The 113,997-nt window shown below is 70.0% G+C and carries 106 protein-coding genes and 2 pseudogenes (1 of these 108 only partly in view); 59 read left to right on the top strand and 49 right to left on the bottom strand.

Going from position 1 to position 113,997, the window contains the following annotated elements; all coding sequences use genetic code 11:
* Positions 1–98, top strand: partial view of a NucA/NucB deoxyribonuclease domain-containing protein gene (locus ACZ61C_RS33450; protein WP_465311867.1) — the end only. The gene continues 1,138 nt to the left of window position 1, outside the view; 98 of the gene's 1,236 nt are visible here — the last part of the coding sequence; its start codon lies off the left edge, out of view; it ends in the stop codon at positions 96–98.
* A gap of 511 nt (positions 99–609) precedes the next feature.
* On the top strand, positions 610–831 hold the full coding sequence (locus tag ACZ61C_RS33445) for a hypothetical protein (RefSeq protein WP_465311866.1): 222 nt from the start codon (positions 610–612) through the stop codon (positions 829–831).
* Between the two features lie 321 nt (positions 832–1,152).
* Here the strand turns inward: ACZ61C_RS33445 and ACZ61C_RS33440 are convergent, their stop codons facing one another.
* From ACZ61C_RS33440 to ACZ61C_RS33430, 3 genes are all read right to left on the bottom strand, one after another.
* On the bottom strand, positions 1,153–1,995 hold the full coding sequence (locus ACZ61C_RS33440; RefSeq protein ID WP_465311865.1) for a poly(ethylene terephthalate) hydrolase family protein: 843 nt from the start codon (positions 1,993–1,995) through the stop codon (positions 1,153–1,155).
* A 12-nt stretch (positions 1,996–2,007) separates the two neighbouring features.
* Complete coding sequence (locus tag ACZ61C_RS33435) at positions 2,008–2,535, bottom strand: CHAP domain-containing protein (RefSeq protein WP_465311864.1); 528 nt, start codon at positions 2,533–2,535, stop codon at positions 2,008–2,010.
* A 141-nt stretch (positions 2,536–2,676) separates the two neighbouring features.
* Entirely contained in the window at positions 2,677–3,564 is an 888-nt protein-coding gene (locus tag ACZ61C_RS33430; protein WP_465311863.1) for an XRE family transcriptional regulator, read from the bottom strand.
* Positions 3,565–3,703: 139 nt separating this feature from the next.
* On the opposite strand from ACZ61C_RS33430, the gene ACZ61C_RS33425 reads away from it, so the two are divergent.
* Complete coding sequence (locus ACZ61C_RS33425) at positions 3,704–4,588, top strand: XRE family transcriptional regulator (protein WP_465311862.1); 885 nt, start codon at positions 3,704–3,706, stop codon at positions 4,586–4,588.
* A gap of 197 nt (positions 4,589–4,785) precedes the next feature.
* Positions 4,786–7,680, top strand: a complete 2,895-nt coding sequence (locus ACZ61C_RS33420; protein WP_465312092.1) for a trypsin-like serine protease — start codon at positions 4,786–4,788, stop codon at positions 7,678–7,680.
* 113 nt (positions 7,681–7,793) lie between these two features.
* On the opposite strand, the gene ACZ61C_RS33415 is transcribed toward ACZ61C_RS33420, so the two are convergent.
* The 4 genes from ACZ61C_RS33415 to ACZ61C_RS33400 all read right to left on the bottom strand — a co-directional run bounded on the left by ACZ61C_RS33415 (position 7,794) and on the right by ACZ61C_RS33400 (position 10,279).
* Positions 7,794–8,243 (bottom strand): hypothetical protein, encoded by a 450-nt coding sequence (locus ACZ61C_RS33415; RefSeq protein WP_465311861.1) that lies wholly within the window; start codon positions 8,241–8,243, stop codon positions 7,794–7,796.
* Between the two features lie 42 nt (positions 8,244–8,285).
* A complete protein-coding gene (locus ACZ61C_RS33410; protein ID WP_465311860.1) occupies positions 8,286–8,708 on the bottom strand; it encodes an SRPBCC family protein in 423 nt (140 codons plus the stop codon).
* 730 nt (positions 8,709–9,438) lie between these two features.
* Complete coding sequence (locus tag ACZ61C_RS33405) at positions 9,439–9,897, bottom strand: DUF4383 domain-containing protein (protein ID WP_465311859.1); 459 nt, start codon at positions 9,895–9,897, stop codon at positions 9,439–9,441.
* Positions 9,898–9,919: 22 nt separating this feature from the next.
* A complete protein-coding gene (locus ACZ61C_RS33400; RefSeq protein WP_465311858.1) occupies positions 9,920–10,279 on the bottom strand; it encodes a hypothetical protein in 360 nt (119 codons plus the stop codon).
* On the opposite strand from ACZ61C_RS33400, the gene ACZ61C_RS33395 reads away from it, so the two are divergent.
* Positions 10,278–10,898 carry an SRPBCC family protein gene (locus ACZ61C_RS33395; RefSeq protein ID WP_465311857.1) on the top strand — a complete coding sequence of 207 codons (621 nt, stop codon included), beginning with the start codon at positions 10,278–10,280 and terminating at the stop codon, positions 10,896–10,898. The genes ACZ61C_RS33400 and ACZ61C_RS33395 overlap by 2 nt on opposite strands.
* A gap of 72 nt (positions 10,899–10,970) precedes the next feature.
* Here ACZ61C_RS33395 and ACZ61C_RS33390 read toward each other — a convergent pair whose 3' ends face one another.
* The 6 genes from ACZ61C_RS33390 to ACZ61C_RS33365 form a co-directional block, all read right to left on the bottom strand.
* Positions 10,971–11,096: a hypothetical protein gene (locus ACZ61C_RS33390; protein ID WP_465311856.1), complete on the bottom strand. Its 126-nt coding sequence runs from the start codon at positions 11,094–11,096 to the stop codon at positions 10,971–10,973.
* The gene (locus tag ACZ61C_RS33385; protein WP_465311855.1) at positions 11,089–11,412 is read right to left on the bottom strand and encodes a Rossmann-fold NAD(P)-binding domain-containing protein; all 324 of its coding nucleotides are present in this window, start codon (positions 11,410–11,412) and stop codon (positions 11,089–11,091) included. The genes ACZ61C_RS33390 and ACZ61C_RS33385 overlap by 8 nt, the downstream gene beginning before the upstream one ends.
* A gap of 110 nt (positions 11,413–11,522) precedes the next feature.
* Complete coding sequence (locus ACZ61C_RS33380; RefSeq protein ID WP_465311854.1) at positions 11,523–11,747, bottom strand: DUF6480 family protein; 225 nt, start codon at positions 11,745–11,747, stop codon at positions 11,523–11,525.
* 222 nt (positions 11,748–11,969) lie between these two features.
* Positions 11,970–12,299 carry a hypothetical protein gene (locus ACZ61C_RS33375; RefSeq protein ID WP_465312104.1) on the bottom strand — a complete coding sequence of 110 codons (330 nt, stop codon included), beginning with the start codon at positions 12,297–12,299 and terminating at the stop codon, positions 11,970–11,972.
* Positions 12,300–12,352: 53 nt separating this feature from the next.
* Entirely contained in the window at positions 12,353–12,559 is a 207-nt protein-coding gene (locus ACZ61C_RS33370; protein WP_465311853.1) for a hypothetical protein, read from the bottom strand.
* A 513-nt stretch (positions 12,560–13,072) separates the two neighbouring features.
* Positions 13,073–13,894 carry an SAM-dependent methyltransferase gene (locus ACZ61C_RS33365; protein ID WP_465311852.1) on the bottom strand — a complete coding sequence of 274 codons (822 nt, stop codon included), beginning with the start codon at positions 13,892–13,894 and terminating at the stop codon, positions 13,073–13,075.
* Between the two features lie 309 nt (positions 13,895–14,203).
* Here ACZ61C_RS33365 and ACZ61C_RS33360 point away from each other — a divergent pair, with 309 nt between their 5' ends.
* The 5 genes from ACZ61C_RS33360 to ACZ61C_RS33340 all read left to right on the top strand — a co-directional run bounded on the left by ACZ61C_RS33360 (position 14,204) and on the right by ACZ61C_RS33340 (position 17,942).
* The gene (locus ACZ61C_RS33360; protein WP_465311851.1) at positions 14,204–14,446 is read left to right on the top strand and encodes a hypothetical protein; all 243 of its coding nucleotides are present in this window, start codon (positions 14,204–14,206) and stop codon (positions 14,444–14,446) included.
* Entirely contained in the window at positions 14,446–15,018 is a 573-nt protein-coding gene (locus tag ACZ61C_RS33355; protein WP_465311850.1) for an RNA polymerase sigma factor, read from the top strand. Before ACZ61C_RS33360 ends, ACZ61C_RS33355 begins: the two co-directional genes overlap by 1 nt.
* Complete coding sequence (locus ACZ61C_RS33350) at positions 15,015–17,333, top strand: PAS domain-containing protein (RefSeq protein ID WP_465311849.1); 2,319 nt, start codon at positions 15,015–15,017, stop codon at positions 17,331–17,333. The genes ACZ61C_RS33355 and ACZ61C_RS33350 overlap by 4 nt, the downstream gene beginning before the upstream one ends.
* A gap of 120 nt (positions 17,334–17,453) precedes the next feature.
* Positions 17,454–17,585 carry a hypothetical protein gene (locus ACZ61C_RS33345; protein WP_465311848.1) on the top strand — a complete coding sequence of 44 codons (132 nt, stop codon included), beginning with the start codon at positions 17,454–17,456 and terminating at the stop codon, positions 17,583–17,585.
* Positions 17,586–17,621: 36 nt separating this feature from the next.
* Entirely contained in the window at positions 17,622–17,942 is a 321-nt protein-coding gene (locus tag ACZ61C_RS33340) for a hypothetical protein (RefSeq protein WP_465311847.1), read from the top strand.
* 572 nt (positions 17,943–18,514) lie between these two features.
* Here the strand turns inward: ACZ61C_RS33340 and ACZ61C_RS33335 are convergent.
* Positions 18,515–19,018, bottom strand: a complete 504-nt coding sequence (locus ACZ61C_RS33335) for a kinase (protein ID WP_465311846.1) — start codon at positions 19,016–19,018, stop codon at positions 18,515–18,517.
* 209 nt (positions 19,019–19,227) lie between these two features.
* On the opposite strand from ACZ61C_RS33335, the gene ACZ61C_RS33330 reads away from it, so the two are divergent.
* Complete coding sequence (locus ACZ61C_RS33330) at positions 19,228–21,633, top strand: hypothetical protein (RefSeq protein ID WP_465311845.1); 2,406 nt, start codon at positions 19,228–19,230, stop codon at positions 21,631–21,633.
* Between the two features lie 1,213 nt (positions 21,634–22,846).
* Here ACZ61C_RS33330 and ACZ61C_RS33325 read toward each other — a convergent pair.
* A complete protein-coding gene (locus tag ACZ61C_RS33325; RefSeq protein ID WP_465311844.1) occupies positions 22,847–23,938 on the bottom strand; it encodes a hypothetical protein in 1,092 nt (363 codons plus the stop codon).
* 227 nt (positions 23,939–24,165) lie between these two features.
* Here ACZ61C_RS33325 and ACZ61C_RS33320 point away from each other — a divergent pair, with 227 nt between their 5' ends.
* Entirely contained in the window at positions 24,166–24,930 is a 765-nt protein-coding gene (locus tag ACZ61C_RS33320; protein WP_465311843.1) for a hypothetical protein, read from the top strand.
* Here the strand turns inward: ACZ61C_RS33320 and ACZ61C_RS33315 are convergent.
* From ACZ61C_RS33315 to ACZ61C_RS33300, 4 genes and pseudogenes are all read right to left on the bottom strand, one after another.
* The gene (locus ACZ61C_RS33315; RefSeq protein ID WP_465311842.1) at positions 24,840–26,936 is read right to left on the bottom strand and encodes a hypothetical protein; all 2,097 of its coding nucleotides are present in this window, start codon (positions 26,934–26,936) and stop codon (positions 24,840–24,842) included. The genes ACZ61C_RS33320 and ACZ61C_RS33315 overlap by 91 nt on opposite strands.
* 215 nt (positions 26,937–27,151) lie before the next feature.
* Positions 27,152–32,149, bottom strand: a complete 4,998-nt coding sequence (locus ACZ61C_RS33310; protein WP_465311841.1) for a hypothetical protein — start codon at positions 32,147–32,149, stop codon at positions 27,152–27,154.
* A 234-nt stretch (positions 32,150–32,383) separates the two neighbouring features.
* Positions 32,384–32,614, bottom strand: a pseudogene (locus ACZ61C_RS33305) (hypothetical protein); the annotation flags it as partial.
* A gap of 94 nt (positions 32,615–32,708) precedes the next feature.
* Positions 32,709–33,203, bottom strand: coding sequence for a D-sedoheptulose-7-phosphate isomerase (locus tag ACZ61C_RS33300; RefSeq protein ID WP_465311840.1), 495 nt, complete (start codon positions 33,201–33,203; stop codon positions 32,709–32,711).
* 348 nt (positions 33,204–33,551) lie between these two features.
* Here ACZ61C_RS33300 and ACZ61C_RS33295 point away from each other — a divergent pair, with 348 nt between their 5' ends.
* Positions 33,552–34,316 (top strand): hypothetical protein, encoded by a 765-nt coding sequence (locus ACZ61C_RS33295; protein WP_465311839.1) that lies wholly within the window; start codon positions 33,552–33,554, stop codon positions 34,314–34,316.
* Between the two features lie 18 nt (positions 34,317–34,334).
* Here the strand turns inward: ACZ61C_RS33295 and ACZ61C_RS33290 are convergent, their stop codons facing one another.
* Complete coding sequence (locus ACZ61C_RS33290) at positions 34,335–35,405, bottom strand: hypothetical protein (RefSeq protein WP_465311838.1); 1,071 nt, start codon at positions 35,403–35,405, stop codon at positions 34,335–34,337.
* Between the two features lie 587 nt (positions 35,406–35,992).
* On the opposite strand from ACZ61C_RS33290, the gene ACZ61C_RS33285 reads away from it, so the two are divergent.
* Entirely contained in the window at positions 35,993–36,382 is a 390-nt protein-coding gene (locus ACZ61C_RS33285) for a hypothetical protein (RefSeq protein ID WP_465311837.1), read from the top strand.
* A 121-nt stretch (positions 36,383–36,503) separates the two neighbouring features.
* Here the strand turns inward: ACZ61C_RS33285 and ACZ61C_RS33280 are convergent, their stop codons facing one another.
* Positions 36,504–37,010, bottom strand: a complete 507-nt coding sequence (locus tag ACZ61C_RS33280) for a hypothetical protein (RefSeq protein WP_465311836.1) — start codon at positions 37,008–37,010, stop codon at positions 36,504–36,506.
* A gap of 346 nt (positions 37,011–37,356) precedes the next feature.
* Positions 37,357–37,614: a hypothetical protein gene (locus ACZ61C_RS33275; RefSeq protein WP_465311835.1), complete on the bottom strand. Its 258-nt coding sequence runs from the start codon at positions 37,612–37,614 to the stop codon at positions 37,357–37,359.
* Between ACZ61C_RS33275 and ACZ61C_RS33270 the strand changes: the two genes are divergently transcribed.
* The gene (locus ACZ61C_RS33270; protein ID WP_465312103.1) at positions 37,540–37,953 is read left to right on the top strand and encodes a hypothetical protein; all 414 of its coding nucleotides are present in this window, start codon (positions 37,540–37,542) and stop codon (positions 37,951–37,953) included. The genes ACZ61C_RS33275 and ACZ61C_RS33270 overlap by 75 nt on opposite strands.
* A gap of 314 nt (positions 37,954–38,267) precedes the next feature.
* Here the strand turns inward: ACZ61C_RS33270 and ACZ61C_RS33265 are convergent, their stop codons facing one another.
* The 4 genes from ACZ61C_RS33265 to ACZ61C_RS33250 form a co-directional block, all read right to left on the bottom strand.
* The gene (locus ACZ61C_RS33265) at positions 38,268–40,886 is read right to left on the bottom strand and encodes a hypothetical protein (protein ID WP_465311834.1); all 2,619 of its coding nucleotides are present in this window, start codon (positions 40,884–40,886) and stop codon (positions 38,268–38,270) included.
* On the bottom strand, positions 40,883–42,376 hold the full coding sequence (locus ACZ61C_RS33260) for a hypothetical protein (protein WP_465311833.1): 1,494 nt from the start codon (positions 42,374–42,376) through the stop codon (positions 40,883–40,885). Before ACZ61C_RS33260 ends, ACZ61C_RS33265 begins: the two co-directional genes overlap by 4 nt.
* A gap of 197 nt (positions 42,377–42,573) precedes the next feature.
* Positions 42,574–43,593 carry a hypothetical protein gene (locus ACZ61C_RS33255; protein WP_465311832.1) on the bottom strand — a complete coding sequence of 340 codons (1,020 nt, stop codon included), beginning with the start codon at positions 43,591–43,593 and terminating at the stop codon, positions 42,574–42,576.
* A 493-nt stretch (positions 43,594–44,086) separates the two neighbouring features.
* Complete coding sequence (locus ACZ61C_RS33250) at positions 44,087–44,503, bottom strand: hypothetical protein (RefSeq protein WP_465311831.1); 417 nt, start codon at positions 44,501–44,503, stop codon at positions 44,087–44,089.
* A 60-nt stretch (positions 44,504–44,563) separates the two neighbouring features.
* On the opposite strand from ACZ61C_RS33250, the gene ACZ61C_RS33245 reads away from it, so the two are divergent.
* On the top strand, positions 44,564–45,301 hold the full coding sequence (locus ACZ61C_RS33245) for a hypothetical protein (protein ID WP_465311830.1): 738 nt from the start codon (positions 44,564–44,566) through the stop codon (positions 45,299–45,301).
* Between the two features lie 285 nt (positions 45,302–45,586).
* Here the strand turns inward: ACZ61C_RS33245 and ACZ61C_RS33240 are convergent, their stop codons facing one another.
* The 6 genes from ACZ61C_RS33240 to ACZ61C_RS33215 all read right to left on the bottom strand — a co-directional run bounded on the left by ACZ61C_RS33240 (position 45,587) and on the right by ACZ61C_RS33215 (position 56,594).
* The gene (locus tag ACZ61C_RS33240; RefSeq protein WP_465311829.1) at positions 45,587–50,737 is read right to left on the bottom strand and encodes a CHAT domain-containing protein; all 5,151 of its coding nucleotides are present in this window, start codon (positions 50,735–50,737) and stop codon (positions 45,587–45,589) included.
* Positions 50,734–51,810 (bottom strand): hypothetical protein, encoded by a 1,077-nt coding sequence (locus tag ACZ61C_RS33235; RefSeq protein ID WP_465311828.1) that lies wholly within the window; start codon positions 51,808–51,810, stop codon positions 50,734–50,736. Before ACZ61C_RS33235 ends, ACZ61C_RS33240 begins: the two co-directional genes overlap by 4 nt.
* Position 51,811: 1 nt before the next feature.
* A complete protein-coding gene (locus tag ACZ61C_RS33230) occupies positions 51,812–52,873 on the bottom strand; it encodes a trypsin-like peptidase domain-containing protein (protein WP_465311827.1) in 1,062 nt (353 codons plus the stop codon).
* 1,209 nt (positions 52,874–54,082) lie between these two features.
* Entirely contained in the window at positions 54,083–54,490 is a 408-nt protein-coding gene (locus tag ACZ61C_RS33225; RefSeq protein ID WP_465311826.1) for a hypothetical protein, read from the bottom strand.
* A gap of 581 nt (positions 54,491–55,071) precedes the next feature.
* Positions 55,072–56,229, bottom strand: a complete 1,158-nt coding sequence (locus ACZ61C_RS33220; RefSeq protein WP_465311825.1) for a tyrosine-type recombinase/integrase — start codon at positions 56,227–56,229, stop codon at positions 55,072–55,074.
* Positions 56,226–56,594, bottom strand: coding sequence for a hypothetical protein (locus tag ACZ61C_RS33215; protein WP_465311824.1), 369 nt, complete (start codon positions 56,592–56,594; stop codon positions 56,226–56,228). The genes ACZ61C_RS33220 and ACZ61C_RS33215 overlap by 4 nt, the downstream gene beginning before the upstream one ends.
* Before the next feature lie 527 nt (positions 56,595–57,121).
* Here ACZ61C_RS33215 and phoU point away from each other — a divergent pair.
* Complete coding sequence (gene phoU / locus ACZ61C_RS33210; protein ID WP_465311823.1) at positions 57,122–57,775, top strand: phosphate signaling complex protein PhoU; 654 nt, start codon at positions 57,122–57,124, stop codon at positions 57,773–57,775.
* A gap of 102 nt (positions 57,776–57,877) precedes the next feature.
* A complete protein-coding gene (locus tag ACZ61C_RS33205; protein ID WP_465311821.1) occupies positions 57,878–58,339 on the top strand; it encodes a hypothetical protein in 462 nt (153 codons plus the stop codon).
* Positions 58,340–58,390: 51 nt separating this feature from the next.
* Here the strand turns inward: ACZ61C_RS33205 and ACZ61C_RS33200 are convergent, their stop codons facing one another.
* Positions 58,391–59,536 carry a hypothetical protein gene (locus ACZ61C_RS33200; protein WP_465311820.1) on the bottom strand — a complete coding sequence of 382 codons (1,146 nt, stop codon included), beginning with the start codon at positions 59,534–59,536 and terminating at the stop codon, positions 58,391–58,393.
* Between the two features lie 409 nt (positions 59,537–59,945).
* On the bottom strand, positions 59,946–60,905 hold the full coding sequence (locus ACZ61C_RS33195) for a LysR family transcriptional regulator (RefSeq protein ID WP_465311819.1): 960 nt from the start codon (positions 60,903–60,905) through the stop codon (positions 59,946–59,948).
* Between the two features lie 138 nt (positions 60,906–61,043).
* On the opposite strand from ACZ61C_RS33195, the gene ACZ61C_RS33190 reads away from it, so the two are divergent.
* From ACZ61C_RS33190 to rox, 10 genes are all read left to right on the top strand, one after another.
* Positions 61,044–61,844, top strand: coding sequence for an alpha/beta hydrolase (locus tag ACZ61C_RS33190; protein ID WP_465311818.1), 801 nt, complete (start codon positions 61,044–61,046; stop codon positions 61,842–61,844).
* A gap of 4 nt (positions 61,845–61,848) precedes the next feature.
* Positions 61,849–62,643: an SDR family NAD(P)-dependent oxidoreductase gene (locus tag ACZ61C_RS33185; protein WP_465311817.1), complete on the top strand. Its 795-nt coding sequence runs from the start codon at positions 61,849–61,851 to the stop codon at positions 62,641–62,643.
* Positions 62,644–62,691: 48 nt separating this feature from the next.
* Positions 62,692–63,030 carry a hypothetical protein gene (locus ACZ61C_RS33180; protein ID WP_465311816.1) on the top strand — a complete coding sequence of 113 codons (339 nt, stop codon included), beginning with the start codon at positions 62,692–62,694 and terminating at the stop codon, positions 63,028–63,030.
* 195 nt (positions 63,031–63,225) lie between these two features.
* Complete coding sequence (locus tag ACZ61C_RS33175) at positions 63,226–63,594, top strand: MerR family transcriptional regulator (protein WP_465311815.1); 369 nt, start codon at positions 63,226–63,228, stop codon at positions 63,592–63,594.
* Positions 63,595–63,692: 98 nt separating this feature from the next.
* A complete protein-coding gene (locus ACZ61C_RS33170) occupies positions 63,693–64,607 on the top strand; it encodes an NADP-dependent oxidoreductase (protein ID WP_465311814.1) in 915 nt (304 codons plus the stop codon).
* 66 nt (positions 64,608–64,673) lie between these two features.
* A complete protein-coding gene (locus ACZ61C_RS33165; protein WP_465311813.1) occupies positions 64,674–65,021 on the top strand; it encodes a UBP-type zinc finger domain-containing protein in 348 nt (115 codons plus the stop codon).
* Between the two features lie 120 nt (positions 65,022–65,141).
* Positions 65,142–65,663, top strand: coding sequence for a MarR family winged helix-turn-helix transcriptional regulator (locus tag ACZ61C_RS33160; RefSeq protein WP_465311812.1), 522 nt, complete (start codon positions 65,142–65,144; stop codon positions 65,661–65,663).
* Positions 65,664–65,788: 125 nt separating this feature from the next.
* On the top strand, positions 65,789–66,592 hold the full coding sequence (locus ACZ61C_RS33155) for a hypothetical protein (RefSeq protein ID WP_465311811.1): 804 nt from the start codon (positions 65,789–65,791) through the stop codon (positions 66,590–66,592).
* The gene (gene fahA, locus ACZ61C_RS33150; RefSeq protein ID WP_465311810.1) at positions 66,589–67,755 is read left to right on the top strand and encodes a fumarylacetoacetase; all 1,167 of its coding nucleotides are present in this window, start codon (positions 66,589–66,591) and stop codon (positions 67,753–67,755) included. The genes ACZ61C_RS33155 and fahA overlap by 4 nt, the downstream gene beginning before the upstream one ends.
* Before the next feature lie 90 nt (positions 67,756–67,845).
* On the top strand, positions 67,846–69,270 hold the full coding sequence (rox, locus tag ACZ61C_RS33145; protein ID WP_465311809.1) for a rifampin monooxygenase: 1,425 nt from the start codon (positions 67,846–67,848) through the stop codon (positions 69,268–69,270).
* Positions 69,271–69,431: 161 nt separating this feature from the next.
* On the opposite strand, the gene ACZ61C_RS33140 is transcribed toward rox, so the two are convergent.
* Complete coding sequence (locus ACZ61C_RS33140) at positions 69,432–70,886, bottom strand: helix-turn-helix domain-containing protein (protein WP_465311808.1); 1,455 nt, start codon at positions 70,884–70,886, stop codon at positions 69,432–69,434.
* Between the two features lie 337 nt (positions 70,887–71,223).
* Here ACZ61C_RS33140 and ACZ61C_RS33135 point away from each other — a divergent pair, with 337 nt between their 5' ends.
* Positions 71,224–72,240 (top strand): ABC transporter substrate-binding protein, encoded by a 1,017-nt coding sequence (locus ACZ61C_RS33135; RefSeq protein WP_465311807.1) that lies wholly within the window; start codon positions 71,224–71,226, stop codon positions 72,238–72,240.
* Positions 72,241–72,613: 373 nt separating this feature from the next.
* Here ACZ61C_RS33135 and ACZ61C_RS33130 read toward each other — a convergent pair whose 3' ends face one another.
* Together ACZ61C_RS33130 and ACZ61C_RS33125 are read right to left on the bottom strand one after the other, a co-directional pair.
* Positions 72,614–73,258 (bottom strand): response regulator, encoded by a 645-nt coding sequence (locus ACZ61C_RS33130; protein ID WP_465311806.1) that lies wholly within the window; start codon positions 73,256–73,258, stop codon positions 72,614–72,616.
* 4 nt (positions 73,259–73,262) lie between these two features.
* Entirely contained in the window at positions 73,263–74,465 is a 1,203-nt protein-coding gene (locus ACZ61C_RS33125; protein ID WP_465311805.1) for a sensor histidine kinase, read from the bottom strand.
* Positions 74,466–74,882: 417 nt separating this feature from the next.
* Here ACZ61C_RS33125 and ACZ61C_RS33120 point away from each other — a divergent pair, with 417 nt between their 5' ends.
* From ACZ61C_RS33120 to surE, 3 genes are all read left to right on the top strand, one after another.
* Positions 74,883–75,344, top strand: a complete 462-nt coding sequence (locus ACZ61C_RS33120; protein ID WP_465311804.1) for a serine hydrolase — start codon at positions 74,883–74,885, stop codon at positions 75,342–75,344.
* A 29-nt stretch (positions 75,345–75,373) separates the two neighbouring features.
* A complete protein-coding gene (locus tag ACZ61C_RS33115; protein ID WP_465311803.1) occupies positions 75,374–76,285 on the top strand; it encodes a CPBP family intramembrane glutamic endopeptidase in 912 nt (303 codons plus the stop codon).
* 338 nt (positions 76,286–76,623) lie between these two features.
* Positions 76,624–77,358: a 5'/3'-nucleotidase SurE gene (gene surE, locus ACZ61C_RS33110; RefSeq protein ID WP_465311802.1), complete on the top strand. Its 735-nt coding sequence runs from the start codon at positions 76,624–76,626 to the stop codon at positions 77,356–77,358.
* Between the two features lie 13 nt (positions 77,359–77,371).
* On the opposite strand, the gene ACZ61C_RS33105 is transcribed toward surE, so the two are convergent.
* Positions 77,372–78,094 (bottom strand): TetR/AcrR family transcriptional regulator, encoded by a 723-nt coding sequence (locus tag ACZ61C_RS33105; protein ID WP_465311801.1) that lies wholly within the window; start codon positions 78,092–78,094, stop codon positions 77,372–77,374.
* Between the two features lie 24 nt (positions 78,095–78,118).
* Here ACZ61C_RS33105 and ACZ61C_RS33100 point away from each other — a divergent pair, with 24 nt between their 5' ends.
* Both ACZ61C_RS33100 and ACZ61C_RS33095 read left to right on the top strand, forming a co-directional pair.
* Positions 78,119–78,607, top strand: a complete 489-nt coding sequence (locus ACZ61C_RS33100) for an alpha/beta fold hydrolase (protein ID WP_465311800.1) — start codon at positions 78,119–78,121, stop codon at positions 78,605–78,607.
* Entirely contained in the window at positions 78,552–78,911 is a 360-nt protein-coding gene (locus tag ACZ61C_RS33095) for an alpha/beta fold hydrolase (protein ID WP_465311799.1), read from the top strand. Before ACZ61C_RS33100 ends, ACZ61C_RS33095 begins: the two co-directional genes overlap by 56 nt.
* Here ACZ61C_RS33095 and ACZ61C_RS33090 read toward each other — a convergent pair.
* The gene (locus tag ACZ61C_RS33090) at positions 78,811–81,312 is read right to left on the bottom strand and encodes an FUSC family protein (RefSeq protein ID WP_465311798.1); all 2,502 of its coding nucleotides are present in this window, start codon (positions 81,310–81,312) and stop codon (positions 78,811–78,813) included. The genes ACZ61C_RS33095 and ACZ61C_RS33090 overlap by 101 nt on opposite strands.
* Before the next feature lie 112 nt (positions 81,313–81,424).
* On the opposite strand from ACZ61C_RS33090, the gene ACZ61C_RS33085 reads away from it, so the two are divergent.
* From ACZ61C_RS33085 to ACZ61C_RS33070, 4 genes are all read left to right on the top strand, one after another.
* The gene (locus ACZ61C_RS33085) at positions 81,425–81,874 is read left to right on the top strand and encodes a MarR family winged helix-turn-helix transcriptional regulator (RefSeq protein WP_465311797.1); all 450 of its coding nucleotides are present in this window, start codon (positions 81,425–81,427) and stop codon (positions 81,872–81,874) included.
* Positions 81,875–82,004: 130 nt separating this feature from the next.
* Positions 82,005–86,012 (top strand): molybdopterin-dependent oxidoreductase, encoded by a 4,008-nt coding sequence (locus tag ACZ61C_RS33080; RefSeq protein ID WP_465311796.1) that lies wholly within the window; start codon positions 82,005–82,007, stop codon positions 86,010–86,012.
* Between the two features lie 469 nt (positions 86,013–86,481).
* The gene (locus ACZ61C_RS33075) at positions 86,482–86,793 is read left to right on the top strand and encodes a hypothetical protein (protein ID WP_465311795.1); all 312 of its coding nucleotides are present in this window, start codon (positions 86,482–86,484) and stop codon (positions 86,791–86,793) included.
* Positions 86,794–86,867: 74 nt separating this feature from the next.
* Positions 86,868–87,266 (top strand): hypothetical protein, encoded by a 399-nt coding sequence (locus ACZ61C_RS33070; RefSeq protein ID WP_465311794.1) that lies wholly within the window; start codon positions 86,868–86,870, stop codon positions 87,264–87,266.
* Positions 87,267–87,531: 265 nt separating this feature from the next.
* Here ACZ61C_RS33070 and ACZ61C_RS33065 read toward each other — a convergent pair whose 3' ends face one another.
* Positions 87,532–88,062 carry a hypothetical protein gene (locus tag ACZ61C_RS33065; protein ID WP_465311793.1) on the bottom strand — a complete coding sequence of 177 codons (531 nt, stop codon included), beginning with the start codon at positions 88,060–88,062 and terminating at the stop codon, positions 87,532–87,534.
* A gap of 2 nt (positions 88,063–88,064) precedes the next feature.
* The gene (locus ACZ61C_RS33060) at positions 88,065–88,511 is read right to left on the bottom strand and encodes a hypothetical protein (RefSeq protein WP_465311792.1); all 447 of its coding nucleotides are present in this window, start codon (positions 88,509–88,511) and stop codon (positions 88,065–88,067) included.
* A gap of 641 nt (positions 88,512–89,152) precedes the next feature.
* Between ACZ61C_RS33060 and ACZ61C_RS33055 the strand changes: the two genes are divergently transcribed.
* The 11 genes from ACZ61C_RS33055 to ACZ61C_RS33005 all read left to right on the top strand — a co-directional run bounded on the left by ACZ61C_RS33055 (position 89,153) and on the right by ACZ61C_RS33005 (position 99,068).
* Complete coding sequence (locus ACZ61C_RS33055; RefSeq protein ID WP_465311791.1) at positions 89,153–90,604, top strand: glycoside hydrolase family 76 protein; 1,452 nt, start codon at positions 89,153–89,155, stop codon at positions 90,602–90,604.
* A 178-nt stretch (positions 90,605–90,782) separates the two neighbouring features.
* A complete protein-coding gene (locus ACZ61C_RS33050) occupies positions 90,783–92,012 on the top strand; it encodes an MFS transporter (protein ID WP_465311790.1) in 1,230 nt (409 codons plus the stop codon).
* A 184-nt stretch (positions 92,013–92,196) separates the two neighbouring features.
* Positions 92,197–93,462 carry a GGDEF domain-containing protein gene (locus tag ACZ61C_RS33045; protein WP_465311789.1) on the top strand — a complete coding sequence of 422 codons (1,266 nt, stop codon included), beginning with the start codon at positions 92,197–92,199 and terminating at the stop codon, positions 93,460–93,462.
* 73 nt (positions 93,463–93,535) lie between these two features.
* The gene (locus ACZ61C_RS33040; protein ID WP_465311788.1) at positions 93,536–93,742 is read left to right on the top strand and encodes a nuclear transport factor 2 family protein; all 207 of its coding nucleotides are present in this window, start codon (positions 93,536–93,538) and stop codon (positions 93,740–93,742) included.
* A 37-nt stretch (positions 93,743–93,779) separates the two neighbouring features.
* The gene (locus tag ACZ61C_RS33035) at positions 93,780–94,199 is read left to right on the top strand and encodes a TOBE domain-containing protein (protein WP_465311787.1); all 420 of its coding nucleotides are present in this window, start codon (positions 93,780–93,782) and stop codon (positions 94,197–94,199) included.
* Positions 94,200–94,299: 100 nt separating this feature from the next.
* Positions 94,300–94,752: a LysR family transcriptional regulator gene (locus ACZ61C_RS33030; RefSeq protein ID WP_465311786.1), complete on the top strand. Its 453-nt coding sequence runs from the start codon at positions 94,300–94,302 to the stop codon at positions 94,750–94,752.
* Between the two features lie 37 nt (positions 94,753–94,789).
* Positions 94,790–95,215, top strand: a complete 426-nt coding sequence (locus ACZ61C_RS33025; protein WP_465311785.1) for an NAD(P)-dependent oxidoreductase — start codon at positions 94,790–94,792, stop codon at positions 95,213–95,215.
* Between the two features lie 116 nt (positions 95,216–95,331).
* Entirely contained in the window at positions 95,332–95,811 is a 480-nt protein-coding gene (locus tag ACZ61C_RS33020; protein ID WP_465311784.1) for a molybdopterin-binding protein, read from the top strand.
* Between the two features lie 77 nt (positions 95,812–95,888).
* Positions 95,889–96,401, top strand: a complete 513-nt coding sequence (locus ACZ61C_RS33015; RefSeq protein ID WP_465311783.1) for a winged helix-turn-helix transcriptional regulator — start codon at positions 95,889–95,891, stop codon at positions 96,399–96,401.
* 2 nt (positions 96,402–96,403) lie between these two features.
* On the top strand, positions 96,404–96,937 hold the full coding sequence (locus tag ACZ61C_RS33010) for a pyridoxamine 5'-phosphate oxidase family protein (protein ID WP_465311782.1): 534 nt from the start codon (positions 96,404–96,406) through the stop codon (positions 96,935–96,937).
* Positions 96,938–97,058: 121 nt separating this feature from the next.
* Positions 97,059–99,068: a phosphocholine-specific phospholipase C gene (locus tag ACZ61C_RS33005; RefSeq protein WP_465311781.1), complete on the top strand. Its 2,010-nt coding sequence runs from the start codon at positions 97,059–97,061 to the stop codon at positions 99,066–99,068.
* Here ACZ61C_RS33005 and ACZ61C_RS33000 read toward each other — a convergent pair.
* Complete coding sequence (locus ACZ61C_RS33000; protein WP_465311780.1) at positions 99,058–99,990, bottom strand: AraC family transcriptional regulator; 933 nt, start codon at positions 99,988–99,990, stop codon at positions 99,058–99,060. The two genes, ACZ61C_RS33005 and ACZ61C_RS33000, sit on opposite strands and share 11 nt — an antisense overlap.
* 80 nt (positions 99,991–100,070) lie before the next feature.
* Between ACZ61C_RS33000 and ACZ61C_RS32995 the strand changes: the two genes are divergently transcribed.
* Positions 100,071–100,853, top strand: a complete 783-nt coding sequence (locus ACZ61C_RS32995) for an NAD(P)H-binding protein (protein ID WP_465311779.1) — start codon at positions 100,071–100,073, stop codon at positions 100,851–100,853.
* 89 nt (positions 100,854–100,942) lie between these two features.
* Positions 100,943–102,925, top strand: a complete 1,983-nt coding sequence (locus ACZ61C_RS32990) for an APC family permease (RefSeq protein WP_465311778.1) — start codon at positions 100,943–100,945, stop codon at positions 102,923–102,925.
* Between the two features lie 9 nt (positions 102,926–102,934).
* On the opposite strand, the gene ACZ61C_RS32985 is transcribed toward ACZ61C_RS32990, so the two are convergent.
* The 4 genes from ACZ61C_RS32985 to ACZ61C_RS32970 all read right to left on the bottom strand — a co-directional run bounded on the left by ACZ61C_RS32985 (position 102,935) and on the right by ACZ61C_RS32970 (position 105,124).
* Positions 102,935–103,387, bottom strand: a complete 453-nt coding sequence (locus tag ACZ61C_RS32985) for a VOC family protein (RefSeq protein ID WP_465311777.1) — start codon at positions 103,385–103,387, stop codon at positions 102,935–102,937.
* The gene (locus ACZ61C_RS32980; RefSeq protein ID WP_465311776.1) at positions 103,384–103,878 is read right to left on the bottom strand and encodes an SRPBCC family protein; all 495 of its coding nucleotides are present in this window, start codon (positions 103,876–103,878) and stop codon (positions 103,384–103,386) included. Before ACZ61C_RS32980 ends, ACZ61C_RS32985 begins: the two co-directional genes overlap by 4 nt.
* Positions 103,875–104,195 carry an ArsR/SmtB family transcription factor gene (locus ACZ61C_RS32975; RefSeq protein WP_465311775.1) on the bottom strand — a complete coding sequence of 107 codons (321 nt, stop codon included), beginning with the start codon at positions 104,193–104,195 and terminating at the stop codon, positions 103,875–103,877. Before ACZ61C_RS32975 ends, ACZ61C_RS32980 begins: the two co-directional genes overlap by 4 nt.
* Positions 104,196–104,350: 155 nt before the next feature.
* On the bottom strand, positions 104,351–105,124 hold the full coding sequence (locus ACZ61C_RS32970) for an isocitrate lyase/PEP mutase family protein (protein WP_465311774.1): 774 nt from the start codon (positions 105,122–105,124) through the stop codon (positions 104,351–104,353).
* 111 nt (positions 105,125–105,235) lie between these two features.
* On the opposite strand from ACZ61C_RS32970, the gene ACZ61C_RS32965 reads away from it, so the two are divergent.
* The 7 genes from ACZ61C_RS32965 (at position 105,236) to ACZ61C_RS32935 (ending at position 111,633) form a co-directional block, all read left to right on the top strand.
* Positions 105,236–106,027 (top strand): FkbM family methyltransferase, encoded by a 792-nt coding sequence (locus ACZ61C_RS32965; protein WP_465312091.1) that lies wholly within the window; start codon positions 105,236–105,238, stop codon positions 106,025–106,027.
* Between the two features lie 297 nt (positions 106,028–106,324).
* Positions 106,325–106,957: a helix-turn-helix domain-containing protein gene (locus ACZ61C_RS32960; RefSeq protein ID WP_465311773.1), complete on the top strand. Its 633-nt coding sequence runs from the start codon at positions 106,325–106,327 to the stop codon at positions 106,955–106,957.
* A gap of 60 nt (positions 106,958–107,017) precedes the next feature.
* Positions 107,018–108,169, top strand: a complete 1,152-nt coding sequence (locus tag ACZ61C_RS32955) for an NAD(P)/FAD-dependent oxidoreductase (RefSeq protein WP_465311772.1) — start codon at positions 107,018–107,020, stop codon at positions 108,167–108,169.
* Positions 108,166–108,441, top strand: a complete 276-nt coding sequence (locus tag ACZ61C_RS32950; protein WP_465311771.1) for a (2Fe-2S)-binding protein — start codon at positions 108,166–108,168, stop codon at positions 108,439–108,441. Before ACZ61C_RS32955 ends, ACZ61C_RS32950 begins: the two co-directional genes overlap by 4 nt.
* The gene (locus tag ACZ61C_RS32945) at positions 108,438–109,724 is read left to right on the top strand and encodes an FAD/NAD(P)-dependent oxidoreductase (protein WP_465311770.1); all 1,287 of its coding nucleotides are present in this window, start codon (positions 108,438–108,440) and stop codon (positions 109,722–109,724) included. Before ACZ61C_RS32950 ends, ACZ61C_RS32945 begins: the two co-directional genes overlap by 4 nt.
* On the top strand, positions 109,721–110,632 hold the full coding sequence (locus ACZ61C_RS32940) for a dihydrodipicolinate synthase family protein (protein WP_465311769.1): 912 nt from the start codon (positions 109,721–109,723) through the stop codon (positions 110,630–110,632). The genes ACZ61C_RS32945 and ACZ61C_RS32940 overlap by 4 nt, the downstream gene beginning before the upstream one ends.
* Positions 110,632–111,633, top strand: a complete 1,002-nt coding sequence (locus ACZ61C_RS32935) for a proline racemase family protein (protein WP_465311768.1) — start codon at positions 110,632–110,634, stop codon at positions 111,631–111,633. The genes ACZ61C_RS32940 and ACZ61C_RS32935 overlap by 1 nt, the downstream gene beginning before the upstream one ends.
* On the opposite strand, the gene ACZ61C_RS32930 is transcribed toward ACZ61C_RS32935, so the two are convergent.
* A complete protein-coding gene (locus tag ACZ61C_RS32930; protein WP_465311767.1) occupies positions 111,630–111,980 on the bottom strand; it encodes a darcynin family protein in 351 nt (116 codons plus the stop codon). The genes ACZ61C_RS32935 and ACZ61C_RS32930 overlap by 4 nt on opposite strands.
* Positions 111,977–112,867: an SDR family oxidoreductase gene (locus ACZ61C_RS32925; protein WP_465311766.1), complete on the bottom strand. Its 891-nt coding sequence runs from the start codon at positions 112,865–112,867 to the stop codon at positions 111,977–111,979. The genes ACZ61C_RS32930 and ACZ61C_RS32925 overlap by 4 nt, the downstream gene beginning before the upstream one ends.
* Positions 112,868–113,000: 133 nt before the next feature.
* Here ACZ61C_RS32925 and ACZ61C_RS32920 point away from each other — a divergent pair, with 133 nt between their 5' ends.
* Positions 113,001–113,771 carry a methyltransferase gene (locus ACZ61C_RS32920; RefSeq protein WP_465311765.1) on the top strand — a complete coding sequence of 257 codons (771 nt, stop codon included), beginning with the start codon at positions 113,001–113,003 and terminating at the stop codon, positions 113,769–113,771.
* On the opposite strand, the pseudogene ACZ61C_RS32915 reads toward ACZ61C_RS32920, so the two are convergent.
* Positions 113,768–113,997 (bottom strand): annotated as a pseudogene (locus tag ACZ61C_RS32915) (Crp/Fnr family transcriptional regulator); the annotation flags it as partial. The gene ACZ61C_RS32920 and the pseudogene ACZ61C_RS32915 overlap by 4 nt on opposite strands.

Genomic DNA, 113,997 nt, shown 5'->3' with positions numbered 1-113,997 from the left:
CCGCTGATCATAACGTCAAGGGTGGCGGCATGATGGCCAGCTGGTATGGCCGCGAACATATGCTCGACGGCGACGAGTTCTACGTTGTCGTACGCTGACGAGACATATCGACGGAGGCGCAGGTGGCTTTGTAGACGTTGACGTCCTTGTCGCATTCGGCGCGGCCGATGGACGCGCCTATTTATCGCTGATGGACGGCGGCAACCGGCTGCTGAGCACGCTGGTGAAGGCCTCTGGTCGACCACTTTCCACAAAATGCCGAGCAACTGCGACATCCACTGCTAGAATCCCGCTGGCTGTATTTGCGGTGACGAAAGGGGATCGAGAATGGGTAGTACGCAGGGCCGACGCCGGGGCGTAGCGGGCACGGCAAGCCGATTCAGGCGAGTCAAGGCCGTTGTAGCCGTGACCGCGGCCGCAGCAACCGCCGTTCTCATTGCGGCGCCGACCGCATCAGCGACCGCGAAGTTTCCGCCTGGCCCCTGGGTGGAGGTTTACCACAGTTCCGGCACCTTGGTTGGCAGGCTTCACGGGGAAATGAACTGGTCAGCCTCCTTGAGGACGGTTACCTTCAGCCCCCAGGACTTCTACGTCAGGGCAGGTGAGTGCGTGTACGTGGTCTACGGCGGCTACCAGAACAACAATCTGGTAGCGAAGTCCCCTAAATACAAGGAATGCGGGCGCGACGGAGCATGGTCGGCCAAGTCGATCTCGACGGACACGCCGGGCGGGATCCAGACCGTGATCATTGAACTGACCGACGTGGAACATGGGAACAAGGCGTCCAACAACTGCTGGTACGGCGACCTCCAGTGCACAGTCGGGCACTAGCTAGGTTCGCAAGCATGTACAAGCGATACCTTAAGCATGTTTCATGCGAGCAGGCGGGATTGTCGAGCTGCATGTTCTCGGGCAGGTGCTGCACGACCAGAACGCGCAGGCCGTGGCCGACATGCCGATGTCGGTGGTGGCCCAGCGGTAGCGTCTACTGTGCAGGTCGATTGCAAAATTTGCTTCAAGAAGGAAAAGTGCTCTCGTCGAGGCGATCGAACCTGGCCTCGTCGCTCGTCGCGGTCGGCCGCCGCTGAGAATTTCGCGGCGTGAGGAAGGGCTCGTGGCGGCCGCGGTCGCCACGAGCCCCCCGAAGCAGCCCTACACGCTGTCGGTTCGCTGGTTGCGGGCGAAGTCCGACCACGCCGCCGTGTCCTGCTTCAGCGTCGGCGCCGATCCGAAGAAGACGCCCTTCGCCGCCTGGTCACCGGCCAGCTGGTACTGCAGCCAGGCGGTGACCGCGCCGATCAGGCGGTACCGGGTGTCGCCCTGCAGGAAGTGCGTCGCGCCGGCCAGTTGCCCGTACACCGCCGGAACCGGGGTGGTGGTGGCGAAGCGGGCCCGGACGTAGAAGGCGGGCACGACGATGTCGGCCTGGCCGGAGACGTAGAACGCAGGGCCGTGCAACGCCTTCTCCGCACCCTGCGGGCCGGGCATGATCGGGATTGTGGTCTTCACCAGCGGGTCGGCGCCGGCGGCGATCGTGCCGCCGCCCTGGGAGTGGCCCGCGGCCGCGATCGCCGTGGGGTCGATCCGGTTCTGGAAAAGGCTTCCCGGCCGGGCGTTTTCGACGATCAGGTACTTCGCGCCGTCGAGCATCTCCTTGCCGGAACCGGATTGCCCGGTGTTCGCCGCGGCGACCACGTAGCCCCAGCTCGCCAGGTGGGTGAAGAGCTCCTCGTACTGCTCGACGGTGGCTCCGGTGCCGTTACCCCAGATCAGGACGGGGTGCTTAGCGGCCCCGGTGGCGATGTCCGCCGGGTAGTACAGCGTGTGAGCGGCGTCGCCCGCGGCCTTGACGGGCTGGTGTGGCCCGGTCCGCTCGTAGTCGCGGGCGCCGATCGCAGCCGGAGCGGCCACGGCGACGGCGACCTGCGGGGCTACGGCGACGGCGGCGGCCGCCACCGCCGTCGTCAGCAGGAGCCTGCGGCTCAGTGTGCGCATCGTCGGCTCCGGTCAGGCGTAGAAGTGGATGTAGCGGAAGGAGGACGTGCTGACGTCGTGGACGAGGTAGTGGCCGTCGCCGGTCCAGTTGTAGTCCTCGACGGTGATGGTGCCGCCGTGGACGCTGTCGACGATCGCGACGTGGCCGAAGCGGCCGTTGTCGGTCTGGGCGATCGCGCCGACGGTCGGGGTATTGTCGACGCGGTAGCCGTGGTTGCGGGCGTTGTCGTCCCAGTACTTCGCGTCGCCGTAGTTGTTGGCGCTCTGGCCGTGGCGGGCGATGTTGAACGCGGCCCACGAAACGCACTCGCGGTTGTACATGTTCCAGTCGTCGACGACGGAGTCCTGCGGGATGTTGCGCCACTTCGCCGGGTAGATGTCGCCGATCGTGTCGGCCGCCGAGGAGGCGGGTGCGGTGCCGTACTGGGCGGCCATCGACGCCGGCTGGGCGACGGTCGCGGCGGTCGCGGTGGTCGTTCCGGTTACGGCGAAAGCGAAGACGGCGGCGAGGATGAGCGCGGCGCGAGGAGTTCGACGCATGAGGGAGCTCTTTCCGGTACGGGGTAATGGGATGTGCTGTGACGGTAGGTCCAAGATCAGCAGTGACCCAGACCTTTGTGAAGGACTCGTCGTAACCGGACCGGAACGCCTGGTCGGCGTGCGGTGTTCACAGAATTGTCTTCACCATTGCCAGCTGATGCCGTAGATACCGGGGCGGGTGCCGCGCAGGGCGAGGGTGGTGGTGTGCCTGGCACTGGCGAAAAGCGGGCTGCCGGGGTGCTCGGGGCCGCCGAGCCCGCGCTGCTCGAACGAGCGCACGTCGCGAGGCGCCTGCGAGCCGAAGTGCACCTGGCAGACGTACTCCGGGATGGGCCGAGTGAACCGCCGGTGGTAGTGGTCGATCGGCGCGCCCGGCGGGAAGCGGAGTTCGTATTCGACCACCGTCACTTCGCCCAGCGCGAGCGGGTGGGGCAAGCGCAGTTCGCCGGCGACCATGCCGGTGTGCCGGTCGACGCAGACCTGGCCGAGCCGGGCGAACCGGACATAGCGGAAGCAGGGGTCCTGGGCCAGGACGGAGTCGGCCTGGTAGTAAGCCATCAGGCGGTCGACGCCGTCCACGGCGGCTTCGGCGACCATCCGGACCTGCAGCGCTCGTTCGCCGCCGCGTTCGTCGAGGATCAGGTGGTCGTGGATCGACCAGAAGGACAGCTGGCCGTCCGGCGGCGGTTTCAGCTCGCCGGACATTCCGCGCAGGTCCGGCCACAGCCGGCGGCGCTCGATGCGGCAGGCGTCCTCGCCGAGCCAGCGTCCGCGGGGCGCTCTCGGGCCGAGCGCCGAGGTCAACGTGCCCGCGTCCAGGCCCAGCACGGCCTCGAGGTGGGTGACAGCCACCATCGACTTCTCGCGCTCCGGCTGCGAGCGGCCGCGCCGCCAGTAGGACAGGGCAGAGCGCGAAAGGTGCACCCCGCGAGCGGCGAGGTGGCGCTGGAGCCGACCGAGCGACAACCCGGATTCGTCGATCGCGGAGTCCAGCGTGACCGCGAACGATCCCGGAGACGGCCGAGTCACGCCACCATCATGATCACCGTGGGGCATCGGTGGAACCAACGAAAGTCCTGGCCTTCGTCGATTCATCCCGCATCATGGGATTTCTCAACCCGACGAACGTCGCTGGCTCATTATAGCGATGGGCGCGACAGTGAGCAGCATGTCGACATCGGGCGAGTCGTTTGCCACCGCGTTGGACGCGGCCATCAGCAACGCCGGGCTCACCCTGGACCGCCTGTGCGAGCACCTCGCAGCGCGCGGGGTGACGGTCTCGCGCAGTGCGTTGGCGTACTGGCGGCTGGGGCGGTCGCGGCCCCGGCGGGAAACTTCGCTGCGTGCCGTGAGCGAGCTGGAGGAGGTGCTGGAACTGACGCCGGGCACGCTGATCATGCTGCTGGCATCGGCCGACCGGCGGTGTCTGCCACGGGAGCGGCGGGCGCCGTTGCTGGAGCGGCGCCGGCTGTGGCCATCGGTCCGGCCCGTGTCTCTGGAGCTGGATGCGCCGCCGGAGAACGAGCTGCGCCTGTGGTCGGTGCACGACGAGCTGACGGTCGACGACGATCACCAGGAACGCCTCCTGCGCGTGCGGCTGGTCGCCGAGGCAGCCGTCGACGGCGTGATCAGAATGCTGGTCTACTACCAGACCGAAGACCTCGCCAGGGACACCCCTCGCGTCGTCGCGTCGCGCAGCTGCCGGCTGGGTCGCGTGCGCAGCGATGACTCCACCGGCGTGCTCGTCGGCGAGCTGGTGTTCGACCGGGTGCTGGCCGGTGGTGACGTCGTCGCCGTCGACTATGAGCTGTCCTTCGCTTCCGGCAGGCCGGTCGACGGCTACCATCGCCGGCTCACTCGGCCGACTCCGATGTACACCTGCCAGCTGCTCTTCGGGCGGAGCGCCCCCCGAAGCATGTATCGATTCCAGCAGCGGGATCTCGCCGCGCCGCGGCGGAAGGCGCAGCGGCTGTGGCCGGTGGACGGGCACTGCGCCACCATGGCCGCCCGTGATGTCCCCGTCGGCATCATCGGAGTGAACTGGAGCTGGTAGCAATTCTGTGAACACTCGATTCTGACCAGCGTTTTTCCGGATATTTAAGCGAAGTTTCCACTTCGGCCGCGTCATTCCGGGCCAGCGTTCTTACGGTTCGTGGTGCTGTATTCCTCCTCACATCCCTCGGAGCAGCACATGCGAAAACCAGCTCTGCTCGCGGTCGCCGTCCTGGCGACAGCTGTCCTCTCCCCACCATTGGCCACGGCGGCTCCACCTCCGCTGGTGCCGCTGGGCACGGCCCCGCCGTCCCGGCTGGCGCCACCGCCGACAGCTCGGCGGTCCCCGGGAACCTCACGGTCTCCGTCGCCCTCAAGCCCAGGGACGCGGTGGGCGCGGAGCGGTACGTCGCCGCGACCGCCGACCCGGGATCCCCGCTGTACCACCACTACCTGAGCGCCGCGGAGTACACCGAGCGGTTCGGGCCCACCGCCGGGGCAATCGACCAAGTGCGGAAGTATCTCACCGGCAAGGGGTTGCGGGTCGAAGACGTGACCGGCAACCGCCAGGTCGTCACGGCGTCGGGCACGCCGGCCGACGTGGAAAGTGCCTTCGCCACCTCGCTGTCGGGCTTCCGGTCGGCGACCGGTGAGCGTTTCTTCAACGCCACCAAGGGCACCGCGGTGCCGGCGGACGTCGCCTCGGTCGTCCGCGGCGTCACCGGGCTGACGAACCGGCCGGCCGCGCACCGGGCGAGCTCGCCGGCAGGACCGGCTGGCCCTGCTGGCGGGTACACCCCGGCGCAGCTGCGCACCGCCTACAGCATGAGCGGGCTGTCCGGCTCGTACGACGGCTCGGGGGAGACGGTCGGGCTGATCGAGTTCGACACCTTCAAGCAGTCGGACATCGACGCGTGGACGCAGTACTTCAAGCAGCCCGCCGTCACCCCGGAGGTGATGAAGGTCGACGGCGGCGTCCCGAACCCCGGCAGCGACCAGATGGAAGTCACCCTTGACATCCAGGCCGTGGCCGCCTCGGCCCCGAAGGCCAAGCAGGTCGTCTACTCCGCGCCCAACTCCGACCAGGCGTGGGTGCACGAGATGGCGAAGATCGCGTCGGACAACAAGATCACCATCTTATCGGGCTCCTGGCTCAACGGCGAGATCTGCGAATCCGACCCGATCGCGGCCTCGCACGACTCCTACACGCAGCTCGCCGCGCAAGGCGTCACGATGCTCTCGGCGTCCGGCGACTGGGGCGCCACCGGCTGCGGCTACCAGGGCAACAACTCCACGATCCAGGCCGACTTCCCGGCCAGCGACCCGCTGTTCACCGGCGTCGGCGGCACGCAGCTGCGCACCTCCGACAGCGCGGGCACCTGGCAGTCGGAGTCGTGCTGGAACCAGGGCAGCAGCGGCAACACCCGCTCCGGCGGTGCGTACTCCAAGATCTACCCGCGTCCCTCATGGCAGCCGGGCACCAACCAGTACCGCTCGGTGCCGGACGTCTCGCTGCTGGCCGACTACGGCGCGGGCGCGTTGTCGGTGTATATGAACGGCGGATGGCTCGACGTCGGCGGCACCAGCTTGTCCTCGCCGCTGTGGGCGGGATATGTGGCGATGCTGAACCAGAAGTCGCTCGGCGGCGGGAAATCGCGGCTGGGGCAGCTGAACCCGAGCATCTACAAGATCGCGGGCTCGGCCGATTACGCGTCGACGTTCCACGACGTCACCTCGGGCAGCAACGGCACCTACAGCGCGGGCACGGGCTACGACCTGTGTACCGGCTGGGGCTCGCCGAAGGCCGACGCGCTGGGCGCGAAGCTGCTCGGCGGCGGCGACACCCCGCCTCCGCCGGGTGACTTCAGCCTGTCGGCGTCGCCGTCCTCGGGCAGCGTGGCTGCGGGCAGCTCGGTGAGCACCACGGTCACCGCGACCGCCACGACCGCGGCCTCGCCGTCGGTCGTGGGCGGTTCGCCGACCACGACGGCCGCGCACCCGTTCATCATCTCGATGCGGCGCGAGGGCTCGGCGTTCCCGGGCCGGCAGTCCTGCACGGCCACGCTCTTCGGGCCGCACACCGTGCTGCTGGCCGCGCACTGCCTGCTGGAAAAGCCGGGCCACAAGTGGTTCGTCTACGGCGCCGACGACCTGACGCAGAACACCGGCACCACCGCCGAAATCGCGTCCCAGTGGGTGCACCCGAGCTACTCCGACTGGAGCGCCGGCGCGGACATCGCGGTCGTCACCCTCGACAAGGACATGCCGGTCCCGGCAGGCATCACCTACCCGAAGCTCAACACCGACCCCAGCCTGGAAGCGGCCGGCACGAAGGGCATCTCGATCGGCTGGGGCGAGACCGGCGCCAACACCTATAGCAACGTCCTGCGCCAGGCCGACGTCCCGGTCGCGGCGGACAGCGCGTGCAAGGGCCGGTTCACCGATCCGCACGGGCAGGAGCAGTACAAGACGCCGGCGATGCTGTGCACGGGGTACGCCGACCACCACGCGGGCGCGTGCGTCGGCGACAGCGGCGTCCCGTACCTGGTCGGCAACAGCGTCGTGGGCGTGTTCTCGTGGATGTCCACCTCGTGCGACTGGTACGCGGTCTACGCCCGGGTGTCGACCTACGCGGCCGACATCGCCCCGCACCTGCCCGGCGGTGACACCCCGCCGCCGTCCGGGGCGATCAGCCTGACCGCGTCGGGCCTGCCCTCGGGCGCGACGGCGGCGTTCAGCCCGGCCAGTGTGGACCCGGGCGGCCACTCGACGCTCACGATCTCCACGAGCGCGAGCACCCCGGCAGGTACCTACGACGTCACGATCTCCGGCACTAGCGCGAAGTCGACCCAGACGACGCACTACAGCCTGACCGTGACAGGCGGCCAGTCCGCCGACCTCAAGCTGGCCAACCCGGGCAACCAGAGCAGCCGAGTCGGGCAGGCGGTGAACCTGCCGCTGCAGGCCACCGGCGGCACCACGCCCTACAAGTGGTCCTCGACCGTGCTGGCTCCGGGGCTGAGCTTCGACCCGGTCACCGGGGTCATCTCCGGGACCCCGACCCGGGCCGACAGCCGGCAGGTCACGGTGACGGTCACCGACTCGGCCGGGAAGAAGGCCACCGCGGCGTTCTTCTGGTTCATCTTCGGCTGAGCTCTCTGAATACGGCGGTGCCACCCCCGGGGACGGGGTGGCACCGCCGACCACTTCGGCCGTGCCCGTCGAAATCCGAGGACTAGATCCACTGTGGACATCGTTTCGGCACCTCATTGGTTGCTCGTCAGCAGTTCGGGCTTGTACCTGGTCTGGCCGGCGGACGTCGACCCGCCCGCGGGTTGGCGACGCACCGAAGTCAGCGGCACGATGTCGGGATTCGTGGTCCGGGCCAACGAAATCTGGCGCAGCACGCACCTCGTCTCGTCGGTGATCACGTCCGCATCGAGCGCGGTCGACAACGCGGCCGCCGACCACGACAAAGTGCTTGAGACTCGAGTCGGGCCGCAGCCAGGAAAACAGTCGCGATCAACGATCTCGGCCGCGTTACAGCAGCGCACCGTAGGTTTGTCGGGGTGATGTCCGGGCATGCGGCCGGACATGCATCCTCGGTTGTGGCGAACGGTGGCCGCGCTCTGCGCGCGGCTGGTTCTGGCATCGGTGTGGCCCGACGGCATGGTGGGTACGGTGCTGCTCTGGTGCTTGATCACTGTGGTCGTCACCGTGATTCCGGCGCCGCGGCGGCCATGATCACGATTTCGGTTTTATCCGACTTGGTGTTCGCGGTTTTCCACTGCGGCGCGGATGCCGGTCAAGGTCTCCCGCAGCCCAGTGCGGATCTGGTCTCCTTCGGTGCGTTCGGTGTGCAGCGTGACCGTCAACCGCGACGTGCCCTCCTGGTCGCCGGCATCGACGTCGAGGCTGCCGTGGTAGTCATCGGCGCCGGGAGCGCCCCACTCGAGCGTCTTGCCGGCGGCTCGGACGCGCATCCATGCCTCCCCGTGTACGTCCTGCTCGGGTTGGTGGCCGGGATCGAGGTGCGCGGTCACCGCGACCCGGTCACCGTCCAACGGGCGTGCCTCGGTGAGCCGCGGCAAGTATTTCGGAAGGTTGCGGACATCGGCCAGATAGGCGAAGAGCCTTTCCGGTGCGACCTGGACAGCGATCGATTCGTCGTAGTCACCCATGGACGGAGGTGTGCCCGAAGCGACACCAGATACACCTGCGGCCGCGTGCTCACCCACGAGGGCTTCCCGCCGAAACGACGTTGGACGGAGAGCCGGTGATCTCGCCAACCGCGCCGGGCTCGTTCCGACATGGCTGGTGTCGGCTGGTCGTGGTAACAAATCCGGGCAGGTTGGACCACCAGCCGCCGGCGGGGGAGCTACCCGACAGTCCCGAACACCGCGCAAACGGCGGGACCATCGTCACCGTGCGGGGTCGGCTCACCCGCCCGGCGCGGCTGCTGACGGCCGAACACATTAGCCGCGGCAGCAGCTGGAAATCGCGCAAACTCGCGGAGCAGATGGTGATCGTGGAGCAGCCCAACGCCCCCACGAGCCGTACGCGGTTCACGGTCCACTCGACGCTGCCGAATTCGCCCGTCAATTGGCCCGTCTCACGCTTGGCGGCACGCACGAGCTCGTCAACGACCTGACTGCCGTCTCCCGCCTTTGCCAGCGCCGCGGTCGCGATGCCGCACCGCTCGACCCCGGCCTTGAGCCTCGATGCGGAGCCTCTACGCGCCACCCTGCACTCTCGCCCATCACGCTGTGACGATCATCGAGTTGCCGCACACCACCATCGACCCGGCCGCCGCTTGAGCACCGGTTCACCGCGGTCCGGGGTGTCCGTGCGGGCGCAGGGTTCGTCGGTCCACCGCGCCCGCACGAGATGCCGCGGCCGTGGCTGCTTGGCTCAGGCGCGCGGCGTGGTCCGGGCACGAGCGGTCGCGGTGGTGATCAGGCCGAGAGCGATCATGCCGACGCCGAGGCCGAGGTGCAGCCAGTTGTCGGCGGTGTTGACGGGGACGAAGTTGGCGTCGGATCCGTGGTCGATAAGCAGGCCGTAGAGCCAGAGCACCAGGTAGATGACGCCGCCGCCGATCAGGAAAGCGCGGGCGCCACCCGGGGTGCGGGCGAGTGCGAGACCCGCGACGCCGAAGAGCAGGTGCACGACGTTGTGCAGCACGGACACCATGAACACGCCGAGCAGCATGGCCATCGAGTCGTGTCCGGCGAAGCTGAGCTGGTCGTAGCCGGTGGTGAGACCGGGGACGAACCCGGCGACGCCGACGAGCAGGAACACCACCGCGACGATCGCGGTGACGAGCTGCGCGGGGGTGCGGGTGGCTGTGTTGGCATGGGCGCTGGTCATGGCGGTACCTTTCGGGTGGGGGTCAGCGGGTGAGAGCCGAAGCGGCGCAGAGCACGGCCCAGGTCGCGGCGAACGCCGCGGCCTTCTTGCGGGCGGAGCGGTCGGGCAGCGTGGCGCCGAAGACGAGGGCGTCCGCGGCGTCGGAGGCCACGCGGGCTGCAAGAGCCACGTGAAGCGGCCGGCCCGGCGGGGCGAACACCATCGCGAGGCCGATGGCGGCGTCACGGGCGCCGATACCGCCGACCAGTGTCCGGACCCCGGCGGACACGCCGCCGGTCGGCGTGGTCAGGCCGCAGGGCTTCGCCAAGACCTTCGGTGCGGCGATGATCGTCGCGCTGTAGACGGCGGTCGCTGCTCCGAGCACACGGGTCAATGCGGGCATGGCCACTTCCTTCGTCGTTGTCTCGTTCGAGGACCTGCGGCGTACCCGGGGAAAACGACGACAAACCGATGCGACCGCCGCTGCGATGATGACGTGGCCCACCCGGTCGGGTCGTTTACCGCTTCGACGGCGGTGGGTAGCCACCGAGAGTTCCGGTTCGAGATCCCAGGAGGTTGTGGTGGCTGCTGTTGCGCATTACGTCGAGGTCAATGCTCCCGCGCAGGCGTGTTACGACTGGTGGCGGCCGTTGACCCGGCTGCCGGAGATTTTTTCCGATGTTAAATCCGTCGAAACGCTTACGGGTGACGGCTCGCGGACTCACTGGAAGGTCGACGGGCCGGTGGGAACTACCGTGGAGTGGGAGGCCCGCATCGTCGAAGACGCCGCGCCGCACAAGATCGCCTGGACGACGGTCGACGACGCGGACCCGGACGTGAAGAACTCCGGTGTGGTCCGGTTCGACGACAAGGGTGACGGGCGGACCGGGGTGGAAATCTCGCTGGACTACCAGCCGCCGGCGGGGAAGCTGGGCGAGGCGGTCGCGTCCTTGCTGGCCGATCCGCAGAAGAAGGTCGAGCGCGCGGCGGCGGAGTTCAAGACCGTCATCGAAGCTCGCTGAGCGCCCGGCGAACGCGACGGTCGTCGTCCAGCTCGGACGGCTGTCGTCTGCTCCGGGTGGCGCCGGTCGAGGTCAGCCGCGCACGTATCGGACGTGGATGGCCGGCAGGGCGATGTCGTTGTCGGGAGCAGGACCGACGACCTGATCGACGAGCGCCGTCACCAGCTCCGGCAGCGGCCGGGTGCCCAGCTCAGCCACCAGCCGGACCGCCTCGGAGGTTTCGCGTCGACGTCGTATTCAGGAAGTTCGGAGCGAATGGCCGACGGCGAAGGTGCCGCTCCCACTTCGGCGAGACGCGGATGTCGAGCAGGTCGTGGGTGTCGACGACCTCGGCGCGGGCCGCCGCCGAGGCCAAGCGCGGCAAATTGAGGTCCCGGCATGCCGGCCATACGGTGAGAATCACCAGCGCTCCGGCGTCCTTAACCATCAGGTACGGATCGCTGATGACCTGGGCCACCCCAAGGCACGTCCGGCCGATGCTGGCAGCGTCCGGCGACGAGGTCAGCGCCGACACGCTCGTTCTCCGTGCCCTCACGGAGGAAACCGGCGCCGAGCGCCAGATTCGGCTCGCCCGAGGTGGTCTCCGCGCCATCGTGGAAGACGCCGCCGATCGGTTGCTGCCGTTCAGCCGAACAGGTCGAACGCCCGCAGGATGAAGAACGCGGCCATCCCGACGACGAGGACACCGACGATCACGAGCGCGATCACCGGGATCGTCTTCGACGGCCACGGCTGCGGGTGGGACAACCCGGACGTCTGACCGGCGTCGGGCGGGGTATCCCCCGGGCTGACCGAGCCACCCGCTTCCAGGCCCGGCACCTCCTTCGGTTCCGGTCCGGGCGCGGTCACGAGCTGATCCTGGCGTGCGACATCGGTGTCTCCTGTCGTGGTGGCGGCTCGGGCCAGTGCCCGTGCTCTCATTCGTGGGCGGGCACGAGCCGGTGCACAGTCGAGGTGACCTTGATGATCGCGTCGGTCGGCTCTTCGACGCGCGGGTCCGGGACGTCGGTGATCTCGACTTTTTCGTTGCCTTGCCAGGTGAGTGCTTTGATGTCGGCTCCTCGATGGAGTTCAGGCGACCGCGGACGCGGCGCCGGCCAGGATCTGGCCCAGGGGACTGCGGGGATCGGCCGGAGGTTCGCCGAGCAGGGTCGCGACGGCGAAACCGGCGGCCAGCCCGTCGAAGGTCCGGTGGTGGCGCAGCATCGCGTGCCGGCCGTCCCGGACCCGGATGACGCCGACCCGCGCGGTGCGGGCGAGGCGCTCCGCGGCGGCGAAGGCCCGCTCCGGGCGGGCGACACGATCCGCGGTGCCGTGCACGAACAACACCCGGCGACCGGACGCGTCGACGTTGCCGTCCTGCGGGTGGACCCACGGCGCCAGCGCGACGACGCTGCGCACGCCGTCGTCGCCCGCGCTCAGGATCGCCGCCCGGCCGCCGAGGGAATGCCCAATCAGTCCGACCGGCGTCCCGGGGGCACCTGCTCCCGGATTCGGTGCAGAGCCCAGCGGACGTCGTCGACCGGGGTGTGGGCGTTGTCCCACCCGCGTACCGAGTTCAGCAGGCGCCACACCGCGAGGCGGCCGCGCCCGGCGTGGGCGACGCGGCGGGCGATCGGGATCATGCGGACCACCGACAGCTGCGCCGGGCTCACCGGCATGGCACCACCGCGGCTGCCTCCACCGTGCAGCACGACGACCGCCGCCTCGGGAGACCGCGGAACCCGGGTGGGGATGAGGCGAGCGGTGGACAAAAGCACCTCCGAAGCCGGGTGTGATCGGCTGTGGTTGATCACCCGGTTCCCCGCGGCGTACCCCCACCCGCTTCGGACAAACGAACGCGCACCGGATCGGGGACGTGGATCAGCCGGGACCCTGCGCGACGCTGAAGAAGCCGTCGACGCCCTGCATGCCGAGCTGCTCGATACGGTCATCGGCGACTAATGGGAGCACAGCCAGCGCTCCGCGTCGCGACCGCGCTGTCGCCGCGCTTCTTCGAAGGCGTCGCCGATACCTACTTCGTCTGTGCCTCAGATTCACGGCGATCTGGCGTGCCCGGTCCGAGCCGTTCGCCATCGAGCCTGGCAGAGACAGCTACCTTGTCGCCCAAACGGACCCCATCGGCGCCTGCGCTGGCGACGGATGGAACCACGACCGGATCTGGCCAGTGAAGATCATCTCGGGAGCTGGGCAAGGCCGGCGATGACGAGGTCGTGCTCGGGCCCGGAGCGCGGAGTGGCGTCGGGGTTCCACTGATTCGCGATGGTGATACCTGGAGGAACCAGGGCGAGCCCGTCGAGCCAGCGTGACAACGTGGCACGGGTGCGGGCGACCAGCGGGCTGGCGCTGTGCTGGTAGAGGTCGATGCAGGTGCGGACCTGGTCACGGAGCTCGGGCGGGGCGGACTCGTCGGTGAGATGGGACAGGGCGAGGTAGCTGCCGGGCGGGAGGGCGTCGCGGTAGGCGGTGATGATGCCGGCGGGGTCGTCGCGGTCGGGGATGAAGTGCAGGACCGCGATCATGAGCAGCGCGATCGGCTGGTCGAAGTCGAGCAGCGCGCGGGTATCGCGGTGATCCAGGACGGCGTCCGGGTGGCGCAGGTCGGCGTCGATGACCGTGGTGGCGGGATCCTCGCGTAGAAGAAGCCGGCTCTGGGTGACGGCGACAGGGTCGTTGTCGACGTAGACGACGGTGACGTCGGGGGCGAGGTCGCGAGCGACCTGGTGGACGTTGCCGACGGTGGGAATGCCGGAGCCGATATCGATGAACTGCCGGACCCCGGCGTCGACAAGGTAGGTCACGGCACGGCGGAGGAAGGTGCGGTTGTCCACCGCCATGGTTTTCGCCGGCGGCAGGACCGTCAGGATGCGTTCGGCGAAGGACCGGTCAATGGGGGTGTTGGTCGAGCCGCCCAGGAACCAGTCGTAGGCACGGGCAACGCTGGGTTTCTCCGGATCGACGGGAAAGGTATCGGACGGGTTTTCCTCGTTCGACACATATTCTCCCCTCGTCGAGAATTCAGGCTAGCAACCGCAAGGTGCAGAAAGCATCCACCACTTGGGCAACGTGGTAGCCCGCTACGCCACAGTCACTGTGATGGCCGCCCACATAACTGATCCGGGTGACAAAGAACGGCCTGATTTCTGACCGTCCGCGACGGTCGTCACGCTTACGGGCGAGTCCGTGTTTTTTCGAGGGACACCGCGTCAAAAACTGGCTCTGTAGCCGAGTAACAGGTGTGAGCGTTGCTTTCCCCCGGGCGCGCTACTCCCGTCCCCGCAGAAACTGGAAAGGACTACCCCGAGATGTCCTCGAACTGGCCGCCTGTGCTGATGATGGCGATGACCGCCGCGCTGGCCTACCACCGCTCCCGCCCCGCCCTGCTCCGTGTCCTGCGGTGTGCCGCGGCGACGTGCCTGGCCTGGTGGTCGCTGCGCCTGTTCGCTGGCCCGGCCGCTCCGTCGGCGCCCGCGATGGTGCTGCGCTGGTGGACACCCGGTCGGGCGCTGACGGTCGTGCTGGGACCGCCGCCGGTGCAGGGCACGTAGTGACCGATTCGGCTCAACCTCCGGCCCGCAGACCGTGGACGGAGCAGGACTACCTCGAGTGCTCGACGATCGTCACCGAGAGGCGGAAGGCCTTGACCTCCTACGTCCGCCGGCTGGCCCCAGACGTGGATCACGACAACGTCGTCGGCGAAGCGCTGCTGGCGTTGTATCAGCGGTGGGACCGCATCGACGGCGACAAACTGGCCTGGCTGTACCGGGTCGCCCGCAACAAGGCGATGGACGCGACCCGGCACAAGGAGGCCGGGCACGCCGAGATCGACGAAGCGGCCGGGGTCACCGACAAGGCCGCACCGATCGGCGTGTGGACCCCGCCCCACCCGGGGGAGCGGCTGCTGTTCGTGGAGGCGATCGGCGCGCTGCCGCGCCGCTTGGGCCTGCCGCTGACGCTGCTGGAGAAAGGCTGGCGGGTCGAGGACATCGCCGAGTACATGGGCCTGCCCGCCACCACCGTCGGCATCTACCTGTCGAGGGCGAAGAACTACCTCAACCGCCTGCTCACCGCCACCGACGAGTCCAGACCAGCTCCCCGATCGGAAAGGAGGGACCGATGACTCCGTCGGCACCCATGCCCACCAGCCCCCAACCCGGACGCCGCGACGCCGACGTTCCGGTCCCGGCCACATTCCACGACCGGGCCACCGCGCTCCTCACCCGCATCAGCGCCGTCACGATCGCCGCCGACGACCGGATCAGCGACCCAGTGGCCGCCGCCGGCGTCGAGGCGGCGGTGCGGGAAGCACGGACCCCGGTACTGCCGGGGCTGGTGCTGACGGTCGACGACGCGATCGATTTCGGCCACCGCTGGTACACGGCGCTGACCAGCGACGCCTACCTGCAGATCCACCGCAGATTCGCCGAACAGCAGTTCGGCCGGTGGACCGCGGCGATGCTCGCCGCGTTCGGCGCCCCGCTCCTCGATCCGCACCGCCGACTCGGCCCGCCCGGCGAGCTGCCGGCCCCGCCGCGGATCGGCTACGAACTGGCCTACGTGCACAAGCTGCCCGCCGCCGCCTTGGGCACCTGCGTGGCACTGCTGTCGGACCTGGCCGCCGAGTACACCCCCGGCGCGACCCGCGCTGCCCGCACCGCAGTCGTCGGCGCATTCGCCAGCGGCTTCGGCGAAGGGCTGCAGGAACGCGTCCGGGACGAGCAGACCGCGCTCACTTCCGCGTTCCTGCACCTCAACCCGGCCACCGGCCGCGGCGACGCGCCGGCGGCACGGCGGTTCCGCGCCGCGGTCGCCGACACCGTCACCGCCGTGCTGGCCCTGGACGAGCACGGCGGGATCGTGGAGGCCAACGCCACCGCGCAGAACCTGCTCGGCGCCACCCTGGCCGAGCTGCGCGGCCGCACCCTGGCAGAGCTCGCGGTCTGTGCCGACGACGCCGAGCAGATCACCCGCGCCGCCGAGGCTCTGCGCGGCGCCGGGCTGCACCTGCCCGCCGCCGCACAGGCGCACGTGGAGTTCCGCATCACCAGCGACACCCACGCCGGCACCCGCTGGCTCACCGCAACCCTCGGCCGCGCCGGCGGCACCCAGCGCGGCTTTTCCGTCGTGCTGGAGGACGTCACGTTGCTGCGCGGTCTCGAGCACGGCATCGACATCGAACCCGCCACCGGCCTGCTCACCGAACAAGCATTCCGCGCCCAGACCATCCGGATCCTCGCCGAGACCCCCGAGCGGGCCGCGCTGCTGACGATCCGGCTGTCCGGCTGGGCCCACCTCGACCACGTCCTGCCCCATAACCTGCGCGCTGGGCTGCTGGGCCAGCTGCACACCCGCATCCGCGCCGCCCACGATCCTGCCCGCCACCGCCAGCTCGTCGGCCGCAGCGGCGACGAGGTCCTGGTCCTGCTCTACGACTTCACCGATTGGTCCACCGTGATCCGCCTGGTAACGCAACTATCGGACTGGCTGCGCGATCCCGTGCACCTCGATGCCCACCAGATCCGGCTGCGCCCGCGCACCGGCATCGCCCAGGCCCGCCCGGCCGACACCCTGGACGATCTGCTGCGCCGCACCCGCCGCGCGCTGCACGACACCGCCCACGCCCGCGCTCCCTGGGGCCACGCCGACCCCGTCACCCAGCCCGCCGCCGGCGACGACCAGCACCGGGTGGAACTGCTGGCCGAGCTCACCGGCGTCCTGGATGCCGGCACCCTAGGCGTGGACTACCAGCCCGTCCGGACGCCGGTGGGCTGGCTGGCCGCGGTCTGCCCCCGCCCGTACTGGCTCAGTGCCACCGGCGCGCGACGGGAGCTGGCCGACATCGCCGAGCTCGCCGAGCACACCGGCCTGCTCGCCGCCGCCCTGCCGCACGTACTCACCATCGCCGCCCGCGACACCACCACCTGGACTGCCGGTGGCCGCCCGACGCCGGCAGTCCTGCTCGGGCTTCCCGGCGCCACCGTCCACGACGACGTCCTGCTCGACACCCTCGTCACCCACGCCGCCGAGACCGGCCTGCCGGCCGGGCGGCTGCAGCTGGCCATCCCCGCCCGCGCCCTCACCGGCACCCCCGCAGTCCTGCGCCGGCTGCGCGAACTACCCACCGGGCCCGCCGGGATCCGGCTGGCGCTGACCGACGTGCTCGACGATCACGTCCCGATCCAGGCATTCACCACCGTCCCGTGGGCCTCGATCGGCCTGACCGCCGCCACCGTCACCGCACTGACCACCACCCCAGCCGGCACCACCCCCCTGGTCGCCGCGCTCACCACGATCCGCGCATTCGGCGCGCAAGCCCTCACCGACACCCCTGCCACACACCCGCCGCAGCGCGGCTTCGACCTCTACCAGGACCCCGAGACCCTCACCGCCGACGCCGTGCGCGCGCTGCTCGCCGAGCGGGGTGCGCGACCGTGACCGCCGAACGCCGCAGCGCGCGGACGTCGGGTCCCCTGGATGAGCGTCGCTCCGCCGGGCACAACATGTTGCAGGGGCTCGGAAACCGGCCGACAGTGACCGTGGTGAGAGGAAGCAATCATGACAGTCGACAACGGAGATCCCTGGTCGACAGGGCGGCGTGTGGCCGGGACCGTGCTGCGGGTGTTTGCGATCCTCGGCGGGATCGGCGTGTGCGGGTGGGTCGCGCTCTTGCTCGCCTTCGCCTCCTGAGCCTGCCGCTTCGCGGCCCGGTGGGGTGACGAGGCCGTGCGCGTAGAGCACAAAACAGTCCTGCGGCCTCCCACCAAGCTTGGCGACCGCAGCGACGAGGACCTGGCGAGGCATGCTCGGGCGGGGGACGTCGAGGCGTTCGGGGAGCTCGTGCAGCGGTACTGCGCCGCGGTGACCTACATGATCAACTCTCGCATCGTCGACCCGTTCGAGGTCGAGCGCCGGGTGATCGAAGTCTTCTGCGCGACCTGGCGCGACCTACGGCATCCGCTGTGTCCTCGCCGCGGGTTCCTCGGGGTCCTCAGCCACGCCGTCGCCCAGAGCGTGGCCGATCTCGACCCGCCCGCAGAACCGTGACGCCTGTTCTGCATCCAGGTGGAGGAAAGTTCCGACGATGACGCATTTTTGGCCGTGGACCTGGGTATGTTCTGCGCGCGGGCCCGGTCGTTACCTCCCCCCTCGATGACCGGGCCCGCCTCCATGACACGCGGCTGATCTGCTCGCCCCCGCGAATGACGAGCTGGATCACCACCAGGGACACGCGAGCTGTGATCGTCGCGCGGACGGGTCAGGAAGGCAAGATCGCCAGCCCCGCAGGGGCACCGGTCTCGGGTCAGTGAGGAGCAGAGAGCGGGTTGAACGCCGCTTGGTCGTGCTTGAGGCATAGCAGGCGTATTCGGTGCCGCCGGCCGGGAAGGCGCTCGCCGGACACCGCGGGACGTCCCACAGCCAGCAGAAGGCGCTAGCAGAGGACAATTCGCTGGACTCCCACCTCACGGTGCGCGATCGAGTTTATGACCGCCATCGTCGCGTTGGCTGATGTGACCCTGCGAAAGCAGCCACCCGATCGAGCGAGTCCCCCGTCTTCCGGATCCGCTCGGTCGTCCGGATGAGCCGCCGCGGGCACGTCACCCGCGCTGATGCCGCGGTCACACCGAGGGCGCGTCCTGTATCGGCCCGGACGCATACGCCACAATCCGGTTCACCGAGCTGTCCGCTGTTGAGGTGGCGGGGATGATCTGCTCGCCGGGCACGTCGAGTCGCCCGCTCGCCGCGTACCAGCCGTGCATGTCTTCGGGCGTGAATTCGCTGGCCTGGGGGCGAGTGCCGTGGCGGCGCACTGTTTCGGCGAAGGGCACGTCGAAGTAGAAGAAGGTGGTGCGGCCCCGGTGGTCGGCGGCCAGCTGCCGCAGCATCGGCCCGTACCGGGCTGCGGTGAGGATGCCTTCGAGGATGACGTGGTAGCCGGCGTCGAGGCTGAATCGGCAGACCGTCGCGATGAGCGCGATGTTCAGCCCGCCCGGGACGTCGTGTTCGCGCAGTACCACCCGGCGCAGGACGTCCTGCTGGACCAGCGCGACGCCGCGCCCGAGCCGGGCGCGCACGGCGGTGGCGACCGTGGTCTTGCCGGCGCCGGAAGGGCCTCGGAGCACGCCGGGTGCGGCACGAATACGGCGCGATCGGTCCGGGACATTGGGTCGCCTGATCAGCTGACAACCTGAAGTTGGCGTCAGCGGTGGGTGCGGGATGTGAGACCTTCATGCGAGGGCCTGTCGCGGCGGATGCGTCCTCACGATTGGCGGTCGTGATACGCCGCGGCGACTCGTTGTGGTTGTGTAGCCGAATGACGGACACACCGCCCATGGCGTATTCGGTGCTACAACGAGGCCTGCGGCCCTCGCGGGTTGCCATGGTGTTCGACGGCGGCGAGTTTTGGTCTTACTACGCTCGCCGCGCGCTGCATCTTGCCAACCAGGTCTGGGGCGGAGCCGGTTACGCGCTGGTCCCGCACCATAACGGTGTCGTAAATCCGACGATCTTGAAAGCCGTCAGAGCCTACGACCCCGACTTCGTGGCGGCCCTTCCCCGAAGCCTTGAGGACATCGCCTATCTCGACGGTCTTGACACCAGCTCCGCACCGAGCGGAAGCCGGCAGCTTGCTCAGCTGCTCGCCCAGACGCTCAATTCCCGGATGCTGCGGCCCGGCGACCGACAAGCCCGCGACACCGTGGCCAGCGTGTGTTCGCCCTACTTCCAGTCCACCGCAGAAACTCACTATGAGGCCATCAAGTGGTTCAGTGGACCGTCCAAAGATTTTCCTCTCGCTGCGGACGTACCGGGAGCTGAGACCGGCCATGTTCTAGCGTGTCCTCCAGACTGGGGTGGACTGGTCGGCGCCGCAGTCGCCGCGCACGCCGGAGTAGTCGAACCACCGAATCCTGCCGCTGCCGAGCCGATTCTGGACTCCACAACGATTGCTCGGCTGACGCAGTGGCTGATCGGCGGGTCGCCGACGGAGCTGCCGATGGAGCTAGTGTGGTTCCCGACGGTCGCCACCAGTATCTTTCCGCACGAAGCTCCTCTCGCGCACCGGCGGACGATGGCGGGTCTCGAACGGGTGTACTCCGGATTTCCCGCCGGCGAGCCAGGGCTGATCGTCGTCGGCGATAGTGTCGACGACTTCGCGTTGGCTCAGCTCTGGAAGCTGACCTACGGACGGGGCGTGTGGCTCCCGAGTGCGCTCGGCACCGAAAACGACAGACCTCCGTGGGGATTGAGCGTCGGCTTGGCAGAGCTGCTTGACGAGGTGTCTCACCAACTAGGGTCGATGCTCATCTCATCAGTGTCACGGACCGCCGACGACGTCCGATCGGTACACCATCGAATGGTCATGGGAGCCGACGCAGAAGACGTTGCCTCTGACGTCGAACCGCTGAGCCGCCCTCTTCCCGTGGGCGATCTGCCCTGGCGCCGTACGAGCACCTCGCACTTGGCAATCGGCGAGCAGTTCGACGATGCCTTGCCCGTTCCCATCGTGATAGGCGACAACGGGACGAGGTCCATGGTGGCTCCAACTCCACCGGCCACCCTTCTCGACCCGGCTCTCGCAGCACACGCCGATTTGACATGGCACATCGACTTCACGTGGCACCAGAGCATAAGCGTGTTAGGGCGAGATCTTCCGGGCCGCTACTTGTTCTCAGATGTCACTAGTCCGTGGCTCACGTTGGCCCGCAGCAGCCGGCAGGGCATCAGCCATCGATCCCGCCGATTTGACTTCGTTCAAGGTGGTATTCCTCGGGTCAACCGGATTCCCTGTCCGGCGTTCAAGGACTTGAGCCTCGCCGATTGGGTAGGAGCGAAGGCGACCCAGCACGGTTTCTCTTCCGTCGTCAAAGGTGCAGGCGGTCACGCTGCTCAACTCGCGCGAATGCTCGGTGGGCGTGAGGCCTTCCTTGATCTGTTCGCCGGCCCGCTCCTTTCCGCGCTGCGTGGCTTTCACGCGGAAGGTGGAAGCACACGCGAGTCATATCCCGACAGTGACGGAGTGCGCATCCAAGCCGGCGAAGGAGTGCTCAACTTCGCTGGCATCTGCGCGCGCAGCGGCGCGCTCACGACCAGAGAGGTACGCGAGAAGCTGGATCCCGCTGTGCGTGCGGGAGTGCTGATCCGAGGTCTCGTGCTGGGATGCGCGACGTGTGATGAGGTCCAATTTCAGGCAGTCGACAAGCTCCGGCAGCGGTGGGTTTGCGCACGTTGCAACGCGGTCAATGACCTGGACCACACCAGTTGGAAGTACCCAGTGGAGGAACCGACGTGGTTCTACGACCTTCATCCCATCGCGCGGCGCCTACTCAAGGAACACGGCGAAATTCCGGCGTTACTGGCTGCGCAGCTTGCCATCGTTGGCAGAGGGGAGCCGTACCGCGACCTCGTCGAGATGACGTTTGTCGAAGGCAGCAAGCCCCGCGCGGAGATCGACTTGATCGCGTATCGCGGTGACACGTTGATCGTCGCGGAGTGCAAGAGCGCGGACCACCTCGACGGCACGAAGAAGCAGATGACCGCAGAGGTCGCAAAGAAATGCCAGGCCGCGTCGATGCTCCAGGCTGACCTCTTGATCTTCGCGACTACTGCTCAGGCATGGCAAGCCGCGACTCATAGGGCGATCACCGACGCAGTACGCGAGTTCAAGTGGTCCGCGATCGGTGCCCCTGAACTGCAATTCGTCGAGAACCTCGGAAGCCGAGCTAGTGACTGTGCCTGATGCACGTGAGGCGGCTGCGACGTCAGGTAAGTCCGCGAAGGTCAGGGGAGTGCAGCGCCCTGGCGCGCAGCTGCAGGTTTTCAGCCGGTCGGCGCGGCGGGCTCCTGCTGGCCGCGATGTGCCGGACCGCGGCCCTCTTCGGTCGCGGGGAAGAACCCAGACGGATCGCCACGACGCCGACGAAAAACGCTCGACGTGGGTGATTACAGGTCGCTGCTCGAGCACCGCGCGAGCAGCTAGTGCCTGCGACCGGGCAGCCAGTCGACCCCGATCCGGATCCGTGCCCAGTCGTACTCGCGACTCGTGCGCGCCGGGCGGCATCAGCACGATGGTCGTTGATCAATCAGGGCGAACGGTGGTTCGGGTTCCTCACCGACCAGATGATCCGCCGCGGTGCTCACAAGAGCGATTAGGCACTCGAGAAAGACGTCCGGACCTGGACAGCCGACTGGAACACTCGTTGCCCGTCCATTCCTGCGGGTTGTGCCTTTTGTTGTGAGGCGGTCATGAGGTCACGAAGCGGTTCGAGGTCTGCGGCTTCGCCCGCGTCCGTCGCCAGCCCGGAGAAGTCGGCCACGTCGTCGGGACGGATCGGGCGGTCGTGGGTCAGCTCTAGCAAGGGCCGGAACATCTCGCTGATGGAGGGGGACACTCGCGGGAGCCGGGCCGCAGGGCGCCGCTGTCCACGGTGACCGTGCCCAAGACGGCGCTGGGCCCGTTGTACTGCGACCAGAAACCCCACGGACGGGGAGAGTAGGAGGCGTGCCCGATTTTGGCGAGTTCATCGATCTGGCCTCGACCGAGCACGGCTTCGACACAGCCGGCGCCTTGCGCGGCGATTGTCCTGCCGCGGGAAACCAGGGCGAGAGCAACTTCCGACCGTCGGAGAACCGTCTGCCACGTGCTGGCATCCCACTCCCGTCGCCCTGTGACGTCGGCGAGTGCCCAGTAGAGGGAATAGTACCGGACCGGCGTGGTCAGTGCCGACACGCCCGGTACCAGCGTGTCCATCATGCCCACGACCGACGAGTCGACCGAGAGCGGGTACCGCCCCGCCTTCAGGTCCAGCCCTGGCTCGCACCAAACTGGGCCAAGGACCTCGGCCGCCATCATCGGAGTCACGGCATCCGCCCGGATCGACGTTTCCTGAACATGATCCTTTCGTCGCCGTTCGACGCCGTTGTGTTTCGGTGAAAGCCTGTGGCGCGTCGCCTCAGAGGTTGTCGGTGGTCGGGGTCTTGCGGCGGGACCAGCTGCTGGGCACGGGAAGGTTGCCGTTGATGACGAGGGTGACGACGACGCTGGGGGAGTGCGGGTCGGTCATCCCGTGTTGCCTGGGGCCGAGGACGAATAGGTAGTTCTCGGGGGTGCCGATGGGCAACACCTTTCGGCTCATGTCGAGGACGGCGAGGATTGAGAGGCGGGCGCCGTCGGCGGCGGCGTACTGGGTGGGCTGGCCGATGTACTTGGTGGCGGACTGGGGGGTGACGGGCTGGTCGCGCGCGACCTTGAGTTCGGCGGTGATGCCGTCGTGTCGGGTGTCGAGGTACCCGTGTGCAAGGGCGGTGCCGCGTTCGACTCGGCCTTCGAGGGTGGGGTCGGCGAGGAGGGCGGCGTGGAGATCGTCGTGGAATTGGCGTTCTTTCACGTATTGGCCGCGGCGGTATTTCTTGTTCCAGGTCATGGCGAGCCCGGCTCGGGAGATGGCGTTGAGGAGCCGGGCGAACGGCTGGAGCTGGTTGTGCGGATAGCCGGCGGCGGCGAGGTTCTCGTAGATGCCGAGGAGGTGCTCGTCGAACACCTCGTATTGGGTGGTGGCGTCGCGGGCTGGGTCGTAGGGACGGACACGGAACTCGCGGTGTCCGGCGACGTCGAGGGGTTGGCTCTTCGGGTTGCCGTCCTCGTCGGCGCCGCGCCAAGTGAGGCTTACCAAAACTGGGGGTGCGTGCTGGGTGGTCGGGACGGCATATCGCACGTGGAGGCTGCCGGTCCCTTCGTAGGTGTCCGGGTCACTGGTGTGCTGATGGCGCTGCCAGGTGAGGGCGGGCCGCTGCAGTTCAGTCTCGTTCAGGGTGCTGACCAGCTCGGCGTCCAGCCGCTCAACCCACTCTGGCCACGGATCGGTCTGCACTTGCAGGGTCAAGGTGTGGGTGAGGGCCGGGTCGACGATGGCGGGCCCGGTGAGGAGCCGTTCGTCGATCAACACCAGGGCAACCGCGACCGTCGCGCTGTCCGGCTCAGGCTCGGCGGGTGGCGTCCACGGCCTAAAGCCGTGTTGGTGTTCGTGTGAGCGGATGAACAGCATCGGCGCCGGGAGACCGGCCGTCGCGGTGAGAACCGTGTCCAGGTCGATGGGTGCGGCCGGATCGGGATCTGCCGCGAGGGCGGCGCGGAGGGCTCGTGCGCGCGGGAGGAGCGGGTCGTCGTCTCGGTAGGTGTCCAGGTCGATGGCGGCGGCGCGGCGCGCTGCTGCGGTCCGGTGCGCTTGAGCCTGATTGAGGTCGGCTGCGGCACCACGTGCCGGACCCAGCTGTGCTCGCTGAGCTCGAGAAGAAAGCGCTGGCGCGGGTTCCGGAACTCGAGTGGCACCAGGCGACGGAGGTGACCGACCAGCCGTGGCAGCCGGATGCACGAGTTGCGCCGCAGCTCGCAGCGTTGTGGTTGGCGCTGGCACTGCAGAAGACTTACGGGCTTCGACAGCGCGACGAGGCAGAGGAGGCACTGAACGGGCTTCTTGACTGCGGCGCTGGCCTCCTTGGTCTCCCAGCGGCCGGCATCATCGACGTCGGCACGGCGCACTCTCCGGAGTCACCCTACGGATCGATGGAGTACGCCGAGGTCCTCGCCCGAACAGAGCGCCGGACCGAGGCCCTCGCGCTGCTTGAGGGCGCGCTGACTCGTATTCCCAATGAGCCGGCGCGCAGCTCACAACGTGCCCAGGTCGCACTCGCGGGCGCGGTCGAACGCCTGCAGGTGACGCTAAAGCCGGACTTGCCCGACGACGCGAACGTGCGTGAAGCGGTCGACGAGGTCGGAGCCACGATCGGCGTGTGCCTGGGTCACTCAGAGGAGGATCTTCAGTGGCTGCGACCGCTCGCGAAGGCCGCCGCGGTCCGAGCAGCGATCACCTGCACGTTGCTCGACATGCCGATCCCAGTTGAGATCACCGCCGGGCTTGCCGACATCCCGGCCGACCAAGCGGCAGCCTACTCCGCCGAGCCGACTGACCCGGCCGAACAGTTCAATACGCGCGCGCAACGGCTGCGTGACCTAGCGGCCGCCCTCCAGCTCAACTGAATCCGAGATCTCTCGTCCGGCCACGGAAGCCGGCACGCCGCCTCAAGGACGGCCTTGATCACCACGACGTAAGTGTCCGAGACGAGTGCCGGGAGCAGGTCTGCGACCGTCGACGGAAGGGCGTGGGCTCCGCCGACGGTCGTCCACGCCTTGAGCGCCGCAGCGCGCAGTCCGGGTTCGGTATCGACCAGGTAGGTGTGAAGGGTCGGCAGGATGGCCTGGAGCGCTCCGGGTTGATTCCCGTGTTGGCGGCCGACTTCGCCGAGGGTGACCAGGAGCGGGTAGACCACCTCGGTACCCAGGTCGTTGTCGCGCTCACTCGTGATGAGCGCCGTGATGGTTTCGCATACAGCCAGCGGGTCTGTCGATGATGCGGACTCCACCGCGCTCAGCAGGCGTCGTGCGGCCTGGTACAGGCTGTTTTTGCGCGCGTACGCCTCCAGCCCCGCGAGTGGGTCTGGCGCAGCGGTAGAGGTGAGAAAGCTCTTCCGCTCGGTGAGCCGGTGCCTGGTCAGCGTCACGAACGCACCGAGGGTCGCGTCCAGGCGTCCGGCGAGGGCGTCGCTATTCCTGCGGCCAATCCTCTCGATGGCTTCGGCTGCGGAGAACGTCACCTGGTGTCCCCACGCCTCATCGGTGCGGGCGAGGAGAAACGCGAACGCCGCGTCGGTGATCGCCGCGGCCTCCTCAGGGGGCGTCACCGGGTCGTGCGCGCGACGGTGGACGTATTCGGTGTCGACCATGTCCAGGGCATGTCGGACTGAGCCGACGAGGCCGTCTCGAGTCTTTTCGGCCGCGTGCCGGCCCGCTTCCTCCAGTAGCCTGGCAATCCGGGCGGGCGTGGCGATGAACATCCGGGCGATTGCTCTCTCGGCGGTCCCGACCGTTCCCGGGTCGTAGCTGTCCTCCGGTGAAACGCTGAGAGAAACGGCTAAGTTCGGCAACAGCTGGATAGCCAGCTCGAGATGGGTGCTCGCGAGGTGCTCGATGGCGCCGGCGGCGGCTCGCCGGTCGAAGTCGGAGACCGGCTGCGGCCGGTGAGCTGGATTCATGATGATGCCCGTCACCGCGGGGCGCGGCAGCATCCCGCCCAGGCGTGCGACCAGCTTTTCCGGACACACGTCTGCGAGGACCCGCAGCGGGCCAGGGTCGTTCGCCTGCACCATCGGCACCGGGCCAGAGAAATGATGGTCACCCGGTGTTTTCGAGCCCGCTATTACCACGACCGCCCAGATGACCGCATCATCGACCGCCGCCGCGTCCACCAAGTCTGGGTGGTCGGTCAGGCAGCGGCCCGCCTCGAGCGCCGGGATTGTCCGCAACGCCGCCAGCGCGGTCGCCACCAGGCGCTCCGCGAGCTCCGGTCGCCGTGACGTCAGGTGCCGCAACGGCTCCAGCAGCTCACTCAGCCTGACGCTTTCCACCGCGTCGAACAGCTCGTCGATGATGCGTTCATCGAACCGGTCCGCCGCACGACCGGCAACTGTCGTCAATCGGCGCCGCGCCGCGGCCGTCGCGTTGACGTCGACGTCAGCCGCCGGGTCTGGATCGAGGACGTCGAGATCGTCCAGGATGCCGGCGGTCGCTGGGTCCGCGGTCGCCCGCAGACTCCGTCGACGCTCCACCCGCCCCGCTCGTGCAACACCGCGAATCCGCAGCTTCTCAGCACGCTCGGCTTCCTCGGCCTGGGCCTTCTGCTGGCGAGTGAGAACCTCGGTCTCTAGGTTTGGGAGTCGCCCGGTCGGGTTTCGTGTGTCGCAGCCCACGCAGTGCTCGGAGTAGAACTCGAACGTTATGTGATCCAGCCGCATTCCGGATGCGTTCCCGATGGCGACTGGACACTCCACCCGCCGTGAGTTCAATGGCAACCCGGTCATTTCCTCTAGCATCCCGCGGCCGCCGAACTCTACGAACCGCATGTGCTGACAGTGATCCGCGGCCAGCCCCATAATTCGCGCGTTCTCGTGACCCAGCTCGGAATACCTGGCGAACTCTGCCTCGTCCAACCGTCCACTCCCGTTCGCGGGGTCACCACCGACATCACCAGTGTGCCATTGGCGCTTCGACGGAGGCAGGGAGCGCGGTTGTCGGCGGCGTGTCGGATCCTGACTCGCTGACGTGTGCGGCCGGCTTGTCGGCGGCCAGGGCAGTTGGTGGTCGTAGACGACGTGGGGCTCGGGCAGCGGGGTGTGCAGCGCTAAGTGCGGCGGAAGCACCTGGGCTATTGAAGTTCGAGTTGGCGTTGAAGCTCGACGGCGGTAGCGTCGCCGACTTCAGATAGCCGATCGACCATTTCCAGCATGCGACCTCTTTGCACGTCGCTTGTAGCATCCCTCTCGTGGATTAGCGCGAAGTTTAGCCATGTTGTCACAGTCTGCGAGTATCTCCTGATCAGTTCAACGTTGGTGCCGAGGACGTTCAAAATCAAAGACGTGCCCTCAGTTGATCTGATAAGCCCATAGGCGCCGACCGCCTTGATGGCGTGGTCGGCGACTTGGGGTCGGGCGGATAGCGCATGAGTCCAGCGGACCAAGACAAGTCCGAGTGGTTGGGTTGGCCACGGTGAATTGGGCCCCGGGATCGGCAGTAATGCGCGGTCAAGCGCGTGGACGTCATCGCTTCTGGGGCGATCGCGACGTCCGGCGGAATTGTTGTCGAGGTTCCGGTTCCCAGGCAAAAGCCGATCGAGTAGCTGCGGCCAGTATGTCCCGAATAGTAGCGAAGCTCGTTCGGCTGTCACGGCAAGTTCTGTCAATTTGTTAAGAAGGCCGGACAACTGCTCTGCGGCCGGGGCAAAGCGATCGAGGTACTCGACGAGAAGACCGTGGTCGCCGCTTATCACCAGTTCTGCAACGTGCTGGTCTATTCCGCTCCGCCACTTGTCGATCCCCGCATAGTGTCTGCGCGCGTAATGCTCAGGCCAAATCATGAGGTCATAATTTATAAGTGTCCGGAAAATATCTTTGGCTGCGACGCCATGCTGACACGGGAGGCGAGCGGCTTTTGTCAGACTTGGGAGAGTATCGGAAGCGCTATCAATCATGAGAACGTCGGCCCCTGGGGCCAGTGCGACCTTCAGCGGATCCGGCAGTCTGACCCGCTGGCGCCTGGAATCTTCCCATGGTCCCATGCCAGACTGCAGAAGCAATTCGTTAAGAGTGTTGATGGCGACGTCGTGAAGGTGTGTGCTTGCGGCATCGCCGCAGGGCGCGGTAAGTGCTGCGTCGACACCTCGGGCAAGTCGCCGCCGCACGTCGGCGAGTTCGGAGCCTGCCAGCTGCCGGATCACTGCCTCGATGCGAGGGACAAATTCTTCTGCCTCCGCAAGGAGACTTGCTGTGGAGAGGACGTGGGGCAGTGCTGTGGCCGCTGATCGGTCAGGTCCCACTGGCGACACGCTGTCTCGGTCGTCGGGCAGAGAGCCTGCGGCAGGTGCGGTTGGGTTCTCCATAACGTCTAAAAGCGTGGTGACCGCATCGGCGAGCAGATTGCCATGCTCGTTGGTCATTATGAGAGCTGCTGCGGCAGCTGCTCTGGCCTCGGTTGGTGAGTAGACTGCCCCGATCCTGTCCTCATCGAGTTGCTCGAGTTCCGAGAGTGCCTCGCGCATCTGCTCCCACACGACGTGCGCACCTTCACTGTTCTCCTCGTCGCGGATGCGAACAGCTTTAAGCGTCAGGGACGCCACGGTTAGGTTGAGAACCGCGCGCCGACCGTCCTGTCGGAGTCCGCGCTCGACGTGCTCGGGTAGTTCGACGGCTATTTCTGCAATCCTGCCGCCGTCCGTGGTTGAGACGGTGTACGAGTCGCGATCAAGCCGGCGCGCGCGACCTTCGGCAACGAGTAGTAGCTGATGATCCTCTGGCGGCGGAGCGCCAAGAAACTCCGCCAGCTCGTCGCGTGTTCGCTGCACCAGTCTGTCGCCGACCGCCCGTAGGCGCACCTGACCGGTGCCATCGCTCGTGCCGACGAGAGCGAGAACGACTCGAGGAAGGTCCCAATCGAGTCGCCGGAAGCCCCGCAACTGATAGCTGAGCACTCCTTGAGCACGGCGGGCGTTATCCAAATCCCAGACGGCTGGCTGTTCAAGGAACACATCGAGTTGGTCCGTGATCTCTTCTAGCCGTTCGACGAAGAGGGAGATCGCGATCGGGATAACACCGGGGCACGAGGTCGTGTGAAGGACCTGATCGACGACTTCGTCAAGCGGGCGTTTGCTGGCTTCGGCTACAGACCACTCGGCCAGGGCCATCAACGCCGACATGCCCGGGTGGGCGCCATTGCCGGAGCGTTGGAACCAACCCCACGTTGTGGTTGTGCCGGTGTACACCACGGGCTCTTGCCAATTTGTGCGCCTGAGCTCGAGCGTGAATGTGGAGTCGCCTCCCTCGAAGCTCTGCTCCACGGCCGTCCGCGACCGGGAAGCGGCGTCGACGACAGCTCCGATGAGGCGTAGGCCGTGTGGAGGAGACAGCTCAAGTAAGGATGAGAAAGGACCGTAGTGAGGTGCTGCGAGCCCGACGTTGTCGGTGCGCCGGAACCGCGGCGCGTGATCGCGGACGTCATCGTGGTGACGGTGAAGACTGCTCAGGGAGAAGCCTCGACGACGGCGAGATCCCTGTTCTACTGGTGTAGTGTCACCCGAGGCGAGTGTGAGGCTTTGATTAATGTAATAGCGCCCAGCGAGTAGGAGCAGCAAGTCCGGATTCGCGGCCGCGGCCGCAGCCGCTGTGTCAGGGTCTTCGACGACGCCTTGTAGCTCGTGGTTGCGTTCGGACAAGCGATCAAATACGGCCTGGCCTTCGGCGGTGATGTGCCGTCCAAGCAGTGCAAGGGCGGGAACTACGGATTCGAGTCTGTCTCCGTACAGATCTGACCCAGACCACCATGCTACTGCGCGGGCGAGCGCTTCGGCATCTTGTACATAGTTCTCTACCCGTACTCCAGACCTCGCTGCAGCGAGAAGCCACCGGTGCACGACCTCAGCTGCCATGGCGGTAACCCGTTGGGGTACTTGCTGCCCGAGCACGCTGAGAAAGTCGACGAGCGGTGCTGCCAGCAACAGATCGAGCTGCAAACGTTCGCTGCCGGGTTCCAGGGCAGATATCGTACCAAAACGGCGGAGAACGACTAGCAGCTGGAAGAGCTGCTCACCATCGTCCGCCAAGAGGGCTGACTGCAGCCTGTCGAGCAGTAGCCGAGGATTGCCCATGGCGAGAAGAGCCTCAAAAGGCAGGTCTTGCCACCGGGATCCGTTCTCAGCCGCGATCTCGTGAGAAAATTGGACGAGATCTGCCCACGTCTGCGGTGCGTTCGGCCTGTTGATCGTGTCACTGAGTTGTCGTTGCAGCATGAGACGGACAGCTCGGATCAGTCGACGAGCTTCCTCGGCCTGAGATAGCAGCTCGGCCGGATCGCCATCCAACAGTCGCATGGCGAGTGCGTAGTCGAGGAGAATGTCGTGCGCGAACCGATACCTTGTGCGATCGCGCACAAGGATTTCGTCGCTTTCGAGCCCGCGGACTGCGTCGCCGTCGAACTGCTGAAGCAACGAGCTCTTTCCAGTGCGAGCGGACTCCTCAGCGACCTCCAGGCAGGCGACGGCCCGCGCATGTGGGCTGCCGGTGCCGGGGCGACCGCCTTCCTGCCGCCGGACCACCTGCTCCCAGACGAGATCGAGGACGTCTTCTTCGCCTAGCGGTCGATCTTCGAGACGGACGCCGGAGCGGACAAGCAAATCGACGAGATATGGCCTGCGCAGCAGTCGGCCGCTGCGGTTGTTACGTGTCAGCGGAATCAGCTCGGGGAACTCACGAACGACCTCAGCAACTTCGGCCTCCTCAAGATCACCGATCTCGACCGTCACTGGGGCAGCGGGGAGCTGGCCGCGGACTGCTGCCGCGGCATCCGAGCGGGCCGTCAACACCACGGTCCACTGAGGTGCCGGACCAGGAGCAAGCGGGACGGTACGAATCACGGCTCGTAGCAGACGTCCGCCGTCGACGAGTGCGTGCTCCGCGCCGTCGATCAGCAAAATTCGAGGGCCGGTTGTGGCCGCCGCCGGCAGCACCGTCGCGAGGTCTGCGCCGAGCTCTGCCGTCAGGCCGGCCAGCGTCTCCTGGCCGCGTCCAGTGAAGTCAACTACGACAACCGTCGCCGTCTGCCCGAGGTCTTTGACGGCGTGGCGAGCCAGGACCGATTTGCCGCCACCGGCGGGGCCCTCGATCAGGACCAAGCTGTTGTCCCGGATCGCGTCCGTGACGAGCTCGAGCGCCGCTGTTCGAGGCAGTGCAAGGCGGTGGCCGATCTCCCAAGACGTGGCGTCAAGCTCAGCTGCGGTTGCTGCCAGTAGCTTGCTCCAAGCTGCTTGCTGCTTCGGCTCCACAGTCAAAGCGACGCCGCGCTGCTCCAGCGCCGACCTGAGCATGCCCGGGCTGATCAGGCCAGCTTGTGGTCCCCAAACCTGTGCCAGCTCGGCGATAGCGGCGCAGGCGTCGGCTGGCGGCTGGCCGTCGGGAAGGATGTCGGCGAGGCGGTTGGTCGCGTTAATCGTGTCGCGCCCTCCGGCGCCCACCTCGAACTGCCAGATGTGGAGCGCCTTGAGCAGGAGGAACGTCAGTGACTGGTAGTCACTGGTCAGGAGCAGTCGGCCTCTCTCTCGCTGGACTTTCACGACGGTTTGCTCGACGGCATCGCGCCGCTCGCGAACTTTCTTGTCGACAACGCCGGGCTTCAAGATGGACGTGAACGACTCGAGCGTTGCATGGCCACGCGCCAGATCGGACAGCTTGGCCAATTGGTCGATCGGACCAGAGGGATCGGTGGCAAGGCCGAGCCGTAGCCGTCCTTCAACGATCGCTTCTGGGTCTGCTTCTATGGCTTCCAGGCATTGCCTGACCGAATCGCAGAAGGCTCCGTTCGACTTTGTCGGCGACATCGCCCGCTTGACCTGGTACTCGACCCGAACTGCGCTGTGCTCGACGGAAGTCTGGAGAACGATGTCGTCGAGTAGGTTGTCAGCCTCTCGTCGCTGCAGGCCGACAGCGGCCACGGGTCGCGACAGTCCGGCTAGCGCATCGCCTCGAAGCAGGGCCACAAGCGCGACGACTGCCAGTCGGTACTCGTCGATGGTGCCGGCGCCACCTGTCGCTTCGGGTGATACGCCCGTCCGGACCTCGTCGCCCAGTGCTGGCTGAGTCTGCTTTGCCGACTTGTTCACGTTGTTGCCTATCGGACAAGGATGCCGATTCAGTACAGCGACATCACCGCTTACTGGTGAGACTGTAGATCTTCTGTGAGACTGGGGCTGTCAGGCTCAACGGCATGTCGCAACCTGAGGGCGGCACCGATTGCTGTTCAGGCAGCTCGCGGAGTGAGGACCTGATCACCGAAGGTGACTCTGGGCGTCAGTCAACCTGCAGATCCGTGGCAAATTTCAGGGTGTGGTTATAGATCAACTCGGTCTCGGACGCAGTATTATCCCACGGATCGCGGAACGCGATCTTGAAGCTGGACCGCGCGGGCTCCCGGTGCGGTCACCGAGAGCGCGGCCGCGACGTGCGCCGTCCGGACCGCCTTTTCCAGCGGGTCGCCGGTCGCGAGGCGTGCGGCGAACACCCCCGTTGAACATGTCGCCGGCACCGGTAGTGTCGACAACGTTGGTGCGGTGCGGGGGGACGTCGACGGGGGCCTCGCCCGGCCGTACGCAGCGGACGCACTCACGACTCCACCTCCGGGGTCAGCACACCCGGGTGTTCGAAGAAGACGTGCACCAGTTCTCACAGCAAGTGGTACGTGGTCACGTGGAGCTCCTTGACGACGCGTGGATCGGTCGAGCTGGCGATCAGGAGGTGGTCGAGGCCGGGTGTCCGCGCGATCGCGCCGCCGTCGCCGGTCAGCGCGACAGTGAGCATGCCGACGTCGCGGGCGGATTCGAGGGCGCGGCGGACGTTCGCGCAGTCGCCGTCGGTGGAGATGCCGAGCGCGTTGTCGGCCGGGTCGCCGATGATCCGCAGCTGGTGGGCGAAGACGTCTTCGAGGCTAGCTCGGCTGGCGACGCCGGTGACCGTCGCGACGTCGGCGGTGAGCGAGTGCGCGGGCAGCGCGCGCTTGCCGACGATCACGGGGTGGACGAACTCGACCGCCACGTGCTGGGCGTCGGTGCTGGGGCCGCCGTTGCCGAAGACGACGAGCTTGCCGCCGCGGTGGAAGCGCCGGGCCATGCCGTGGCACACCTCGCCCACCGTCGCGGCATCGTCGGCCAGGGCGAGCACCGAGGCCCTGCGGCGCTCGAAGAGGGGCGCCGACGGAGTCCGGGTGGTTCGGTGACCACGACACCGCAGCACTTCCTCGGGGCTGTTGCTCGGTGGTGGGCCCACCCTAGGCCAGAGATGCGAGTTGGATCACACAAGGGATCGGCCGTGGTCTCTGCTCTGCCGCCGGTCTGATCGGCCGCTTGGGACGTGGTGCTCGCGGTCCTCCGGCCCCTTGCTCCGCCCGGGCGAGCCGGTGTTCCGCCTCCTGGCCGTACTCGGAAAGGCTGAAACAATAATCGTCGATCAGCGGCGTGGCTCCGTGTTCCGGCTGCGATCACGTGCTGAGGTGGTCGCGGTGAGTGCCGGGTGAATGGCAGGGCTGTCGCGGGAACGCTTCTGGCGGTCGTCGGAACTGTCCTGGCCGTAGCCGGGCCGCGGGCATTGCTCGAATTGGCGCACTGGACGATTCGGCACAGTGGCGTTCTGCTGCTGGGGCTTGCCGCGGTGGTTATGCTGAGGGTCGCCGTGCCGGTCGGGAAGCGGAAGTGGCCTGCGCTGCCGGCCGGTGCCGGGCTGGCCCTGCTGTTGCTCCAACAGAACGTTGACCCCGCTCTCATCGCCGGAGGTGGCCTGGTGGTCTTGGGGGCGCTGGTCTCGGCGATGCAGTCGCGCTCCGCCTTCAGCGGCGATCTCATCGATCCGGTGCACACCTACCGGCGCGTGGGATACGGTCGAAGAATCGCGGCCAGCGCCGGGAACATACTTCCTAAACAAATACGGTTGCTGAGTGTGTTTGCGCAGACGGAACTAGATCTCAAAGACGCCGAAGCCAACTATGACACCGCTTTGCTGGAAGTGTTCGTCTCCTGCTGGTTTTCTCGTGTCAAGATCGTGCTGCCGTACAACTGGGTGGTGGTTGCAGGTCGGGTGGAAGCCACCAAGTGTGTCGGCTTTTCCGGTGAATTGAATTCGACCACCCTGTTTGCCCACCCTGAACTCCGGGAATTTTCCGAACAGCTGGACGCGCTTGTCGATCAAGTGAAGATGGCTGACGAGAGTGCTGGTGGCGAGATTGTCAGAGTGGTGATCCATGTGACCGGAGTATTCGGTCGCATCGTCCTAGACCGGTGATCCGGTTCGGCTGGCCTGTCATCCGGACTGATCCTTTTTTTCGGCTTCCGCCGATGGCTCTTCGGATTTTTCCGGGTGCTCGTAGACGAACCGTTCACGTTCTTCGGGTGAAATCTCACGGCTGGGTGCCAGGAGAAGATCGACCAGCCGCTCGTTGGACTCGTACTCGTCCTGACCGTTTTCGGGCAACGGCAACCGCATGGCCTTGAGCATGTCGAACCGGTGCAAGTCGAATGCTGTGATCAGCAATCCGCCGTAATGGGCCGCCGCCGTGGTGGCGCCACGGTAGGAAAGCCCGGCGAGGCCCGCGAACACGAGGGGGATCGTGCTCCACCAGTCGAGCCGCTGCAGCAACGCTGCACACGCCACCGTCTCGACCCCGAATACCAGGACGAACGTCGCCATTACGTCGATCGCGTTGAGCTGTTCATTGATCTGTGCGTCCAGGCGCGGTGAGAGATGGGGGTAGAGCCGGGGGTAGACCTCGACGGTCTTCAGGCCGTACCGTTCGCCGGCTGTGGTCTCGGCCCGCCGCAGGATGTTGCCCAGCCTGGTGGCCAGGATCCACTCTGCCTTGCGGGGGTAGAGCCGGCTGTCTTCCTTGGCCCGGTCCTTGATCCGGCTCGCGCGGTGCATGTCCCGAGCGTGGTCGGCCACCTGGCGGAAGTCTGCACAGGCCGGGCGTTGAGGAAAGCGGAGGTCTTTGCGGGCCTCGATCATGCGCGCCTGCCTGACGTGCCGTTCGACGGCCATCGCCTTCAGCAGGCCGCCCCGGCGCCAGTAGCCCTCCAGCAGCTGAACGATCCGTATTTGGAACGGTCGAAGCAGCACCGCCACAACGATGATGCCGAGCAGCAGGACGACGCCGCCGGCAACACTGTTCACCCGCACCGCCTCCACCACCGACGGCAGTCCCGGTGCCACGGGTCGGCCGTCGCGGATCAGCGGTTGGGACCAGGGCAGGATGCGTGCTTCGACCAACGCGGCGAGCGACAGGACGAGCACTGCGCCGGGCAGGGCGTTGACCAGATACGCGCCGGCGCCGAGGCTCTTGACACTCTCCTTCGAGAGGGCGGTGAGATCGCTCATCGTCACCGCCCTCCTGGAGGCGGGCCGGCCAGCACCCAGTGTCCTCGGACCAGCATCACCGGAGTGGTCATCGGCCGTCGGTGCGTCCGGCAGTTGCTGGGCCGGTCCGGGTGATACTCCGACTCCGGAATGAAATAGTCCCGGCATTGGGAATAGTATTCGCACGCATAGTATATTTTTCCTTCTCCGGGAGCAGGTTTCCCTCTGGTCGACGATGCGGTCAACCGGATGGCACACCGGACGGCCACGAGCAGGATCCCGACGAACGCCGGCACCCTCGACCTCCGCTGAGCCGGATGTCGGATGCTGGCCATGCCGGACAGTCTCGTCTTCGTGCAGGCGGATGGAAAGAGTGCGTGAGTACCCCGGCTAATCCATCCACCGTTCGGCGGTAGACCTCGGCCAAAGGTCATCAACGCGATCGCCGCACCCGACCGGCCGGTCACCGGCCCGATCCTGGCTACTTACCGTGAGGTCGACGTCCGGCTCGACATCACCGACACCCCGGCAATCTCGCGGCGGTCTGCGCGAACTTCGTCGCCCGGCGGGCCATTGCGGCAGAGTGGGTCAGTCGCCACGCCGAAGTCATGATCGACCAGATCGACGCGCACAGCTTTGCGTTCACGCCCCCGTTTACGGTGCGAACCTGGCGCTTCGCCGGCGGAACCCCGCTGCGGCTGGCCTTCCTGGGCGGGGAACCAGTGTCCGGCTACGCCGCCTACTGCCGCAGCCGCTACGGCGGCACCAACGGCATCTGGTTCTCCGGATACGCCGGCGAGGTGCCCACCTACCTGCCCACCGACGAGCTGCTGATCACCGGTGGTGCCTGGCGCTACACCTGTGGCTGGTCCGATGACTTCCTCGGCATGGGCGGCGGCGCGATGTGCGCGTACGGCATCATCGCGCACTACCTGCGCAACGCCCAAGGTGACGGCGTCGAAGACACCCTGATCGCGGCGTTGAACGCTGTTCTTTGAGTTGTCCGCTCCGCTGCGTTCTCGTGATCTTGACCAACCGCTGGGCCTCCTCCGGCTCAACGGCCGCGCGAACACCTCCGGCTGACGCGCCCTGACTCACCTCCAGGAGTCAGCCTCGCGATCACCGGCCCGGAGGTCCACGCGACACGATTACGACGTCAACGTTCCTTGATGAGGCACTAGGCTGGATGGAGGGTACCGCCAGTAAGCGAGATTGCGGCTGGTCGAACCCCGGCGGGGACTGTGCGATGTTGCTGTTCGGGCCGCAAAGCTGCTTGAGGCACCCGGTCGCCTGCAGCCCCTGCTGTTCGGCAGGACGGGCGGCAGGGGCGTCGTGAGGCACGAGCCTGACCGCGACCACGACCACGATCGGGATGACGAACTTCGCACCGGTTCGTTGTGTCGACATCATCCGAGTCCAGTTGCCGTCCTCGTCGCTGCGGCGGCTGTCGTGGGCTTCCAGCCGTACCGCTTGGTAGGGGTCGGCGGCGCGGCCGTGGATCCAGCCGTCGCCGGTGGTTGCGCACATGCCGTTCAGCGCGTCGGTGGCCAGTTTGCCGAGTAGTTCGTGGCCCCAGGGCTCCGCCGCGGCGGCTGCGTGATGTAAGGGTGGATTTGAGGAAACCACCAAACGATCAAGGACGTGTAGCTAGCATGCGCCCGTGAATCGGAACACGCACTCCCAGGACGACGCCGAACCCGAGCTTGACCAGCCCGCTGGACCTGACTTCGCCCTGCGCACGATCCATGTGCCGGCGAGAAGACTTGATCGCACTGAGGTGGAGACAAGTCCTTCTTCGCAGCAGAAAGAGGTCGACAGCCTGCACGACGAGAAGGGCGAGGTTGCTGGGAGTCGAAACGCGAATGCGCCTGCGTCTGGTAGTTCGTTGGCCCGTCGTCAGCAAGGGAAGACCATTGCCATCACCGCATTGGTCACGGCCGTCTTGACCGTCATCGTCGTCGTGGTCGTGACGTCATCGACGACGTCTGGAACCGAGTCGCAGCCGACATCGAGTGCGTCGAGAACCAGCTCTTCGCCACCGCCCGTCGTGTCGTCCTCGAACGCCGGGTCCTCCAGTGCTTCGTCGGCATCGACGTCGAACTCTCCCGCCACATCGGCTGACTCGTCGCCGGTTCTTTACCGCGAGCAGGACTACGTGGTTCCTGCCGTGCCCAACTGCGAGGGTGTGGGGATCGACTTCGACGAGCGCAAGGTGTCGTCGTTCTTCCACGGCAGCACTGCCGACGACAACAAGAAGGTCGCCGGGACGGCGGAGATTCTGCGCTTCGGCGACTGCGGCCCACCGTTCGGGCCATCGGCCCACTGGGAGGTCACTGAACGCCACACGGTCGCGGAGTACGCAGGTAGAACGCCTCCTCGGAGGGATCAGTGCGAGACCGCACTGAACCAGAGTCCGCTATCCAACCGCCTGGCTGATGACGCGTTCGACGACATGACGTTCGTCTGCTTCAAGACCGATCAGTCGACCGAGGCCGGGACGAGGATCGGGTATCTGCGCATCAAGGGGCCGGGTAAGGCTTTGAACGTGGCAGCGACCGTCTGGAGTTGACGGCTCCCCTGCCACTAGGTTCTGCTGGTCATGACGTTGGAGTTGCGCCTAGGGCAAGCATCCTCCTCCAGGTGAGTCTGGAGGCAGGATGTCCTGGTACTGCGGCAGTCGCTGGCTGACACCCGCACACCGGCTGCATGCCGACCCTGCCGGCCTGTTGGCCGCTGCCCACAGCGTGTCCGGGGACGAGTTCGACTTCGTCGGCCGCCGACGCCGCCGCGTCCGGATGGAAGGAGCGCGGGGGAGGAAGGCGGATGACCTCGGCGCCGGGAACGTCTACGTTGCGGGAGCTCAGCGGCACATTGAATTGCGGTCTACATGCGAAGTGCGGCCTCGAGCAGCTGTTCGTTGATTCGGGCTGCCTCGGTGAGTGCGCGGACCGCAACCGGGATCGGGTTGAGTGGATATGTCCTCGCGCCCGAGGGCAGCCCCTCATCGCCGGTAAGTAGAGAGAAAGGGGTGCTCATCGGAGATAGGGTGTAGACACGCCAGCGTGGTGCGGTCGATTCGGCGATCGCGAGGGTTCGCCCGTCGCGCAGGACGATGGTTGTTTTCGATGCGTTTCGTGCGACGACCGCGGATGGGGATGTGACGAGAGTCGCGACGCGGGCTGCCATGCGGCGCGGGTTGCGGAATTCTCCGTCGATGACCCACGCGCCGTCCATCATGCGCGCTGGCAGGCCCTCGCTCTCGAGTGTGGCGCGGTCCACGGCGTGGGGGTCGTCGGCTGCGGCGGCGGCGAGGTCGATGACCGTTTCGACCTCGCTCCAGGACGGCACACGTGCGTATGGCCTGTCGGGAACGTGGAGGTATTCCTCGGCGAGTTTCGGGTCGGCGTAGGCGGCTAGGTCGGCGGCGTCGGTCCAAGCTGCTTTGGCGACGATGTCGTGTTCCGCGCCGCCGTGGAGGCTGGCCTCCTGCAGCAGCAGAGCGAGGCAGACCGCGATCAGGGAGCTAACGAAGTCGAGCGCTTGACCGGGCACGTCCTCCTGCTCTGCTGTATCCGGCACCAGGGTGCGCGTCAGGTCGCTGAGGTCGGAGCGCCACGCCTCGTCGGTGCCCCATACCGCGGCGGCGAGCAGCACCAGGTAGGTGCGGGTGACAAGCATCCGCAGCTCGAGCGGTGGGCGCGGTGTGGCGGTCGCGGCGCGTGTCCACCGGCGGGCCCAAGACCGATACTGAGCCCGCTGTGAAGCGGGAATATCTGGGGCGAGCCGCGCAGAGCGGGCTGAGGCGGCTTCGGTCAAGTCTTCGACCGCGTCGTCGCTCTCGCCGTCCGCCAGCTCGGTGTCGTTGACGTCAGTATCGACGGACCAGCCGGTGGCCGCCAGGCCGGGAGTGGCAAGTACGCCCGGAAATAGCAGTCCGGTGAGGTGCGGGCCGAGGCTGCGTTCCACGGACTCCAGCCATATGCCCCACCGTTCGTCGGGCGGCATGGCGGCTGTGGTGGCACCGGTGCCTGCGCGCAAGGCCGAAGCCCCGGTGGCCGGCTTGTGCTCCTGGACGTGACTGAGCATTCGGAGCAGGTCGGCGTTGAACCGGCGCGCGAGAACCTCGTCGGTCAAGACGGTGTCGTCCTCGGCGATGAGTGTCATCCGCGGCTGATTGGTGGTGTCGTCGCGGGGCCGGCATCGGGCTGTGTCGGTGAGGAAGACGACGGGGGAGACGAGACGCTCGCCCGGTAGTTCGGCTCGGGCGCGGACCGCTCCGCCGAGCGCTTCCGGCGCTGCGAGCGCGACGACTTGGGTGGCTCTGCTGGTGGCGGTGAAGACGTGCAGGGCTGTCCAGGTTCCGGGGGTGCCGTCGGGGGAGGATTCGATGGTGATCGGCACGCTTGTGGTGGTGACGAGCTCGACCGAGATCGTGTGCTGTATTCGCCGCGCGCCGAGCACGACGAGCGCGTACTGCTGACGCGCGTTTGCGTTAACAGGGATCGTGTTGTTTCGCATGATGGTCGCGCGGTCGGCAGCTGTGCCTTCTGGCAGTAGGGATGCGGGCACCGGCATCGTGGTGACGAGTTCGCAGTTGCCACCGTCCGCGGTGGTGGCGAGGAGCGCGGCGGCGCTGAGGTTGGCGCTGCCGGTCATGGCGATCGTCGTGTCGTCGACGGTCCATTCGACGAGCTTGCCGTGCCGGGTACGTCCCTCGTCCAGGTAGCGGAACCGGGTGAGAGCGACGGATGCGGTGGCGGCGGCGAGGGCTTCCCCCGAGTACTGGGAGACTTGTTCCTGGAGTGCCAGGTCGACCTCGCGCGGCTGCAGCCTGTCGATCAACGACTGGACGCCGCGGGCGCGTGCGTCGAAGAACGGCGCCGTCATTCGCAGCGAGCGCACCGGCCCGGCTGGCAGCTGCCCGAGCAAGGAATGCCGCAGGTTCCCGAAGATTTGCAGGTCAGGTAGGGAGCTGTCGAGCTCGCCCGGGGTGATCCAGTGTCCGACGTGGGTCACGGTGTCGGCAATCCAGGACGGCATCTTGACTACTTGGGGCAGCTCGGCGAGCCATTCACCGACGTCGCGCATGGCCGCCGGCCCTTGGTGCCGGGAAGCTCGCAGGACGAGCCACAGCTCGTGGTTGTGGCCCCAGCCGGACATGGTTGGGTTCCCGGAGCCGATCGCCGCCCAGACGTCGTCGTCACCGGCCAAGATCACGACCTTCGGATGAAACGCCCCGCCGCAGCTGACCTGGGCGTGCTGATAGGCCCGGCCCGCCTGCCGGACGTCAACCGCCTCGTGCACGGCGTTGCCCGCATCGCCTAGAACGGTGACGCGAGCACCCAGCGCGCGAGCGGTCGGCACGCAGTGCCGCTCGAAGAAGACCAGGTCGAGGGTGTAGCCGGTGACGAGACACTCGCGCAGTGGCGCTCCGTCGGCTCGACCGTCCCACTCCTGCAGCAACGACAGCGGGGAATGGAACTGGTAGGCGATCTGGTTCATGCCGCCAGCTCCAGTACCTGCGCTGCCAGTGGTGTGATCACGAGACCGGTGTCGCTGCGCTCGGCAAGATCCAGCTGGCGGGCGATGAACTCGAACTGATCGACGCGCAGCCCGACGTTGCCGGCGCCTTCGGTGCCGGCCGCGTAGTACTGGCCGTTGCGTTCGTGCAGTTTGGTGAACAGCTTCATCCGCCCCTGGGCGTCGAGCCGGAGTTTGCGTAGCGCGACTCGTCGGGACTGCGCGAGCATGTCGTCGACGAAGGCCCGCGCAAGCTCGGCCATCGGCTGACCTTCGTGCTCACGGTGACGGTAGGCCACCCAGTGCGGATCGAGGAACTGCTTCCGTTCGGGGTAACGGCCGAGGAAGGCGGCTTGGCTACGGCCGGAGAGCTGGTTCTTGCGCTGACCCCCGAAGAGCAGCGCGGCCAGGTCGGCCGTGACGGCGGTGTGGCCGTCGCGCACTTGCCGTTCGGCTGGGTTCGGCTCTCCTTCTGCATCGACGAGGCTCGGGCACCCTGCCAGGAAGGCTCGCACTGTCGTGGCCGGCACTTCGGCGGAGATCCACTGGTAGAGGTCGTCCTTGGTCGCCGAGCCGCGCGTGGTGACCTGCTCGACCAGTGCTGCCCACAACCGCCGCCAGGCTCCGACGGACAGTCGCCGCAGGAGGGTGCCGCGCCACGCTTGGGCGCGGTCTTCGGCCGACAGGACGGGGTCGGTTCGGATCCGGTTACCGTAGGCGACGCAGTCGTGAAGGGCCTCCGACCAGCTGGAAGCGTCTGGTTGGAGCATGGCTGAGCGAGCCAGGATCCGTAGCGTGGATCGTCGGGTTCGGTCGTTGCCTGTCCATTCCTGCGGGTCGTGCCGGCCGTCGCGGGAGGCGGTGATGAGGTCACGGAGCGGCTCGAGGTCCGCGGCTTCGTTCGCGTCCATGGCCAGCCCAGAGAGGTGAGCGACGTCGTCGGGGTGGACTGGACGGTCGTGTGCCAGCTCCAGCAGGGGCCGGAACATCTCCCTGACGGCGGGGGGACACTCGCGGGGGCCGGGCCGCAGGGCGCTGCTGTCCACGGTGACCGTGCCCAAGACGGCGCTGGGCCCGTTGTACTGCGACCAGAAACCCCACGGACGGGGTGAGTAGGAGGCGCGGCCGATTTCGGCGAGTTCGTCGATCTGTCCTCGGCTGACCATGGCTTCGACACAGCCGGCGCCGTGCGCGGCGATCGTCTTGCCGCGGGAAACCAGGGCAAGAGCGACTTCCGACCGTCGGAGAACCGTCTGGCACGTGCGGGTATCCCAGTCCCGTCGCCCTGCGACGTCGGCGAGCGCCCAGTAGAGGGAGTAGTACCGAGCCAGCGTGGTCAGGGTGGACACGCCCGGTACCAGCGTGTCCACCATGCCCATGACCGACGACTCGACTGAGAGCGGGTACCGCCCCGCCTTCAGATCCAGGCCTGGCTCGCACCAGACCGGGCCGACGACCTCGGCCGACATCATCGCAGTCACGGCATTAGCCCGAATCGATGGTGCGTGAACATGATCTTACTGTCGCAGTTCGTGGCCGTTGTGTTTCAGTTGCGTGCTCCAAGGCTGCTGGCCCTGGCTTTGCGTCCACCGCGATGAGCCACGCAGATGTGCGGGCACGCTTGCGGCCCCGGTGCACTGAAGTGTCCGGGGCCGCTGGTCGCGTGTGTTCAGAACGTCGGATGTTCCGGGTCACCGCAGTTGCTTATCGAACCGTTGCCGATCGGCCAGGTTTGGAGTTCGGCTGGGGTGACGAAGTCGTACACGTCGAACTCGATGTTCGCTCGGTACTGCGGGTTCACCCAGCAGGTGAACTCGGTTCCAGACGGAATGGCGTAGCGGTAGCCGCCCAGGACCACCCACGATTCCGGGCCACCGTCGATCCGCAGGACCGCGGCCAGATCCGGGTTGTCCTGTTTGGTGACCTTGTGGGTCGGTGGCCGTGAGCCGTCGCAGGTCGCATCCTCGCCGAGAGCGCCGGATGCCTGCTGGTAGGCGCGCAGGTCGTCGGTGTCCAGGCCCCAATCGATCGCGTAGTGCTTGCTGAGGCAGATGTAGGTTCCACCGTCGGGAATCGAGTGCATCTTCTGGTCAGGATTGGTGACCAGCCAGGCGTGCCCGTCGGTGTCGCGGATCATCTTGCCCAGCGAGAGACCGGTGTCGCCGCCGCCCCCGGTCGGCTGCTGCTGACGGGCGTAGGCGGCATTCTGGCAGATCATGTCGATCTCCCAGACGTAGCCGGTTGGGCGGACACATGCCGGTTTGAGTGTCCGGCCAAGGTCGTCGGCTGCTGGCCTCGCGGCGTAGTGCTCGATCATGATGGGAGAGTCGGGAAGTGATCCCCAGATCAGCGCGTCGCTGACGTCGATGACCACCTGTCCGAACTCCAGCCACTTGAACATCTCGCGCAGGTTCTCCAGGCCTTTGTTGATGCGCACCGCTCCGGCGCCGTCCAGTGCGCCGGTGGCCAGATGGTTGCGCATCCAGGTCTCGATGAGCTGGTAGATGCCTTCGTAGTCGAGGCAGTTGAACAAGGCGACGGCGAAGTCGCGGCTGGTGTTGGCGAACCCGTGTCCACCGGTGAGGCTGTTGTAGCCGTTGTAGCCGTTGTAGGCGAAGGAGAACACCTGTACCAGCTTGTTGCGGATGCTCGGGTCGCTGTACATCTTGTTGGCGCCGAGTTTGTCCAAGACCCAGCCGAGGGTCTTGTCCCCACGGCCACGGCAGCCGAACTCGTCACCGCGTCGCGCCGAGCACTACGTTCGCCGGCAAGCTGTGACGGCCGCTTCGCCGACGCCCAGAGCCCTGCAGGGCGGCACTCTAGTGACGGCTGTGACGGATTTGAACAGGCCAGTCACAGCCGTCACAGGCAATGTTTCCGCAGGTCGATCAACTTCGACGCTGTCACAGCACGTGTGACGGCGTGACGGCTCGCGAGACGGCGGTGTGACGGCTGGCGCCTGTACTCATGAGGGGATTCCTTTCCTGCTTCAGCCTGAGCGGAGCCGAACAGGTCAGGATACGAGTACGCCGCAAGTCGGTTTCCGCAACGGCGTAACGCCGCCCGGTACCCGGTCCGTTGGCTGCGATTGGCTCGCTCGGCTGAGCCACACCGGAACCACTCGCCGGGACTTGGCGCCGGTGAATCCCTCGTCCGGATGGGTCGCCGCAGCGGCCGACGAGCTAAGATTCTCGTTCGAAACGCTCCAGGAACTGACCTGCAGGTTCCTGCCAGCCGATCAGGGGCACGTCGCTGCCGATCATCTCCAGCGCATAGTCGAGGTCGTCGGTGCTCGCCGGTGTCCAGTCGGGCTGTCGCGGACGAATGTGCCAGACGGCTCCTTCTTGGGGCCAGTACAGGGCAAATGCCTGCTTGTCGATATCAGCTCGTGTCATGACGTGCACGCCGTCTAGGCCCTTGGCCATGTCGGTGTTGACTTGCGGGAATTGAGTTCGGTACGACCATGACCGCCACGCGTCGGCGAATGCCAGGTCTATCCTGACTTTGTCGTATGGCAGGGAATCACGGCCCGAGGTGAGCAGGCCGAGTGCGGTCCCCTCCGATACAGCGTTGCGTTGACGCGCCGGTGTGAGTGGCATCGCTTCAATCTAGCCGACGCTGGTGCACAATCGACGGACCTGTCCGTGAGGAGTAGGAAAGTGAACCTGCGGCTCCACGATTACCCGTCGGCGGTCACCTGTAGTGGCTCCAAGTACCCAGAGCGTGCTCAAGTGGCAGGGATCCGCTGGGTCGTGGAGCAACTGGACGCGGTCGGTGGTCAGATTCTGCTCTACGTCCCCAAAAAGAGTGACATCAAGAGAGCAGACCACCACATTGAGAAACTCTCGAAGGTGCCTGGCGTCGTAGTGGGTTCCTGGCAAAGTATGGGCGGGTGGTCCGGCGGCCCTGTGCTCGCAGCGTGGCCCAGTCGCAATAAGTTGGCCGAGATCGCAGACGATCCACGCGTACGCGCGTTGTGCGTCATCCCCTGGGCGGATGGTGAGACCGATGCGTGGCAGATTGCCGCTGATCCGGAAAGGTTGTCCGGGGCCGAGCCCGTGCTGAACGCTGACGACGCTGCGCTGGATCCCGTGGTCAAGGTCGCCTTGGAGCACCTGTCAGCGATGGTTAACCATGCGAACCAATTGGCGGGCGCGCTCGACCATCGGGATGCGGTCGCGGTGCTCCGCATCCTGCACAAGGGAGGCTATCGGCTGCCGCGCGAAGCCGTGTACGCCTGGGCGCTGGCGAACGATTGGCCGGCGCGGGGCGCTGAACGGCTCCGTGAGCTGGCCGGCAAGATCGACGATGGGCGGACGGTGCAGATGAAGGGACCATCGCCGTTCCGGCCGGACGTCTTATCGAGTTGGCGGGCCGAAGCAGGCGAGGACAATTGACTTCCCGCAGCCGGCCGCCGATATGCCCGGCGGCGGGTTTGGAGGCGCCGGAAATGCGGCGACGTGGGGATGTCTGAGGTCGAGAGATGATCAATACCGGCAGCGTGGCGTTGATGCCGCTCGTGGGACGGTCGTCGAGACGCAGGAGCTTCGACTGCATCGTCGGCGACTGCAGGTGCTTGACGAGCTCGGCCGGCAGGGGTGCTCGCCGCCGCCGACCCCGTCGACCATCGGCCAGACCTCGGGCGGCCGTCCGGTGCTGCTGCGTGCAGCGGGCGTACTGTCTCAGCCGCTGCCCAAGCAGACATACGGGCGGCGGAACGGATCCTGGGCTACCACCTGCGCCAAGGCTTGAGCCATCGGGCGGCCCCTGGAGATCTCGCGGTGGAGGCTTACCATGGTCTCCGAAGCCGGTTGATCACCGACCCGGTGCAGCGGGGCGACCACGCGCGCCGACCCACGCAGCAGCAGAGCGCCGGCGAAGCCGAAAAATTCATCACCGAGGCGTGAGCGCGTTGCACCCACATCGCAAGCCACCAGAATGGCCTGCTGCGGACATCGGCGAAGCCGGGCGAGTTCGTAGGCGAACAGGGAGCCGTCGGCCAGTTCGAGGCGGGAGAACATGGTGTTGCCCGTCTCGTTGGTGCCATGGGCGGCCAGATGAGCCAGGCCGGCGCCCTCCATGTGTTCCAACACCTGGTCGACGGTTGCCTGGGGGCCGTCCAAGATCCGCGCGACCGGATGGAACCCGGACAACGCTGAGAGGTCTGCTCGGGATCCCTCGATTGCCGGGCCGCTCACCAAGGTAACCGACTGACTGGTCACGGGTGTTTCTTCGGCGAGTAGCCAAGCGGTTGCGGAAGGGGCGATGACGATCGGTCGTCCGGTGCAGGAGGGCAGGGTGCTCCAGGGCAGAGCGTTCAGAAGTCCGGTCGGCACAATGACCAGCTCGCGGTCGCCGATCACGTCCGTGATGGGCGTTCCGAGGATGTTGTCGAGCAGCGCCGCCCGCTGGGCCGCCGACCGCCGCACTACTTCGGTCAGGGGCTGGGGCAGGTTGTCCGGGGCGAGCGCGTCCACGTCGGCGGAGAGCTCCCGTATCAGCTGTTCGGCCTTGGACAAGGTGTCCAGCTGGACGAGCCTGGTCCGGGACCGCGTCACGACGACGGCCGAGAGCTTGTTTCTGCTGTGGCCCAGGATCACCAGGGCGCGCTCGCCCAGTCGGGCCTTGACCTCGTCGAGGGTCGCCACGGCTCGCGGGAGACCGAAGGGATCGACGGCTCTAGCCGGCGTGATCGCTTCTTGCTGAGCCCGAAAGTAGGCGGATCGCAGTTCAGGAGTCGCGCGATTTTCGCTCTCAGCGTTAGCGAGTTCCCGGGCCAGCGAGCGTAATCGGTGTGCCTCGACGGAGCCGCTGGCCGCGTCGACAGTAGACAACGGCCGGTAGCGATAGGCCTGAGCCCTTGTCCGTTCCAGCCAGCCGAACACTGACCGCGGTCGTCCGTCGGCTAGCGCGAGGTCGACGGCCAGCTGCCCCAGCTCGTACCCGTGCACGGCCACACCGGTCATCAGGTCGAGGCCGCCCAGGCGATCACGGGCTCGGCCGAGCTCCGCCAGCCCCTGGCGAGCCTGAGCGAAAGCGCGCCGGTGATCCCCGCGAGCGACCGCGAGTTCGGCGTGACAGAGTCGCCACAGCATCTTGCGGTCGATCTGGGCCGTGGTACCGGGTGCACGGACGGTTCGAAGCAGGTCAGAGGCCTCAATCGGGGCGTGCTGACCGGCCAGCGCGAGCTGGACACCGAGCATCCGGGCCACCGACGCCTCGTCGGGCAGACCGGCTAATTCCAGGCGCTCGGCCAGGCTGACCGCGTCGTGGACTGATGCTCTCTTCACCCGGTCGCCGGAACGAACGAGCGCGGTCGCTGCGCGCAGCCGGGTCAAGGCTGCGACCTCCGCCCACGCGTCGCTCTTGCGGCGGGCAAGTCGGCGTTGTGCCGATTCAGCGAGGTGCCGCGCCTCTTCTGGCGACCCCAGCAGGAGCTTCGCGGCCGCGTTCGTGAGCTCGGCTTCCGCGAGGTCGTGCCCGGCTTTGCTCGCTCGGAGCTGCGGCAGCAGTTCGTCGAGCACGTTGTCGGCTTCTTCGGCGAGGCCCGCGGCGAGCAACCCCCGTGCCTGGTCGATCAGTAGCCGGGCGAGCCGGTCCGGCTCAGCCTCTCGATACCCGCGCTCGGCACGTTCGTAGCATTGCAGAGCTTGCGGGATATCGGCCTCCAGGAGCGCCAAGTCGCCGAGCATGTGCTGCGCGCGGGCCTCCACGGCCGACAGGCTGGCCTGTCGGGCGAGCCGGGCGCACTTTGCTAGATCTTGACGGGCAGCACGAAAGTCTCGCGTCGTCATTCGGGCCATGCCGCGATTGAGCAGCAAGCTGATCAGTGGGCCGCCAGTTCTCCCGAGTCGTTCCCGGAGCCTGATCGCGGTGTCGTAGTGGGTAAGGGCTTCGGCGGGCCGGCCGAGGCGGTGGAGCAGCACAGCCAGCTCGGTCTCCAGGCTTGGCCTCAGATCTTGTTGGTCGGCCGGTGGAAGCTCGCTCAGAAGGGCCGCCGCGATCTCGAGGTGCGTGAGCCCCGCTGCCGGGCTGCGGCCGTGACCCGCGGCGTTGCCCAAAGCAACGCGCAAGCGCATGCGCTGGCCGGCTGTCGCTGGGGAGGCGGCTTCTTGCAGCTCGTCCAGCGTGCTGGCGAGCATTCGGTAGGTATGAGCTGGGTTGACGGTGACCAGGCGTTGCATCTGATCGATCCGATCGAGCTCAGTTCTCGGTAAGTCGACGGAATCGAACAGCCGGCTGAAGTCGTCGACAGGGAGAGTGGCACGGGGCCCATCGGGTGCGCGGCCGTCGGACCGTTCGAACTCCCGGTAGCGAAGCGATTCGGCTTCGGATTGGTATGCTTCCGAGACTGTGCGGGCGACCGAGGCATCGGTGTTCAGTGCGTCGAGGGCACGAATTCCTGAGTGAAAGCGTCCTAGGCGCGACTGGCCGGTCGACCAGCCGGCGACGAGGTCGGCGTCGAAGCCTTCGAGACCCAGCGTGCGCAGTGCCGTGTCCAGGAGCCACGGAGAGCGTTCGCCCACTTCCGCGGCAAGGTCCCGGAGCAACGTCCGTCGTTTGGTGATTTCCCGGATTGGCAGTTCTTCGGCGATGCCGATCGCTTCTGCGGCTAGCTCATCTGCCAGCCGTCCGCCCAGATCCAGGCCGTAGCGCCGCAACCGCAGGAGGGCGACGACAAGCTCCAGACGATGCAGCCGGTGCGGCTGAGTCTGCGGCAACCGTCGGATCTCCGTCAGCGTCTCGGTGACGAAGGACTTCGCTTCGGCTGCTCGTCCGACCTGTTCGAGTAGTCCTGCGGCGTCCAGAGTGAAGGTGACGAAATCGGCCACGGCGCCGTCGCGGGCTGCCCGGCGACGACCGGCGACCGCGACGTCCAGCGCTTCGACCGGTCGTGCGGTCAGCTTCAAAGCCTGGATCCGGAGTTGCCCCACGAGCGCGGACTCGTCTCGGTGGTAGTAGTCGTGGCCGTTGAGTTCGTGCAGGGCCTCGTCTCCGTTGCCTGCCTCGATGAGCTGGGAGGCCCGGCGGATCACGAGCTTGCGCCGAACTTCGGCGTCGGCCTGCAGCAGGTCCTCGTCGGAGACGCCCAGAGTGGCCGACTTCGATGCCAGGTAGGCCTTCGACGCGGGCGGAAGCTCCTGGACGGACTGGGTGAGGCGGCTCAGCACTGAATCGTCCCAGTGCTGGTCCAAGGTCACCCGGCTTTGGCCGAGCATAAGCCGGTGGTAGAGCTCTTCGGCGCGCGCCACCACACCGGTTCGGCTCCGGTAGAATCTAATCGCCGCTCGGTGGATCTGGTTGATGACATCCGCCTCGTCGGCGGCCAGCCGGCGCAGCATGGTCGATCGGACGTCGGCGCGGTGGATCACCGCCTGCTGCCCGGGCACCCGGGTGACAAGCATCGCCTCTCGGGCGAGCGCTTGGAACAGCGCTTCGGCGTGAGCGTCGTCCCGTACGGATAACCCGCACGGTCGCGCCAACACGTCACGGATCAGCTCGGGCGTGACCCTGCGCAGCGTGAGCCCTGGATGGGCGATCCGCCGGACGTCGGGGTCAGCGATATGGCCCAGAAGCCGCCGGTACAGCTCACCTTCGATCGTCCCGCGATGGAGGGCGATGTCCTGCAGCGCGCTGTCCCGCGGCGCGGAGCGCAGCACCGCGGCCGCGAGGTGCAGCGCCAGCGGGCTGCCACCGACCATGTCGACGACTCGCAGCGCCTCGTCTCGGCCGAACTCGCCCGGCAGCAGCTGGGAAAGGAGTTCGACCGCCTCGTTCGCCGGCAGTCCGATCAAATGGATCTGCCGGCCGCCGAGCCACGGAACCGGGGCCCGGCCCGCGATGATTAACTCCGGTCGTCGCAGCTGGATCTGCAACTCTGCGAGGAGGTCGCCGACGAGCTGCTGAATGGGTAGGTCACGTCGCTGGACCTCTTCGAAGGTGTCGAACACGACGATCGTCCGCCGATTCCCGGCGAGGTCGGCCAGCTCGGCCACCAAGCTCGGCAGCGTCGACCCCAAATCGCCGTCTGGGCCCGGACGGCCGGCTCCGCGTCCGCTGATCCTCATCAGCTCGTGACACCGCGTGGCGAGCGCCGCCGCGGCGTCTTGGCCTACGGTCGGCTCGGCAAGCTGTGTGGTGAGCTGCCGGGCGATGGCGGCCACCAGGCTCACAGGCTCAGCCGGTTCCAGCACGCTGTTGTCGAAGTTGAGGTAGCCAATCAGCGTGCCGTCGCGGTCGGCCCCGGCGAGGAGGTACCGCGCGGCCAGCGCGGACTTGCCGATCCCGCCAGCGCCGTGCAGAAGCAGTGGACCGAGCCCGCCGCGGAACTGGTCCGCCATTTGCCAGAGCACGTCCTGACGTCCGACGAAGTGCTCTCCGGCCAACGCCCGCAGGGGCTCCAGGAGCTCACCCCGGCCAAGCTCCCGGACCAGCTCGTTCGTGTCTGGGGTCGGCACACCGGAGTCGCCCAGCCATCTCGCGAGCCAGGCCACCGCCCGGAGCCGGGACATCGGCAGGGTGTCGAGGTCGACGGGCGAGCCGCCGCCGACGTGGTGGTCGATCGCCCATTGGCGATCGTCTTCCGGCCGCTGGGCGATCGCCTTCCAGGCCGCGCGCACCCGGTCGGCGTTGGCCCTTCGAACAGCAGATCGGCGCACGGCATCGTGGAGTGCCCAGTGTCGGTGCCCGTCGCCGGTGCGCACGCGCGCCGACTCCGAAAATAGCTCTGCGCCGTCGGCGTGGGCCAGCTCCTCGCTGGTTCCTAGCCATGGCAGCTCGTAGTGCGACAACAGGGCCGCGCGTAGCCGGAGCTCCTCGATTTTCGCTGTCATGATCCGGTCCCGGGCCCGAAGTGGGCGTGGGCCGTGCGGCTGGCGGCCGCGCCCAGCAGCCGCAGATCGGTCAGGTCCGCTTCGGCGACGACCCGGTCGACGAGCTCAGCCAGGTGCTGTTCGGGCAGCTCCCGGCCGATGTGCTGGGCGATGCCTCTGAAAAAGCCGTGAACGTGAGCCCACGTGAGGTCCGCGAGCTCCTCGTGTCGGAGTACCTCGAGCACAGCAGGGGAGAAGTCACCTGGATGGCCGGTCACGATCAGCCGCGTCTTCGGCAACTGCCCAGCCTCGACCTCCTTGGCAAGCTGCGCTACAGCAATACGGACGGCGGGCTGCACCGTCGGACGGTCCAAGCCATCGACGAAGATCCAGCGCAAGCGACGGGGGAGCTGGGCGTACCGGCCGACGAAAATGTTGACGAGCTCGCGCGCCTGTCGGGACTCTTCAGTGTGCGGATCCACCTCAAAGTTCGCGGCCAAGCCGAGCCTGGTGGCCAGGATCGTCATGAAGCCTGCCAGCTCCACCCGGTCGTAGAACTCGTCTTCCATGTCGATAACTAAGAAATCGCAGACGAGAGCGGGATCGTTGGCGATGTGGCCGATGAGGTGCCGGCTGTAGGACTTCCCGCTGCCTGGCTCACCGGTGATCGAAAGCACGGGATAGTCGTACTCAGCCAGATCTCGGAGATGGGCGCGAAGCTCGCGCCTGTCGAGCAGGGCCCGGGCGCAGCCGGGGCCCAGCAGGTGCGACAGGTGTCGATCCGCGGAAGAGTACCAGTTCGCGCCGGAAACGCGGGCGGCGAGGACGGTGTCAAGCGCCCCCGCAGTGGCGGGCTTGCGGCACTTCACCAGATCGATCAGCTCATCGAGCTTCCCGGCATCGGCGCAGTCGCGCGTGATCACCGGCCACAACGCACCGGCCTTCTGATCCCAGTGGATCTCCTGCGGCGGCAGGCCCACCGTGGTATAGATCTCGATGAGGTCGTCGACGCGGTAGTAGGCGTCGCCGAGCGTCTTGTGCAGCAAGCGCGCAGTCGCGTCGTGCCACTTGGGGTCGTCGATCCAGCGGGTCATGCTACGCCTGCGCGAGATCCACGCCGAGTTCGACGAGCCGTTCGGTCACCCGGCTCGCCCGACGACCTTGGTTGCGGAAGGCCACCCCGTCCTCGCCGTTCGTACGGACCCATTGGTGGTGCAGTGCGATCACCCGCCAGTCGCGGTCGAACACCGGCGATCCCGACGATCCGGCTTCGGTGTCTGTCCAGTACTGGATGACGTCGTCGTCGACGTGCCGGACCAAGTTGTGGTGCAGCGCGAGCTTTTTGGGTAAGCCATGCGGATGCTGGACGATCGAAACGCGGTCACCGACCGTGACCGGCGGGATCGCGGTCAGGGAGAGGATCGGCACATCGTCGGGCAAGGGCGCAGAGACCGAGACGACGGCGAAATCATGTGCGGATTCGCCCTTGATCGAGGCCGGAGTGCACTCCACGGCCAATGGCTCGAGCAGCGTGCCGTCGGTGCCAAGCTCGTAACGGAACTCGGCCAGCACCCGGGTTGCCGGCGACTCCTTGTCCGCATCGAACAGCACGTGATGGTTCGTCAGGATCGTTGAGACGCCGATCCGGAACCCGGTGCCGTGGAAAAGCCGGGATCCGTGGGCGACGGTCAGTCGGCAAACGGCCTGCGAACAGCGAAGGCCGCGTTCGAGAAAGGAAATGTCGAGCAAGGTTTCTTCGTCGGCGAATATCTGCCGTTCGGTGTTGTCGCCGGTGAAGTTCCGCCAGCGGGTATCGGTCGCCGCGAGCGTCGACGGCCGGTCGGCGAGGAGGTCCGCGCCGAGTACCGGAGCGTCCCCGAGCAATTCGCCGATTCGTCGACCGAGCGCGGCACGGCGCTCCACTGCTAGCGAAATGAGCTGTCGTATGACGAGTTGCGCGGCGGCTTCGTTCAGGACGTCGAACCACATGCGGTGGGCGGGCTGCCCCCAGGCGACGGCCGTGGGCGGAACACCTGATTCGACGGCCAGGGGCTCGATTTCCTCTGGGCGATAGAACGCCGAGCCCAGCACCTCGCGCAGCTCGCGCAGCCGCGGATCGGTCCAGTCGAGCGGGTAGCCATCCAAAAAATCCGTCATGCCTGCGCAACCTCTCTCGGATCCCCCGGCCGATCGGCTCCACAATAGCGGGGGCCGCGGATCGCGGTGCACGTCACCCGTCGGCGCCCGTAACGTCGTCTCCGCCGGGGATGGACGAATGCGGTGTCTTGCCCGTCGACTGTCTTAATCCACGGCCCATCGCCGCATGACTGGCCCCATACTTACACCATGAGGAGCTTACCGGTGCAGGTCAGCCGAGTATGTGATGAACCCCTGGATGTCGTCCTCGTTGGCGGCGCAGCTGGTCCAGCAGCCTCTTCGCCCGGATGATGATCGATGCGCCCTCGGGTACCCCGGCAGCTGGCTCGAGGCGCGCAAACTGATGAACGAGGCCGCCGCAGAGAACGCTGATGAGTTGGCTGAGAGCGGCGCTTACCAGCTCACACTGGTCGATGCGGCGGACAGCCCTACAAGCATTTCAAGATCGACCGGTGGCCAGTGGTCGCGTATCTCAGTGTCGGCTTGGCGCACCGCCCGTGCTCGGCGGTCGCCAAGGTGGCTGGCTGGGGAAGCGACCAGTCGAGGGTGCCGTCGTCGCGTTAAGTAGGTCGCCAATCTACGGCATTCACTCAAGCTGCAGGTCGGTGGCGAACTTCAGGTTGGGGTTATAGATCAACTTGGTCCTCGGACACAAATACGTGGGACATTTCTTGCTCGCAGCCGATTCGTCCAAGCTACAGGTCAGGGAGACTTCAGTGCGGGGAAGCTTCGGCGGGGAATTGTATATCCCCGGCCGTGATTGCTGCTCGAAGGATGGGGCACGTGCGCGCCGGTTTTCTTTGAAATCGAGGAGCCAGAGCCCAGTGAATGTATAACGATTTATATACTCGAGCGTGCGGCGCAAATCGAACGTGCGTTCTAGTGCGACTGCGCTGATGTCGAGAATTGGCCGGTGAACCTAGGGAGAGCTGTGGCGTAGTTGTTGTCGAGCGAGCCACCGGTTGCGCTTGGTGAGTGGGCAACAGCGATCTTGCTTGGGAGATCGGCGGCTACGACCTGGCTCGGTTCGTAGCTTCACGGCCTCGACGGGACGTAGTCGGCACGCCGGTCGGGAGGCCGATCCCGACGTCGGGTAATTGATCACCGCAGCGACCCGGTGAAGGCGATTGCGTCGCAATGCACGTTCGTACCTTGATCGCTGTAGTCGTGGATGCGGCTGAGGTGGTCGCCGCACCCACGACTACAGGGTCAGTGCTTCGCTCCTGCGCCGCGGAGTTCGCCGGCGATGAGGGCGAGCCCGCTGATTGTCATCAGCCCGTCGAGGACGAGCGGACCAATGGCTGCGGCGATTGGGTCGTAGTGCCATGCGATGAGGACCGCGTGGATGTGGCCGTACGAGATCGCGAAAGATCCGAACGCCACGATCGACCCGATGCCGTAGCGCACTGCGCTCCAGAACCACGTCCGTCGCCAGAACGCCCTGGTGAGCACCTCGACCGTGAGGATCAAGGCGATCGGCCACACGCTGGCGCCGATCTGGGGACCCAGGCCCGGTGCCCACCCTGTCGGCTCCGAATTGGCGGGCAGCCAGGTGTGGAGGACGTTGGCGGCGATCGAGGTGAGCGAGCCGAACACGAACCCGAGCCAACTGACCACGATCCCACCAGTGCGTCCTCCATCTGGTAACGAGGATTCCGGCTCGCGCGGCTGGTGCTGCGGCGCGCAGGACTCCAGCTGGAGCCCCAGTTCGCCAGCTGGCAAGACTGACGTACGGCCCTGTGTCTGCTCGGGGCGGCTGGTCGCAGGAACTATTGGCGGACGACCTGGTGCACCAGTTTCGCCAACGGATCGACCTAGCGCGGGCTGACCATCGCCAGCTCCGGCTTGGGTCTGGCGCCCACGGTGAGCGCCGGTCGTCCGGCTGGTGACGTTGACCGGCGGTGCCGTCACCGAAGCCAGTCCATTTGGCGGGCCCGATCTGGTTGCCGACCCGTGGGCGGGTTCGCCAGCTTCGACCATGGGACCAGCGGAGCTGGCGATCGGTCGTTGCGGAGCTGTTTCGGGCGCGTTCGCGGCGCCGGTGGCGTTGATCCTGTCGATGGCTTGGCGGATGTAGTGCGGGCTGAGCCCGGTGGCGTCTGACAGCTTGCCTCGACCAGGCTTGCGTTCGCCTTGCTCTCGTGCGAGCTCGTACTGAGCCAGGACCTGCTCGACGGGGTCGAGGTCCGCGGGGGTAGTCACCCAGCACCTCCGAGCCGGGCGAAGTCGCCATCGCCCTCGCTCGTGGCGACCCAGCCTGCGAGAGGCGACCGGGTTGCGCGCGCGCCGAGGTCGATCGCCTCTGCTTCCAGGGTTGCGAACTCGGCCAATGGGTGCGGCTCTCCGGTGAGTGCGGACAACGCGGCCGCGACTTCGTGGATGGTTGCCGACGTGTAGGTCAATGTCACTCCGCCGCGGTCGCTCGAGGCCCCTGGGCCCGCGTGCCCGGCGTAGGCGGCCGCGACCGCGTAGCCGAAAGAGCGCTCCACCCAGGTCAGCGTCGTGTACCGCAGCCAATGCGCCGTGACGTGGAGTGTTTCGGCCCACGGCAGAATCCGCCAGATCCGGTTCCAGAACGTTTGGTAGTGGTGGTAGCGGAGCGGGGTGCCGTTGCGCAGTCGCAGTACCTGGTCATCCGGCGCGCGGCCTGGAACACGGGAGCCGATGTGCTCCAGCAGCGCGTTGAGCAGAGTCGGTGAGACGGGTTGTCGGCGGCTTTTGCCGCCTTTCTCCCGCAGCAGAACGGTGAGGTCCATCGGGTTGAGGTCGCGACGACGCAGGTTGAGCGCGCCGCCGGCGCGGCAGGCGGTCTCGCTGTGCAGCCGCAGCACGAGGCTGTCGAGGAGCGGGTCGGGGCCAAAGCTGGCGGCGGTTCCGTTGATTTCGGTGAGTTCGCGTGGAGTGAGAGCCCTTCGGCTCGTGTTTCGGTGCTTGCTGTTCTTGATGGTGGCGACCGGGCTGTCCATGAAGGTGATCAGCTTGTCGTCGGCAGCGCACCGGTAGAAGCACTTCACAGCGTCGATGAAGAGAGCCCTGGCCCCCAGGCCGGTGGAGCCCTGGGGTTTTGCTGCTGCACGCTGCTGAACCAGGTTGGCCAGCTGGTTGATCTCCGAGGCGCGAGGTTCGTCGATCCGCCGGTCGCCCCACTCCTCGACCAGCACCTTCCAGTAGAACTTCCAGGTCACGCTCGAGGTGTCCGGCGTCGTCTTCTCGACCTCGGGAGCGTACTCGGCGAACGTCGGCAGCACCTTGGGTTTGGCCAGGTCGACGACGCTGTCGAGGGAGAGACCGAGCTTGGCGAGCACAATCTCGGCAGCCGCGGCGACGGCTTGCTCGTCGATGGGTGCCGCGCTCATCGGCAGCCTCCCAGCAGGTTGGCGTCGTGATGGGGCGCGAGCAGGTGATCGAGCTCAGGCATCGTGTAGACGACGAGCGTGTCGTTGTCGGTGCTGGCGGCGAGCAAGAGGCGGTCGCCCTTGGTGATTCCGCACCTTGCGCGCATCGGTGCGGGAATACGGATCTCGCGCCGGGGCGTGAGGCGGTACCAGCCGGTTGCCGCGCGGCGGTACATCCCGACGCCGGCGCCGACGGTGGTGAGGACGAGGGTGTCGTCGACGGTCCAGCCGAGCGCGTCAACGATCGAATGCTCGCAGACGCGGCCGGAGCGATCGACGCGCGCGATCGCGTAGGTCCACGCCGCCTCATCCGGGGTCGACGGCACTTGGGCGAGCGGGGGAGGGGCGGCTGTGGTCCCTCCGCGGCGACGTTCGGCCCGAGGGGGAACGTCGGCGGGTACTAGGGCGGCAACGAGGCGCTCAGACACGGACCCACCGCCGTCGACCGAGGTCAAGCGCCTGACCGTCAGCGATCAGGCAGCTGCGGGGTGGAGCCGAAACGCCGTTTCGGTGGTGATGGGTCGCGCAAAACGCAGACTTAGCGGTCGGTCACCCAGCCTACGGCTTCGACCTGGTTTTCCGGTGCCAACGTACGCAGATTTCGGGGCTCCCGCCTGCGCTGACCGGGTTTGCCGAGGAAGTCCGGGGTCCCCGGCGGGCGCGGTGGCCAAGGTCACACCCGGCTCCCGCCGCCGCGGCCCCGCCCGAGGGCGCCGCGTGGCCGGCCGTCCCGACGGGCCTCCGGCGAGACCGGAGGAATCGACGGAATACGGCGTCCCACGCCGATGAATCGTCTGAAAATCGGTCGAAAAGCGCGGCCGCCGACTCCGCAGAACGGACTTATACTCTCTCGATGCGCGAAAAGTTCCACGGCGAATTGGCCGAGCTGGGTGAAGAGCTGAAGTTCCTGTGCCGCCTGGCGGCGGAATCGATGCGCCGCGCCAGCGCGGCGTTGCTGACGGCCGACTTGCCGTTGGCCGAGCGGGTTCTCGGCGCCGACGACGATCTCGACCGGGCCCGCGTCGAATGCGAGTCGCACGCCCAGTCGCTGCTGGCGCTGCAGGCGCCGGTCGCCGGAGACCTTCGCACCGTCCTGGCGGTGATCTATTGCGCCGAGAAGTTCGAGCGAATGGGTGATCTCGCCGCGCACATCGCCGACACCACCCGTTTCACCCATCCCGAGCGGGCCGTTCCGGCCGAGCTGGAATCCGTGTTCTCGAAAATGAGCGACACCGCGGCGGGGATGGCCGACCGGCTGGCCGAGAAGATCTCCGGCGAGTCGGCGGGCGCGTTCACCGAACTGGACGAGACCGACCAGGTCGTCGACGCGCTGCACGCCGACGTCCTGCACCGGATCACCGAGAACGAGTGGCCGCACGGCGTGCAGACCGCGACCAGCCTGGCTCTGCTGGCGAGGTTCTACGAGCGGTTCGCCGACCAGGCCGTCTCGGTGGCCAAGCGGCTCGAGTTCGCCGAGTCCGGGGACATCCCCTCGCTCCAGGGCTGAGGGGCGCGCACTTCGCGGAAAGCGCCGCACCGGCGGCGGCCGCCGCCTAGGATCGGCACGGCTCGGGCCGGAGGTGCCGGCGGAACGCCGTGGAGGGCAGGCATGACCCCCTTTGCCGTGACGACCATCGAGACCGCCCCGCGGGTGCTGCTGCTCGTCGTGGGTCTGCTCGGCCTGGTCTTTTCGATCAAGGGCCGCGCCCGGGGCGGCTCCGGACTGCTGGTCGGCGCCTTCGTCGTCCTGCTCGTCACGACGGCGGCGGGCATCGTGTGGCGGTTCGTGTCGCTGGACGCGGCGTCCTGGATCAGGTCCGGGAACCTGACGGCCGGCGACCTCAGCTTGATCTTCATGGGGGTCGCCGTCCCGCTCGACGTCGCCACCGTGCTCGCCTGGCTCCTGGTCGCGCTCGCGGTGGTCAAGAGCGGCCGCCTGACCCGGCAAGCCGCCGCGCCATACCCGGGACCGGCCGGCTACCCGATGGCCGCGCAACCCGGCTACGTCCAGCCCGGCTATGCCCAGCCTGGCCAGCCGTACCCGGGCTCGCCGACCCAGCCGCCGGGCTGACCGGAAAGCGGGCCGCCTCCCCTCGGTCCGGGGGAGACGACCCTCCCGTGCTCAGCCGCGAGCGGCGGCCACCGCGGCCGCGGCCGGCTGGCCGGTGGCCGGCGGCATCAGCTTCGGGTACTCCTTCTGGAACTTCTCGATCATCGTCGCGGTCGGGACGATCCGGTTCGGGTTGCCCTGGCTCGTCGCCTGCTTCTCACCCCAGGCGCCCGCGGCCTTGCGCTGGTCGGGGGTGCCGTGGCTGTGGAAGCAGTCGCCGATGGAGGCGTCCAGGTAGGTGACCTCCTGCTGGGTGCGGGCGTCCCACGCGAAACCCTTGGCGTGCGCGACGAAGTAGCCGCCGTAGGCGTCCGGGCCCATCTCGGCGGACTCGTTGCGCGGGTAGTTCTTGTGGGCGAAGTCGACCTGGTGGCCGTACTCGTGGCCGACCACGGACTCCACCGAGACGTCGTCGAAGCCGAGGAGGTTGACGGTGTCGAGCAGGCCGTCACCCAGCGCCACGCGCTTGCCGCCGAGGCTGTCGGCCGGGGCGGAGAACGCGTTCAGCGTGATCAGCGGGTTGCGGCCGCCCTGCAGCGCCGGCACTTCGTAGAGCACCTTGGTGGCGAGCGCGGCGGCGGCCTTCACCTTCGCCGGCGCGAGGCCCAGGGCGAAGGTCTGCGCCATCTTCGCCTGGCTGCCGAGATCGGTGCCCTTCCAGGCGACGAGCTGGATGTTCCAGCTCTCGATGTCCCAGAAGCCGCGCAGCTTGTCGATCGTGGTGGTGGCGCGCGGGGTGTACTGGCCGTCGGTGCCGAAGACCTGCGGGGTCTTGTCGGACGCGACACCCTGGACGTAGAGCTGGCTGAGCCCCGACAGCGCGTCGAGCGCCTGGCCTTCGAGCGGGGTCAGCTGGGAGGCGAGCTTGTTCGCGTAGGTCAGCAGCGAACCCTCGGTGCAGCCGGGGATCGGGCCCGCCGCGGCGCGGCTCTGGGGGCCGTGCTGCGGGATCGGTGACTCGATGAGCCGGTCGACGCCGCGCAGCGCGTCCGCGGGCAGGCCGTTGTAGAGGTCGATGACGTTCTGGTACAGCTGCGCGACGTCCTGCTCGACGGTGGCCGGCGCGGCCGCGGCCGGAACGGCGGTCGCGAGCGCGAGCGCCGCCACGGTGCCCGCCGCCGCGAGTGTCTTGCCGAGGAATCTGGTCCGGTTGGGCAAAATGGGTCCCCTCTTCGGTTCCGGTTCAAGATCACGAAGCATCGCCACAGTAGGGCGGTGGTTGGCGGCCGAACCGGCGCCGGGACAAGAACCCCGGAATGGCCCACGCCGTTCGAAGGGTTCTCGCCCTGCAGACATCGGCCGAAAGTACTAGGCGGTCCGGACGGCGTTCCGGCCTGCGACGGCGCCATGACCGGTGGGGGCCAGGCGTCCGGCGAGCGGGGACTTCGGCGGCCGCGGCCCACCGCACCGGCTGGCGCCCGGCCGTGGTGACCGTCGCCGGCGGACCGGCGGCCGACCGCTCCGCCGGACCTGCTGATCCGCTACCGCGACGGGACCACGGTCAGCGCTCGGGGAGCGCACGCCGACGATGTCGCCCAGCTCGCCGACCGGCCCGGCCGGCCGCTGATCACGCGGACGTCAGGTCTTCGGGCGGGACCCACAGCGGCGCGGTGTCCGCGTGGTCGGGGTGCAGCCACCGCCGCTGGTCCGCGGTTTCCCGCGCGACCCGCAGGTAGGCCTGGACGGCTTCCGGCTGCTCACCCTCCCGCCAGGCCAGTGACCACGCGTAGACCGGCTGGAGCTCCCGCGGCCGGTGGAGGGGAATGCCGCGGTCGGCGTAACGGCGGGCATAACTGTCGAACTCGAGCAGGTACGCGCTGTCGCGGGCGCGGCTCAGGGCCGCGTGGCAGTTGTCGAACGTGCCGGGGTTGCCCAGCCAGCGCAGGGCGAGGCCGGTGTGCTGCTCCCACGAGCTCAGGTAGCGCCCGTGCACGTTGTACAACGTCGTGCCGGGCGCGTCCGCGAAGACTTCGAGGGGCCGCTCGTGCACCGACGCGGTTTCCCGCCTCGGGTCGCCGGGCCGGCCGACCAGCCAGAACGGCTCGAGCCGGAGCAGCGTGTGCCGCCACCCGGCCGGGTGATCGGCCTTGAGGGTGGTGGTGACGCGCAGGACCGCGACGTCGAGGTGGCCCTCCAGCAGCGCGGCGAGCTGGCGGGCGCTGTCCATCTGGCTTTGGACGAGCCGGACGCCGGGATGGGCGGCGAGGAACGCGTCGGCGACCACCCGGCTCGTGTCGAGCTCGAAGATGTGGGCGATCCGCAGGTGGTCCGGGGCGGGCTCGTTCAGCATGTGGTCGGCGGTGGCCAGCAGCTGCCGGGCGAGGTGCAGGAACCGCTCGCCGCGCGGGGTCAGCGCGACGTGCCGGCTGTCGCGCACCAGCAGCGGCGCGCCGACGTCGGCCTCGAGCTTGCGGATCTGCTTGGACAGCGTCGGCTGGCTGATGAACAGCCGGGTGGCGGCCCGGCCGAAGTGCAGTTCGTCGGCGACGGTGACGAAGTACCGCACCAGCCTGAGATCGAGGTCCATCCGGGCCTTCCCGCGCACGAAGGGTGAAGCAGTGCGTCAACGATGCCACTGCGGCTATCGATGTGGACCCGACAGGTCTTGGACGCCGGGGCCGCGGGTCGTGTTGGCTTCGGGAAACCCCCCGAACTGGAGGATCCGATGGCCGACCCGGGCACCCCCGTCGTGTTCATCCACGGTCTGTGGCTGCACGCCACCTCGTGGAACCCCTGGATCGACCACTTCCGGGCGGCGGGGTACGCGCCGGTCGCCCCCGGCTGGCCGCACGAGCCCGCCACGGTCGAGCTGGCCCGGGAAAACCCGGACGCCGTCGCCGACACCTCGATCGACGACGCCACCGCGCACTTCGCCGAGATCATCGCCGGCCTCGACCGGCCCCCCGTGATCATCGGGCACTCCTTCGGCGGCCTGATCACCGAGAAGCTGCTGGGCCAGGGCATCGGGCTGGCCGGCGTCGCCATCGACCCCGCCCAGATCAAGGGCGTCCTGCCGCTGCCGCTGGCGCAGCTGCGCGCCGGCCTGCCGGCGCTGGGCAACCCCGCGAACCTCCACCGGTCGGTTTCGTTGACGGAGAAGGAGTTCCGCTTCGGCTTCGGCAACACCCTGACCGACGAGGAGTCGGCGGAGCTGCACCAGCGCTGGACGATCCCGTCCCCGGCCCGGCCGCTGTTCCAGGCCGCGGCGGCGAACTTCGTGCTGCACTCGCAGGCCCAGGTCGACACCCACCGCGCGGACCGCGGCCCGCTCCTGCTGATCTCCGGCACCGCGGACCACACCGTGCCGGACGTGGTGACCCGGTCGACGCTCAAGCAGTACCGCGACTCCACCGCCGTCACCGAGCTGAAGCAGTTCGTGGGCCGGGGCCACTCGCTCACGGTCGACAGCGGCTGGCGCGACGTCGCCGACGCCGTGCTCGCCTGGCTGCGCGAGCACGGGCTCTGAGCCGGTGGACCTCGGACTGGACGGCGCGGTCGCCGTGGTCACCGGCGCCGGCCGCGGCATCGGCCTCGCCGTCACCGAAGTCCTCGCCGGCGAGGGTGTCCACGTCGTGGCCGGGGCCCGCCACCCGGGCCCGGACCTGGACGTCCTCGCCCGGGCGGGGAAGGTGCACACCCTGGCCGTGGACCTCGGCACCGCCGACGGGCCGGGCAAGCTGGCGGAGCTGGCCCTGAGCGAGTTCGGGCGGATCGACATCCTGGTCAACAACGTCGGCGCGGTCACCCCGCGGCCGAACGGCTTCCTGCTGGTCACCGACGACGAGTGGACGCGGTCGGTGACGCTGAACCTGCTCAGCGCGGTCCGGGCCACACGCGCGGTGCTGCCGACGATGGTGACTGCCGGCCGGGGCAGCATCGTCACGATCGCCTCGGTGAACGCGATCCTGCCCGACCCCGGCGTGATCGACTACAGCGCCGCGAAGGCGGCCTTGGTCAACTTCACGAAGTCGGTGTCGAAGGAGTTCGGCCCGCGGGGCATCCGCGCCAACGCGATCAACCCGGGCCCGGTCGCGACGGACTTGTGGCTTGGCAGCGGCGGTGTTGCGGAAACGATCGCTGCCACGACGGGCGCGGATCCTGAGGCCGTCGCTGCCGAAGCCGCAACGCATGCGGTCACGGGACGCTTCACCCGGCCCGCGGAAGTCGCGAACCTGGCGGCTTTCCTGGCGAGCGATCTGGTGGCGGGCAACATCACCGGGGCGACTGTGGCCATCGACGGCGGCTACGCGACTGAAACGCACTGAGCCGGCCGCCGCGGCCCGGCACGACCGCAGACCTGACAATGTTGCAGCATGCAGAAAAGCGATGGGCCTCAGCCCGGCAACGTGACCTTCCGGTTGGCCAACACAAGCCTGCGCCCGGTGATCGAACAGCTGGGACAGCTGGAGCGGCACGACTTGTCGCCGTGGACGGGAGATCTGCCGGGACCTGCCGGTCTGTTCGAGTTCCCGCGACTGTCACGGTTCTTCACCGATGCCGACCACGATGCCTATGTGATCTACTCGGACGGACAGCTCGCGGGCTTCTGCCTGCTTCGCCCGTTCGAGGACACCGCCACATTCATCCACGCGTTTTCATCGTTCGGGCTTTACGGCGTCAAGGTGTCGGCCTGGCTGCCGCCACCGACCTGATGCGGACACGTCGGGGACGGTGGGCCATCGCCTTCCTGGAGGAGAATGCCCCGGCAGCACGTTTCTGGAGGCAGGTGACGACCGAAGTCGTCGGCGAGAACCGGACGCAGGAAACTCGCCGCCATCCGGACGGTGTCCATGTTTTCACCTTCATTCACGTCGATGTCGACCACGCACGGGCGTAGCCTGTGCGGGATGCGGATCGGCGAGCTGTCCCAGCGCACAGGCGTGAGCCCGCGCTCACTGCGCTACTACGAAGACCAGGGCCTGCTGACCAGTTCACGCTCCGACGCCGGGCAGCGTCACTATCCCGAAACCGCCGTCCAGCGCGTGGCGCTCATCCGGCAGCTGTTCGACGCGGGGATGTCCAGCCGGGTGATCGCGACCGTGCTGCCGTGCGTGGACGTCCCCGACGACCTGGGCGTCGCCGAAGAGACGTTCGCGGCGATGATGCGCGAGCGCGACCGGATCAACGCCGACATCGCGCACCTGGTCGAGACCCGGGACGCGCTCGACGTCGTGATCAGCGCCAACCGCAGGCACCGGGCCGCCTTGACGCTGTGACTCGCGCCTCAGCCGGTTGCCCCTCACATCGATGTCAGCGGTGAGGATGGCGGCAGCGCCCGGAACCGCCGGGCCGGTCCGGCGAGAGGCGGCAGGAAATGGGACAGGCGTGGGGTTTCCGCAACCATGGCGGGCCCGAAGTCCAGGAGTTCTTCGACCGTCCCGATCCCGCGCCCGGTCGCGGCGAGGTGCTGATCCGGGTCGGCGTCGCCGGCGTGAACCCCCTGGATCACCTCGTGCGTTCGGGTCTGGTCCCCGGGCTCGACGGCGGACGTCCGTTTCCCCGCGTGCTGGGCATGGAGGCGGCGGGAACGGTGCTCGCCCGCGGTGAGGACGTCGACGGGCTCGAGGTGGGTGACGCGGTCTTCGGCTTCGCCCTCACCGGCGGCGGCGCCTACGCCGAGACGACGGTGCTCTCCGCGCCGAACACCGCACGCATCCCGGCGGGCCTGTCCGCGACCGTGGCCGCGACGCTGCCGGTCGCCGGAACGACCGCCGTGGACGCGCTCGACCAGCTCGGCCTGCCGGCCGGGGCCACGATCCTCGTGAACGGGGTCGGGGGCGGGGTCGGCCTCGCCGTCGCCCGGCTGGCCGTCGCGCGCGGGCTGCGGGTGATCGGCACCGGAAGCACCGCCAAGCGTGAGCACGCCGAGGCCGTCGGGGTGCGGTTCCTCGACTACACCGCCGGGGACGTCGTCGCCGCGGCCCGCGCGCTGGTTCCGGACGGCTTCGACGGGATCGTCGACCTGGCCGGGGGTGCCTCGCTGCGGGCGGTCGCGCCGCTGTCCCGGGACGTCATTTCCGTGGGGGACATGTCCGTGGCCGAGCTGGGTGGACGGTTCGTCGAGCGCCGCCTCGACCGCGAGAGCCTGGAGCGCGCTGCCCGGCTGGCCCTGGACGGCGTTCTTGCCCCGGTGGTCACCGCGGTCCATCCGCTTTCCGACGCCCCGGCCGCCCTCGCCACCGTCGAGAACGGGCACGCCGCGGGCAAGGTGGTCGTCAAGGTGGCCTGAGAGGTGCGCCTCCCGTGCCGGCCACCGGTGGATGCGCGCCGACGGGATTCGGGGGAGACTGTCGGCATGGCCGAAATCGAGGGAATCGACGTCGCGGCGCCACCGAGCGGCACCGGGTGCGCGGAATGCCTGGCCGCCGAGGGCTGGTGGTTCCACCTGCGGCGTTGCGCCCAGTGCGGCCACATCGGCTGCTGCGACAGCTCACCGGCGCAGCACGCGACCGCGCACGCCAAGGAGAGCGGGCACAGCCTGATCCGCAGCTTCGAGCCGGGCGAGGACTGGTTCTACAGCTACGAGACGGGCGAGGCCTACGACGGCCCGGCCTTGGCGCCCCCGCAGCACCGCCCGGCCGAGCAGCCGGCCCCGGGCCCGGCGGGGCGCGTGCCCGCCGACTGGCAGACCCACCTGCACTAAGGCGGCAAGGCTGCGGGCTCAGCGAGGTCGGATGCCGGGCGCTCGCCTGGCTCGGCGTCGAGTGTGCCCGCAGCCCCGAGCAAACCAGTTTCGAGTTTGACTACTTGCTAAAGTGCCCCGATGGAAGCGGAGCTGGACTTCTGGTCCTTCGTCGAGCTGGCCAACCGCCGGCTCGCTACCGAGTACGGCTTCCGGCACCAGCTGGCCACCGAGGTGCTGCTGACCCTCAACCGGGCCTCCGACCTGGTCACCTACGACCTCGAGGCCGCGGTGCACCGGCCGCGCGGCCGGTCGTGGTCGGCGTTTCGGCTGCTGTTCGTCGTCTGGCTGGCCGGGCCCCTGGAGCCGAAGAGCGCCGCGCGGCTCACCGGGATGAGCCGGGCCGCCGTGTCGAACCTGATGAAACCGCTCGTGGCCGACGGCCTGCTCGACCGCGTGCCGGACGAGCACGACGGCCGCTCGGTGCAGCTCTCGCTCACCGCGGCCGGGCGCGAGGAGATGGTTTCGGTGTTCCGGGACCACAACGAGCGCGAGTTCGGCTGGACCGACGCCCTCACCGAGACCGAGCAGCGCATCCTCGTCATGCTGCTGGGCAAGCTGATCACCAGCCGCGCCGAGTTCGATCCCCGCAGCCGCCGGTGACCTCTTCCCGCGCCGCGGGACGGGGACTACGCTGCCCACCAGATAGTAAAAGGGTGAACTAGTTTGGCCGAAGAGGAGGAGACGACCATGGCGCAGACCGTCCCGAAGACCACCGGGCCGGCGGCATGATCCCCGCCGTCTTCGCCGGGCTGTGCGACGACGCCGCGGTCTTCCCGCCCGGGCTCGCGCCGCTGCCGGACGCCGTCGCCGCGCACGATCGGCACCGGACGGCCTGGTACACCGACCTCGTCGGCCCGCTGGTCGTCGCCGCTCCGGCGCTCGCGGCGCTGAAGGACGTGCTCAGGTCGCGGGAGACGCCGTTGCCGCTCGCGGTGACGCTGCCCGGCGGGCCCGCTCAGCTGGCCGGGGTGCTCGACGCCGTCCCGGCGCTGCCGGTCGACCTGCGGGCGCTGGAAATCGCCGTGCCGGACGGGATGGGCCCCGGCGAGGTGCTCACCGCGATCGCGCCCGCCACCGCCCCGGTGTACGTCGAGATCCCGCGTGACGACCGGCGCGTCCCCCTGCTGGCGGCGCTGGCCGGGACGCCCCACCGGGCCAAGTTCCGGACCGGCGGTGTCCGCGCCGAGCTGTACCCCGACGAGGCCGAGCTGGCCGCCGCGATCCGGGCCGCCGTCGAGGCCGGCGTCCCGTTCAAGGCCACCGCCGGCCTGCACCACGCGCTGCGCAACACCGATCCCGAGACCGGGTTCGAGCAGCACGGGTTCCTCAACCTGCTGCTGGCCGCCGGCGCGCCCGAAGACGCCGAAGCCCTGCTCGCCGAGCGCGACGGATCCGTTGTCGCCCAACGGGTTCGCGATCTGGACGTGGCCGCCGCCCGGGCGCGCTTCACGTCGTTCGGCACCTGCAGCGTCAGCGACCCCCTGACCGAGCTGGCCGAGCTCGGCCTGCTGCCCCGAGGAGAGGCATGACCACGATCGACATCCCCGCCGGCTCGCCGTTCGGGACCGACAACCTGCCCTACGGCGTGTTCACCGTCGGCGGTGACACCCCGCGGGTCGGCGTCCGCGTCGGCGACTCCGTGGTCGATCTCGCCCTCGCGCTGGGCGACGACGTCTTCGCCGCGCCGTCGCTGAACCCGTTCATGGCGCAGGGACACGGCCGCTGGGTCGCCGTCCGGGAGCGGATCACCGCGCTCGTCACCGGAGACGTCCCGGACGCCGCCGTGCACCCGATCGACGCAGTCGCGACGCACCTGCCGATCGAGGTCGCGGACTACGTCGACTTCTACGCGTCCGAACACCACGCGTCCAACGTCGGACGGCTGTTCCGCCCGGACGCGGAACCGTTGCTGCCCAACTGGAAGCACCTCCCGGTCGGCTACCACGGCCGCGCCGGGACGGTGCTCGTCTCCGGCACGGACATCGTGCGCCCGAGCGGCCAGCGCAAGGGGGACCCGGCGCCGGTGTTCGGCCCGAGCACCCGCCTGGACATCGAGGCGGAGCTGGGTTTTGTCGTCGGCACCGGCACCCCGCTGAACACCCCGATCGCCCCGGACGACTTCGCCCGGCACGTGTTCGGCGCGGTGCTGCTCAACGACTGGTCGGCGCGCGACATCCAGGCGTGGGAGTACGTGCCGCTGGGCCCGAACCTGGGCAAGAGCTTCGCGACGTCGATCTCCGCGTGGGTGGTCCCGGTCCTGGCGCTGGAGGCGGCGCGGATCCCGCTGCCCGGCCAGGACCCGGAACCGCTGCCGTACCTACGGGAGAGTTCGCCGTGGGGGCTCGACGTCGAGCTGGTCGTCGAGTGGAACGGCGAGGAGGTCAGCCGCCCGCCGTACCGCGAGATGTACTGGTCGCCGGCGCAGATGCTGGCCCACCTGACGGTCAACGGCGCGTCGTCCCGCACCGGCGACCTGTACGGCTCGGGCACGATCTCCGGCCCGGAGAAGCACCAGCGCGGCGCGTTCCTGGAGCTGAGCTGGGGCGGCAAGGAACCGCTCACGGTGAAGGGGGAGGAGCGCAGCTTCCTCCTGGACGGCGACGAGGTCGTGATCACGGGCACGGCCCCGGGCGCGAACGGCGGCCGCATCGGTTTCGGTGAGGTCCGCGGCCGCGTTTTGCCCGCCGGCTGAGCCCGAGCCGGACCGTATATCGCTTGCGGCCGGACCCGGGGTGCCGGACAGTGGGCCGCCGATGGCAGGACCTGCGGAAACGGGTGGTTCATGGTCGATGTGATCATTGCCGGGTGCGGGCCGGCCGGCGCCATGCTGGCGGCCGAGCTGCGGCTGCACGACGTGCGGGTGCTGGTGCTGGAGAAGGAACCCGAGCCCGCGTCGTCGTTCGTGCGTGTGGTCAGCCTGCACATGCGAAGTCTCGAGCTGATGGCGATGCGCGGGCTGCTGGACCGGTTCCTCGAACGCGGCCGGCAGCGGCCGGTCGGCGGGGTTTTCGCCGCCATCGCCAAACCCGCGCCCGCGGACCTCGGTTCCGCCTATCTGCTGGGCATTCCGCAACCGGTTGTCGACCGGCTGCTGGAGGAGCACGCGACCGAACTGGGCGCCCAGCTCCGGCGCGGCTGTGCCGTGGCCGGGCTCGAGCAGGACGACGAGGGGGTGACCGTCGAACTGGCCGGCGGGGAGCGGCTGCGGTCACGCTATCTCGTCGGCTGCGACGGCGCGCGCAGCACGGTGCGCAAGCTGCTCGGCGTCGGCTTTCCCGGCGAGCCCTCGCGGAACGACACGCTGATGGGCGAGCTGGAAGTGGGGGTGCCGCCGGAGGAGATCACCGCGAAGGTGGCCGAAATCCGGGAGCGGCACCGGACGTTCAGCCTCGGGCCCTTCGGCGGCGACGTCCACCGCGTCGTGGTCCCCGCCGTGGGAGTCGCGGAGGATCGGGCGGAGCCGCCCACTCTCGAGGACTTCAAGGAAGCGCTGCGCGCCATCGCCGGCACGGATTTCGGGGTGCACTCGCCGCGCTGGCTGTCCCGCTTCGGTGACGCCACCCGGCTGGCCGAGCGGTACCGGGTCGGGCGGGTGCTGCTGGCCGGCGACGCGGCGCACATCCACCCGCCCGCCGGCGGGCAGGGCCTGAACCTGGGGGTGCAGGACGCGGTCAACCTCGGCTGGAAGCTGGCCGGGCGGATCCGCGGCTGGGCGCCGGAAGGCCTGCTGGACACTTACCACGCCGAGCGTCATCCGGTCGCCGAAGCCGTCTTGGAGAACACTCGCGCCCAGGTCGAGCTGGCGTCGGCGGAACCGGGCCCGCGGGCCGTGCGCCGGCTGCTCACCGAGCTGATGGACTTCGACGTGGTGAACCGGCACCTGATCGAGAAGATCACCGCGATCGGCGTCCGCTACGACTTCGGCGCGGGTCCGGACCTGCTCGGCCGCCGCCTGCCCGACGTCGAGCTGAAGCAGGGCCGCCTCTACGACCGGCTGCGCCGGGGCCGCGGCCTGGTGCTCGACCGCACCGAACGGCTGACGGTCGAAGGCTGGGCGGACCGCGTCGACCTCATCGCGGATCCTGCTGCGGCACTGGACGTCCCGGCCGTCCTGCTGCGCCCCGACGGGCATGTCGCGTGGATCGGCGAAGACCGGCAGGAGCTGAACGAGCACCTCGCCCGCTGGTTCGGCGAGCCCGTGGGCTGAACTCCGGGCCACCACAGGCATCGGGAGAAGCACCGTGACGATCCCCCAGGCACCGTCACGGTGCTTCCCGGAGCGAACCTAACCGCCGGCCGCGTTTCGCGGCGAGTCGCAGAGTGCACAGTGAGGCGCCGCCGCGGTTTCCCGGTGACCAGTGACGCGGGCTAGGGCGAGCCGAGCGCCCGCAAAGCCAGCCACAGCTCGTGTTTGGCGCTGGGCAGGTGCAGCAGGGACCGCCCGAGCGCCTGCTCGATCCGGGCCAGCCGCTTGCGCGCGGCCGGCGCGGAGATGGCGAGGGCCGTCGCGGTGGCCGGGAGCCGGGTGTCGGCGCGCAGCCAGGCCCGCACCGTCTCGAGGCCGGCGGGTTCCAGGGGACGGACTTGGGACCGGGCCCAGACCGCCGCCGCCGGGGTCGCCAGCAGCGCGTCGAGGGTGCTCGGCCGGTCCGCCCCGGCCGCGGTGGGCTGCCGGGCGTGCAACCGCAGCGCGAGCCACGCGGCCGACTGGTCGGGAACCCGGGTGAGGTCGACGCCGAGCAGCTCGTCGAGCAGGCGGACGCGGGCCGCGAGGGTGTTGCGGTGGATTTTGAGGTGCCGGCTCGCGCCGCTGCCGAAGGTGAGCCAGGAGGTCAACGTCGCCAGGAGCTCCTCGGCGCCGGGATCGGCGCGCCGCGCGGGGGTGTAGGACAGGCACGGCGTCAGAAACCCCGCCGCCCAGGCGTATCCGGCGCCGCCGAGGAACGGCGTGAGGTCGGTCTGCCGGTCGAACCGGGCGAACCCGCCGGGCACCCCGCGGGCCACCGCCAAGGCGTGGAACGCTTGCTCGTAGCCGATCGCGGTCTCGCGCAGCGGCATTTCCTCACTCGCGCCGATCCGGGCCTCCGGGGCGTGTTCGGCGATCAACCGGCCCAGGGACCGGCCCGCGCGGCGGTCGCCCTCGGCCGGCACGAGCGCGATCAGGTGGTGGGGCTGGACCGGGCACGGCACGATCCACGCCCGCCCCCGCGCGAAACGCTCGATCCGGTCGGCGACCCGGTGGCGGCGCCCGCCCGGGCACTCCACGACGTAGACACGGGAAAGCTCGGCCAGCCGCGGCCCGAGGGTCCCGGCGATCCGTTGCGCGGCCGCGACACTGCCGACGATGAGCAGGTGCAGCACGGCTTCGCGGCTGTGCGCCATCGCCACGGCGACCCGCCCGCGGGTGTGCTCGGCCTCTTCCAGCCGCAGGCAGAGGTCCAGCACCCGGGCGGCGTCGGTGAGCAGGACACCGTGCGGGCGCGCCGAGGGGCCCGCGACCATCAGGTGCGGCGGATCGTCCGCCGTGCCGACGCGGACGAGGTCGAGGGTGCCCGCTTCGTCGTCGAGGACCGCGGAAAGCGTTCCCCGGCGGCGCATGCCGGCCAACGCGGTGACGGCCGCGGCGGGGACCGGGGGACGCGGCCGGTCGGCCGGCGCGGCCAGCACCCGGCCGCCGGCGCCGAGCAGGGCCACCGAGCCGCCGGTCCGCTCGGCGAGCCGGCCGAGGATCGCGCGCACCGCGTCGGGACCGGTGGACAGCCGGACGAGCGCGGCCAGGTCTTCGGCGCGGCCGGATGCCGGCGTCGTCCGGACTCGGCCCACTCCTCGACCACCCTTCGGTTGTAAGGGCTTTCACGGTAGCCCCCGGGGCGCCGGAGCACCGAAGCCGGTGTGCCGGGCCCTGTTCCGCTCGATCCCACGATCCCGGTGGCCGCTTTCCGGGAAATCGTCGGCGGCAGTTCTTTCGACACGCAGATTCGTAAAAAGATCTCGCTCCCGAACGCCCGAATGGAGATCGTGGATCAAGGATTCGCGCTGTCATCTTGGTGAACTCCCGGTTTCGTGGAACATGATCGCATTGTCAGCCGCTGTGACGGTGCCTACAGTGGCCAGCTTGATTCGGTCCACCCATCGGCACTTTTCGCCTAAGGAGCAGGCCTTGCCGGGAATCGCCAGTAACAGTGATCGGGTTCTGCCTCGCCGCGCCGCCATCGGGCTCGCCGTCGCCGCCGTCATGGCCGCCACCGGCTGCGGCGCGCTCGGCATGAACGCCTCGAACGCGGCGGCGAGCGGCAGCGGCTTGGAAAAGCCGACGCTGAAGGTCTCGATCCTGCCGACCACGGACCTCGCGCCGTTCTGGCTGGCCCAGGACGAAGGCTACTTCAAAGCCGAAGGTCTCAGCGTCGACTCCGTGGTCGCGGCGAGCGGCCAGGCCTCGCTGACGAAGGCGATCTCGGGAGAGGCCGATATCGCGTTCTCGACCTACCCGCCGTTCTTCATCGCCCGCAGCACCGGCGCCGCCGACATGCAGCTGGTCGCCGACGCGACGTCGGTCAACGCGAAGTCCAATGCGATCGTCACGGTGCCGAATTCGCCGGTGAAAACGATTCAGGACCTGGCCGGGAAGAAGATCGCGATCACGGCCAAGAACACCGCTTCGGATCTGCTGACCCGGTCGGTGATGCAGGACCACGGCGTGGACTTCGGCAAGGTGAAATGGGTCCTGATCCCGCTGCCGAACATCGCCGCGGCCCTGCAGCAGGGTGAGGCCGACGCGGCCTACCTGCCCGAGCCCTACATCACGCAGGCCGCCAAGACGGCCGGCGCGATCCCGGTGATCGACATCAACACCGGTGCCACGCAGGACTTCCCGCTCACCGGCTACGGCGCGACGAAGACGTGGGTGCGGGAGCACCCGAAGACCCTCGCCGCGTTCCAGCGCGCGATGCAGAAAGCCACCCACGCGGCCACGAACGACCGCGCCAAGGTCGAACCGCTGCTCGTGCGGTTCGCCAAGATCGACGAGGACACCGCCAAGCTGCTCACCCTGCCGGGCTACGGCTCGAGCCTGGATTCGCGGCGCCTGCAGCGGGTTCCGGACCTGCTGCTGCAGCTCGGCGCCATCCCGCGCCCGATCGACGTGAACGCGATGATCGGACCGCAGGCCGTCGGCTGACCGCGGCCGGTCAGCGGTGCCCGGCCCGATCCCGGGCCGGGACGAGGGCCGCGAGTTCGGCGGGGTGGGTTCACCGCCGGGCTTTCCCCGCCCTGCGCAAGGAGAACCGGTGCGGTGACCGGGCCAGGTCGCTCGGTGTCCAGCGGTTCGTCGCCGGGATTTCGGTGGTGAAGAAGAAAACGGCGCCACGTTACGCGCGGGTGAGCCCGGCCGCGCCCGGTAGCGCTTCGGTCAGCGGCGGTTTCGACAACACCGGCTACGGAGATCGAGCACGGCGGCGGCGTGGGCCGCGCGGCCGGTCATGCCGATCGGGCCGCCGGGCGGGACGGGCCCTGGAGATGTTCCTCCTGCTCAGCGCACGCGCTGCTGCGGATCAAGCCTTGAGGTAGGCCAGGACGGCCAGCACCCGCCGGTGGCCGGCGTCGGAGGCCGGCAGGCCCAGCTTCGCGAAGATGTTGCCGACGTGCTTGTGCACCGCGCCGTCGCTGACCACCAGGAGCTTGCCGATGGTGCTGTTCGCGTGGCCCTCGGCCATCAGCTCCAGCACCTCGCGCTCGCGGGGGGTCAACGCCTGCAACGGGTCGTCGGCGCGGCGGCGCACCAGCAGCCGGGCGACGACTTCGGGGTCCATGGCGGTGCCGCCGGCGGCGACCCGCTCGAGGGCGTCGAGGAAGTCGGTGACCTTCCCGACGCGCTCCTTCAGCAGGTAACCGACCCCGCCGGTGCCGTCGGCGAGCAGTTCGGTGGCGAACCCCTCTTCGACGTGCGCGGACAGCACGAGCACGGCCAGGCCGGGCCAGCGCCGCCGGGCCTCGACGGCGGCACGCAGGCCTTCGTCGCGGAACGTCGGCGGCATCCGGACGTCGACCACGGCGACGTCCGGCAGGTCGCCGGCCAGGGCTTCCAGCAGGTCTTCGGCGTTGTCGACGGCCGCGACGACCTCGATGCCTTCGGCCCGCAGCAGGTGGGTCAGGCCCTCCCGCAGGAGGGCGTCGTCCTCGGCGATCACGATGCGCACCGGGTCATGGTCCCGCAGGGATCTCCACGTGCACCGCGGTGGGTCCGCCGGGCGGGCTGTCCAGCCGGGTCACCCCGTCGAACGCGGCGACGCGGTGGCGGATCCCGGCCAGGCCGCTGCCGCCCGCCTCGTCCGCGCCGCCGTGGCCGTCGTCGATGATTTCGAGGACGACCCGGTCGTCCTCCGCGCGCAGGCTCACGGTGATCTGCCGTGCCCCGCTGTGCTTGACGGCGTTGGTCAGGGTTTCGGCCACGACGAAGTAGGCGGCCGCTTCGACCGCGGCGGGCAGGCGCGGCAGCGGCCGCTCGTCGAGCTCGCACGGGATGGCGCAGTGCGACACCAGCGAAGCCACCGCGCCGGACAGCCCGCGCGCGGCGAGCACCGGCGGGTAGATGGCGCGGACGACCTCCCGCAGCTCGGCGAGCGCGTCGGTGGCGGCGGTCTGGGCGGTGAGCACCAGCGGCAGTGCCGTGGCCGGGTTGCGGTGCAGCGCCCGCTCGACCATGCCCAGGTGCATCACGACCGCGACAAGCCGGTTCTGCGTACCGTCGTGGAGGCTGCGCTCGATGCGCCGCAGCTCGGTGCCGTGCGCTTCGAGCGCGGCCGCCCGGGTCGCGGTGACCTCGGCGAGGCGTTCGACCAGGGAAGCCCGGGGCGGCGCGAGCTTGTCCGCGCTGAACCGCGCGTACCACCGGGCCAGCGACGGCACAAGCAGCAACAGGGCCGCGTACCCGGCCGCGGTGAGCACCGCCCAGCCCGCGCCGCCCCAGGAGTCCACCGCGAGACCGAGCGTGGTCGAGACGCCGGGGAAGAGTGGCCAGACGGCGGCGACGACGAGGTTTTCGAGCGTCCCGGTGACCGCTCCTATCGCCACCATGCCCGCCAGCAGCCCGGCGGTGGCCTGCAGGGCGAGCCACCGCAGGTTCCGGCGCGTCTGCGGGCTCCCGGCCACCGCGACGAAGCCGCCCTCGACGGCGGGTGGCGCGGGGACGGGCGCGCGGAGGAACCGGCCGACCCGGCGGCGTTCGGCGTCCGCGAGCCGCCCGGCGCCGTGCACCACGGACGGGAACAGCGGCAGCGTGACGACCAGCGCGACCGTCACGAACAGGCCGAGGAAGAGGAGCAGGGCCAGCAGGCCGGTGCCCGCGGTGACGGCGAGGAACCGCCACGCGCGCAGCTTCGGCCGCGGGGTCGCGGGTTCGGTCACGGTGAGCGCTCTCCTGGTGGACGGGCCGGGTCGCCGCCCAGGTTAGGGGGCGCCCGTGGGCGCGAACCATCCCACGGAGGGGCCTGCGGGGGTGGGGGCGGGTCCCCCCCCGAGCCGGTCACTGGCGGGATGTCCGTGCCGGCCCGGTTCTCGCAGGATTCGGTCACCGCTCGCCGGAGCACCGGCCGGGCCCGAACCCCAGGAGAGCACCGATGAGCCGTCCGCCCACCACCCAGTCCCCATCGGCCGCCGGCCGGGCCGTCAAGACGGCCGGCACGCTCGTCGCCCTGTGCGCACTGGCGGCGGGAGCGACCACCACCGCCGCGGCGTCCAGAACGACCTCGACACCCTGGTGCGCGCCGACGGTTTCCCCGGCGCGCTCGCCGCCGTGCGGGACCGCGGCGGCCGTTCCAGCACGTGTACACGAGTGCGCGCACCCTGCTCGACCTGGCCCTGACCAAGCCCGCGACCTTTGCGCCCGGCACCGGCTGGTCCTACAGCAACACCACCTACATCGTCGCGGGCCTGCTTCTCGAGAAGGTCTCCGGCCGGCCGCTCGACGTCACCGACCTCGACGGGTCGTGGGCCGGAGCCGCCGGTCAGATGGTGTCGACACCCAGTGACCTCAACGCCTTCTACCGCGCGGTGCTCGGCGGCCGGCTCCTCCCGCCCGCGCAGCTCGCCCAGATGCGCACGACGGTCGAGGCGCCGGGCTTGCCGCCCGGCTCGGGCCACGGCGGCACCATCTTCGGCTTCGAGGTCTTCGACGGCGTCACCGAAGACGGCCGCGCGGCCACCGTGGCGGTCACCGCCCTGCCCCAGCGGATCGACCAGGCCGAGCACGTCGCGAAGGTCGTCGACGACGCCCTTTGCCGCTGACCGAACCCTTGAAGCGAAAGGAAAACCCCGTGGTACTCCCCGACGAGAAGGTCCACTCCGCCGCGCGAGGCGTCATCGCCCGGCACCCGTTGCGCAGCTTCTTCACCTTGGCGTTCGCGCTGAGCTGGCTCGCCTGGATCCCGTACATCCTCTCGGAAAGCGGCCTGGGCCTCGCGCCGTTCGACTTCCCGGTGCTGCTGGGCACCACCCAGGTGCTGGGTGTGCTCCCCGGCGCCTACCTCGGCCCCATCCTGTCGGCGTTCGTCGTCACGGCCGTCGCCGAAGGCCGGCCCGGGCTCCGGCGCTGGGCCGGGCGGCTGCTGAAGTGGCGGGTGAACCGGCGCTGGTACGCGGTGATCATCCTGGGGGTCCCGGCGGCTCTGGTCATCACGAGCATCCCGTTGTACGGCACCGACATCCACTTCCCCTCCGGGGCGGTGCTGCTGGCCTACCTGCCCGCGCTCGTGTTCCAGCTGATCACCACCGGGCTGGCCGAAGAACCCGGCTGGCGTGACTTCGCCCTGCCTCACATGCAGCCGCGGTTCGGCCCGCTGCGCGGCACCCTGATCCTCGGGGTGCTGTGGGGCGCCTGGCACCTGCCGCTGTTCCTGACGGACTGGGCGGGCGCGGACGTCGGCTGGTACACCCCGATCGAGTTCGTCGCGTCCGCCGTGGCCTTCAGCATCGTGATGACGTGGGTCTTCAACCGCACGGGCCAGAGCCTGCCGCTGGCGATGATCCTGCACACGAGCGTGAACAACTTCTTCTCCGTCGCGTGGACCGAGATCTTCCCGGCGGCGCGGGAGGCCAACGCGAGCCACGTCCTGCTGGTCTCCTCCACCGTCGCCGCGGCGATCCTGCTCGCCGCGACCCGGGGCCGGCTCGGGTACCGGGCCCGGGAAGCTGATCCACTGGGACGGCAGCAGCACCAGGCCGAGTGAGCACGCCGCTGCGGGCCATCTGGCGGAGGTCGAAGTCCAGGCCGCCGAGCTTGGCCAGGTCGCCCAGCACGAACCGGGCGCCGAGCAGCACGATGCCGACGCCGACGAGCAGCAGGAGCCCGGGTACGTACCGCAGGACGGGGATCGCGGTCAGCCTGCCGCGCTGATGCGAGGCGACGGCCTAGGGTCGGGTTCGGGCGTCATGGTTGCGGGACGTCAGGCGTGGCAACGTGTCCTGGCCCGCGCGTCCAGGAAGTGGGAACTGGCCCAGATCCTCGTCGCGGCGCAGAGTGAGCCGTGACGCCGGTGCGCCGACAGAGTCCGGAGGAACTGTGAGAGTGCTGGTCACCAACGACGACGGGATCGACTCGCCGGGGCTGCACGCCCTGGCCCGAGGCGCGCTGGCGCACGGCTGGGAGGTCATTGTCGCGGCGCCGGCCGAGGAGGCGAGCGGGACCAGTGCGGGCCTGACCGCCGCCGGCAGCTTCCGGCGGATCGCGGTGGACCGGCGGGAGCTGCCGGATCTCGGGGCCGTCCCGGCGCACGCCGTCGCCGCGCACCCCGGGCTCATCGCGCTGCTGGCCGCGCAGGGCGCCTTCGGGGAACCGCCGGCCGTGGTGCTCTCCGGGGTGAACCGCGGCGCGAACGTCGGCCGCGCGGTGCTGCACTCCGGCACGGTCGGGGCGGCGCTCACGGCGTCGATCAACGGGGCCCGCGCGCTGGCGGTCTCCCTCGACGTCGGCCTGGACGACGGCGCCGGCACCCACTGGGACACGGCGGTCGCCGTCGCGTCCGGGCTGTTCGACCGGCTCGCGAAGGCGCCGGCCGGGACGGTGCTGAACCTCAACGTCCCGGACCGCGCCGACGCCGGCGAGCCCGAACGCGCGACCCTCGCGGAGTTCGGCGCGGTCCGAAGCCGCGTCGAGGATCCCGGGGACGGCACGGTCGCCCTGACCGCGGTGCTGGTCGAAGGCGACTTGCCGCCCGGCAGCGACGCCGCGTTGCTGGCCGCGGGCCACTCGACGGTCACCGCTCTGCGTTCGGTGGCCGAGGACCCCGACCTGGTGTTCTGACGAGCGGCGTCCGCTAAGCCCGGTCCGCGCGCAGCCCGGCGAGCACGTGCTCCAGCCCCCGCCGGAACGTCCGTTCGGAGCGGTCCTCGGCGTGCGGTGTCTCGGCTTCGAGCATGATCCGGCTCAGGTGCGGGTAGTCCCCGCTGCCGATGATCGTTTCGCCGTACCGGGCCTGCGCCGCCAGCCAGGCCGGCATGTCCTGGCTGGAGCGCCGGCTCGCTTCCCGCTCGGCCAGTTCGGTGCCGACGTGCCCGCGGACGAACGTCAGCAGCGTGCCGACCTGGGCCAGCACCTCGTCGGGCCCGAGGTCCGGCGCGGCCGCCGCCGCGTAGGTCGCCTCCAGCCAGGCCAGGCCGTTCGGGCCCAGCACCGGCCGGGACCTCGGGAGGGCGGCCAGCCACGGGTGCGCCAGCACGAGCGCGCGGTGCGCTTCGGCGACGGCCCGCAGGTCGGCCTGCCGGTCGCCGGTGCGGGCCGGGGGTTCGCGCTCGCCCATCGCGCGGTCGGCCATCAGCTCGAACAGCTCGTCCTTGGTGTCCACGTACCGGTACAGCGCGGTCGGGCCGGTGCCCAGCTCGCCGGCGACCCGGCGCAGGGACACCGCTTCGATCCCTTCGGCGTCGGCCAGCCGGATCGCGGCGTCGGCCAGGTCGGCCCGGCTGTGCGCGGGACGCGGCCCGCGCGTGCCGCGTTCGGGACGCAGCCAGATCGGGGGCCGCACGGCGGCTTCGGGCATCGGCGGCTCCAGATTGGGGGACCCATGCGGGACTACCGCACGGAGACGGCCGCTTCGGCCGACGGCACGGTCATCGGCTACCGGACCCTGGGCCGCGGGCCCGCGGTGCTGCTGGTGCACGGGGGGATGAAGGCGGCCCAGCACCTGATGGACCTCGCCGCGGTGCTGGCGGACGCGTTCACCGTCCACGTGCTCGACCGGCGCGGCCGCGGGCTCAGCGGTCCGTACGGCGCGGACTTCGGCGTCCGGCGTGAGGTCGAAGACCTCCAGGCCGTGGCCGCGGCGACCGGGGCGACCCGCGTCTTCGGCCTGAGCTCCGGCGGGCTCGTCACCCTGCGGACCGCTCTCGAGACGCCGTCGATCGACCGGATCGCGCTGTACGAGCCGCCGCTGTCGGACGACGTCGGCGATGGTCACGGCGTTGAAGGGGCTGGGGACCGAACCGTGGTTCGGCCGGGTGCCGCGTCCGGTGCTCGTGCCGTTCCTTTCGGCCGGCGCGCGGTTCCTGGGTGACGCGGCCGGGGACGGCGTCCCGATCCCGGAGCTCGTCCCCACGATCGGCCACGACATGCGGGTGGTGCGCGAAATGGCCGACACCGCACCGGACTACGCGGCACTGGACGCGCAGGTGCTGCTGCTCGGCGGCGGCCGGAGCCCGGCCTACCTGGGGCAGGCGCTTGCCGAGCTGGCCGCCACCCTGCCGCACTCCCGCCGGGTCACGTTCCCGGAGCTGACCCATGAGGGCCCGGAGGAGGACGGTGATCCACGGCGCGTGGGTGCCGTGCTGCGGGAGTTCTTCGCTGAGCCGGTTTCCTGAGCTGGCCCGGCTTCGCGCAGCGTGCCGGGTGCGGCGGGCCCGGGGTGCGGGCCGCCGTCAGCCAGACGTCCTGGACCACGCCGCGGCCCTGGCCGGCGAGCACCGTCGAGGCGGCCGGGCCGTGCTGGTCCGCCGCCGTGATCAGGACGTACGAGCCCGCCTGGGGCGCTTCCAGCGTGAAGGCGCCGTCGGCGGCGGACGTCGCCCGGGCGGCTTGACGGCCGCGGGCGTCGACCAGCGTCAGGGTCGCGCCCGGGAGTGTCGAGCCGGTCGCGCCGTGGACCCGGCCGGAGATCCGGGTGACGCACGGCGCGGCGGGCTCGGCGAGCTGGCCGGGTTCGTCGCCGGTGGCGATCTCGTGCAGCAGGCGGCGCAGGTGCAGCAGCTCGAGCAGCACCGGCTCGTCGTGAGAGGAGCAGTGCCGGGAGAGGGCGGCCTCACCCAGGTCGAGCAGCGTCGGCAGGTCCGACTCGCCGGGGTCGGCGACCTCCGCCGCGACCGCCGCCAGCGCCCGGGCGGGCCCGGCCAGCGACCGGTCGGTCACCCGGCCGCGGCGCAGGGCGGTGACCAGCCGCCGGGTGTGCTGGACCAGCGTGGCGGCCAGCGTCAGCCGGTGCCGCGTGGTGCGGGACCCGCCGCCCCAGGGCACCGCGGCCACCAGCGGCGCGGCGACCAGCCGCAGCTGGCGCAGGTCGTTGTCCAGGACGCGGGCGCGGGCGTCCAGGTCCGGGGTGCCCGCGTGCCCTTCGATGCGATCCGCGACGGTCTCCAGCAGCTCCGCCAGCGTGCGCGCGAGGGCGCGGTGGGCGGTGCGGACGGTGTCGCGGGTGCTCAGCGGCGTCAGCACCAGGCCGACCGCGACGCCGACGGCCGCGCCGATGGCCGTCTCCTCCAGCCTCAGCACGAGCAGGCCGGGGGAGAACTCGTTGAGCACGCTGTAGAGCTGGCTCACCATGATCGTGACGAAGAAGATCATGTACGCGTACGACAGCCGCTGCAGGTAGAACCCGCAGAACATGCTGCCGACGATCACCGCGAGCACGGCCGCGGTGTGCCCGGCCGTCAGGTGCGCGAGCGCGATCCCGGCGCCGAGCCCGACCAGCGTGCCCGCCACGCGGTTGACCGACTTGAGGAACACCTCCGAGCGCGTCGCCGTGCCGGTGAAGGCGACGAACGCGGCGATCACGGCCCAGTAGTACCGCTGCTCCGACAGCAGCCGCCCGAGCACGATCGCCAGCCCGCCCGCGACCGCCACCTGGACCGCCTGCCGCGTCGTGAGATCCAAGCGGCGCAACGGGTTCCACGCGCCGCCGCGCGGTTCGACGTCGCCCGCCGCGGCGGCCGAACCGGGCAGCGCGCCCATCGCGATCGTCACCGCGGGTTCGAAGTCGCCGGTGTCGGCGAGGCCGTCCCGGTCGGCGCGGCGGACCACGGCGAGGTAGTCGGTGACCGCCACGGCGACCAGCCGCACCGGCGCGGTCCCGGCCCGCCCGAGGAGTGCTTCGGCGGCCCGTCCGGCGGCCGGGTAGTCGTTGCGGGCGAACAGGTCCAGCACCCGCGCCGCTTCGGCGGCCAGGTCCGGCCGGGTCTCCGGCTGCGTGCACGCGGTGACGATCAGGTCGATCGCGAGCTGTGCGTCCATCGTCGTCCGCCGGACCGAGGCCGCGGAGACGTCGCCGGGCAGCACCGGCACCTCGGCCGACCAGGCCTCGATCATCAGCGCCGACTCGGCGAGCCGCGTCTGCGCGGCGTGGACGCGGCGCACGAGCCGCTCGTCCGGGCCGCCGTCCAGCAGGCTCGCGCAGAGCCGGGCGACCGCGCGGGCCCGGGCGCCGAACGCGCGGCGGGTGCGGGAGAGCGTGCGGGCGGGGTTGTCGCGCAGGAGGGTCAGCGACAGCAGCAGGACCCAGGCACTCGCGATGACGACGGCGACGAGCATCGCGGGCAGCCCGTCGAGCGTCGCGTGCAGGAACGCCGCGAAGAAGTAGCCCATCCAGACCATGAAGCCGTAGAAGAAGAACGGGATCCCGAACCGCCGGACGAACACCGCGGCGAACATCACCACGACGAACACCGCGAGCATCAGGTCGGTGTGCGGCGCGACGGCGATGCCGGCCGCCATCCCGAGCCCCATCGCGACGGGGAACAGCGCCGCGGTGCGCACCTTCGGCCACACCGCCGTGCCGCTCAGGGCCATCGAGCCCATCATCGCGGTGATGGCGCCGAGCAGGACGGTGACCAGGGTGGCCTGGGCCCCGGCCCCGGTCAGCTCGGCGAAGACGTACTCGACCGCCAGCCCGGTGGTCATCGCGACGGCCGCGGAAACGGCGCTGCGCAGGCGGGTCAGGCCCGGGTCCGAGCCGAGCACCTTGTCCCTGATCCGGTGAACCGCGTGTCCCATCCGAGTGAGGTTTCCTCCCGCCGAACCGAATGTCGGTATCATGTCGACAATTACCGGTATGGTACCGATAACGTCCGGCGCCGGGCAATCGGCCGGAAGGTAGGTTCTGACCATGGACGCGCTCGACCTCATCGAGGCCCACACCGCGGTCATGGTGCGCAACTTCGAGCTGCTCAGCCGCCGCACCGACATCTACGACGAGCTCGACCGCGCGGGTTACCTGCTGCTGCGCACGCTCGAGGCGACCGGCCCGGCGGACATCACCACCCTCGCCGCGAAGCTCGGTCTCGACCCGTCGACGGTGGGCCGTCAGGTGTCGGTGATGACGACGGCCGGCCTGGTGGACCGCACCCCGGCCGCGGAGGACCGCCGCCGGAGCATCGTCACGGCCACCGAGGAGGGGCGCGGGCGGGCCCAGCGGGTCCACGACCGCCGTCGCCGGAACCTGGCGACGATGTTCACCGGCGTGCCGGAGGACGAGCTGCAGGTGATCGGGGAGTCGTTCGCCCGGTACAACCGCGCGGTCGCCCGGTTCCACGACGTGGGCATGCCGCAGGACTGAGCCCGGCGTCACAGTCGCGCACACCGGGAGGCCGCCGTCGTCGGGGCGGACGTAACGCCGCGGTGGAGCCCGCGTCATCCCGGCGTAACACCCGGTTCCTAGCGTCCAGCCAGGACGAGAGGGGTGCGGTGTGACCGGTGCCGCGCGGACGGTGTGCACGTATTGCGGTGTCGGGTGCGGCATCGTGCTGGACGTCGGCGTGGGCGCCGACGGACGGCCGAAGGTGCTCAAGGCCGCCGGGGACAAGGCGCACCCCGCCAACGCCGGGCGGCTCTGCACCAAGGGCGCGACCAGCGCGGAGCTGTTTTCCGCGCCCGGACGGCTGGACACGGCGTGGGTCCGGCCCGAGCGCGGCGCCGAACCCGTCGCCCGGCCGGTCGACGAGGCGATCACCGAGACGGCACGGCGGCTGCGCGCCATCCTCGAGGAACACGGCCCGGACGCGCTGTCCTTCTACGTCTCCGGCCAGCTGACGATCGAAGCGCAGTACCTCGCGACCAAGCTGGCCAAGGGGTTCGTGCGCACCAACCAGATCGAGTCGAACTCACGGCTGTGCATGGCCAGCGCCGGCACCGGGTACAAGCTCTCGCTCGGCGCCGACGGCCCGCCGGGGTCCTATCAGGACTTCGACCACGCCGACGCGTTCTTCGTGATCGGCGCCAACATGGCCGACTGCCACCCGATCCTGTTCCTGCGGCTGCTCGACCGGCTCAAGACCGGCGCCAAGCTGATCGTGGCCGACCCGCGCCGCACCGCCACCGCCGACAAGGCCGACCTCTTCCTGCAGCTCAAGCCGGGCACGGATCTGGCGCTGCTGAACGGGTTGCTGCACCTGCTGGCCGAAAACGGGCACCTCGACCGGGAGTTCATCACCGAGCACACCGAGGGCTGGGACGACCTGCCCGCCTTCCTCGCGGACTACCCGCCCGCCGTCGTCGCGGAGCTCACCGGCGTCCCGGAAGCCGATCTCCGGCTGGCCGCGCGGTGGCTCGGCGAGGCGGGGAACTGGATGAGCTGCTGGACGATGGGGCTCAACCAGAGCACGCACGGCACCTGGAACACCAACGCGCTGGTCAACCTGCACCTGGCCACCGGCACGATCTGCCGCCCCGGCAGCGGCCCGTTCTCCCTGACCGGCCAGCCCAACGCGATGGGCGGCCGGGAGATGGGCTACATGGGCCCCGGCCTGCCCGGCCAGCGCTCGGTGCTGGTGCCGGAGGACCGGGCGTTCGTCGAGGACCTCTGGGGCCTGCCGCCGGGCACGGTGCGCACCGACGTCGGCCGCGGGACCGTCGAGATGTTCGAGCAGCTCGCCGACGGCAAGATCCGGGCCTGCTGGATCCTCTGCACCAACCCGGTCGCCTCGGTCGCGAACCGCCGGACCGTGCTCGCCGGCCTGGAGGCCGCGGAGCTGGTGATCACCCAGGACGTGTTCACCGAGACCGAAACCAACTCCTACGCCGACATCGTGCTCCCCGCCGCGATGTGGGTGGAGGGCGACGGCGTGATGGTGAACTCCGAGCGGAACCTCACCCTCGTGCCCCAGGTCGTGCCGCCGCCGGGGGAGGCGCTGCCGGACTGGCAGCTCATCGCGCGGGTCGCGTGCGAGATGGGGTTCGCCGACGGCTTCGGCTACGACAGCGCCGAGGAGGTCTTCGAGGAGATCCGGCGGTGCGGGAACCCCAAGACCGGGTACGACCTGCGGGGTGTCACCTACGACCGGCTGCGCGAGACCCCGGTGCAGTGGCCCAGCTCCACAGTGGACGGTGACGACCGCAACCCCGTCCGGTACCTCAACAACGGCGTCAGCCAGCCGCTCGCCGAACGCGCCGACGGCACCCGCCCGCGGCTCGTGTTCCCCACCCCGAGCGGCCGAGCCGTGTTCTTCGCCCGGCCGCACCTGCCCGCCGCCGAGCTGCCCGACGACGACTACCCGTTCGTGCTGAACACCGGCCGCGTGCCGCACCAGTGGCACACCCTGACCAAGACCGGGACCGTCGCCAAGCTCACCAAGCTCGACCCCGGCCCGTTCGTCGAGATCCACCCGCAGGACGCCGCCGGGCTGGACGTCGCCGAGGGCGACCTGGTCGAGGTGGCGTCGCGACGCGGGCGGGCCGTCCTGCCCGCCGTGGTGACCGACCGGGTCCGGCCCGGCACCACGTTCGCGCCGTTCCACTGGAACGACCGGTACGGGGAGTACCTGAGTGTCAACGCCGTCACCAACAACGCCGTCGATCCGCTGTCGTTCCAGCCCGAGTTCAAGGTGTGCGCTGTGACGCTCGTGAAGGTCGCCGCGGCCGAGCCGCCGCGGCCGGCGAGCGCGCCGGCCGGGGTGTTCGGGCTGGCCGGCAGTCCCGCGCCGGTGCTGACCGAGGACGAGCGGCGGTACCTGGCCGGGTTCGTCACCGGGGTCGAAGCGGCGCCGCCGGACGGCGCCGTCCCGGTCCTGCCCGCCGACGCGCCCTTCGGCGCCGAGAACACGTTGTGGGTCAACGGGGTGCTCGCCGGCATGTTCTCGCGGACGGCCGCCCCCGCTCCTTCCCGCGCCACCCGGCAGGTCGTGGTGCTGTGGGCGTCCCAGACCGGCAACGCCGAGGACTTCGCGACCGGCGCCACCGCCGCCCGGATCGCGCAGCTCGACCGTGACGTCGCGGTGCTGTGCATGGACGACGTCACGCTCGACACCCTGCCGCGCGACGCCGACCTGCTCGTGATCACCAGCACGTTCGGCGACGGCGACGCGCCCGACAACGGGGGAGCCTTCTGGGAGTCGCTGGCCGCGGCCGAGGCGGGCCGCCTCACCGGCACCCGCTATGCGGTGCTGGCCTTCGGCGACTCCAGCTACGACGACTTCTGCGGCCACGGACGGCGGGTGGACGCCCGGCTGGGCGAGCTGGGCGCCGAGCCGCTCACCGAGCGGGTCGACTGCGAGCCGGACTTCGACGAGGCCGCCACGCAGTGGCTCGAGACGGTGGCCGGGCTCCTCGCCGCTGCTCCGGCGCTGCCGTCGGAACCGTTGGTGCGCAAGACTTACGGTGAACCGGCGCCGCTGGTCGGGAACCGGTTGCTCAGCCTGCCCGGCGCCGGGAAGGAGGTCCGCCGGTTCACCTTCGACCTCACCGGCACCGGCCTGACCTACGAAGCCGGGGACGCGCTCGGCGTGCTGCCGCGCAACTGCCCGGCCCTGGTCGAGGAGTGGCTGGCCGTCACGGGGCTGGATCCGGACACCGAGGTCGCGCTCGCGGGCGAGGGCGCGGTCCCGTTCGGCGAGGCGCTCGGCCGCTGCCTCGACATCACGCGGATCACTCCCGGCCTGCTGCGGTTCGTGGTCGACCGGACCGGCGACCGGGACCTGAAGAAGTTGCTGCGCAAGGACAACCAGGGTGAGCTGGCCAAGTGGACGTGGGGCAGGCAAGCCGTCGACGTCGCCGCCGGGTTCTCCGTGCGAGCGACCGCGCAGGAGTGGGCGGACGTGTTCAAGAAGCTGCAGCCGCGGCTGTACTCGATTTCGTCGAGCCCGCTGACCGACCCGGCACGCGTCAGCCTCACCGTGTCGGTCGTCCGGTACGACACACCCGGCGGGCGGCCGCGCAAGGGCGTCTGCTCGACGTATCTGGCCGATGCCCCGGCCGGGCAGGCCGTCCCGGTCACGGTCCAGCCGTCACCGCACTTCCGCCCGCCCGCCGACCCGGCGACGCCGATGGTCATGATCGGGCCGGGCACGGGGGTCGCGCCCTTCCTCGGTTTCCTCGACCACCGCCGGGCCCGTGGCGACCGCGCGCCGAACTGGCTGTTCTTCGGCGAGCAGCACCGGGAAACCGACTTCTACTACCGCGACGAGCTGACCGGCCTGCACCGCGACGGTGTGCTGACCGAGCTGGACCTGGCGTTCTCCCGCGACCAGCGCGCGAAGGTGTACGTGCAGGACCGGATGCGCGAGCACGGCGCCAAGCTCTGGTCCTGGCTCCAGGACGGCGCCCACTTCTACGTCTGCGGTGACGCGGGCCGGATGGCCAAGGACGTCGACCGCACCCTGCGCGACATCGTCGTCCAGCACGGCCGCCTCACCCCCGACGCGGCTGACGCGTACGTCAAGAAGCTCAGCACCGAAAAGCGGTACCTGCGCGACATCTACTGAAGCAGGGATCAGCAGAGCAGCGCCGCACGGAGGTCGAGGCGGTCGTCGAGCCGGGACAGGTCGCGGCCGAGCACGCCGTCGCGGAACGCCGCGCGCAGGGCCGGGTCCGGCCGGGCACCAGCGAGCCGAACCTGGTCAGCTCGACCGCCGCGTGCCGGGCCTGGGCGAGCCCGGCGGGCAGGTCGTCGGTCCGGGCAGCGCCGAGCTCGTGCCCACCGCGAGCAGCGTTCGCGGGTCACACGCCTGCACCGCCGGGCCGTTCGTCGGCCGGAACGTGCACCAGCCAGCTGTCGTACGGTCGCGTTGCTGCGGCTGGACCGCGCGGTCCGCGGCCTGCACGGCACCCTGCGGTTCGCGGACGTCCCGTTCGAGCCCAAGGCCCGCGGCCGCGCCCGGGCGGCCCGCCGACGCGGCTGAGGATCGGCCGGATCTCCCGGCCACCGCCGTGGCGGTGTGCGAAAGTGGCGGGATGAACGTCCGGATGGCCGGCCCGGCCGACGGCCCCGGCGCGGTGACCTCGGTCGCCGACCTCGCGCGGATGTCGGCGTGGACGGTCACCCGCTCGCGCGGACACTGGACGACGGCCGAGCGGGTCCTCACCCTCGGCGGCCGGCGCTGGGTCGTCGGGCTCACCCCGACCGTGGGCGGCGCGACGGCGCTGGTCCTGTGGCGTGACGACGTGGTCGTCGCGCACCGGCGCGGCACCGAAGCGGCGCAGTGCGCGATCGCGCTGCGGTGGGTGACCAACCTGCTGGCCGGGCGCGCGTGGGACGCGCGCTAGCGTCGTTCTGCGGCCGCGCGAAGATCGTCTAAAGTGTGCGGACACCTGGGGGCCGCTGATCTTGGGAGCGACCCGTGCCGACTTTGACCGAACTGCCCCGATGGACGATCAGCGCGTCCGGCGACGAAGTGACGTTCACCGCGCGCGCCGGCCACCCCGAGCCGAGGGTGTGGTCCGGCCGCGGGCTGGCGCTGAGCGAGGCCGACCTCCCCGCGTTCGCGAAGGCGCTCGGCGAGGTGATGAAGCTGCCGGCGTACTGGACGGCGTGGACCCGCAGCGCCCGCCGCGGCCTCAGCGGCGAGCCGGTGTGGGCGCCGCCGCGCCACGATCCCGCGGACGGCTTCGTGTTCGTCGGCGGCCCGTGCCGCGAGCCCGGCGAGCCGCGGTCCGGCTCGTTCACGCTCGACCTGGCCGATGTCCGCGCCCTGCGGGTGCGGATCGCCGCTTACCTGCGGGAGCGGCCCGCGGCCTGAACTTCCGCCGCGAGCTTCACGAGGGACTCCTGGAGCTGCTCGCGGTTGACGACCGGCAGGTGCGACAGCATGTCGGTGTGGGTGAACGCCGACCAGTCGTAGGTCTGGCCGACAGTGGTGACGGCCGGACCGGCCGGCTCGAGGTGCCAGGTCCAGGTGTGCCCGGCGGGCGGCCGTCCCGGCTCGGCCGGGGCGCCTAGACCAGCCGGGTCACCGTGATGGCGCGGAACTGCTCATCCATCGCACCAACTGTGCCACGCGGCGGCTAGGACACCCGCTCCCGCAGCCCCGCGGCGAGACCCGCGACGGTCAGCAGGTCCAGCAACCCACCGCCGTACTCGGCGAGGCGTCGGCGGCGTACGCCACTCAACCGGAAACGCAGGTGGACACGCGTCGCGCCGTTCTCCTCGGTCAGGTGGATCGCCCAGCTGAGCTCCAGCCGTCCCCGGGTCGAGCGGTGGACCAGCGTGTGCGGGGCGTCGTGGACGACGATCTCGAACGTCGCGTCGCGGCCGCCCCAGTCGTCGATCACGTCGCCCGGCCGGAGGTTCTGCAGTGCCGGGTCGAGGCGGCGGAGGGCGCGCCGGCGCCGGGGGAGCAGCGCTTCGACCCAGGTCGGCAGGTACCAGCCGGCGCGGTTCTTGCCGAGCTGGGCGAACCACGGCCACACCCGCTCCGGCAGCGCGGCGAGGGTGAACCCGCGGTCCATGACCACGTCGGGCCGGGGGACGAGGTCGTCGCCAGGTGCGGCGGTGGTGACCTCCGCCGGGCGGGGTGCGACTCCGAGCTGGGCCACGGCTATCGCGCGCAGGGCCCGAAGTACCGGCACTCGATCAGCGCCCGCGCGTCGAGCTCGCGCGCCCGCGGCTCGAGCGTGTCGAGCAGGGCCGCGATCGGGCCGAGGTCGACCGTGCCGGCCGCGGTGAGCGGGAAGAACTGCTCACCCGTGTCGTGCGCCGGGCAGCCGCTGCCGCGCAGGTTCCCCGCCGCCACCAGGCAGAACACCTCGTCACCGTCGTTGCCGAACGTGAAGTAGCCCTGCAGCGCGACCGGCGTCGTGTCGGAGACGTCGTTGATGCGCTGCCCGCCGAAGCTCGCGGGGTAGTGCCAGCCGGCCCGCGGGTCGTTGGCGAACCAGACCCGCGCCGGGTCGGCGTCCCCGTCGAGCTGCCAGCCGCGCGCGAGGAGGAGCTCGTGCACGCTCAGCTGGCGGGTGAGCGGCAGGTCGGTCGACGACGCGGTCATCGGGGTCCTTTCGAGCGAAGCGGTCGGTCCCTCCAGTGTCACCCTTACCGGGCAGCCACGATCGGGTGACCTTCGTTCGGACCCGAGACCCGGCTCCGGCCCGAGTCTCGGAACCCCGACGCAGCGTCGGGGCATGCGCACGGAGGAGGCGGTGTCCACCGGCCCCCGGGCGTGGACGGTCGGCGTGATGTGCACCGCCGTCGGCCTGGTGATCGCCACGTTGTCGATCATCAACGCGAGCTTCCCGCCGGAGCGGCGCGGCCGGGCCATCGGCATCCGGGCGGCCGGGGTCGGCAGGCTGGGCAGGCTCGTGCTCGCCGGCGCCGGCCGCGCGGGAGGCGGCCGACGGTTCGCTCGCGGGCGCGCTCGCCGTCGCCGCCGGTTCGGGCCCGGCCGACGCGCCGCTGGCCGCGGCCGCGCGTGCCGCCTTCACCGACGGCATGTTCGCGCTCGCCGCCGTGGTGCCGGCCGGGATCCTCGCCGTGGCGCTCCTCGGCCGCCGGAAAGGCTTTCCGGCGCCGGCGCATAGTTGTCTGGACCAAAAACCGGACAGCTGTTGACTTCCGGCGACATCCGGCGGCACCCTGAAAACCGTCCCCCGCCGGGCCCGGGCGGTCCTCTCCCGCCCCCGAGGATCTGCCATGCCCACACCCGGTTTTGCGCTCGTTTTCGCGTCCCTGCTCGGCCTGGCCGGCACCGCGACGCCCGCTGCCCAGCCGTCGACCGTGTCGGCGGCCATCTGCAACAAGTACTGCGACAGCGCCGATCCGGCGAACTCGCCCGGGGACCGCCACCCGGTTTCGGCGACGGTGTTCGGCCGTTCGCTCGTGCTGCACTTCGACGACAGCGACGCCATGGGCTGGGCGTCGATCGAGAACGGCAGCCCCGGCGACGAGGTGTGGCTCGACCGCTCCTTCGACGGCGGCCGGTCGTGGGCCTCGGGCAGCCGGCTCGGCGCCACCGCGATCCCCGCGGGCAACCGCGGCCGGCGCACCCTGATGTACAACGTCGACGACTGGAACAACACCGGCGTCGGCGCGCTGCGGGCGTGCGGGAAGGCCGGTGACCGCCCGGACGTCGCGTGCACGGCGTGGGCGCGCACGACGTGGAACGCGGGGGAGCGGCGGACGGCCGCGGCCACCGCTCAGATGATGTTCTACAACAACGGAACCGGGCTCTTCGACACCACCGGCTGGTGGAACTCGGCCAACGCGCTCACCGCGCTGATCCGCAACGTCCAGGTGACGGGCATGGGCAGCTACCGCTACGCCATCGCCCGCACCTACGACAAGAACATCACCGCCGCGCTCGGGCAGTTCCGCAACGACTACCTCGACGACACCGGCTGGTGGGGCCTCGCCTGGGTGCTGGCCTACGACGTCACCGGGGACGGCCGGTACCTCGACACCGCCCGCGCCGACGCGGACCACATGGCGGCCTACTGGGACGGCACCTGCGGCGGCGGGATCTGGTGGAGCACCGCGCGGACGTACAAGAACGCCATCGCCAACTCCCTCTACATCCAGCTCAACGCCGCGCTGCACAACCGGATCGGCGAGGACAGCGCTTACCTGAACCGCGCGAAGAGCGGCTGGAGCTGGTTCCAGGGCACCGGCATGGTCAACGGCTCGGCGCTCGTCAACGACGGCGTCAATCTCGGCACCTGCAAGAACAACGGGGACACCGTCTGGTCGTACAACCAGGGGGTCCTGGTCAACGCGCTGACCGAGCTGAACCGGGCGACCGGCGACGCCGGGCTGCTGACGACCGCGCGCCGCCTCGGCGACGCCAACGTCACGTCGCCGTCGCTCAACACCGCGGACGGCATCCTGCGCGACCCGTGCGAGGGCGGGGACTGCGGCGCCGACGGCCCGTCGTTCAAGGGCGCCGGCGTCCGCGGGCTGGCCGCGCTCAACGCGGTGCTGGCCGACCACCCGTACACGGCCTACCTGCGCCGCCAGGCCGACCGCGCGTATTCGGCCGACCGCAACGCTCTCGACCAGTACGGCCTGCGCTGGTCCGGGCCACTGGACAAGATCGACGCCGCCCGGCAGCAGAGCGCGCTCGATCTGGTCAACGCGGCGCCGTACTGAGCCGATCGTTGCCGATCCGACCACAGCCACGGCCGCATGGCTTCGGATCAAGGATCGGGTGCCGCGTGAGGGGCGGCCTGCTTCTGGCCGGAGTGGCAACCCCTGGCGGGGTGGCGCGTCCGGGCGCTACGGTGAGCAGCTTGGGCAACGCTCTCCGTGACAGCCTGGGTGGGGTGGGATGGCGGAACGGACGTGGTCCGCCTTCGGGGTGCGCGAGTTCCGCGTGCTGTGGCTGGCGGGCCTGCTGTCGGTGGCCGGGGACCAGCTGGCGCGCGTCGCGCTGGCGATCCTGGTCTACCTGCGCACGGGTTCGGCGGCGCTGAGCGCGGCGACGTACGCGTTGTCGATGCTGCCCGCGCTCGTCTCCGGGGCGCTGCTGTCGTGGCTCGCCGACCGCTTCCCGCGCCGGCGCGTGATGGTGGTGTGCGACGCGGCGCGCGCGGTGCTGGTCGCGGTGATGGCGCTGCCCGCGACGCCGTTACCGCTGATGGCCGCGCTGCTCGTGGTGGTGCAGCTGGTCGAAGCGCCGTTCTCGGCGGCGCAGGGCGCGGTGCTGCCGGACCTGCTGGGCGTCCGGTACGAAGCGGGCCAGGCGGTCCAGCAGGTCACCGGGCAGCTGTGCCTCGTGCTGGGGTTCGCGGCGGCGGCCGTGGTGGTCGCCGGCGTCGGCGCGCACACGGCGCTGGCGATCGACGCGGCCACGTTCGCCGTCTCCGCGGTGCTGATCCGCGCCGGCCTGAGCGCTTGTCCGCCGCTGCGGGGCGACGTCGTCGCGGCGTCGTGGTGGCGGCGCACCTGGCGGCAGGTCGCGGCGGGCGCGGTGGTCGTGCGCCGCGACCGCACCCTCTGGACGCTGGTGTGGCTGGGCTGGCTGGCGTTGTTCACCGTGGTCCCCGAAGGCCTCGCGGTGCCGTTCGCGCGGCAGGTCGGCGTCGGCGGCGCGTGGATCGGCGTGCTGCTGGCGGCCGAACCGGCCGGCGCGGTCGCCGGGGCGTTGCTGCTGCGGCTGGTCGCCCGGCCGGTGCGGGTGCGCGCGCTGGGTGTGCTCGCGGTCGGGACGTCGGCGCCGCTGATGGCGTACTGGGGCCGGCCCGCCCTGGGCACGGCGCTGGTGCTGCTGTTCCTCTCCGGCGTGTGCTCGGCGTACCAGGTCACCGCCGGGGCGACGTTCGTCCAGCTGTCCCCGCCCCGGGTGCGCGGGCGGGCGCTCGGGTTCGCGCGGACCGGGATGATCGCCGGCCAGGGAGTCGGGATCGTGGTCGGTGGGGTGCTCGCGCAGCTCGTCGGCCCGGCGACGGCGATCGCGTGGGCGGGGACCGCGGGAGCGCTCGTCGCGCTCGCCGCGGCCGTGGTCTGGTCGCGTCGCCGTCCGGACGCGATCACCGCCGCTCTTCCCGCCGAAGCGTGAGTTTTCACCAGCCCTTGTCACCCATCGTGGGCTCCTTTCCGTGCGGTTCCTCCAGTGGCAGATACCGGAAATGGTCCCAGCCGCCGGCGATGAGTGGCAGCGCGGGGAAACAGCTGACATCGGGGCGCCCCGCGACTACCGTTGGCGAGCACGTGGTCACGGGCGCAGAGCGGGGGGCACTGCGATGGACGGACGCGAGACCACCGGCGGGGGCTGGGCGCCCTCGCGGTGGAAGCTCTGGGAGCTGCCGGGACGCGTGCGGGCCTTCGTCCTCGGGGTGGACCTGGCCGCGTTCGTCGTGCTGGTGCTCGCGGCACGCACGCTACCGGCCGCCCACGACTGGGCGGCGGCCGGCTGGCTCGCCGCGGCCGCGGTGCTGCACCTGCAGGCGTCCCACGTCATCGAGCGCCGCCGTCGCGACCGGGCGGGTTCGCCGTACGTCGACCTGTGCAGCGTCTGGATCTTCGCCGGGGTGCTCGTGCTGCCGCTGGTGCTCGAACTGGCGCTGGTGGCGGTGATCTACGGTCACCGCTGGGTGCTGGTCAACCGGTTCGACCCGTTCCGGCCGCCGCACCGCACGGTGTTCACCGCGGCGACGCTCGCCCTGGCCGCGTCGGCGGCCTTCGCGGTGCTGGAGCCGACCGGCGCGCACCTGAGCGCCGGCGCGCGGCCAGGCTGGGCGGCGCTGACGGCCGTGGTCGCCGCGGCGGCGGTGCAGTGGACGGTGAACACCGCGCTCGTCGGCACGGTCATCGCGTGGACCGTGCCCATCGAGCACCGGCGGCAGGTGCTGGGCAGCGCCTCGGACAACCTGCTGGAGGTCAGCCAGCTGGCGCTCGGGGTGTTCGTGGCGCTCGCGCTGCTGTGGTGGCCGCCGGCGGCGCTGCTGATGATCGTGCCGACGTTCGCGCTGCACCAGTGCGTCCAGCTCGACCAGTTCAAGACGGCGGCCCGCACCGACCAGCGCACCGGGCTGCTGAACGCGATCGCGTGGCACGACGAGGCCGAGCAGGCGCTCGAGCGCGCCCGCGCCACGGCCGGCCGGGTCGGGGTGCTGATGATCGACCTCGACTGGTTCAAGCGCATCAACGACACCCACGGCCACCTGGTCGGCGACGACGTCCTCGCGGAGGTGGCGACGGTCCTCACGAAGACGGTCCGCCGCGGCGACGCGGTCGGCCGCTACGGCGGCGAGGAGTTCGCGGTCCTCCTCCCGGGCGTCGACCAGGACGAGGCCCGCACGATCGCCGAGCGCATCCGCGGCCGCATCCGGGCCTTGCGCATCACCGCGCCTTCGGGCGAGCTGGTGGAACTGTCGGCGACGATCGGCGCGGCGCTGTGCCCGGGCCCGGCGGAGTCCGGTTTGGACGATCTGATCCGCGCGGCGGACAACGCTTTGTACGCGGGCAAGAAAGCCGGCCGCGACCTGGTGGTGCTGGCCGCACGCTAGGCGCACCCTCGGCTCGGAACGAACCACCGCGGCAAAGGAACGGCATGAGCACCGAACCGGAATCCTCACCATCGTGCTGGACGGCTGGAAGTCGGCGGTCGAGGCCCACGAGCCCGAACGCGTCGCCGGGCTCTTCACCGAAGACGCGATCTTCCAAGGCCTGCACCCCTACGGCGTCGGCCGCGAGGGAGTCGCCGAGTACTACGCGCGGGTCGTCTTCGGCTTCACCGGCCGGCCCGCCGGCCGGCTCGTCGGGCACTACCAGGTCTCCCGGCTCTGAGCTGCGCCGATGCCCGCGCCCGGCTACAGTCCCGGCCATGGGTCTGAGCATCCGCAACCAGCTCGCCGGGACGGTTTCCGCCGTCACGACGGGCGAGGTGATGGCGACGGTCAAGACACGCCTGTCCGGCGGGCAGGAAGTGACGGCCGCCGTCACTCGGGAGGCCGTCGAGGACCTCGGTCTCGCCGAAGGATCGGCCGTGCGCGTGCTGGTCAAGGCGACCGAGGTGTCGCTGGCCACCGGGCCGGTCGAGGGCATCAGCATCCGCAACCAGCTGCCCGGCCGGGTCACCGGCGTCACCACCGGCGGGGCGATGGCCACGGTGAAGGTGGCCGTCGACGGCGGCGAGCTGACCGCCTCGATCACCCGGGAGGCCGTCACGGACCTGGGCCTCGAGGACGGCTCCCCGGTGGTCGCGCTGGTCAAGTCGACGGAGATCTCGCTCGCCACCGGCTGAACCGGCCGGGAACCCGGCCATACTGAAGCATGTTGTCGCGTCAGCTGGAGTATCTGGTCGCGCTGGCCAAGGAACGGCACTTCGCCCGGGCGGCCGCCGCGTGCTGCGGAGCCGCCGCTTCGCCGGGTTCACGCCGGAGGGGGAGCGGGTGCTGGCGTGGGCGCACCGCATCCTCGCCGAGTGCGACGCGCTGCGGCAGGACCTCTCGATCATGCGCGAGAGCCTCTCCGGCGTGCTGCGCATCGGCGCGATCCCGACCGCGCTGACCGCCGCGTCGCTGCTGACGACGCCGTTCTGCGAACGGCACCCGCGCACGCGCGTTTCGCTGGAGTCGTTGTCCTCACGGGAGATCACGCGCCGGCTCGCGGAGTTCGAACTGGACATCGCGATGACCTATGTGGACGACGACGAGCTCGGGAACGTCCGGGTGCGGCCGCTGTACGAGGAGCGCTACCTGCTGCTGACCCCCGAGGACGGCGTGCTGGCCGGGCGGGCGTCGGTGGGCTGGGGGGAGGTCGCGGCGCTGCCGCTGTGCCTGCTCACCCGAGCGTGAGCTCGGCCTGACCTTCCACCCCAGCGCGGCGGAGCTGGTGCCGGTCTGCGACGTCGTGACGATCAACGCGCCGCTGCACCCGGAGACCGAAGGGCTCTTCGGGGACGAGCTGCTCGCGACGATGAAGCGGGGCGCGTACCTGATCAACACCGCGCGGGCGCGCATCGCCGACCGCGACGCGATCGTGCGGGCCCTGGAGAGCGGGCAGCTGGCCGGGCACGCCGGCGACGTCTGGTTCCCGCAGCCCGCGCCGGCGGACCACCCGTGGCGGACGATGCCGCACCACGGCATGACCCCGCACATCTCCGGCAGCTCGCTCCCCGCCCAGGCGCGGTACGCCGCCGGGACCCGGGAAATCCTCGAGGCGTGGCCGGCCGGCACCCCGATCCGGGACGAGTACCTCATCGTCGACGGCGGGAAGCTGGCCGGCACCGGCGCGCAGTCCTACTCCGTCACGCGCTGATCCCGCGCCAAACCGCCGCTTCTGCGGCGTTTCTGGGCTTATCGTGCCGCATTCGCGACCAAGCTGTGCCTGATCGGAGGATGTGCGCGGCTCCGGGGCCGACCTAGCGTGGAACGATGGAAACGCCCGTTCCCGCCCCGAAGCGGCGCACCCCGCCGTCGGGCCGGCTGCTCGTCACAGGCACCGGGTGCGCGTCACGGCTGATCGACGTCGGCGAGCTGCGCGAGCGGTCGCGGGTCCGGCTCGACGTCGAGTACGTGACCCGCCGCCGGCGCGAACGGCACGAGGTGCAGGGCGTGCACCTCTATGACGTGCTCAGCGAGGGCCCGCTCCCGCTGGACCCGAAGCACAAGATGTCCGGGCTGACCGTGGTGGTCCTGGCAGTGTCCGAAGACGGCTTCCAGGTGGTGTTGTCCCTGGCGGAGATCGACCCCGAGTTCGGCCACTGCGCGGCCCTGCTGGCGACCCGCTACAACGGCGAGGACCTGCCGCGGCCCACCCTGGTCATGCCCGGTGACCTGCGGGCGAGCCGGTACGTCCGCGGGCTCGCCCGGCTCTCGCTGCTCAGCCTCGACGCCGGGAGCGTGCCCGGCTGAGACCACTCTCGGTTTGCGAGCGGTCCGGCACGGCTCCATACTGGTGCGGCAATGCAACCAGTTGTGAGGTGGAAGCGGTGCGGAAGGACTCCCGGTCGGCGTGCCCGATCAACCTGTCGCTCGAGATCTTCGGCGACCGGTGGACCCTGCTCGTGCTGCGCGACATCGTGTTCGGCGGGGCCCGGCACTTCCGCGAGCTGCTCGGCGGCGAGGAGCGGATCTCGTCGAACGTGCTGGCCGACCGGCTGGCCGTGCTCGTCGAAACCGGGCTGCTCACCCGGGCGGGCGATCCTTCGCACAAGCAGAAGGTCACCTACAGCCTGACCGAGCGGGCCATCGAGCTGGTGCCGGTGCTGGTGCAGCTCAGCGCGTGGGGCGTCCGGCACCTGCCGGTCGCCGATGCCTACGCGGCGCGCGCCGCGGTCCTCACCGACGGCGGTCCGCCGTTGTGGGAGGCCTTCATGGACGAACTGCGCGAAACCCACCTCGGACCGCAGGCGCGCCGCGCGACGGCGCCGGACGGGCCCACCGTCGCGGCGCGCCTGGAAGCCGCCTACGCCGCATTCGTGGGCAACCGACGATCGGAGTGACCATGCAGACCCGGCTCGACGAACGGTTCAGCGACCCCGGCACCGAGGCCATCGGCTGGGCCGAAACGGTGAACGCGCTGGAAGCGGCGCAGATCAGCTGGCTGACGACGGTGCGCGCCGACGGCCGGCCGCACGTCACGCCGCTGGTCGCGGTGTGGCTCGACGGCGCCGTCCACTTCAGCACGGGGGCGACCGAGCAGAAGTACCTCAACCTGACCGCGAACCCCCACGTCGTGCTGACCACCGGCCGCGACGCCTGGGACGACGCCCTCGACGTCGTGGTCGAGGGGGAGGCCCGGCGGGTCACCGGTCGGCCGAAGCTGGAGCGGCTCGCCGCGGCGTGGCTGTCCAAATGGGACGGCAGCTGGCGCTACGACGTGACCGACGAGGGGTTCAGCCAGTCCGGCCACGGCTCCGCCGTGTTCGCCGTCGAGCCCGCGAAAGTGCTGGTGTTCGGCCGGAAGCGGACGAACGGGACTTCCGGGGACTCGATGCTCGGGAGCGTCGAGTTCACCCACACCAGCCACCGGCCGTAGCGGGCCCGACCTTCAGCCGTTTACCAGGGTTTCGCCCGGCGTTAGCCTCGGGCCCGGCAATGGTTCTCGATCAGCGACCCATACTGGCCCGGCTTCCCACCACGACAACCCCGGAGTCCCCATGACGGACGTCAACCGCCGACGTTTCCTGCAGCTGGCCGGCGGCACCGCTGCCCTTTCCGCGCTGTCCACCAGCATCGCCCGGGCGGCGGAGCTCCCCGCGCTCCGCCGCACCGGGACGCTGCGGGACATCGAGCACGTCGTGGTGCTCATGCAGGAGAACCGGTCGTTCGACCACTACTTCGGCACGCTGCGCGGGGTGCGCGGCTTCGGCGACCCGCGCCCGGCCACGCTGGCGTCGGGCAAGCCGGTGTGGGCGCAGTCGGACGGCACGCGCGACATCCTGCCGTTCCGCCCCGAAGCGGACAACCTGGGCCTGCAGTTCATCCAGGACCTCCCGCACGGCTGGAACGACACGCACGCGGCGTGGAACCAGGGCCGGTACGACAAGTGGGTGCCCGCGAAGGGCTCGACCACCATGGCGTACCTGACGCGCGAGGACATCCCGTTCCACTACGCGCTGGCCGACGCGTTCACCGTCTGCGACGCCTACCACTGCTCGTTCATGGGCTCGACCGACCCGAACCGCTACTACATGTGGACCGGGTACACGGGCAACGACGGCTCCGGTGGCGGCCCGGTCCTCGGCAACGACGAGAAGGGCTACTCCTGGACGACCTACCCCGAGCGCCTGGAGAAGGCCGGGGTGTCGTGGAAGATCTACCAGGACGTCGGCGACGGCCTCGACGCCGCCGGCGGCTGGGGCTGGATCGACGACGCCTACCGGGGCAACTACGGCGACAACTCGTTGCTGTACTTCAACTCCTACCGCAACGCCAAGCCCGGCGACCCGCTCTACGACAAGGCCCGCACCGGCACGAACGCGAAGGCGGGCGACGGGTACTTCGACCACCTCCGCGCCGACGTCAAGGCCGGCAAGCTGCCGCAGGTGTCGTGGATCGCGGCGCCGGAGGCGTTCTGCGAGCACCCGAACTGGCCGGTGAACTACGGCGCCTGGTACATCGCGCAGGTGCTCGACGCGCTGACGTCGAACCCCGAGGTCTGGGGCAAGACCGCGGTCTTCATCACCTACGACGAGAACGACGGCTTCTTCGACCACGTGCTGCCGCCCTACGCGTCGGCCGGTCAGTCCACCGTGGACACCACGGGGGAGATCTACACCGGGACGGCGCAGCAGGCCGGCCCGTACGGGCTCGGCCAGCGCGTCCCGATGCTCGTGGTGTCGCCGTGGAGCAAGGGCGGCTTCGTCTGCTCGGAGACGTTCGACCACACCTCGATCATCCGGTTCGTCGAGCGGCGCTTCGGGGTGCACGAGCCGAACATCTCGGCGTGGCGGCGCTCGGTGTGCGGCGACCTGACCTCGGCGTTCGACTTCGAGCGCACCGACACGAGGGTGCCGGCCCTGCCGGACACCGCGGCCTACGAGCCGCCGGACCGCGAGCGGCACCCGGACTACGTGCCCGCGGTCCCGGCCAAGAGCGTGCTGCCGAAGCAAGAGCGCGGGCTGCGGCCGGCGCGGGCGCTGCCGTACGACCTGGCGGCCGACGGCCGCGTCGACGGCGGGAACCTGACGGTGACCTTCGCCAACCACGGCCGCGCGGGCGCGACCTTCAACGTCACCTCGCCCGCGGCCGGCCCGCGGACCTACACCGCCGGCGCCGGGCGGTCGCTGGCGGCCAAGCTGCCCGCGGCCGGTGGGTACGACTTCACCGCGCACGGCCCGAACGGCTTCCTGCGGCAGTTCCGCGGCACGACCGCCGGGCCCGAGGTGAGCGTCCGCTGCGACGACAACGACCTCACGCTGGTCCTGACCAACGGCGGCACCACCCCGGTGCGGCTGACGGTGAAGGACGCGTACGGCCGGCGGTCGGCGACCCGGCTGCTGCGGCCGGGCGCGCGGGTCGTCGAGACCGTGGGCACCCGGCGCAGCAACCACTGGTACGACGTCACGGTGGTGTCGGACCACGACCCGAAGTTCCTGCGCCGGCTCGCCGGGCACGTCGAGACGGGCCGGCCGAGCACCAGCGACCCGGCGACGCTCACGAACTGACGGCTTCCCGGCCGCGGCGCCAGTCCGACGGGCTGGCGCCGCGGACGCGTTTGAACGCCACGCTGAAGGCGAACGGGTCCTCGTAGCCGACGGCCTTCGCCACGGCGGCGACGGTGTCTTCGGTGTCGCGCAGCAGATCCGCGGCCAGCGTCATCCGCCAGCCGGTGAGGTAGGTCAGCGGCGGCTCGCCGACGAGGTGCGCGAAGCGCGCGGCGAACGCGGCACGGGACAACCCCGCGCGGGCGGCCAGCGCCGCGACCGTCCACCGGTGGCCGGGCTCGGCGTGCAGCAGGCGCAGGGCTTCCCCGACCGCGGCGTCGTCCAGCGCGCGGTACCAGGCCGGCGGCGTCTCCGCCGAAGCGCACCAGGCCCGGAGAGCCAGGACGAGCAGGAGATCCAGCAGGCGGCGCACCACCGCGTCCTGGCCCGGTTCGTCTCGGGCGACCTCCGCGGAGAGCAGGGAGAGGGCCGCGCGCGTCCGCGGCCCGGCGGGGACGACGGCCAGCGGCGGCAGCATCTCCAGGAGCCGCCCGGCGACCACACCACGGAGCTCGTAGGCGGCCCGCACCAGGGCCGTGGCGCCGGGCGAACCGTCGCCGTAGGTGCGCGGCGCCTGGCGTTCCAGCGCCTTCGCTCCGGCGACGAGGTGCTTCTTCGCACCCCGGATCACGTGTTGCGCCGGCGTGGCCGGGTCATCGGCGATCGTGTAACCACGCACGCTGACCAGCGCGATGTCCCCGGCGGCCAGGCGGACGGGCGTGGTGTCGCCGACGCGCACCGACGCGTCCCCGTCGAGGGTGGCGACCAGCGTGAGCGGCGGGGCGTCGGTGAAGGTGAGCGACCACGGCGGCCGCTGCACCAGCTGCCGGACCAGCGCGTCCGTGGCGTGGGCCCGGTGGAGCAGGTCGCTCAGGACGTCCATAGCGCGACGATAGACGATGACAAAGGAACCATCGACTTTCTCCCATGGATCGTCTTGCGCGGCCACGGTTGGCTGACGGCATGACCATCCTGATCCTCGGCGGCACCGGCAAGACCGGCCGCCGTCTCGCCCGTCGCGTCGACCACGCCCGGATCGCGTCGCGCGCCCACGGGTTCGACCTCGGCGACCCCGCCGGCTGGGCGCCGGTGCTGACCGGCGTCACGGCCGTCTACCTCGTGGAACCCGACCTGCGGGCCGGGCCGCGCCTCCCGCGGTTCGTCACCGAGGCGGTGGCGGCGGGCGCGCGGCGGCTCGTGCTGCTGTCCGCCCCGCGCGCCGGCGAGGAGGGGCGTCCGCTGCACGCCGCCGAGCGGGCCGTCCGGGACTCGGGGGCCGGCTGGACCATCCTGCGCCCCAGCTGGTTCGCGCAGAACTTCAGCGAAGGCCCGTGGGCGCCCGGAATCCGCGACGGCGTCCTGACCCTGCCGACCGGCGCCGGGCGCGCGCCGTTCGTCGACGCCGAAGACATCGCGGAGGTCGCCGCGGCGGCGTTGACGACCGACCGCCACCACGGTGAGGTCTACGAGCTGACCGGCCCGCAGGCGGTCGGTTTCGGCGAAGCGGTCGCGCTGATCGCGCGGGCGGCCGGGCGGAAGATCGAGTATGCGGACGTCGACCCGGAGGTGTTCGTCGAGCGTCAGATCGCCCACGGCGTCCCGGAAACGGTGGCGCGCCTGCTCACCGGGCTGCTGGCGGACCTGCGCGCCGGCCGGGGCGCCGAGGTCGGGGACGGCGTCGAGCGCGCCCTCGGCCGGCCGGCCCGGACGTTCGAGGACTTCGTCGCGGCGACTTCCTGGGGCTGACGCGCCAGGGCCGGGTGTGCCGGTCCGATGTGGATCGGGCATTGTGGGCGGCCGGGAGTGCAGCACGCCGTCGATCGGGGAGTCGAAGCTTGAGCACCACACCTGAGTTCGCGGTTCCGGACGTCGTCGACAGCCCGGTGACCCCGAGGCCGCCGTCCGGCCCGGCGATGCGGTGGCTGCTGGCGCAGCGGGTGGCGCCCGCCGGGCCGGAGGCCGCCGAGGACCACGGGAAGCCGCAGGCCTGGTGGAAGGTCATGTGCCTGACCGGCGTCGACTACTTCTCGACCCTGTCCTACCTGCCGGGCATCGCCGCGCTCGCGGCCGGCGCCCTGTCCCCGCTGGCCACGCTGCTGATCGTCGCGCTGACCCTGCTGGGCATGCTGCCGATGTACCGGCGGGTCGCCCGGGAGAGCCCGCGCGGCCAGGGGTCGGTGGCGATGCTGGAGGACCTGCTGCCGTTCTGGCGCGGCAAGATCTTCGTTCTGGTCCTGCTCGGGTTCGTCGCGACGTCGTGGATCATCACGATCACGCTGTCCTCGGCGGACGCGTCGGTGCACCTGCTGGAGAACCCGTACCTGCCGGGCTTCCTCCACGGGCACGCCGTGCTGATCACGGTCGTGCTGCTGCTGATCCTCGGCGGGGTCTTCCTGCTGGGCTTCAGCGAGGCCGTCGGCGTCGCGATCCCGCTCGTCGCGATCTTCCTGCTGCTCAACGCGGCCGTGGTGATCGTGAGCGGCATCGACCTCTTCTCCGACGGCGCGGCGCTGTCCCGCTGGACCGACGCGCTCACCTCGAACGGCGGCGGCTTCACCGGGATCATCGGCCCGGCCGTGCTCGCGTTCCCGGCGCTCGTGCTGGGGATGTCGGGCTTCGAGACCGGGGTCAGCATGATGCCGCTGGTAGCGGCCGAGGGGAAGACGGACGAGGAGCGGCTCGAGTCGCGGATCCGCAACACCCGCAAGCTGCTGACGCTCGCGGCGCTGATCATGTCGGTGTACCTGATCGCGACGAGCTTCATCACCACCGTGCTGATCCCGGCCGAGAAGTTCAAGGAAGGCGGCGAGGCGAACGGGCGCGCGATGGCCTACCTCGCGCACCAGGAGCTGGGCGAGGCGTTCGGCACGGTCTACGACGTCAGCAGTGTGCTGATCCTGTGGTTCGCGGGCGCGTCGGCGATGGCCGGGCTGATCAACATCGTGCCGCGCTACCTGCCCTCGTACGGGATGGCGCCGGAGTGGGGCCGCGCGGTCCGCCCGGTGGTGCTGGTCTACACGGTGATCAGCGTCCTGATCACCATCGCGTTCGGCGCGGACGTCAACGCCCAGGCCGGCGCGTACGCGACCGGGATCCTCGCGATGATGGTCTCCGGCGCGGTCGCGGTGACGATCTCCGGGATCCGCCACAAGCAGCGCGGCGCGGCGATCGGGTTCGCCGTGCTGACGCTGGTGCTGCTCTACGCGCTGGTCGAGAACGTCATCGAGAAGCCGGACGGCCTGGCCATCTCGGCGCTGTTCATCCTCGGCATCATCGTGGTGTCCCTGGTTTCCCGGGTGTCCCGCACGACCGAGCTGCGCGCGGAGCGCATCGAGTTCGACGAGACGGCGCGCCGGTTCGTCACCGATTCGCTGGCCAACGACGGCGCCCTGCACATCATCGCGAACCGGCGACAGGGCGGCGACCTCGCGGAGTATTCGGCGAAGGAAGCCGAGCAGCGCGCGATGAACCCGTTGCCCGGCACGGCGGACGTGCTGTTCCTCGAGATCGACGTGGTCGACCCCTCGGAGTTCAGCAACGTGCTCCAGGTCCGCGGCGTCGAGGTCGACGGCTACCGCATCCTGCGCGCCCAGAGCCCGGCGGCGCCGAACGCCATCGCGGCGGTGCTGCTCGCCCTGCGTGACGCGACGGGAGTGCTGCCGCAGTGCCACTTCGAGTGGTCGGAGGGAAACCCGCTGGGGCACTTGTTCCGGTATTTGATTCTGGGCCGCGGTGACACGGCCCCGGTGGTCCGGGAGATCCTGCGCACGAGTGAGACGGACCCGGCCCGCAGGCCGGGCATCCACGTCGGCGGCTGAGCGGCTCCGTCACCGCCACGGCATGTGCTGCAGGCACCACGTGTTGCCGTCGGGGTCGGCGAAGTAGACGTAGAACACGCCGCCCATGTCCTCGACCGGGCCGGCCTCGACGCCGCGCTCGACCAGCTCGGCGCGGGCCTTCTCGATGTCGGCGACCACCAGGTGCAGGCCGCGCATCGAACCCGGCGGCAGGGCCAGGGGCTGCACCCCTTCGGTGAGGGAGATCGAGCACGCCGAGCCGCTCGGGGTCAGCTGGACGATGCGCACGCCGTCCGCCGGGCGGACGTCGACGTCCAGGGTGAAACCGAGGCTGTCCCGGTAAAACGTGATGGCGCGGTCGATGTCGGTGACCGGCACGGGGACGAGCTCCAGGAGGAACGCACCAGGGAGCACCGGCGGGTTGCCGGGATCCTTGGCGAGCGCGCTCGGGTCGGCGGGGACTTCGGTGACGGGTTCGTTCATGACGGGTCTCGTTTCTCGTGGTCGAGGAGGGTGGCAAGACGGTCGTAGGACTCACCGGCGCCGCGGCGCATCGGGCTGAGCACCACCTGGTCGCGGATTTCCGGCGACGGGTACTGCACGGTGACGGTCATGGTCGTGCGGCCGCCGGCTTCGGCCAGCACGGTCGTGACCTCCGCGGCGCCTTCGGGCCAGCCGCGGTGGATCTCGGTCTGCACGAGCCGGACGGGCGGCACGACCTCGCGGAAAACGCCGTACATCTCCATCTCCGCGCCGTCGGGCCCGTGGGAGACGAACCGCCAGGCGCCCCCGGGCCGCAGGTCGACCTCGCAGCCGGTCAGCCGCCAGCCGCGGGCGCCGTGCCAGCGGCGCAGCAGCTCCGGCCGGGTGAGGGCCGCGAAGACGAGGTCGGCGGGAGCGGCGAAGGCCCGGGTGAGCACCAGGCCGGTCGCGCCGGCCTCGGTGACCTCCAGCCCCCGGCGCGGGGCGGTCACGACTGCAGGTCCTTCAGCAGCTCGTCGAGCTGCTGGTAGCCGGCCTCCCAGTAGTCGCGGTAGTCGGCCAGCCAGGCCGTGGCCGCCTTGAGCGGTTCCGCCACCAGGTGGCACGGCCGCCGCTGGGCGTCCCGGCCGCGTTTCACCAGCCCCGCGCGTTCGAGCACTCGCAGGTGCTTCGACACCGCGGGCTGGCTCATCGCGAACGGCTCGGCCAGCTCGGTGACGGTGGCGTCGCCGGTCGCCAGCCGCGCGAGGATCGCCCGCCGGGTGGGGTCCGCGAGGGCCGCGAACGTCGCGTCCAGTGTGCTGCTCATTCATAACCTTCCGGTTTTGTAACCAGATGGTTTTATAGACGGCGCGAGCGCGCCTGTCAAGAGCCGCCGGGGGAGCGGACCCAGCTGAGCCCGACCCCGGCGCCGGACTGTCCACAGTGCACTCGATCGCCGCCGCCCACCACGGCCGGCCCGCCTCAGTTGAGCTTGCGGGTGTCCGCCGGCAGGCCGCCGCCGGCGTAGACGTCTTCGGCCAGTTTGGCCAGGGCGGTCAGGGCGACGTTCTGGCTCCACGGGCCGTACGACACGCGGGAGACACCGAGCTCCTGCGCGCGGGCCAGCGGGATCGAGCCGGGGATGCCGATCAGGTTGACCTTGCGCTCGCCCAGCGCCTCGACGAGCCGCGCGACCTGGCTCTCGTCGAGCTTGCCCGGGACGAAGAAGTTGGACGCGCCCGCGTCGAGGTACGCGCGGCCGCGGGTGAGGGCTTCGGCCAGCGCCTCTTCGGGGTCGGCGACCTTGAGGAACGCGTCGGTGCGGGCGTTGAGCACGAAGTCGACGCCCGCCGACTGCGCGGCCGCGACGGCGGCTTCGACCGCCTTCACCGCGTCGGCCAGCGGCTTCATCTGGTCTTCCAGGTTGGCGCCGACCGCGCCCGCCTCGATCGCGCGGGCGATGGTGCCGGCCGGGTCGCCGTACCCGGCTTCGAGGTCGGCCGACACCGGCAGGTCGCCCGCCGTCCGGACGATCAGCGCGACCTCGGCGATCATCTCGTCGCGCGGGATCTTCTCGCCGTCGGGGTAGCCGCGCGAGGCGGCGATGCCGTGGCTGGGGGTCGCGAGGGCCTTCGTGCCCGGGGTTTCGGCGACGACCTTGGCGGTGATCGCGTCCCAGACGTTGACAACGAGCAGCAGCTCCGGCGCGGCGTGCAGTTCCTGCAGGAGGGTGGCCTTCTCGGCGGTGGAGGTCATGCCGCCAATCTAGGCGGACCCGCGGCGGCGCGCCGACCCCGACTTGAGTTCCGTCGGCCGCCCGGAGGCTGGACCTCGGCCGCCGGTGCTGGTAGTCCTCTGCGCGTGACCATGGACACGATCGCCCTCCACAGCATCAACCCGTGGGAAGTCTCCTTCCTCCGTGAGGAGGTCGGCGGTTACTTCGCCCACGGCGTCGAGCTCGCGCCCGGGGCGACCGTCCTGGACGTCGGGGCCAACGTCGGGGTCTTCTCCGCCGCCGTCTACGAGCGGCTCGACGGCGACGTGCGGATCTTCGCCTTCGAGCCGCTTCCGCCGCTCCACGAGACCTTGGCGCGCAACGCCCGCGACTTCTTCGGCGGCCGGCTGACCGCGCTGCCGTTCGGGCTCGCCGCGGCCGAGGACGAGCTCTCGTTCAGCTACTTCCCGGCGGCGACGATCTTCTCGTCGTCGCTGCGGGACGCGGGCAACGTCGAAGCCGAACGCAAGCGCGTCACGGCCAGCATCGTCGAGATGATCCGCCAGGGCAGCCCGGCCGCGCGCCGGGTCCCGGGCCCGGTGCTGCGCGGGCTCGTCGGCCGCAAGCTGCGGGTGATGCGCGAGCTCGAGACGCACCGGGTCCGCGTCCGCCCGCTGTCGGCGGTCCTCGACGAGCACGCCATCACCGCGATCGACCTGCTCAAGGTCGACGTCGAAGGCGCGGAGCTCGACGTGCTGCGGGGCATCGAAGACCGCCACTGGCCGCTGGTGCGCCAGGCCGTCGTCGAGGTCGAAGGCTGGGCGCGCAACCGTGACCTCGTCCGCGAAGTGTTCACCGCGCGCGGCTTCACCGTCGAGGCGCAGCAGGACACCGTCCAGGAGGCGGCCGACATCGGGATGGTCTTCGCCCGCCGGGCCGGTTGAGGGTCAGCGGGTGGTGTGCGCCCCGCCGTTGACGTGCAGGGTTTGGCCGGTGATGTGGCGCGCGCCCTCGGAGGCGATGTAGCCGGGGGAGATCATTCCTCCGGACGCGATCCTGCGGTGGTCCGCCGCCGGACGTCGATTCGTCCACTTTGGACCTGCTGGGCGTGGTCCGGCGCCCCTGACCGCCGTATGAGCTCACGACGTGCGAGCACGAGCTGATCGAAACGACCGGGCGTGGCCCCGACGTGGCATCATGACGCTGGCTTCGATCGGTAAGCCGAACGGAGGACCAGCAAAATGTACGCTTTACCGAACGGCGGGCAGAAGGTGGCAGAAGACGGCGAGCCGTCCATCCGGGACATGCTGGCGGTGAACCTGCGCGCGGCGCGGGCCACGCGCGGGCTGTCGCTTTCGGAGCTGTCGCGGCAGTCGGGCATCGGCAAGGCGACGCTGTCGCAGCTGGAGGCCGGCACCGGGAACCCGACGATCGAGACCGTGTTCAGCCTGTCGCGGGTCCTCGAGGTGGCGATCTCCGACCTGCTCGACCACCGGCCGCGCGGTGGCCTGACCGTGGTGCGCGCCGCCGACGTCGAGGTGCTCCGCGGCGAGGGTGTCGACCTGCGGCCGCTGCGCCGGATCGAGACCGACAACAGCGTGTTCGAGGTGTACGACCAGCTCGTCCGCGGGGACGCGCCGCAGCGCTCGCAGGGGCACGTCGGGATCGAGCACACGGTCGTGCAGACCGGCGGGCTGCGGGTCGAGGTGGCCGGGCGGACCGTCGAGCTCGGGCCCGGGGACTACGTCGCGTTCGACGCCCGCGAGCCGCACAGCTACACCGCGCTCGAGGCGCCGGTGCACTCGGTCCTGCTGCTGCAGTACCGCGCGGACGAGCGGCTCGACGGCCGCCCGCACCCCGTCCTGCAGGATTGACACGCTTCTCGCCGGAGATCTACCCTCCGATCGTTCGCTATACCGAACGCTGGAGGGTCGATGAACCGAACGCGGGTGGTGGTGATCGGGGCCGGCATCGTCGGCGCGGCCTGCGCCCGGGAGCTCGGCCTGGCCGGGTTCGACGTGGTCGTCGTCGACCGTGGCCGGCCCGCGGGCGGCACCACTTCGCACGGTGAAGGGAACCTCCTCGTCTCGGACAAGGGGCCAGGCGCGGAGCTCGCCCTGGCGCAGCTGTCGGCGCGGTTGTGGCCGGAGCTGGCGGCGTCGCTCGGCGAGGAGTGCGAGTTCGACCCGAAGGGCGGCATCGTCGTCGCGACCACCGAAGCCGGGGCGGCCGCGCTGACCGCGTTCGCCGCGGCACAAGCGGCGGCGGGGGTGCGGACCGAGCCGTTGTCGGCGGCGGAGCTGGCGGCGGCCGAACCGGCGCTGACCCGCGAGGTGACGGCGGCCGTCCGGTACCCGGAGGACGCCCAGGTCCAGCCGGCCGGCGCGACGCTGGCCCTGCTGCGCGCGGCCCCGGGGGTGCGGCTGCGCACGGAGACCGAGGTGACGGGCGCGGTGGTGACCGGCGGCCGGATCACCGGAGTCCGCGTGCCGGGCAAAGTGATCCCGGCGGACGTGGTGGTGAACGCGGCGGGCCCGTGGGCAGGGCCGGTCTCGGAGCGGCTGGGCGTGCCCATCGCGGTCCGGCCCCGGCGCGGCGAGGTGCTGGTGACGACGCCGATGCCGGGAGTGGTCCGCCACAAGGTGTACGACGCGGACTACGTCGGCGCGGTCGGCTCGGACGCGGGCGAGCTGCAGACGTCGGCGGTGGTGGAGTCGACCCGGGGCGGCACGGTGCTGATCGGCTCGTCCCGCCGCCGCGTGGGCTTCGACGAGAGCCTGCACCCGGAGGCCCTGAGCGCGATCGCGGCGAAGGCGCTGCGGCTGTTCCCGGCGCTGGCGGATGCGGCGGTGATGCGGGTGTACGGGGGGTTCCGGCCGTACGTCGACGATCATCTGCCGGTGCTCGGCGAGGATCCGCGGCTGGCAGGACTTTGGCACGCGACGGGGCATGAAGGCGCGGGAATCGGCTTGAGCGTGGGGACAGCGAGGTTGCTGCGGGAGATGCTGACGGGGGTGGAGCCTTCGATGCCGGTGGGGGAGTTCAGGGTGAACCGCCCGGCGGTGCTGACGGAGGCGGCGGCATGACCATCCCCCGCATCGACATCCCGATCCACATCACCGTCGACGGCGTGCCCGTCCCCGGCATCGCGGGCCAAACCGTCGCCGGGATCCTCCTCGCCGCGGGCCGGACCTCCTGGCGCACCACCCGTTCCGGCGCGCCGCGCGGGGTCTTCTGCGGCATCGGGGCCTGTTTCGACTGCCTCCTCACCGTCAACGGCGTTCCCGACGTCCGGGCCTGCCGTCGCCGGGCCGCCGACGGGGACGACATCCGCACCCAGTCGAGGCAGGACGCATGACCCACGTCCTCGTCATCGGCGCCGGGCCCGCCGGGCTCGCCGCCGCCGAACACGCGCTCGCCGCCGGGGCCGAAGTCACCCTTCTCGACCAGGCCGACGCCCCCGGCGGCCAGTTCCACCGGACCCTGCCCGCCGTCCGGCAGCCAGCCGGCCGGACGCAACGCCGCCCGGTGCCCGAGCGCTGCACCTGGCTCCCCGAAACCACCGTCTGGGCCCTCGAAAACCGGAAAGTCCACGTCCTGCGCGGCGAACCCGACGGAACCGGCCGCGAAAAACTCGTCCTCGAGCCCGACGCACTCGTCCTCGCGACCGGCGCCCACGACCGCACCCTGCCCTTCCCCGGCTGGCAGCTCCCCGGAGTCTTCACCGCGGGCGCCGCCCAGGCGCTGGCCAAGGGTGACGGAGTCGCCGTCGGACGGCGGGTGCTCGTCGCCGGGGCCGGGCCCTTCCTGCTGCCCGTCGCCGAATCGCTCCTGGACGTCGGGGCCGAGGTCGCGGCCGTTCTCGAGGCCAACCGCGCCACGACCGTCCTCAAAGGATGGGGTCTCCACACCGACAAAGCCGGCGAACTGGCCCACTACCTGGCGACCCTCGCCCGCCGCCGCGTCCCGTTGCGCTTCGGCCGCGTTGTCGTCGAGGCTCGCGGAGACGACCAGGTCCGCGAAGCCGTCACCGCCCGCGTCCGCGCGGACTGGTCCGTGGTGCCCGGCACCGAAAAGACCTTCCAGGTCGACGCCGTCTGCGTCGGGCACGGCTTCACACCTCAACCCGAGCTGGCCGTCGCCGCCGGGTGCGAGCTCGACGGCGGTTTTGTCCGTGTCCGCGACGACCAGCGGACCACCGTCGGCACCGTCTTCGCCGCCGGGGAGATCACCGGGATCGGCGGCGCGTTGAAAGCCGCGGCCGAAGGCGCGGTCGCCGGGTGCGCCGCCGCCGGGGGCACGCCGAGCCCGGAACTCCGCCACACACGCGACCGCGCCCGGGCCTTCGCGAGCCGGCTCGCGAAGGCCCATCCCATCGGCGCGGCCTGGCCCGGCTGGCTGCGGGACGACACGATCGTCTGCCGCTGCGAGGAAACCACCTACCGCACCCTGAAAGACGCGGCCGACGCCGGCCCGCACGCGCTCAAGCTCGGCACCCGCGCCGGGCTCGGCCCCTGCCAGGGCCGGATCTGCGGCCCCGCCGTCGCCGAGCTCCGCGGCGGCGCCGAGCGCCACCACCGTCCGATCGCCCAGCCGATCCGCCTGGGCGAGCTCGCCGACCCGAAGGAGACCCACCCATGAGCACCCGCGACCTCGGGGGTGTGGTCGTCGCGGCCGCGCTGCCCTACCGGGTCGACGACACCGCCCCGGCCGGCCTGGCCGTCGACTACGACGCCTACGCCGAGCACTGCCGCTGGCTCGTCGCCAACGGCTGCCGCGGCGTCGGCCCGAACGGTTCCCTCGGCGAGTACTCCTCGCTCACCGACGACGAACGCCGCCGGGTCGCCCGCACCGCGATCGAGGCCGTCGGCGCCGACGGGATCGTGGTCGTCGGTGTCCACGGACCCGGCGCGCACCAGGCCCGGCACTGGGCCGAAGCGGCGGCCGAAGACGGCGCGCACGGGGTCCTCTGCCTCCCGCCGACGCTTTACCGCGCCAACCGCCGCGAAGTCGTCGCCCACTTCGAAGCCGTGGCGTCGGTGGGCCTGCCGGTGATGGTCTACAACAACCCCTTCGACACCAAGGTCGACCTCACGCCGGACCTTCTCGAAGAGATCGCGCAGATCGACAACGTCGTGGCCGTCAAGGAGTTCTCCGGCGACGTCCGGCGGGTGCTGGAGATCCGCGAACGCGCGCCGCGGCTGGCCGTGATCAGCGGTGCCGACGACGTCGTCCTGGAGAGCCTGCTGATGGGCGCGACCGGCTGGTTCGCCGGTTTCCCCAACGTCTTCCCGGCCGAGTCGGCGCGCCTGTTCGAGCTCGCCACCGCCGGCAAGCTCGACGAGGCCCGGGCGCTGTACGAACCGCTGGTGGCCGCGTTCCGGTGGGACTCGCGCACCGAGTTCGTCCAGGCCATCAAGCTCGGCATGGACATGGTCGGCCGCTACGGCGGCCCGTGCCGCCCGCCGCGGGGACCGCTGTCGGACGTCCAGCGCGAGCAGGTCCGCGCCGACATGGGCCGCGCGCTCGACGCGCTGGGGGTGGCGTAGTGCGGTCCTCACGCGCGATCACGGCGGTCGACTCGCACACCGAAGGCATGCCGACCCGGGTGGTGACCGGCGGGGTCGCCCCGATCCCGGGGGACACGATGGCCGAGCGCCGCCGGTACTTCATGGCGCACCTGGACCACATCCGGCAGTTCCTCATGCACGAGCCGCGCGGGCATTCGGCGATGAGCGGCGCGATCCTGCAGCCGCCGTGCCGCGACGACGCCGACTGGGGTGTCGTCTACATCGAGGTCTCCGGCTGCCTGCCGATGTGCGGCCACGGCACGATCGGCGTGGCCACCGTGCTGGTCGAGACCGGCATGGTCGAGGTGACCGAGCCGACGACCGTCGTGCGCCTGGACACCCCGGCCGGGCTCGTCCACGCCGAGGTCACCGTCCGCGACGGACGCGCCGAGCGGGTCAAGCTCCGCAACGTCGCGTCCTTCCTCGCCGAGCGTGACGCCGTGGTGGACGTGCCCGGCCTCGGCGAGGTGCGTTACGACCTCGCCTACGGCGGCAACTTCTACGCCATCCTCGACCTGTCCCAAGTGGACATCCCGTTCGAACGGTCCGAAAAGGACCGGATCCTGACCGCCGGCCTGGCGGTCATGGGCGCGATCAACGAGCAGCGGCCGCCGAAGCACCCGGCCGACCCGCTCATCGGCGGCTGCAAGCACGTCCAGTTCCTCGCCCCGGGCTCGGACGCGCGCGTGTCGCGCAACGCCATGGCCATCCACCCCGGCTGGTTCGACCGGTCAACCTGCGGCACCGGCACGTCCGCCCGGATGGCCCAGCTGCACGCGCGCGGCGAGCTGCCGCTGCACACGCCGTTCGAGAACAGCTCCTTCATCGGGACGACGTTCACCGGCGAGCTGGTCGGCGAAACGACGGTCGGCGGGGTCCCGGCGGTGGTCCCGGAGTTCTCCGGCCGGGCCTGGATCACCGGGACCGCCACCTACCTGCTCGATCCCGATGACCCGTTCCCCGCCGGTTTTGTCCTCTAGGTGGTGATGGTCGTGACGGCGTCCGTCCCGTAGGTGCGGGCGTAGCCGTTCTCGACCCCGACGAGGATTTCGGCGACCTCGAAGTACCGGTCCCAGAAGGGGGTTTCACGCAGGGCGTCGACCAGGCGCTGGTAGGCGTCGTGGTCGACGGCCTCCCAGACCCAGACGTCGGTCACGCGCGCCGAGTAGAACTCGGTGTCGTAGAAGCGGGACCGGACGCCCTCCGTCTTCTCCTCGACCACCGGGACGACCTCGGTGCGGAAGGCCTCGATCCGCTGTTCGACGGTCAGGGCCAGCCACTCGGGTGTCGTCTTGACCAGCATGAACGCCGTCACGGTCGCCTTCACGCGTACGCACCCGCTTTGATGTCCTCGACCAGCGTCGGCCCGGTCGGTGTCCAGCCGAGCAGCTCCCGGGTGACCGCGCTCGACGCGGCCATGTCGGTCGCGAAGAACCGGCCGACAAACCCGAAGTGCTCCGCGGCCCGCTCCGGCTCGACGGACACCACCGGCAGGTCGAGCGTGTGCCCGAGCGCCTCGGCGATCTCGCGCGTCGTCACGGCTTCCTCGGCGACGGCGTGCAGCCGCGACCCCGCCGGCGCGCTCTCCAGGCCGAGCCGGACGAGCCGTGCCGCGGCCGGGCGGTGGACCGCGGACCACGCCGTGGCGCCGTCACCGGGGTAGGCGGACACGCCGTGCTTGCGGGCCGCCGCGGTGATGGCCGCCAGGAACCCGTGGTCGCCGGCCCCGTGCACCGACGGCGCGAACCGCACGCTGACCACCCGGACACCCTTGGCCACGTACTCGAGCGCGAGGTTCTCGCCACCGCCGCGCATCGAGTCCGGGCCGACGGCGGGGGAGACGTCGGACTCGAGCGCGGGCCGGCCCTGGACCAGCCCCGCGAGCGCGCCGGCGAACAGGAACGGCCGGTCGGTGCCGGCGAGCGCGCCGGCCATCGTCTCGATCGCGGCCCGCTCAGTGCGGTTGTTCTCCGCGGGGTTGGCCCAGTCGTGCTTGTTGCCCAGGTGGACCACGGCGTGGGCGTCGAGCGCGCCGTCGCGGAGGCCGTCGAGGTCGTCGAGGTCGCCGCGGCGGACCCGCGCGCCCTTCTTGCCGAGAGCCAGTGCGGCGTCGTCCGAGCGGGCGAGGCCGGTGACCTCGTGCCCGGCGCCGAGCAGCTCGTCGACGACGGCCGTGCCGATCCACCCCGTCGCTCCGGTGACGAACACGTGCATGTCTTGCTCCTTCTTCGGGGAATTCGGTACAAGTCCGAAGTTAGGAGCCGCGACGGTATTCATGCCACGCAAGTTTGGCAATGGACGATTGCGCCGGACGCAAATCGGAGTGCAGTAACGGTAGGTTGGCGCGGTGAGCGAGGACACCTGGGCCGCCCTGGCCGGCCAGTTCGCCGACGGCGCCTACGCGACGGTGAAGGGGCGCGTGCGCACGTACGTGCTGCACCGCCAGCTGCTGGAGCACCTGCCCCCACCACCGGCGACGGTGCTCGACGTCGGCGGCGGCGCCGGTCACCAGTCGTTCCCGCTGGCCGGTGCCGGATACGACGTGACGCTGCTGGACCCGTCCGAGGCCATGCTGGACAAGGCCCGCGAGCGGCTGACCGACACCATCCGTCCGAGAGTGACGTTCGTGCACGCTTCGGGCGAGGACGCCGAAGATGCGGTGCAGGGGAGGCACTTCGACGCGGTGTTGTGCCACGGGGTGCTCGGTTACCTCGACAGTCCGGAGCCGCTCGTCGAGCAGCTGTGCCGGTGTGCTGCTCCCGGCGGCCTGGTCTCGATCATGACGGGCAACGCCCATACGATGGCCGTGCGGCCGGCGCTGGAACAGCGGTGGGACGACGCCCTGGCGGCGTTCGACCGCACCACCGAGATCGGCGTGCTGGGGGTGCCGACCCGCGCCGACACGGTCGAGGAACTGAGCGAGCTCTTGCGAAGCCGGGGTGTGGAACCGTTGGACTGGTACGGAGTCTGGCTGTTCGTCGACTGGCTCGGGTTCGGCGGCGCCGAACCGGATCCCGCCGACGCGGAGCGGGTGGCGGCGGTCGAGTTCGAAGCCGGCCGCCGCGACCCTTACCGTGCGCTCAGCCGCGTGTTCCACCTTCTGGGGCGCAAGGGTTAGCGGCCGATTTCGACGTCGTTGAGCACGCCGAGCGCGTCGGGGACCAGCACGGCTGCGGAGTGGTACGCGCTGACGAGGTAGGAGGTCCTGCGCGGTCGTTGATGCCCATGAAGCGGACGTTGAGCCCGGGTTGGTATTCGTCGGGCAAGTTTTGGGGGCGTAGGCCGATGACGCCGGCGTCGTCTTCGCCGACGCGCATGGCCAGGATCGAGGTTGTCCCGGTGTC

It is taken from the genome of Amycolatopsis sp. NPDC104587 (genome assembly GCF_055583645.1).
This window is presented reverse-complemented; position numbering and strand designations above follow the sequence as displayed.

What these genes read in the sequence shown, in the direction of transcription:
- ACZ61C_RS33175 (WP_465311815.1), top strand. Translation starts at nt 63,226, where the DNA reads ATGCGGATCGGCGAGCTGTCCCAGCGCACAGGCGTGAGCCCGCGCTCA.
- ACZ61C_RS33370 (WP_465311853.1), bottom strand. Translation starts at nt 12,559, where the DNA reads ATGCCGGTGAGCCCGGCGCAGCTGTCGGTGGTCCGCATGATCCCGATC.
- ACZ61C_RS32960 (WP_465311773.1), top strand. Translation starts at nt 106,325, where the DNA reads ATGTACGCTTTACCGAACGGCGGGCAGAAGGTGGCAGAAGACGGCGAG.
- ACZ61C_RS33075 (WP_465311795.1), top strand. Translation starts at nt 86,482, where the DNA reads ATGAACGTCCGGATGGCCGGCCCGGCCGACGGCCCCGGCGCGGTGACC.
- ACZ61C_RS33155 (WP_465311811.1), top strand. Translation starts at nt 65,789, where the DNA reads ATGATCCCCGCCGTCTTCGCCGGGCTGTGCGACGACGCCGCGGTCTTC.
- ACZ61C_RS33435 (WP_465311864.1), bottom strand. Translation starts at nt 2,535, where the DNA reads ATGCGTCGAACTCCTCGCGCCGCGCTCATCCTCGCCGCCGTCTTCGCT.
- ACZ61C_RS33220 (WP_465311825.1), bottom strand. Translation starts at nt 56,229, where the DNA reads ATGAGCGCGGCACCCATCGACGAGCAAGCCGTCGCCGCGGCTGCCGAG.
- ACZ61C_RS32945 (WP_465311770.1), top strand. Translation starts at nt 108,438, where the DNA reads ATGACCCACGTCCTCGTCATCGGCGCCGGGCCCGCCGGGCTCGCCGCC.
- ACZ61C_RS32955 (WP_465311772.1), top strand. Translation starts at nt 107,018, where the DNA reads ATGAACCGAACGCGGGTGGTGGTGATCGGGGCCGGCATCGTCGGCGCG.
- ACZ61C_RS33055 (WP_465311791.1), top strand. Translation starts at nt 89,153, where the DNA reads ATGCCCACACCCGGTTTTGCGCTCGTTTTCGCGTCCCTGCTCGGCCTG.
- ACZ61C_RS32965 (WP_465312091.1), top strand. Translation starts at nt 105,236, where the DNA reads ATGGACACGATCGCCCTCCACAGCATCAACCCGTGGGAAGTCTCCTTC.
- ACZ61C_RS33260 (WP_465311833.1), bottom strand. Translation starts at nt 42,376, where the DNA reads ATGATGTCGGCCGAGGTCGTCGGCCCGGTCTGGTGCGAGCCAGGCCTG.
- ACZ61C_RS33000 (WP_465311780.1), bottom strand. Translation starts at nt 99,990, where the DNA reads ATGGACGTCCTGAGCGACCTGCTCCACCGGGCCCACGCCACGGACGCG.
- ACZ61C_RS33400 (WP_465311858.1), bottom strand. Translation starts at nt 10,279, where the DNA reads ATGCCCGCATTGACCCGTGTGCTCGGAGCAGCGACCGCCGTCTACAGC.
- ACZ61C_RS32950 (WP_465311771.1), top strand. Translation starts at nt 108,166, where the DNA reads ATGACCATCCCCCGCATCGACATCCCGATCCACATCACCGTCGACGGC.
- ACZ61C_RS33350 (WP_465311849.1), top strand. Translation starts at nt 15,015, where the DNA reads ATGACTCCGTCGGCACCCATGCCCACCAGCCCCCAACCCGGACGCCGC.
- ACZ61C_RS33045 (WP_465311789.1), top strand. Translation starts at nt 92,197, where the DNA reads ATGGACGGACGCGAGACCACCGGCGGGGGCTGGGCGCCCTCGCGGTGG.
- ACZ61C_RS33330 (WP_465311845.1), top strand. Translation starts at nt 19,228, where the DNA reads ATGGCGTATTCGGTGCTACAACGAGGCCTGCGGCCCTCGCGGGTTGCC.
- ACZ61C_RS32975 (WP_465311775.1), bottom strand. Translation starts at nt 104,195, where the DNA reads ATGAGCAGCACACTGGACGCGACGTTCGCGGCCCTCGCGGACCCCACC.
- ACZ61C_RS33410 (WP_465311860.1), bottom strand. Translation starts at nt 8,708, where the DNA reads ATGGGTGACTACGACGAATCGATCGCTGTCCAGGTCGCACCGGAAAGG.
- ACZ61C_RS33205 (WP_465311821.1), top strand. Translation starts at nt 57,878, where the DNA reads ATGACCCCCTTTGCCGTGACGACCATCGAGACCGCCCCGCGGGTGCTG.
- ACZ61C_RS33190 (WP_465311818.1), top strand. Translation starts at nt 61,044, where the DNA reads ATGGCCGACCCGGGCACCCCCGTCGTGTTCATCCACGGTCTGTGGCTG.
- ACZ61C_RS33230 (WP_465311827.1), bottom strand. Translation starts at nt 52,873, where the DNA reads ATGACGGATTTTTTGGATGGCTACCCGCTCGACTGGACCGATCCGCGG.
- ACZ61C_RS32970 (WP_465311774.1), bottom strand. Translation starts at nt 105,124, where the DNA reads ATGACCTCCACCGCCGAGAAGGCCACCCTCCTGCAGGAACTGCACGCC.
- ACZ61C_RS33105 (WP_465311801.1), bottom strand. Translation starts at nt 78,094, where the DNA reads ATGCCCGAAGCCGCCGTGCGGCCCCCGATCTGGCTGCGTCCCGAACGC.
- rox (WP_465311809.1), top strand. Translation starts at nt 67,846, where the DNA reads ATGGTCGATGTGATCATTGCCGGGTGCGGGCCGGCCGGCGCCATGCTG.
- ACZ61C_RS32985 (WP_465311777.1), bottom strand. Translation starts at nt 103,387, where the DNA reads ATGAACGAACCCGTCACCGAAGTCCCCGCCGACCCGAGCGCGCTCGCC.
- ACZ61C_RS33170 (WP_465311814.1), top strand. Translation starts at nt 63,693, where the DNA reads ATGGGACAGGCGTGGGGTTTCCGCAACCATGGCGGGCCCGAAGTCCAG.
- ACZ61C_RS33285 (WP_465311837.1), top strand. Translation starts at nt 35,993, where the DNA reads ATGATCGACCAGATCGACGCGCACAGCTTTGCGTTCACGCCCCCGTTT.
- ACZ61C_RS33005 (WP_465311781.1), top strand. Translation starts at nt 97,059, where the DNA reads ATGACGGACGTCAACCGCCGACGTTTCCTGCAGCTGGCCGGCGGCACC.
- ACZ61C_RS33250 (WP_465311831.1), bottom strand. Translation starts at nt 44,503, where the DNA reads ATGCCACTCACACCGGCGCGTCAACGCAACGCTGTATCGGAGGGGACC.
- fahA (WP_465311810.1), top strand. Translation starts at nt 66,589, where the DNA reads ATGACCACGATCGACATCCCCGCCGGCTCGCCGTTCGGGACCGACAAC.
- ACZ61C_RS33345 (WP_465311848.1), top strand. Translation starts at nt 17,454, where the DNA reads ATGACAGTCGACAACGGAGATCCCTGGTCGACAGGGCGGCGTGTGGCC.
- phoU (WP_465311823.1), top strand. Translation starts at nt 57,122, where the DNA reads ATGCGCGAAAAGTTCCACGGCGAATTGGCCGAGCTGGGTGAAGAGCTG.
- ACZ61C_RS33035 (WP_465311787.1), top strand. Translation starts at nt 93,780, where the DNA reads ATGGGTCTGAGCATCCGCAACCAGCTCGCCGGGACGGTTTCCGCCGTC.
- ACZ61C_RS33440 (WP_465311865.1), bottom strand. Translation starts at nt 1,995, where the DNA reads ATGCGCACACTGAGCCGCAGGCTCCTGCTGACGACGGCGGTGGCGGCC.
- ACZ61C_RS33090 (WP_465311798.1), bottom strand. Translation starts at nt 81,312, where the DNA reads ATGGGACACGCGGTTCACCGGATCAGGGACAAGGTGCTCGGCTCGGAC.
- ACZ61C_RS32995 (WP_465311779.1), top strand. Translation starts at nt 100,071, where the DNA reads ATGACCATCCTGATCCTCGGCGGCACCGGCAAGACCGGCCGCCGTCTC.
- ACZ61C_RS33235 (WP_465311828.1), bottom strand. Translation starts at nt 51,810, where the DNA reads ATGACCCGCTGGATCGACGACCCCAAGTGGCACGACGCGACTGCGCGC.
- ACZ61C_RS33020 (WP_465311784.1), top strand. Translation starts at nt 95,332, where the DNA reads ATGGAAACGCCCGTTCCCGCCCCGAAGCGGCGCACCCCGCCGTCGGGC.
- ACZ61C_RS33160 (WP_465311812.1), top strand. Translation starts at nt 65,142, where the DNA reads ATGGAAGCGGAGCTGGACTTCTGGTCCTTCGTCGAGCTGGCCAACCGC.
- ACZ61C_RS33265 (WP_465311834.1), bottom strand. Translation starts at nt 40,886, where the DNA reads ATGAACCAGATCGCCTACCAGTTCCATTCCCCGCTGTCGTTGCTGCAG.
- ACZ61C_RS33165 (WP_465311813.1), top strand. Translation starts at nt 64,674, where the DNA reads ATGGCCGAAATCGAGGGAATCGACGTCGCGGCGCCACCGAGCGGCACC.
- ACZ61C_RS33425 (WP_465311862.1), top strand. Translation starts at nt 3,704, where the DNA reads ATGTCGACATCGGGCGAGTCGTTTGCCACCGCGTTGGACGCGGCCATC.
- ACZ61C_RS33405 (WP_465311859.1), bottom strand. Translation starts at nt 9,897, where the DNA reads ATGACCAGCGCCCATGCCAACACAGCCACCCGCACCCCCGCGCAGCTC.
- ACZ61C_RS33240 (WP_465311829.1), bottom strand. Translation starts at nt 50,737, where the DNA reads ATGACAGCGAAAATCGAGGAGCTCCGGCTACGCGCGGCCCTGTTGTCG.
- ACZ61C_RS32940 (WP_465311769.1), top strand. Translation starts at nt 109,721, where the DNA reads ATGAGCACCCGCGACCTCGGGGGTGTGGTCGTCGCGGCCGCGCTGCCC.
- ACZ61C_RS33180 (WP_465311816.1), top strand. Translation starts at nt 62,692, where the DNA reads ATGCAGAAAAGCGATGGGCCTCAGCCCGGCAACGTGACCTTCCGGTTG.
- ACZ61C_RS33325 (WP_465311844.1), bottom strand. Translation starts at nt 23,938, where the DNA reads ATGCTGTTCATCCGCTCACACGAACACCAACACGGCTTTAGGCCGTGG.
- ACZ61C_RS33290 (WP_465311838.1), bottom strand. Translation starts at nt 35,405, where the DNA reads ATGAGCGATCTCACCGCCCTCTCGAAGGAGAGTGTCAAGAGCCTCGGC.
- ACZ61C_RS33360 (WP_465311851.1), top strand. Translation starts at nt 14,204, where the DNA reads ATGTCCTCGAACTGGCCGCCTGTGCTGATGATGGCGATGACCGCCGCG.
- ACZ61C_RS33050 (WP_465311790.1), top strand. Translation starts at nt 90,783, where the DNA reads ATGGCGGAACGGACGTGGTCCGCCTTCGGGGTGCGCGAGTTCCGCGTG.
- ACZ61C_RS33395 (WP_465311857.1), top strand. Translation starts at nt 10,278, where the DNA reads ATGGCCACTTCCTTCGTCGTTGTCTCGTTCGAGGACCTGCGGCGTACC.
- ACZ61C_RS33010 (WP_465311782.1), top strand. Translation starts at nt 96,404, where the DNA reads ATGCAGACCCGGCTCGACGAACGGTTCAGCGACCCCGGCACCGAGGCC.
- ACZ61C_RS32925 (WP_465311766.1), bottom strand. Translation starts at nt 112,867, where the DNA reads ATGCACGTGTTCGTCACCGGAGCGACGGGGTGGATCGGCACGGCCGTC.
- ACZ61C_RS33085 (WP_465311797.1), top strand. Translation starts at nt 81,425, where the DNA reads ATGGACGCGCTCGACCTCATCGAGGCCCACACCGCGGTCATGGTGCGC.
- ACZ61C_RS33195 (WP_465311819.1), bottom strand. Translation starts at nt 60,905, where the DNA reads ATGGACCTCGATCTCAGGCTGGTGCGGTACTTCGTCACCGTCGCCGAC.
- ACZ61C_RS33060 (WP_465311792.1), bottom strand. Translation starts at nt 88,511, where the DNA reads ATGACCGCGTCGTCGACCGACCTGCCGCTCACCCGCCAGCTGAGCGTG.
- ACZ61C_RS33100 (WP_465311800.1), top strand. Translation starts at nt 78,119, where the DNA reads ATGCGGGACTACCGCACGGAGACGGCCGCTTCGGCCGACGGCACGGTC.